The sequence below is a fragment of the Streptomyces sp. NPDC002156 genome (genome assembly GCF_053593675.1).
Window position 1 is genome coordinate 1 of sequence record NZ_JBSFDA010000012.1, and the last position, 112377, is coordinate 112377.

The 112377-nt window shown below is 67.9% G+C and carries 97 protein-coding genes, 2 tRNA genes and 3 pseudogenes; 52 read left to right on the plus strand and 50 right to left on the minus strand.

Annotated elements, in window-relative coordinates; translation table 11 throughout:
- Both ACWCRB_RS08050 and ACWCRB_RS08055 read right to left on the minus strand, forming a co-directional pair.
- Positions 1 to 1049: ABC transporter permease (locus tag ACWCRB_RS08050; RefSeq protein ID WP_450995226.1), on the minus strand; the 1049-nt coding region annotated here is incomplete at its 3' end.
- Positions 1050 to 1054: 5 nt separating this feature from the next.
- Entirely contained in the window at positions 1055 to 2068 is a 1014-nt protein-coding gene (locus ACWCRB_RS08055; protein WP_450995227.1) for a sugar ABC transporter substrate-binding protein, read from the minus strand.
- A gap of 283 nt (positions 2069 to 2351) precedes the next feature.
- On the opposite strand from ACWCRB_RS08055, the gene iolC reads away from it, so the two are divergent.
- From iolC to ACWCRB_RS08085, 6 genes are all read left to right on the plus strand, one after another.
- Positions 2352 to 3317, plus strand: coding sequence for a 5-dehydro-2-deoxygluconokinase (gene iolC, locus ACWCRB_RS08060; RefSeq protein WP_450995228.1), 966 nt, complete (start codon positions 2352 to 2354; stop codon positions 3315 to 3317).
- A 142-nt stretch (positions 3318 to 3459) separates the two neighbouring features.
- Positions 3460 to 4338, plus strand: a complete 879-nt coding sequence (locus ACWCRB_RS08065) for a Cgl0159 family (beta/alpha)8-fold protein (RefSeq protein WP_450995229.1) — start codon at positions 3460 to 3462, stop codon at positions 4336 to 4338.
- A 232-nt stretch (positions 4339 to 4570) separates the two neighbouring features.
- Positions 4571 to 5467 (plus strand): 5-deoxy-glucuronate isomerase, encoded by an 897-nt coding sequence (iolB, locus tag ACWCRB_RS08070; RefSeq protein WP_450995230.1) that lies wholly within the window; start codon positions 4571 to 4573, stop codon positions 5465 to 5467.
- Positions 5467 to 7341, plus strand: coding sequence for a 3D-(3,5/4)-trihydroxycyclohexane-1,2-dione acylhydrolase (decyclizing) (gene iolD, locus ACWCRB_RS08075; protein ID WP_450995231.1), 1875 nt, complete (start codon positions 5467 to 5469; stop codon positions 7339 to 7341). Before iolB ends, iolD begins: the two co-directional genes overlap by 1 nt.
- Before the next feature lie 53 nt (positions 7342 to 7394).
- Complete coding sequence (locus tag ACWCRB_RS08080; RefSeq protein WP_450995232.1) at positions 7395 to 8888, plus strand: CoA-acylating methylmalonate-semialdehyde dehydrogenase; 1494 nt, start codon at positions 7395 to 7397, stop codon at positions 8886 to 8888.
- A 50-nt stretch (positions 8889 to 8938) separates the two neighbouring features.
- Positions 8939 to 9724 (plus strand): GntR family transcriptional regulator, encoded by a 786-nt coding sequence (locus ACWCRB_RS08085; RefSeq protein ID WP_389350649.1) that lies wholly within the window; start codon positions 8939 to 8941, stop codon positions 9722 to 9724.
- On the opposite strand, the gene ACWCRB_RS08090 is transcribed toward ACWCRB_RS08085, so the two are convergent.
- On the minus strand, positions 9688 to 11817 hold the full coding sequence (locus ACWCRB_RS08090) for a penicillin acylase family protein (RefSeq protein ID WP_450995233.1): 2130 nt from the start codon (positions 11815 to 11817) through the stop codon (positions 9688 to 9690). The two genes, ACWCRB_RS08085 and ACWCRB_RS08090, sit on opposite strands and share 37 nt — an antisense overlap.
- A gap of 137 nt (positions 11818 to 11954) precedes the next feature.
- On the opposite strand from ACWCRB_RS08090, the gene ACWCRB_RS08095 reads away from it, so the two are divergent.
- Complete coding sequence (locus ACWCRB_RS08095; RefSeq protein WP_450995234.1) at positions 11955 to 12545, plus strand: isochorismatase family protein; 591 nt, start codon at positions 11955 to 11957, stop codon at positions 12543 to 12545.
- 44 nt (positions 12546 to 12589) lie between these two features.
- Here the strand turns inward: ACWCRB_RS08095 and ACWCRB_RS08100 are convergent, their stop codons facing one another.
- From ACWCRB_RS08100 to ACWCRB_RS08110, 3 genes and pseudogenes are all read right to left on the minus strand, one after another.
- Positions 12590 to 12826, minus strand: a complete 237-nt coding sequence (locus ACWCRB_RS08100) for a hypothetical protein (RefSeq protein WP_450995235.1) — start codon at positions 12824 to 12826, stop codon at positions 12590 to 12592.
- A complete protein-coding gene (locus ACWCRB_RS08105) occupies positions 12823 to 14397 on the minus strand; it encodes an amidohydrolase (protein WP_450995236.1) in 1575 nt (524 codons plus the stop codon). Before ACWCRB_RS08105 ends, ACWCRB_RS08100 begins: the two co-directional genes overlap by 4 nt.
- A 38-nt stretch (positions 14398 to 14435) precedes the next feature.
- A pseudogene (locus ACWCRB_RS08110) lies at positions 14436 to 14652 on the minus strand (MbtH family protein).
- 436 nt (positions 14653 to 15088) lie between these two features.
- Here ACWCRB_RS08110 and ACWCRB_RS08115 point away from each other — a divergent pair.
- The 3 genes from ACWCRB_RS08115 (at position 15089) to ACWCRB_RS08125 (ending at position 18167) form a co-directional block, all read left to right on the plus strand.
- The gene (locus tag ACWCRB_RS08115; protein WP_450995237.1) at positions 15089 to 16114 is read left to right on the plus strand and encodes a FecCD family ABC transporter permease; all 1026 of its coding nucleotides are present in this window, start codon (positions 15089 to 15091) and stop codon (positions 16112 to 16114) included.
- A gap of 2 nt (positions 16115 to 16116) precedes the next feature.
- Positions 16117 to 17235 carry a FecCD family ABC transporter permease gene (locus ACWCRB_RS08120; protein WP_450995238.1) on the plus strand — a complete coding sequence of 373 codons (1119 nt, stop codon included), beginning with the start codon at positions 16117 to 16119 and terminating at the stop codon, positions 17233 to 17235.
- 77 nt (positions 17236 to 17312) lie between these two features.
- Complete coding sequence (locus ACWCRB_RS08125) at positions 17313 to 18167, plus strand: ABC transporter ATP-binding protein (RefSeq protein WP_450995314.1); 855 nt, start codon at positions 17313 to 17315, stop codon at positions 18165 to 18167.
- Between the two features lie 417 nt (positions 18168 to 18584).
- Here the strand turns inward: ACWCRB_RS08125 and ACWCRB_RS08130 are convergent.
- A pseudogene (locus tag ACWCRB_RS08130) lies at positions 18585 to 19245 on the minus strand (methionyl-tRNA formyltransferase).
- 84 nt (positions 19246 to 19329) lie between these two features.
- On the opposite strand from ACWCRB_RS08130, the gene ACWCRB_RS08135 reads away from it, so the two are divergent.
- The 4 genes from ACWCRB_RS08135 to ACWCRB_RS08150 all read left to right on the plus strand — a co-directional run bounded on the left by ACWCRB_RS08135 (position 19330) and on the right by ACWCRB_RS08150 (position 25393).
- Positions 19330 to 20703: a lysine N(6)-hydroxylase/L-ornithine N(5)-oxygenase family protein gene (locus tag ACWCRB_RS08135; protein ID WP_450995239.1), complete on the plus strand. Its 1374-nt coding sequence runs from the start codon at positions 19330 to 19332 to the stop codon at positions 20701 to 20703.
- Positions 20704 to 20802: 99 nt separating this feature from the next.
- Complete coding sequence (locus tag ACWCRB_RS08140) at positions 20803 to 22500, plus strand: ABC transporter ATP-binding protein (protein ID WP_450995240.1); 1698 nt, start codon at positions 20803 to 20805, stop codon at positions 22498 to 22500.
- Entirely contained in the window at positions 22497 to 24329 is a 1833-nt protein-coding gene (locus tag ACWCRB_RS08145) for an ABC transporter ATP-binding protein (RefSeq protein ID WP_450995241.1), read from the plus strand. Before ACWCRB_RS08140 ends, ACWCRB_RS08145 begins: the two co-directional genes overlap by 4 nt.
- Positions 24329 to 25393: an iron-siderophore ABC transporter substrate-binding protein gene (locus ACWCRB_RS08150; protein ID WP_450995242.1), complete on the plus strand. Its 1065-nt coding sequence runs from the start codon at positions 24329 to 24331 to the stop codon at positions 25391 to 25393. Before ACWCRB_RS08145 ends, ACWCRB_RS08150 begins: the two co-directional genes overlap by 1 nt.
- Positions 25394 to 25464: 71 nt before the next feature.
- On the opposite strand, the gene ACWCRB_RS08155 is transcribed toward ACWCRB_RS08150, so the two are convergent.
- Positions 25465 to 26952, minus strand: coding sequence for a family 43 glycosylhydrolase (locus ACWCRB_RS08155; protein WP_450995243.1), 1488 nt, complete (start codon positions 26950 to 26952; stop codon positions 25465 to 25467).
- 293 nt (positions 26953 to 27245) lie between these two features.
- Here ACWCRB_RS08155 and ACWCRB_RS08160 point away from each other — a divergent pair, with 293 nt between their 5' ends.
- From ACWCRB_RS08160 to ACWCRB_RS08175, 4 genes are all read left to right on the plus strand, one after another.
- Complete coding sequence (locus ACWCRB_RS08160) at positions 27246 to 32462, plus strand: family 43 glycosylhydrolase (protein ID WP_450995244.1); 5217 nt, start codon at positions 27246 to 27248, stop codon at positions 32460 to 32462.
- A gap of 283 nt (positions 32463 to 32745) precedes the next feature.
- Positions 32746 to 33354 (plus strand): nitroreductase family protein, encoded by a 609-nt coding sequence (locus tag ACWCRB_RS08165; RefSeq protein ID WP_450995245.1) that lies wholly within the window; start codon positions 32746 to 32748, stop codon positions 33352 to 33354.
- 159 nt (positions 33355 to 33513) lie between these two features.
- Entirely contained in the window at positions 33514 to 34548 is a 1035-nt protein-coding gene (locus ACWCRB_RS08170) for an MDR family NADP-dependent oxidoreductase (protein ID WP_450995246.1), read from the plus strand.
- Between the two features lie 45 nt (positions 34549 to 34593).
- Complete coding sequence (locus ACWCRB_RS08175) at positions 34594 to 34965, plus strand: MerR family transcriptional regulator (protein WP_450995247.1); 372 nt, start codon at positions 34594 to 34596, stop codon at positions 34963 to 34965.
- Positions 34966 to 35366: 401 nt separating this feature from the next.
- Here ACWCRB_RS08175 and ACWCRB_RS08180 read toward each other — a convergent pair whose 3' ends face one another.
- Entirely contained in the window at positions 35367 to 36359 is a 993-nt protein-coding gene (locus tag ACWCRB_RS08180) for an arabinan endo-1,5-alpha-L-arabinosidase (RefSeq protein WP_450995248.1), read from the minus strand.
- Between the two features lie 247 nt (positions 36360 to 36606).
- On the opposite strand from ACWCRB_RS08180, the gene ACWCRB_RS08185 reads away from it, so the two are divergent.
- A complete protein-coding gene (locus ACWCRB_RS08185; protein ID WP_450995249.1) occupies positions 36607 to 36900 on the plus strand; it encodes a hypothetical protein in 294 nt (97 codons plus the stop codon).
- Positions 36901 to 37321: 421 nt separating this feature from the next.
- Here the strand turns inward: ACWCRB_RS08185 and ACWCRB_RS08190 are convergent, their stop codons facing one another.
- Positions 37322 to 37552: a hypothetical protein gene (locus ACWCRB_RS08190; RefSeq protein ID WP_450995250.1), complete on the minus strand. Its 231-nt coding sequence runs from the start codon at positions 37550 to 37552 to the stop codon at positions 37322 to 37324.
- A 200-nt stretch (positions 37553 to 37752) separates the two neighbouring features.
- Complete coding sequence (locus tag ACWCRB_RS08195; protein WP_450995251.1) at positions 37753 to 38523, minus strand: DNA/RNA non-specific endonuclease; 771 nt, start codon at positions 38521 to 38523, stop codon at positions 37753 to 37755.
- A 291-nt stretch (positions 38524 to 38814) separates the two neighbouring features.
- On the opposite strand from ACWCRB_RS08195, the gene ACWCRB_RS08200 reads away from it, so the two are divergent.
- Positions 38815 to 39669, plus strand: coding sequence for a caspase family protein (locus ACWCRB_RS08200; RefSeq protein ID WP_450995252.1), 855 nt, complete (start codon positions 38815 to 38817; stop codon positions 39667 to 39669).
- 28 nt (positions 39670 to 39697) lie between these two features.
- Here the strand turns inward: ACWCRB_RS08200 and ACWCRB_RS08205 are convergent, their stop codons facing one another.
- From ACWCRB_RS08205 to ACWCRB_RS08215, 3 genes are all read right to left on the minus strand, one after another.
- Entirely contained in the window at positions 39698 to 40468 is a 771-nt protein-coding gene (locus ACWCRB_RS08205) for a DUF5677 domain-containing protein (RefSeq protein WP_450995253.1), read from the minus strand.
- A gap of 85 nt (positions 40469 to 40553) precedes the next feature.
- Entirely contained in the window at positions 40554 to 41279 is a 726-nt protein-coding gene (locus tag ACWCRB_RS08210) for a hypothetical protein (RefSeq protein ID WP_450995254.1), read from the minus strand.
- A gap of 90 nt (positions 41280 to 41369) precedes the next feature.
- Complete coding sequence (locus ACWCRB_RS08215; RefSeq protein ID WP_450995255.1) at positions 41370 to 42347, minus strand: hypothetical protein; 978 nt, start codon at positions 42345 to 42347, stop codon at positions 41370 to 41372.
- 27 nt (positions 42348 to 42374) lie between these two features.
- Between ACWCRB_RS08215 and ACWCRB_RS08220 the strand changes: the two genes are divergently transcribed.
- The 8 genes from ACWCRB_RS08220 to ACWCRB_RS08255 all read left to right on the plus strand — a co-directional run bounded on the left by ACWCRB_RS08220 (position 42375) and on the right by ACWCRB_RS08255 (position 50937).
- Positions 42375 to 42716 carry a hypothetical protein gene (locus ACWCRB_RS08220; RefSeq protein WP_450995256.1) on the plus strand — a complete coding sequence of 114 codons (342 nt, stop codon included), beginning with the start codon at positions 42375 to 42377 and terminating at the stop codon, positions 42714 to 42716.
- A gap of 773 nt (positions 42717 to 43489) precedes the next feature.
- Complete coding sequence (locus ACWCRB_RS08225; RefSeq protein WP_450995257.1) at positions 43490 to 44524, plus strand: single-stranded DNA-binding protein; 1035 nt, start codon at positions 43490 to 43492, stop codon at positions 44522 to 44524.
- A gap of 146 nt (positions 44525 to 44670) precedes the next feature.
- Positions 44671 to 45267, plus strand: coding sequence for a hypothetical protein (locus ACWCRB_RS08230; RefSeq protein ID WP_450995258.1), 597 nt, complete (start codon positions 44671 to 44673; stop codon positions 45265 to 45267).
- 66 nt (positions 45268 to 45333) lie between these two features.
- On the plus strand, positions 45334 to 47712 hold the full coding sequence (locus ACWCRB_RS08235) for a translation initiation factor IF-2 N-terminal domain-containing protein (protein ID WP_450995259.1): 2379 nt from the start codon (positions 45334 to 45336) through the stop codon (positions 47710 to 47712).
- 71 nt (positions 47713 to 47783) lie between these two features.
- The gene (locus tag ACWCRB_RS08240) at positions 47784 to 48833 is read left to right on the plus strand and encodes a replication-relaxation family protein (protein WP_450995260.1); all 1050 of its coding nucleotides are present in this window, start codon (positions 47784 to 47786) and stop codon (positions 48831 to 48833) included.
- A 2-nt stretch (positions 48834 to 48835) separates the two neighbouring features.
- On the plus strand, positions 48836 to 50332 hold the full coding sequence (locus ACWCRB_RS08245) for a type IV secretory system conjugative DNA transfer family protein (RefSeq protein ID WP_450995315.1): 1497 nt from the start codon (positions 48836 to 48838) through the stop codon (positions 50330 to 50332).
- A 37-nt stretch (positions 50333 to 50369) separates the two neighbouring features.
- Complete coding sequence (locus ACWCRB_RS08250) at positions 50370 to 50579, plus strand: DUF433 domain-containing protein (RefSeq protein WP_450995261.1); 210 nt, start codon at positions 50370 to 50372, stop codon at positions 50577 to 50579.
- Entirely contained in the window at positions 50539 to 50937 is a 399-nt protein-coding gene (locus ACWCRB_RS08255) for a DUF5615 family PIN-like protein (RefSeq protein ID WP_450995262.1), read from the plus strand. The genes ACWCRB_RS08250 and ACWCRB_RS08255 overlap by 41 nt, the downstream gene beginning before the upstream one ends.
- A gap of 507 nt (positions 50938 to 51444) precedes the next feature.
- Here ACWCRB_RS08255 and ACWCRB_RS08260 read toward each other — a convergent pair.
- Both ACWCRB_RS08260 and ACWCRB_RS08265 read right to left on the minus strand, forming a co-directional pair.
- A complete protein-coding gene (locus tag ACWCRB_RS08260; protein ID WP_450995263.1) occupies positions 51445 to 51816 on the minus strand; it encodes a hypothetical protein in 372 nt (123 codons plus the stop codon).
- A 569-nt stretch (positions 51817 to 52385) separates the two neighbouring features.
- Positions 52386 to 52604, minus strand: a complete 219-nt coding sequence (locus tag ACWCRB_RS08265) for a hypothetical protein (RefSeq protein ID WP_450995264.1) — start codon at positions 52602 to 52604, stop codon at positions 52386 to 52388.
- Positions 52605 to 52983: 379 nt separating this feature from the next.
- Between ACWCRB_RS08265 and ACWCRB_RS08270 the strand changes: the two genes are divergently transcribed.
- From ACWCRB_RS08270 to ACWCRB_RS08295, 6 genes are all read left to right on the plus strand, one after another.
- Positions 52984 to 53736 carry a DUF6879 family protein gene (locus tag ACWCRB_RS08270; RefSeq protein ID WP_450995265.1) on the plus strand — a complete coding sequence of 251 codons (753 nt, stop codon included), beginning with the start codon at positions 52984 to 52986 and terminating at the stop codon, positions 53734 to 53736.
- A gap of 15 nt (positions 53737 to 53751) precedes the next feature.
- Positions 53752 to 54603: a helix-turn-helix domain-containing protein gene (locus ACWCRB_RS08275; protein ID WP_450995266.1), complete on the plus strand. Its 852-nt coding sequence runs from the start codon at positions 53752 to 53754 to the stop codon at positions 54601 to 54603.
- 86 nt (positions 54604 to 54689) lie between these two features.
- A complete protein-coding gene (locus tag ACWCRB_RS08280; protein ID WP_450995267.1) occupies positions 54690 to 55517 on the plus strand; it encodes an ExeA family protein in 828 nt (275 codons plus the stop codon).
- Between the two features lie 1494 nt (positions 55518 to 57011).
- On the plus strand, positions 57012 to 57215 hold the full coding sequence (locus tag ACWCRB_RS08285; RefSeq protein WP_450995268.1) for a hypothetical protein: 204 nt from the start codon (positions 57012 to 57014) through the stop codon (positions 57213 to 57215).
- Positions 57216 to 57412: 197 nt separating this feature from the next.
- Entirely contained in the window at positions 57413 to 57610 is a 198-nt protein-coding gene (locus ACWCRB_RS08290) for a helix-turn-helix domain-containing protein (protein ID WP_450995269.1), read from the plus strand.
- Positions 57611 to 57685: 75 nt separating this feature from the next.
- On the plus strand, positions 57686 to 58888 hold the full coding sequence (locus ACWCRB_RS08295) for a tyrosine-type recombinase/integrase (protein ID WP_450995270.1): 1203 nt from the start codon (positions 57686 to 57688) through the stop codon (positions 58886 to 58888).
- Between the two features lie 116 nt (positions 58889 to 59004).
- Here ACWCRB_RS08295 and ACWCRB_RS08300 read toward each other — a convergent pair.
- A tRNA-Pro gene (locus ACWCRB_RS08300) sits at positions 59005 to 59078 on the minus strand.
- A 101-nt stretch (positions 59079 to 59179) separates the two neighbouring features.
- Between ACWCRB_RS08300 and ACWCRB_RS08305 the strand changes: the two genes are divergently transcribed.
- The 4 genes from ACWCRB_RS08305 to ACWCRB_RS08320 all read left to right on the plus strand — a co-directional run bounded on the left by ACWCRB_RS08305 (position 59180) and on the right by ACWCRB_RS08320 (position 63332).
- The gene (locus ACWCRB_RS08305; RefSeq protein ID WP_450995271.1) at positions 59180 to 59713 is read left to right on the plus strand and encodes a DUF309 domain-containing protein; all 534 of its coding nucleotides are present in this window, start codon (positions 59180 to 59182) and stop codon (positions 59711 to 59713) included.
- Between the two features lie 48 nt (positions 59714 to 59761).
- Positions 59762 to 60541 carry a precorrin-6A synthase (deacetylating) gene (gene cobF / locus ACWCRB_RS08310; protein WP_450995272.1) on the plus strand — a complete coding sequence of 260 codons (780 nt, stop codon included), beginning with the start codon at positions 59762 to 59764 and terminating at the stop codon, positions 60539 to 60541.
- Positions 60542 to 60606: 65 nt separating this feature from the next.
- Complete coding sequence (locus ACWCRB_RS08315; protein WP_450995273.1) at positions 60607 to 62703, plus strand: MDR family MFS transporter; 2097 nt, start codon at positions 60607 to 60609, stop codon at positions 62701 to 62703.
- Between the two features lie 107 nt (positions 62704 to 62810).
- A complete protein-coding gene (locus ACWCRB_RS08320; protein WP_450995274.1) occupies positions 62811 to 63332 on the plus strand; it encodes a hypothetical protein in 522 nt (173 codons plus the stop codon).
- Here the strand turns inward: ACWCRB_RS08320 and ACWCRB_RS08325 are convergent, their stop codons facing one another.
- A complete protein-coding gene (locus tag ACWCRB_RS08325) occupies positions 63333 to 64115 on the minus strand; it encodes a sulfite exporter TauE/SafE family protein (RefSeq protein WP_235473439.1) in 783 nt (260 codons plus the stop codon).
- Between the two features lie 211 nt (positions 64116 to 64326).
- On the opposite strand from ACWCRB_RS08325, the gene ACWCRB_RS08330 reads away from it, so the two are divergent.
- The 3 genes from ACWCRB_RS08330 (at position 64327) to ACWCRB_RS08340 (ending at position 66108) form a co-directional block, all read left to right on the plus strand.
- On the plus strand, positions 64327 to 65175 hold the full coding sequence (locus tag ACWCRB_RS08330; protein ID WP_450995275.1) for an alpha/beta hydrolase: 849 nt from the start codon (positions 64327 to 64329) through the stop codon (positions 65173 to 65175).
- Between the two features lie 135 nt (positions 65176 to 65310).
- Complete coding sequence (locus ACWCRB_RS08335; RefSeq protein WP_450995276.1) at positions 65311 to 65565, plus strand: WhiB family transcriptional regulator; 255 nt, start codon at positions 65311 to 65313, stop codon at positions 65563 to 65565.
- A gap of 60 nt (positions 65566 to 65625) precedes the next feature.
- On the plus strand, positions 65626 to 66108 hold the full coding sequence (locus tag ACWCRB_RS08340; protein ID WP_450995277.1) for a Dps family protein: 483 nt from the start codon (positions 65626 to 65628) through the stop codon (positions 66106 to 66108).
- Between the two features lie 36 nt (positions 66109 to 66144).
- On the opposite strand, the gene ACWCRB_RS08345 is transcribed toward ACWCRB_RS08340, so the two are convergent.
- From ACWCRB_RS08345 to ACWCRB_RS08380, 8 genes are all read right to left on the minus strand, one after another.
- Positions 66145 to 66834: an SDR family NAD(P)-dependent oxidoreductase gene (locus ACWCRB_RS08345; protein WP_450995278.1), complete on the minus strand. Its 690-nt coding sequence runs from the start codon at positions 66832 to 66834 to the stop codon at positions 66145 to 66147.
- Positions 66831 to 67736, minus strand: coding sequence for a cupin domain-containing protein (locus ACWCRB_RS08350; protein WP_450995279.1), 906 nt, complete (start codon positions 67734 to 67736; stop codon positions 66831 to 66833). The genes ACWCRB_RS08345 and ACWCRB_RS08350 overlap by 4 nt, the downstream gene beginning before the upstream one ends.
- On the minus strand, positions 67733 to 69112 hold the full coding sequence (locus ACWCRB_RS08355) for an amidohydrolase family protein (RefSeq protein WP_450995280.1): 1380 nt from the start codon (positions 69110 to 69112) through the stop codon (positions 67733 to 67735). The genes ACWCRB_RS08350 and ACWCRB_RS08355 overlap by 4 nt, the downstream gene beginning before the upstream one ends.
- Positions 69113 to 69171: 59 nt before the next feature.
- Entirely contained in the window at positions 69172 to 70185 is a 1014-nt protein-coding gene (locus ACWCRB_RS08360; RefSeq protein WP_450995281.1) for an alpha-ketoacid dehydrogenase subunit beta, read from the minus strand.
- Positions 70173 to 71189, minus strand: coding sequence for a thiamine pyrophosphate-dependent dehydrogenase E1 component subunit alpha (locus ACWCRB_RS08365; RefSeq protein ID WP_450995282.1), 1017 nt, complete (start codon positions 71187 to 71189; stop codon positions 70173 to 70175). The genes ACWCRB_RS08360 and ACWCRB_RS08365 overlap by 13 nt, the downstream gene beginning before the upstream one ends.
- Positions 71189 to 72523, minus strand: coding sequence for a M24 family metallopeptidase (locus ACWCRB_RS08370; protein WP_450995283.1), 1335 nt, complete (start codon positions 72521 to 72523; stop codon positions 71189 to 71191). Before ACWCRB_RS08370 ends, ACWCRB_RS08365 begins: the two co-directional genes overlap by 1 nt.
- 91 nt (positions 72524 to 72614) lie before the next feature.
- On the minus strand, positions 72615 to 73259 hold the full coding sequence (locus ACWCRB_RS08375) for a helix-turn-helix domain-containing protein (protein ID WP_450995284.1): 645 nt from the start codon (positions 73257 to 73259) through the stop codon (positions 72615 to 72617).
- 81 nt (positions 73260 to 73340) lie between these two features.
- On the minus strand, positions 73341 to 74507 hold the full coding sequence (locus tag ACWCRB_RS08380) for a sensor histidine kinase (protein WP_450995285.1): 1167 nt from the start codon (positions 74505 to 74507) through the stop codon (positions 73341 to 73343).
- Positions 74508 to 74660: 153 nt separating this feature from the next.
- On the opposite strand from ACWCRB_RS08380, the gene ACWCRB_RS08385 reads away from it, so the two are divergent.
- The 7 genes from ACWCRB_RS08385 to ACWCRB_RS08415 all read left to right on the plus strand — a co-directional run bounded on the left by ACWCRB_RS08385 (position 74661) and on the right by ACWCRB_RS08415 (position 82108).
- Entirely contained in the window at positions 74661 to 75029 is a 369-nt protein-coding gene (locus ACWCRB_RS08385; protein ID WP_450995286.1) for a DUF4333 domain-containing protein, read from the plus strand.
- Between the two features lie 32 nt (positions 75030 to 75061).
- On the plus strand, positions 75062 to 75748 hold the full coding sequence (locus ACWCRB_RS08390) for an ABC transporter ATP-binding protein (RefSeq protein WP_450995287.1): 687 nt from the start codon (positions 75062 to 75064) through the stop codon (positions 75746 to 75748).
- 301 nt (positions 75749 to 76049) lie between these two features.
- Complete coding sequence (locus ACWCRB_RS08395) at positions 76050 to 78056, plus strand: FtsX-like permease family protein (protein WP_450995288.1); 2007 nt, start codon at positions 76050 to 76052, stop codon at positions 78054 to 78056.
- 136 nt (positions 78057 to 78192) lie between these two features.
- Positions 78193 to 78906 (plus strand): response regulator, encoded by a 714-nt coding sequence (locus tag ACWCRB_RS08400; RefSeq protein WP_450995289.1) that lies wholly within the window; start codon positions 78193 to 78195, stop codon positions 78904 to 78906.
- A gap of 88 nt (positions 78907 to 78994) precedes the next feature.
- Positions 78995 to 79522 carry an NUDIX hydrolase family protein gene (locus ACWCRB_RS08405; protein WP_235479796.1) on the plus strand — a complete coding sequence of 176 codons (528 nt, stop codon included), beginning with the start codon at positions 78995 to 78997 and terminating at the stop codon, positions 79520 to 79522.
- 210 nt (positions 79523 to 79732) lie between these two features.
- A complete protein-coding gene (locus ACWCRB_RS08410) occupies positions 79733 to 79888 on the plus strand; it encodes a hypothetical protein (RefSeq protein ID WP_235473448.1) in 156 nt (51 codons plus the stop codon).
- 327 nt (positions 79889 to 80215) lie between these two features.
- The gene (locus tag ACWCRB_RS08415) at positions 80216 to 82108 is read left to right on the plus strand and encodes an ABC transporter ATP-binding protein (RefSeq protein WP_450995316.1); all 1893 of its coding nucleotides are present in this window, start codon (positions 80216 to 80218) and stop codon (positions 82106 to 82108) included.
- Positions 82109 to 82144: 36 nt separating this feature from the next.
- Here ACWCRB_RS08415 and ACWCRB_RS08420 read toward each other — a convergent pair whose 3' ends face one another.
- Both ACWCRB_RS08420 and ACWCRB_RS08425 read right to left on the minus strand, forming a co-directional pair.
- Entirely contained in the window at positions 82145 to 85519 is a 3375-nt protein-coding gene (locus ACWCRB_RS08420; RefSeq protein ID WP_450995290.1) for a pyruvate carboxylase, read from the minus strand.
- A gap of 100 nt (positions 85520 to 85619) precedes the next feature.
- Positions 85620 to 87461 carry an ABC transporter ATP-binding protein gene (locus tag ACWCRB_RS08425; RefSeq protein ID WP_450995291.1) on the minus strand — a complete coding sequence of 614 codons (1842 nt, stop codon included), beginning with the start codon at positions 87459 to 87461 and terminating at the stop codon, positions 85620 to 85622.
- Positions 87462 to 87618: 157 nt separating this feature from the next.
- Here ACWCRB_RS08425 and ACWCRB_RS08430 point away from each other — a divergent pair, with 157 nt between their 5' ends.
- Positions 87619 to 88638: a glycoside hydrolase family 43 protein gene (locus ACWCRB_RS08430; RefSeq protein WP_450995292.1), complete on the plus strand. Its 1020-nt coding sequence runs from the start codon at positions 87619 to 87621 to the stop codon at positions 88636 to 88638.
- Positions 88639 to 88768: 130 nt separating this feature from the next.
- Here the strand turns inward: ACWCRB_RS08430 and ACWCRB_RS08435 are convergent, their stop codons facing one another.
- The 13 genes from ACWCRB_RS08435 to ACWCRB_RS08495 all read right to left on the minus strand — a co-directional run bounded on the left by ACWCRB_RS08435 (position 88769) and on the right by ACWCRB_RS08495 (position 101735).
- Entirely contained in the window at positions 88769 to 90274 is a 1506-nt protein-coding gene (locus ACWCRB_RS08435) for an FAD-dependent oxidoreductase (RefSeq protein ID WP_450995293.1), read from the minus strand.
- Positions 90271 to 91272: an ABC transporter ATP-binding protein gene (locus ACWCRB_RS08440; RefSeq protein ID WP_450995294.1), complete on the minus strand. Its 1002-nt coding sequence runs from the start codon at positions 91270 to 91272 to the stop codon at positions 90271 to 90273. Before ACWCRB_RS08440 ends, ACWCRB_RS08435 begins: the two co-directional genes overlap by 4 nt.
- Complete coding sequence (locus ACWCRB_RS08445) at positions 91269 to 92999, minus strand: dipeptide/oligopeptide/nickel ABC transporter permease/ATP-binding protein (protein ID WP_450995295.1); 1731 nt, start codon at positions 92997 to 92999, stop codon at positions 91269 to 91271. The genes ACWCRB_RS08440 and ACWCRB_RS08445 overlap by 4 nt, the downstream gene beginning before the upstream one ends.
- Entirely contained in the window at positions 92996 to 93937 is a 942-nt protein-coding gene (locus tag ACWCRB_RS08450) for an ABC transporter permease (protein ID WP_450995296.1), read from the minus strand. Before ACWCRB_RS08450 ends, ACWCRB_RS08445 begins: the two co-directional genes overlap by 4 nt.
- A gap of 2 nt (positions 93938 to 93939) precedes the next feature.
- Positions 93940 to 95331 carry an ABC transporter substrate-binding protein gene (locus ACWCRB_RS08455; protein WP_450995297.1) on the minus strand — a complete coding sequence of 464 codons (1392 nt, stop codon included), beginning with the start codon at positions 95329 to 95331 and terminating at the stop codon, positions 93940 to 93942.
- A 159-nt stretch (positions 95332 to 95490) separates the two neighbouring features.
- Positions 95491 to 95823, minus strand: coding sequence for a ferredoxin (gene fdxA / locus ACWCRB_RS08460; RefSeq protein ID WP_450995298.1), 333 nt, complete (start codon positions 95821 to 95823; stop codon positions 95491 to 95493).
- A complete protein-coding gene (locus tag ACWCRB_RS08465) occupies positions 95820 to 96905 on the minus strand; it encodes a 2-oxoacid:ferredoxin oxidoreductase subunit beta (protein ID WP_450995299.1) in 1086 nt (361 codons plus the stop codon). Before ACWCRB_RS08465 ends, fdxA begins: the two co-directional genes overlap by 4 nt.
- Positions 96902 to 98785: a 2-oxoacid:acceptor oxidoreductase subunit alpha gene (locus tag ACWCRB_RS08470; RefSeq protein ID WP_450995300.1), complete on the minus strand. Its 1884-nt coding sequence runs from the start codon at positions 98783 to 98785 to the stop codon at positions 96902 to 96904. The genes ACWCRB_RS08465 and ACWCRB_RS08470 overlap by 4 nt, the downstream gene beginning before the upstream one ends.
- Before the next feature lie 108 nt (positions 98786 to 98893).
- Entirely contained in the window at positions 98894 to 99616 is a 723-nt protein-coding gene (locus ACWCRB_RS08475; RefSeq protein ID WP_450995301.1) for a nuclear transport factor 2 family protein, read from the minus strand.
- 26 nt (positions 99617 to 99642) lie between these two features.
- Positions 99643 to 99813 carry a hypothetical protein gene (locus ACWCRB_RS08480; protein ID WP_450995302.1) on the minus strand — a complete coding sequence of 57 codons (171 nt, stop codon included), beginning with the start codon at positions 99811 to 99813 and terminating at the stop codon, positions 99643 to 99645.
- A gap of 139 nt (positions 99814 to 99952) precedes the next feature.
- Entirely contained in the window at positions 99953 to 100255 is a 303-nt protein-coding gene (locus tag ACWCRB_RS08485; RefSeq protein ID WP_450995303.1) for a hypothetical protein, read from the minus strand.
- A gap of 319 nt (positions 100256 to 100574) precedes the next feature.
- Positions 100575 to 101345 (minus strand): SDR family NAD(P)-dependent oxidoreductase, encoded by a 771-nt coding sequence (locus ACWCRB_RS08490; protein WP_450995304.1) that lies wholly within the window; start codon positions 101343 to 101345, stop codon positions 100575 to 100577.
- 316 nt (positions 101346 to 101661) lie between these two features.
- Positions 101662 to 101735: transfer RNA gene (locus ACWCRB_RS08495), tRNA-Pro, on the minus strand.
- 150 nt (positions 101736 to 101885) lie between these two features.
- Between ACWCRB_RS08495 and ACWCRB_RS08500 the strand changes: the two genes are divergently transcribed.
- Positions 101886 to 102593: a transketolase gene (locus tag ACWCRB_RS08500; protein ID WP_450995305.1), complete on the plus strand. Its 708-nt coding sequence runs from the start codon at positions 101886 to 101888 to the stop codon at positions 102591 to 102593.
- Positions 102594 to 102647: 54 nt separating this feature from the next.
- Entirely contained in the window at positions 102648 to 103571 is a 924-nt protein-coding gene (locus tag ACWCRB_RS08505; protein ID WP_450995306.1) for a transketolase family protein, read from the plus strand.
- A gap of 15 nt (positions 103572 to 103586) precedes the next feature.
- Here ACWCRB_RS08505 and ACWCRB_RS08510 read toward each other — a convergent pair whose 3' ends face one another.
- The 4 genes from ACWCRB_RS08510 to tdh all read right to left on the minus strand — a co-directional run bounded on the left by ACWCRB_RS08510 (position 103587) and on the right by tdh (position 107426).
- Positions 103587 to 103946 (minus strand): MmcQ/YjbR family DNA-binding protein, encoded by a 360-nt coding sequence (locus ACWCRB_RS08510; protein ID WP_450995307.1) that lies wholly within the window; start codon positions 103944 to 103946, stop codon positions 103587 to 103589.
- 271 nt (positions 103947 to 104217) lie between these two features.
- Positions 104218 to 105120 carry a LysR family transcriptional regulator gene (locus tag ACWCRB_RS08515; RefSeq protein ID WP_450995308.1) on the minus strand — a complete coding sequence of 301 codons (903 nt, stop codon included), beginning with the start codon at positions 105118 to 105120 and terminating at the stop codon, positions 104218 to 104220.
- Positions 105121 to 105176: 56 nt separating this feature from the next.
- Positions 105177 to 106370: a glycine C-acetyltransferase gene (locus ACWCRB_RS08520; protein ID WP_450995309.1), complete on the minus strand. Its 1194-nt coding sequence runs from the start codon at positions 106368 to 106370 to the stop codon at positions 105177 to 105179.
- Positions 106371 to 106397: 27 nt separating this feature from the next.
- The gene (tdh, locus tag ACWCRB_RS08525) at positions 106398 to 107426 is read right to left on the minus strand and encodes an L-threonine 3-dehydrogenase (RefSeq protein WP_450995310.1); all 1029 of its coding nucleotides are present in this window, start codon (positions 107424 to 107426) and stop codon (positions 106398 to 106400) included.
- Between the two features lie 291 nt (positions 107427 to 107717).
- On the opposite strand from tdh, the gene ACWCRB_RS08530 reads away from it, so the two are divergent.
- Positions 107718 to 109604: a DUF2264 domain-containing protein gene (locus tag ACWCRB_RS08530; protein ID WP_450995311.1), complete on the plus strand. Its 1887-nt coding sequence runs from the start codon at positions 107718 to 107720 to the stop codon at positions 109602 to 109604.
- A 15-nt stretch (positions 109605 to 109619) separates the two neighbouring features.
- On the opposite strand, the gene ACWCRB_RS08535 is transcribed toward ACWCRB_RS08530, so the two are convergent.
- The 5 genes and pseudogenes from ACWCRB_RS08535 to ACWCRB_RS08555 form a co-directional block, all read right to left on the minus strand.
- Positions 109620 to 110210, minus strand: a complete 591-nt coding sequence (locus ACWCRB_RS08535) for a GAF domain-containing protein (RefSeq protein ID WP_450995312.1) — start codon at positions 110208 to 110210, stop codon at positions 109620 to 109622.
- A complete protein-coding gene (locus ACWCRB_RS08540; RefSeq protein ID WP_450995313.1) occupies positions 110207 to 110815 on the minus strand; it encodes a GTP-binding protein in 609 nt (202 codons plus the stop codon). Before ACWCRB_RS08540 ends, ACWCRB_RS08535 begins: the two co-directional genes overlap by 4 nt.
- Positions 110793 to 111164: a DUF742 domain-containing protein gene (locus ACWCRB_RS08545; RefSeq protein WP_450407231.1), complete on the minus strand. Its 372-nt coding sequence runs from the start codon at positions 111162 to 111164 to the stop codon at positions 110793 to 110795. Before ACWCRB_RS08545 ends, ACWCRB_RS08540 begins: the two co-directional genes overlap by 23 nt.
- A 2-nt stretch (positions 111165 to 111166) precedes the next feature.
- Complete coding sequence (locus tag ACWCRB_RS08550; RefSeq protein WP_105969869.1) at positions 111167 to 111598, minus strand: roadblock/LC7 domain-containing protein; 432 nt, start codon at positions 111596 to 111598, stop codon at positions 111167 to 111169.
- A gap of 77 nt (positions 111599 to 111675) precedes the next feature.
- Positions 111676 to 112377, minus strand: a pseudogene (locus ACWCRB_RS08555) (sensor histidine kinase); the annotation flags it as partial.

Sequence of the window (112377 nt, forward strand, 5' to 3'; positions counted from 1 at the left end):
ACCCACAGATTGACGAGGGCGGCGACCAGGAGCATCACGCCGAGGAACGCCTTGAACCAGTCCGGGTTCCAGTTGGCGTACACGATGCCCTGGGACACCATGCCGAAGATGAACGCACCGATCACCGGACCGACCGCCGAGCCGTAACCGCCGGTCAGCAGACAGCCGCCGATCACCGCCGCGATGATGTACAGGAACTCGTTGCCCACGCCCTCACCGGACTGCACCGTGTTGAACGAGAACAGCAGGTGCATCCCCACGAACCAGGCACCCGCGCCCACACCCATGAACAGGGCGATCTTCGTGAACTTGACCGGGACACCGACAGCGCGGGCGCTGTCCTGGCTGCCGCCGACCGCGAAGATCCAGTTGCCGAACTTGGTCCGCAGCAGGATCCACGTCGCGATGGCCGCGAACACCAGCCAGTACACGATCGTGATCTTGAAGTTCACGTCGCCGATACTGAACTCGGAGGCGAAGACCTTCTTGGCCTGGTCGAAGCCGTCCATGTCGGAGATCGAGTCGGACGCCACGTTGCCGGTGAAGATCTTCGTCACGGCGAGGTTGGCGCCCTGGAGGATCAGGAACGAGCCCAGGGTCACCAGGAAGCTCGGCAGCCCGGTCTTGATCAGCAGCCAGCCGTTGAACGCTCCCACCGCCAGCGACACGATGAGCGCGACGATCACGCCCGTCCACACGTTCATGGACAGCTGGAAGCTGAGGATCGCGGCGGTCAGCGCCGAGGTGGTGACCGCGACACCGGCGGAGAGGTCGAACTCCCCGCCGATCATCAACAGGGCCACCGGCAGGGCCATGATGCCCATGACGGAGGCCTGGTACAGCACGGTCGCGAGGGCGCTGGTCTCCCGGAAGGAGGGAGCCACCGCGAAGAAGAACACATACACACCGATGGCGGCGATGAGCGCGCCTACCTCGGGGCGGGCCAGCAGCCTGCGCCCCAGGGACCGCTGGTTGGTGCGGCCGTCCTTCTGTGTGGCCGGCGGAGCCGGCGGCGAGGAACTCGCCGCCGGTGCCGTTGTCTGACTCATGGTCATCACCGAGTGCCCTTCGCGGCGAACGCGGCGATCTCCTTGACGTTGGACTTGTCGACGAACGCAGGACCGGTCAGCACGGGCTGCTCGCCACCACCGCTGTAGTTGCCGTTGTTCTTGAACAGCCACAGACCGTCGACCGCCAAGTAGCCCTGGAGGTACGGCTGCTGGTCGACCGCGAACTGGACGTCGCCCTTCGTGATGGCGTCGGTCATTTCCTTGTTGAGGTCGAAGGTCGCCACCTTGGCCTTGCTGCCGGCGTCACTCACCGACTGCACCGCAGTCAGCGCGTAGCTGGCGCCGAGCGTGACCACGTAGTCAATCGCCTTGTCCTGGTTGAGCTTTGCGGTGATCGTCGACTTCACGGACGGCATGTCGGTGCCGTTGACGTTGAGGACCTCCACCGTGCCGGTGAAGGTCTTCTTCACACCGTCACAACGCTGCGTGAGACCGACGTTGCCCTGCTCCTGGATCACACAGACGGCCTTCTTGGAGCCGAGTTCGTTCAGCTTCTTGCCGAACGCCTCGCCCGCGACGGTCTCGTCCTGGCCGAAGAACTGCTGGAGACCCAGCGTCTTCCAGTCGCTCAGACCGGAGTTGAGGCCGACCACGGGGATGCCCGCGGCCGTCGCCTTGGCCACGGCGTCCTTCATGGCGTCCGGCTTCGCCAGCGTGATGGCGATGCCGTCGACCTTCTGGGCAATCGCGTTCTCGACGAGGTTGGCCTGGTTGCCCGCGTTCGGGTCGGCCGAGTAGATGAGCTTGACGTTGTCCTTGTCCGCGGCGGCCTGGGCGCCCTTGCGGACGATGTCCCAGAAGGTGTCACCAGGCGCCTGGTGGGTGACCAGGGCGACGGTCATCTGGGGGGTGGTGGCCTTGCCCGCAGAGGCGTCGGTGCCGCCCTCCTCCGAGTCCTTGCCGCCGGAACTGCTGGAGCAGCCCGCAAGGACCAGGGCCGCTGCCGCGGCAGCGGCAACAACGGGGGCGATTCTGCGGGAGCGAGAAGAGCGGTCCATCTTTCCTGCACCTCACTGTGCGACCGGGGAGAGGGTGGGGATCTTAGCGATCCCGGGCCCGGGTCCCGGAGGTCCGGGCCGTGTGCCGCGAACACGGCAGTCGTGTTGGGACCGAATCCAAATGCTTGGAACTGTCCGCTGTCAATACTTTGTTAAGACATCATTTCACAAGCAGGTCAGAATGTAAGAACAAACCCTTGACAGCGTCGCCCTCCGAGTCCTACACCTGGGAGACGACAGGCCCCTCGGGACCCGCATCCTCCGCAGCTCGAAGGAGCATCGCATGACCGAGTCAGCCCCGCCCTTCGACCTGGTCACCATGGGCCGCATCGGAGTTGATCTCTATCCGCTGCAGTCCGGTGTACCGCTGACCCTAGTGCAGACGTTCGGAAAATTTCTCGGTGGGTCCGCCGCCAACGTCGCGGTCGCGGCGGCCCGTCTGGGCCGTTCCTCGGCCGTCGTGACCCGTACCGGAACCGACCCTTTCGGCGACTATCTGCACCAAGCGCTCAAGGAATTCGGGGTCGACGACCGCTGGGTGACGCCCGTGGAGGGCCTGCAGACTCCGGTCACATTCTGCGAACTTTTTCCGCCGGACGACTTCCCGCTGTACTTCTACCGTCGGCCGACCGCCCCTGACCTGCAGATACGCACCGAGGAGCTGGATTTCTTCGGAATCCGGGCGGCCCGCGTCTTCTGGATCACCGGCACCGGCCTGAGCGAGGAACCGAGCCGCTCGGCCACACTCGCCGCCCTGAAGGCCCGCGACCGGTCGGGCACCACGGTGTTCGACCTGGACTGGCGGCCGATGTTCTGGCGGGACCCCGAGGAAGCCCGCCCGTACTACGCCGAGGCCCTGCGCCACGCGACCGTGGCGGTCGGCAACCTCGACGAGTGCGAGATCGCCACCGGCGTACGCGAACCACACGCCTGCGCCGAGGAGTTGCTCGCCGCCGGGGTCGAGCTGGCCGTCGTCAAGCAGGGCCCCAAGGGCGTGCTGGCGGTGCACCGCGACGGCACCACGGCCGAGGTCCCGCCGGTGCCCGTCGAGGTGGTCAACGGCCTGGGCGCGGGCGACGCGTTCGGCGGCGCGCTGTGCCACGGGCTGCTGTCCGGCTGGGAGCTGGAGCGGACCATGCGGTACGCCAACGCGGCCGGCGCCCTCGTCGCCTCCCGCCTCGCCTGCTCGTCCGCGATGCCCACCGAGTCCGAGGTCGACGGCCTCCTCGCGAGCGGATCGCGCCGATGAAGCCGCCCCGGCCACCGAAACAGCTGAAACCTGTGCACCCCCTGCAGCCTGTGAACGAGCACGGGACGGCGGCGACCCCGGCGATCCCGACTATTCCGGGGACGGCCGATCGGGCGCCCCTGACCCCCGAACGGAGCCTGTCTTGACCATCAGCATCGCCGATCTCGCCACGCTGAGAGCCCGGCACCCGGAGGCCGTCGCGGAGGCCGCCGCCCGCCGGGTCCGGCGACCCCTGATCGGCGACAGCGGGCGACTCATGATCGTGGCCGCGGACCATCCGGCGCGTGGCGCCCTGGGCGTCGGCGACCACCGGCTCGCCATGGCCAACCGCGCCGACCTGCTGGAACGCCTGTGCGTGGCACTGTCCCGGCCCGGTGTGGACGGGGTGCTGGCCACCGCCGACATCCTGGACGACCTGCTGCTGCTCGGCGTGCTCGACGACAAGGTTGTCATGGGGTCGATGAACCGCGGCGGGCTGGCCGGCGCGGTCTTCGAGATGGACGACCGCTTCACCGGCCACCGCGCCCAGGACATCGCCCGGCTGCGCTTCGACGCGGGCAAGCTGCTGCTGCGCATCAACTACGACGACCCGGGCTCGCTCACCACCCTGGAGTCCACCGCCCGGGCCGTGGACGACATGGCGGCGCTCCGACTGCCGCTGTTCGTCGAGCCGTTCATCTCGCACCGGGTCGACGGCCGGGTACGCAGCGATCTGTCCGCCGAGGCGGTCACCCGCTCGATCGCCATAGCGTCGGGGCTCGGCGGCACCTCCGCCTACACCTGGCTGAAACTCCCCGTCACGCACGACCCGGACGACATGGCCGAGGTACTGGAGACGTCGACGCTGCCCGCCGTGCTGCTGGGCGGCGAGGTCGGCGACGACCAGGAGGGCGCGTACGAGAAGTGGCGCAAGGCGCTGCGGCTGCCGACCGTGCAGGGCCTGGTCGTGGGCAGGTCGCTGCTCTACCCGTCTTCGGGCAGTGTGGAGACGGCCGTGGACACGGCGGTGGGGCTGCTGTGAACCGAGTCAACGGCAGGCTCGCCGTGAACCGTGGCCGCGAAGGCGTGGCTGTGAACCGCGACCGCGCTGGCGTGGCCGTGAACCGAGGCAACGAAGGCAAGGCCGTGAACAGGGTCAACACGGGACCCGCTGTGAACGCGGCCGAAACGGAATCCGCCGTGAACCGAAGCGACACGGATCCCGCTGTGAACACGGGTGACACCAGATCCGCCGTGAACAGGAGTGACAGACCATGACCACCGCCTACCACCTCCCGGCAGGCAAGGCCCTCGGCGGCCCGTACGTCGTCGACGTCAACCCCGAGAAGGCCGGCTGGGGCTACTCCAGCCTCCGGGTGCTGGAGCTGCCCCCGGGCGGCTCACACACCTTCTCCACCGGCGACGGCGAGTGGATCGTGCTCTCCCTGAGCGGTTCCTGCACCGTCGACGCGACGGACGATTTCGGCCACTCCACCTTCGAGGTGCACGGTCGCGACAGCGTGTTCAGCGGCGTCAGCGACTTCGTGTACGTGCCACGCGACGCCCGTGCGACCATCACCTCCCCCGCAGGCGGGCGCTTCGCCCTCACCGGCGCCCGCTGCACGCGGCGGCTGCCTGCGCGCTACGGGCCCGCCTCCTCCGTCCCGGTGGAGCTGCGCGGCACCGGGAACTCCTCCCGGCAGGTCAACAACTTCGGCGCGGCGGGCGTCTTCGAGTGCGACAAGCTGATCGCCGTCGAGGTGATCACACCCGGCGGGAACTGGTCGTCCTTCCCGCCGCACAAGCACGACGAGCACCGGCCCGGCGAGGAGTCCGTCCTTGAGGAGATCTACTACTTCGAGTTCGCGGACCACAAGGGCACACCCGGCCTCGGCTACCAGCGCGTCTCCCCGTCCGGCCAGGGCCGGAACACGGACGTGCTGGCCGAGGTGCGCGGCGGGGACGTCGTCCTCATCCCCGACGGCTGGCACGGGCCGTCCATGGCCGTGCCCGGCCACCACATGTACTACCTGAACGTCATGGCGGGCCCCGAGGCCGACCGTGCCTGGCTGATCTGCGACCACCCCGATCACGCCTGGGTCCGCTCCACCTGGCCCGAACAGCCCGTCGACCCCCGCCTTCCCCTCTACACGGCCCCGGAGAAGTCCTGATGAGCACCACCCCTACCCGCCGTCTGACCGTCGCCCAGGCGCTGGTGCGGTTCCTGTCCGTCCAGTACACGGAGCGTGACGGCGTACGCCACCGGCTCATCGCCGGAACGTGGGGCATTTTCGGCCACGGCAATGTGGCGGGCCTCGGTCAGGCGCTGCTGGAGGCCGGTGAGGACGCGATGCCGTTCCACCAGGGCCGCAACGAGCAGGCGATGGTCCACGCGGCCGTCGGCTACGCCCGCCAGCTGAACCGCCTCTCGACGCAGGCCGTCACCACCTCCATCGGCCCCGGCGCCACCAACCTCGTCACCGGCGCCGCCCTCGCGACCATCAACCGCCTCCCGGTGCTCCTGCTCCCCGGCGACTACTTCGCGACGCGCAGCGCGGACCCGCTGCTCCAGCAGTTGGAGCACCCGGTCGAGGCGGACCTGTCCGTCAACGACACCCTGCGCCCGGTCTCCCGCTACTTCGACCGGGTGACACGCCCGGAGGCGCTGATCCCGTCCGCGCTGAACGCCGTACGCGTCCTCACGGACCCGGTGGAGACCGGTGCCGTGACGCTCGCGCTGCCGCAGGACGTACAGGCGGAGGCGTACGACTGGCCGGAGGAGTTCTTCGCCGAGCGCGTCTGGCACGTCCGGCGTCCCGCGCCCGACCCGTACGAGCTGACCGAGGCGGTTCAGGCGATCCGGGCCGCCCAGCGTCCGCTGATCGTCGCGGGCGGCGGGATCCACCACAGCCAGGCCGAGGACGCGCTGAAGGCACTGGTGGACGCCACCGGCATCCCCGTGGCCTCCACGCAGGCCGGCAAGGGCTCCCTGCGCTACGACCACCCCGCCGACCTGGGCGGCATCGGCCACACCGGCACCGCCGTCAGCGACGACCTGGCCCGCACCGCCGACCTGATCATCGGCGTCGGCACGCGCTACACGGACTTCACGACCGCCTCGAACACCCTGTTCCAGGACCCGGCCGTACGGTTCCTCAACCTCAACATCACCGCCTTCGACGCCCACAAGCTGGCGGCGCGGACGCTGGTCTGCGACGCGCGCGCCGGGCTCACAGCGTTGACCGCGGCATTGTCCGATCACCGTGTGAACTCGGCTTACGAGGCTGAGTACCGTGCCGGCAAGGACCGCTGGGAGCAGGTTGTCGACACCGCTTTCAGCGCCGACGACAACGCCGTGCCCACCCAGACGCAGGTGCTGGGCGCCCTGGACGCGGTCGTCGGTGACGACGACGTCATCATCAACGCGGCCGGTTCGCTCCCCGGTGACCTGCACAAGCTGTGGCGGGCCCGCAGCCCCCGCCAGTACCACCTGGAGTACGGCTTCTCCTGCATGGGCTACGAGATCCCCGCCGGGATCGGTGTTCAGCAGGCCGCTCCGGACACCCCGGTCTGGTCGCTGGTCGGTGACGGCACCTATCTGATGATGCCGACGGAGATCGTCACCGCCGTCCAGGAGGGCCTGCCGGTCAATCTGGTCCTCATCCAGAACCACGGGTACGCCTCCATCGGCGGCCTCTCCGAGTCGGTCGGCGGCGAGCGCTTCGGCACGCCCTACCGCTTCCGGGCCGCCGACGGCACCTTCACCGGCGCCCCGCTGCCGGTCGACCTCGCGGCCAACGCGGCCAGCCTCGGCATGGACGTCCTGCGCGCCAAGACCGTCGGCGAGCTGCGTGCGGCCCTGGCGACGGCCCGCGAGTCGGACCGGCCGACCTGTGTGTACGTCGAGACGGACCCGGCGCCGACCGCTCCCCCGGCGGAGGCCTGGTGGGACGTACCGGTCGCCGAGACGGCCGTCCGCGAGGCAGCCGTACAGGCGCGTGTCACATACGACCGCCAGGTCGCCGACCGCCGCCGGCACCTCTGACCCACCGGCCCCTCTCCCCCTGGAGGGGCCGTACCCCCTGAAAGGCCCGCACCATGAAGACCATCACCCACTGGATCGACGGCAAGCCCGTCGAGAGCACGTCCGGCCGTTTCGGTGCCGTATACAACCCGGCCACCGGAGCGCAGGAGAAGCAGGTCGCCTTCGCGTCGGTGGACGAGGTGGACGCCGCGGTCGCCTCCGCGAAGGCCGCGTACGAGACGTGGGGCGCGGCCTCGCTCGCCAAGCGGACGTCGGTGCTGTTCAAGTACCGGGAGCTGCTGGACGCGCATCGCGACGAGATCGCGGCGCTGATCACCGCCGAGCACGGCAAGGTGCACAGCGACGCGCTCGGCGAGGTGGCGCGCGGGATGGAGATCGTCGAGCTGGCCTGCGGGATCAGTGTGCAGTTGAAGGGCGAGCTGTCGACGGAGGTGGCGACCCGGGTCGATGTCTCGTCGATCCGCCAGCCGTTGGGGGTCGTCGCGGGCATCACGCCGTTCAACTTCCCCGCCATGGTGCCGATGTGGATGTTCCCGCTGGCGATCGCGTGCGGCAACACCTTCGTGCTGAAGCCGTCCGAGAAGGACCCGTCGGCCTCGTACCGGCTGGCCGAACTGGCCTCCGAGGCGGGCCTTCCGGACGGTGTGCTGAACATCGTGCAGGGCGACAAGGTGGCGGTGGACCGCATCCTGGAGCACCCGGACGTCGAAGCGGTGTCGTTCGTCGGCTCGACGCCGATCGCAAAGTACATCCAGTTCAAGGCAGTTGAGCACGGCAAGCGCGTGCAGGCCCTGGGCGGCGCCAAGAACCACATGCTGGTCCTGCCGGACGCCGATCTGGACTACGCCGCCGACCAGGCGATCAACGCGGCCTACGGTTCGGCGGGCGAGCGCTGTATGGCGGTGTCGGTCGTGGTCGCGGTCGGTGACACGGGCGACGAGCTGGTCGGCCGGATCGCCGAGCGCGCGAAGAGCCTGCGCATCGGCCCCGGCACCGACCCCGAGTCGGAGATGGGCCCGCTGATCACGCGCGAGCACCGCGACAAGGTGGCGTCGTACGTGGCGAGTGCGGCGGCGCAGGGCGCGGAAGTCGTGGTGGACGGCACCGGATACACGGTGGCGGGCCACGAGGACGGCTTCTTCCTCGGCGTATCGCTGCTGGACAAGGTGCCGGTGACGGCGGACGCGTACCGTGACGAGATCTTCGGTCCGGTGCTGTGCGTGGTGCGCACGGAGACGTACGACGAGGCCATCGCGCTGATCAACGGCTCGCGTTGGGGCAACGGTACGGCGATCTTCACCCGGGACGGCGGCGCCGCCCGCCGCTTCCAGCTGGAGGTGAAGGCGGGCATGGTCGGTGTGAACGTGCCGATCCCGGTGCCGGTCGGCTACCACTCCTTCGGTGGCTGGAAGGATTCCCTCTTCGGCGATCTGCACATCTACGGCAACGACGGCATCGCCTTCTACACCCAGGGGAAGGTCATCACCACGCGCTGGCCCGATCCGTCCGACGGCGGTATCAACCTCGGTTTCCCCAGCCACTCCTGACGCAGCATCACTATCTGACGCATCGTCATTACCTGAAGGGAGGTGCCCCGGTGGCGACACCCGGTGATCGTGCCCGTGCGGTGTCCGGCTCCCCGCTCGACACCCTGGACTTCACGCTGGACCGCTCCAGCCCGGTCCCGCTCTACTACCAGCTGGCTCAGCAGCTGGAGGCGGCGATCGAGCACGGAGTCCTGGCGCCGGGCAATCTCCTGGGCAACGAGATCGACCTGTCGGTCCGGCTCGGCCTGTCCAGACCCACGGTCCGCCAGGCGATCCAGTCCTTGGTGGACAAGGGCCTGCTGGTACGCCGTAGAGGCGTCGGTACGCAGGTCGTGCACAGCCAGGTCAAGCGCCCGCTCGAACTGAGCAGCCTGTACGACGACTTGGAGGCGGCCGGACAGGGGCCGACCACGCAGGTCCTGCGCAACGAGGGGCAGCCGGCGTCCGCCGAGATCGCCGCCGCCCTCGGGGTGAAGGAGGGCAGCGAGGTCGTCGTGCTGGAGCGGCTGCGCTGCACGCACGGCGAGCCGGTGGCGTTCCTCGTCAACTACCTGCCCTCGGGGCTCCTCGAACTCGACGCCGCCCGGCTGGAGTCGACGGGCCTGTACCGGATGCTGCGCGGCGCGGGCATCACCCTGCACAGCGCCCGGCAGACCGTCGGTGCCCGCTCGGCCACCGAGGCGGAGGCCAAACGCCTGGAGGAACCGGAGGGCGCCGCCCTGCTCACCATGCAGCGCACGGCGTACGACGACACCGGACGGGCCGTGGAGTACGGCACTCACATCTACCGGGCGTCGCGTTACGCCTTCGACTTCCAGCTGCTGATGCGACCCTGAGTCCCGTCCCGGCTGTCCTCGTCGTCCTCCTCCGTGAGCTGCGCGAAATCGGTGACGACGGGGGCGAGTTGGCCCGTTGCCCACAGGGGCAGCTGGTCGCGGTGGTGTGCATTCCCGGCGACGCCGTTCGCGCCCAGCGGGACGATCCAGAGGCTGTTGTCACGGTCGGCGAGGTCCCAGACGTACCGGGCGGAGGGGCCGCGTGAGCTGAGGTCGGTGAGGCCAGGAACGCTGGAGGTGGCGAGGACACAGTCGTGGTCGCCGCCGAGTCCGGGCCACGGCTCCTCGTCGCCGCTGGCGGGGAGAGCCCTCAGCGGGGCGAGGCGGTGCAGTTCGCCCCAGGTCACCGGGCCGGCTTCGGCAGTCTCCTCCAGCACGTCGGCGACGATGCCCGGGAGGTCGAGGTCGGGCAGCAGGTCCGTGGACAGGAGGTTTTCCAGCGCGAACGCGACCTTGCCGGTGAGGTTCAGCCAGGGCTCGAACACCGCCGGATAGGGCAGCGGCCCGGTGAGGCTCTTCAGCTGCGGGGCGGCGGCGATCCGGCGTACGACGGCCGAGCGCAGGCGCGCGTAGTCGGCCGCGGCCGTGCTGTCGGCGTCCATCCGGCGGTCCCAGGCGAGGAGGCGCTTGCGCAGGCCTGCGGCGGCGGGGGTGCGGGGGTCCGTTTCCGCGACTCGGTCCAACAGGGGTGCGGCCGAGGGGAGTTGGGTGTCCATGTGGACGGTCGTCATCTCCGGGGCCGTCCAGTCGTGGGAGCGGCGGAGCAGTTCGGTGATGCGGTCGGCGCGGTGGGGCGGGGCGAACTCCGTGCCGAGGGGCGTGGCGATGCCCCGGGCGTTGGCCATGACGGCGAGGTCGTCGACCTCGGCGCGCGGGGTGTCGTGGCGGCCCCGCCAGTCGTGGCCCGGCTGCCAAGCGGGGACGACCCGGAGCGTGTTGTAGCGGTGGCGGACCGGGACGTACCCGGCGACCCGGTGCAGCAGTCCGCCCTCCGTGTCGGCGGCATGGACGACGTTCACGGGCTCGATCCAGCGGTCGAACGCCCGGTCGACGTCGGCGACGGTACGGGCGTGCAGCAGGGCCGGGAGCGCGGCGAAGCCGAGGTCGGCGGTGACGCGGGGCGGGTAGCGCAGGCTGATGACGGTCGCCTCGCCGCCCGCGCCGTCGAGGTTCCGGGTGTCGCCGATGATGACCGGGCCGCGTTCCGTCTCGATCACGTCGACGTCGACCGGGTCGCCGCCCGCGACCTCGACGGCCTCCCGGTGCCGGTGGAGGACGGGTCGCCGGCCGTCGGGGCCCAGCGCCTCCACCTGGCCGTCCTCCGTGCCGCGCAGTCGCTCCTCGTACAGGTCGTGGTAGTCGGCCATGGCGTTGGTGATGGCCCAGGCGACCGTGCCGGTGTGGCCGAAGTGGGCAATGCCCGGGACGCCCGGTACGGCAAAGCCGACGACGTCGAACTCCGGGCAGGACAGGTGCAGTTGCTGATAGAAGCCGGGGTTCTGGAGGGGCCGGTGCGGGTCGCCCGCGATGATCGGGGCGCCGTGTGCGGTGCGGTGTCCGGGGACGAGCCAGCCGTTGGAGCCGGCGGTGCCCGGGCCGTCCGTGGCGAAGAGTTCGAGGGCGTGGTCGCCGAGGCGGCGGGCGACCTCCTCGCGCCACAGTTTGGTCGGGAAGCCCGCGAACAGGATGTGGTGGGCGAGCCAGACTCCGAGGGGTGTCCACGGCTGCCAGGGCGTCGGGGCGAGCCCGGTCGCCGCGAACTCCGGTGCGGCGGCGGCCCCTTGCTCCAGACCGGCATTGACCCCGTCGACGTACGCCGTGACCCAGGCGGCGGTGGCGGGGTCGAGGGCGTCGAAGCAGCGGCGGGCGGTGTCGTCGAGGCGGGCCCGGCGGGCGAGGAGGTCCCAGGAGAGGGAGGGGGCGCCGAGGAAGGCGGCTGCGGTGCCCTGGGAGCGGTGGCGTTCGACCTCGATCTGCCAGGCGCGGTCTCGGGCGGCGTTCCGGCCCTGCGCGTAGGCGAGTTGGAGGGGGTCGGCGGCACGGAGGTGCGGGATGCCCCAGGCATCGCGGTAGGTACGGCTCTTGCTCGGCACTGGCTGCGCTCCCTGCACTCTGGGCATCCTGTCGACTGGATACCCCTTAACACCGACACGGAAAGTTAGCTTAGGCTAAGCTAACTTCACGGGAAGCGGCTCGTGTCATGCACGCCGTCAGGGGGAGGTACCACGCCATGGGCGCATCAGTCGTCGACTCCTATCCGATGCCCGACAGCTCCGCCGTACCGCGCTCGGCCCATCCGTGGGCGATCGATCCGGCACGCGCCGCCCTGCTCGTCCACGACATGCAGAATCCCTTCGTGCAGGCCTTCCCGGAGGGCGGCTCGCCCGTCGTGGAGCTGGTCGAGAACATCGCGACCCTGCGCGAGCTGGCCGGCACGCTGGGCATGCCCGTCGTCTTCAGCGCGGAGACCAACGCGGCCTCGATCGTCCCCCGGCTCGCTCCGCGCGTGGGCGAGCATCTGCTGCTGAACGTGCGCCACAACGCCTTCCTGCGCAGCCATCTCGGCCGACTGCTGCGCGAGGCGGGACGGGACCAGCTCATCCTGTGCGGGGTCCGCGCCCACCTCGGGATACTGCTGACGGCGGCGGACGCGTTCATGCACGACATCCAGCCGTTCATCGTCGCCGACGCGGTGGCCGACGACTGCGCGGAGGACCACACGATGGCCCTCAAGTGGGTGGCGCGCACGGGAGTCGTGTGCACCACCGACCAACTGCTGCGGGAGCTGCTGCACGGAAAGGCCGCCGCACAAGGGTTCTGACGATTCGTCAAAACCTCTGCGGTCATACGGCTGTTGGGATTCCGCTATCGGGAGCAGGGCCGTCCCGGATACTCCACGCTCTCCGGTACGCCCGCCGCGCGCATCCTGCGCAGCACCTCGCCCCGGATCGCCTCGTCGTCGATGTAGAGGGGGCAGTTGACGTCCCGGTCGAACACCAGGACTTCCCCGGCGGTCTCCCAGAGCACCCATCGGGGTGCGTGCGGCGAGTCCTGCCACAGATGGGTGTAGTCGCCGATGACGTCCGTCGTCGGAGCGCTCACAGCGTTCCCTCCTCGGTCTCCCGGCCGTCGACGAGTGTCGCCACGACCTCGATGTCCCCGATGCGCGAACTGTCGACGCTTCTGGGATCGTCTCCCAGAACGACGACATCGGCACGCCTGCCCGGCGTGAGGCTTCCCACGCTGTCCTCCCAGTGGCAGGCCCAGGCGCCGTCGACGGTGTACGCGCGCAGCGCCTCGTCGACGGTGATGCCCTCGTCCGGACCGATCAACTGCCCTGACAGCGAGGCCCGTTCGACCATGAACTGGATGGCCCGCAGCGGCGCCCCGTCCGTCACCGGCCGGTCGGAACTGCCCACCAGCCGGATACCGTGCTCCAGGAAGCCGCGCCCCCGGTACAGCCAGGGCGCCCGCTCCTCCCCCATGATCGACGCGTAGTCGTCGCCGAAGTACCGCAGGAAGTTGGGCTGTACGACGGCCGTCGCGCCGAGCGCCGCCAGCCGGGGCAGCTGATCGGGCCGGATCAGCCCGGCGTGCTCGATCCGGTGCCGGGCGCCCGGCCGTGGCCGCAGCCGCTGTGCCTCCTCCAGCGCGTCGATCGCGACGTCGGCCGCGCGGTCGCCGATGGCGTGCACCGCGAGCTGCCAGCCGGCGAGATGCCCGTCCACGATGGTCCGGGTGAGGAGTTCGGGGTCCTCCTGCAACTGCCCTGCGGTGTCGAGCCCTTGATAGGGGCTGCTGAGCGCGGCGGTACGGGCCATCATGCCGCCGTCGGTGTACACCTTCAGCGCGCCGACGGACAGCCAGTCGTCGCCGAGGCCCGTACGCAGCCCGAGGTCGATGGCGCGCGGGATGCCGTCGTCCTCGTGCGCGGTGACGGGGTGCAGCCGGTCGGCGGCCACCATCAGCTGGACCCGCAGGGGCAACAGGCCACGTTCCCGGGCGAGTTGGTAGGCGCCCAGCTCGACCGGGCTGTTGCCGAGCAGGGCGCCGCCGATGCCCGCCTCGGCGCACGCGGTGACCCCCTCGGCGAGACAGGCCCGGGCTGCCCGACCGATGGCCTCCGCCAACTCCTCCTGGGAGTGCGGGAGTCGGAGCGCGCGGGCCGCGCCCATGGCCCCTTCGGCGAGGAAGGCGCCCTCGTGCGGGACGAGGCCGGGCAGCAGATCCAGCACCGGGCTGCTGACCGCGCAGCCGTGTCCGGAGTCGTGCATCAGGAGCACCTTGCGGCCGGCGGCGGCCTTGTCCAGTTCGGCGAGGGTCAGATGCCTGCCGAGCCCGCGCTGGTCGTACCCCGCGACGTCCACCCAGCCACCGGGCGCCACCTGCGCCGCCGCCTCGGCCACGACCGCGAGCACGTCCTCGACCCGGTCGCACGGCGCCACCGTGGGCGTAGCCGCCTTGAACCCAGTCCAGGCCAGGTGCACATGGCTGTCGATGAACCCGGGCAGCACGGTCGCGCCCTGGAGGTCGATCACCCGCTCGGCGGGCAGCCCGGCCACCGCGTCGTCCAGGCCCACGATCCGGCCCCGCCAGATGCCCAGGTCGTGGGCGACGGGGTGGTCGGGGTCCATGGTGAGGATGCGGGCGTTGGTCAGTCGCGTGGTGAGCATGGGGTGTCAGTTCCTCGTCGAGGGTCCGGATCCGGGCTTCAGTCTCTCGGCTCCATGCGCTCCACAAGGCTCTTGGGCCGCATGTCCGTCCTGTTGGACTCGATGTGGTCCAGGCACTCCTGACGGGGAGCTGGGCCGTGGACGACGGTCCAGCCGGCCGGCACGTCGACGAAGTCCGGCCAAAGGCTGTGCTTGGCCCTCGTCGTTGACGAGCACGGAGTAGACGCCGTCGAGGTTCTCGAAGGGGTTCGTCATGGAGTGTTCCTCTCTCAGGGGCTACTGCGAATGGGGTGGGTTCAGGGGGATCGCCGATGGTCTCGGCCCGGTCCACCAGCGCCCCGAGTGCCCGGAACCAGCGTTCGGCGAGGTCCCGTACCGCTTCCTCGGGGGCGTACGACCAGTCGGTGGCCTCGGGGACACCGAAGCGGCCCATGTAGTTGAACTCGATCTGCGGGCGGCCGAGTTGGGCCAGCTCGGGGCAGCGGGGCGGTCAGGTGCTCCCGTACGCGGGCGAGCGCCGAGTCGAGCACGGGGCCGCCGGCGAGTGCGTCGCCGAGGTCCACGGTCCCGGTGTCCAGCCGCACCGGGGCGACCGTGCCTGACCAAAAGTTCCCAGCCCCGGCGGACCCCATTCCCACCACTACTATTAAGGTCTGCCTAACCTAAGGGAGTTACCGTTGGAGACCGCACGGTGACGCGGGGCAGAAGGGTTCGCCCCGTTCTTCTTGTGGCGGTGCTGGGCGCCGTCCTGCTCGGGCTGTGTCTTCTGTCACTCGCCCTCGGCGCGGCCAGTATTCCGCCCGATCAGGTGGTGCGGGCGCTGTTCGGTGACGCGCCCAGCCGGTTCGTCGACAACGTCATCTGGTCTGCGCGGGTACCTCGTACGACCCTCGGGCTGACGGCCGGAGCGGCGCTCGGCCTGTCGGGCGCGCTCATGCAGGCGCTGACCCGCAATCCGCTCGCGGACCCGGGAATCCTCGGGGTGAGCGCCGGTGCCTCGTTCGCGATCGTGCTGGCTGTCGGAGTGTTCGGATTCGGGTCGTTCTACGGGTACGTGTGGTTCGCGTTCGCGGGTGCGATGGCCGCCAGCGTCCTCGTGTACTTCCTGGGCAGGCTCGGGCGCTCCGGGCTCACCCCGGTCAAACTGGCGCTCTCCGGCATCGCGGTGACCTCCCTCCTCTCCTCCCTGACCAGCGCGATCGTGCTGACCGACGCCGACGCGCTCAACCGCTACCGCTTCTGGTCAGCGGGCTCGATGGCCGACCAGGACGGCGACACCGTCCTGCGGATCCTGCCCTTCCTCGCCGTGGGCGCGCTGCTGGCCTTCGCCTCCGCGCCCGCCCTCAACAGCATGGCCCTGGGCGACGACGTGGCGGCCTCGCTCGGCCGACGCCTCGGCCTGGTCCGGCTCCAGGGCGTCACGGCGGTCACGCTGCTGACCGGGGCGGCCGTCGCGGTCATCGGCCCGGTCGTCTTCATCGGGCTCGTCGTACCGCATGTCGCCCGGGTGCTGGCCCAGATGGCGGGGATCGGCCCCGACCAGCGCTGGCTGCTGCCGCTGTCCGCCGTACTCGCGCCGAGTCTGCTGCTCGCCGCGGACATCATCGGGCGCCTGATCGCCCGGCCCATCGAGGTCCAGGCCGGGGTGATCGTCGCCTTCATCGGCGGGCCGTTCTTCATCGCCCTGGTGCGGCGGCGGAAACTGGCGGAGGTGTGAGGATGACGAACCCCAAGTCCCCGGGTGAAGCGACCACATTGACGCCCACACCCACGCCTGCTCCCACTCCCACTCTCGTACGTGTCCAACGCACCTACCGGCTGGCCGTGCCCCCGGTCTCCGGGATCCTCCGCCCTCGCCTCGTGACGGTCGGCGCGCTGCTGGCCGTGGGCATGTTCATCCTCTTCTGCTGGAGCCTGACGATCGGCGACTACCCGATCGCCTTCGGGGACGTCGTACGCGCCCTGGTCGGGTCCGGCGACCCCGGTACCGTCCTCGTCGTCCAGGAACTGCGGCTGCCCCGCGCCCTGGTGGGGCTGCTGGCCGGCATCGCGTTCGGGGTGTCAGGCGGCCTCTTCCAGACCATGACCCGCAATCCTCTGGCCAGCCCCGATATGATCGGCCTCACCCAGGGCGCGGGTACGTTCGTGGTCGCGGGCATCGTCCTGGGCTGGGACGGCGGCCTCGGCACCCAGACACTCGGTCTGCTCGGCGCGCTGACCACGGCCCTCGTCGTGTACGCGCTGGCCTGGCGGCGTGGGACGACCGGCTACCGGATCGTCCTGGTCGGGATCGGCGTCGCCTGGATCTGTACGAGCGCCACCGACTACCTGGTCGCCAAGGGCGGCCGGTTCCAGGCGCAGGCCGCGCTGGGCTGGCTGGTCGGCAACCTCAACGGCCGTACGTGGTCGGACGTCGGCCCGCTCGCGATCGCCCTGGCCGCCCTCCTCCCGACGGCACTGCTGCTGGGCAGACTGCTGCGTACGCTCCAACTGGGCGACGACGTGGCGACCGGTCTCGGGACCCGCGTCCAGCCCGTACGCCTCGCCATCCTGCTCTCCGGCGTCGGCCTGATCGCCTTCGCGACGGCCTCCGCCGGACCGGTCGCCTTCGTGGCGCTGGCCGCCCCGCAGATCGCCCAGCGCCTCGCCCGCACCCCCTGGCCGCCGACGGTCGCCTCGGGTCTCACCGGGGCACTGATGGTGCTGGGCAGCGATCTGATCGCCCGTACGCTGATCTCCGGCACGGAACTGCCGGTCGGAATCGTCACCGGCGTGCTCGGCGCGCCCATCCTGCTCTGGCTGCTCGTCCGCGCCAACCGCGCGGGTTCAGGAGGCTGATCCCCATGTCGACGGACCCCACGATGCCGACTGACGCCCTGTCCACGGCCGAGGTCACGACCACCACCGAGGACACCATGCCGGCCGATCCCCTGCCCACGGCTTCGGAGCCGGCGGCCGACCCGGACCTGAGAGCGAAAGGCCTCCGGTTGTCGTACGACAACCGGGTGGTCGTGGACGGCCTTGACCTGGCGGTGCCGCCCGGGCAGATCACGGCGATCGTCGGCGCCAACGCGTGCGGCAAGTCAACGCTGTTGCGTGCACTGGCCCGCTTGCTCGTACCCCGCGAGGGCGCGGTCCACCTGGACGGACGGGCCCTCCAGTCCTTCCCCACACGGGAGTTGGCGCAGCGCTTGGGCATCCTGCCTCAAAGCCCGGTGGCACCGGAGGGGTTGACGGTCATCGACCTCGTCAACCGGGGCCGGTCGCCGCACCAGACCTGGTGGCGGCAGTGGTCCAAGGCGGACGAGCAGGCCGTGCACGAGGCGCTCGCCGCGACCAACATGACCGACCTCGCGGACCGTCCGGTGGACGAGCTGTCCGGTGGTCAGCGGCAGCGGGCGTGGATCGCCATGGCGGTCGCCCAGGGCACGCCGGTACTCCTCCTGGACGAGCCGACGACTTATCTCGACCTGGCCCACCAGATCGACGTACTGGACCTCATCACGGACCTCAACCGCCGCGAGAACCGCACGGTCGTGATGGTCCTGCACGACCTCAACCAGGCCTGCCGGTACGCCGATCACGTGGTGGCGATGAAGTCGGGGCGGATCGTGGCGGAGGGGGCGCCGGCGGAGGTCATCACGGCGGAGACGGTGGAGGACGTCTTCGACCTGAACTGCCGCATCACCCTGGACCCGGTCAGCAACACACCGATGGTCATTCCCATGGGCCGCCACCATCAGGACGTGCGTGCTGAGACGACACCCTGAGGATCGAGGGAACCGACATGCGGACGTGCGGACGTCGCCAGTTGAGCAACTGAAGGGTTTTCGCCCCCGCCGCCCCTACCCGTCCCATCCCGTTCCTGGGGGCTGCGCCCCCAGACCCCCGCTGTCGGCCTGAACGGCCTCGTCCTCAAACGCCGGACAGGCTGAGTGGGTGGTGCGGGCCGGCGCTGAAAGATCAAGCATCGGCCGGCACCCTCCAGCCCGTCCGGCATCCGACGACGACCGTGCCCAGCTCGCCCCTTCCTACCCACCCACTCCCCTCCGCCGATCTGCACCGGCCGTGGCATTTCAGCCCGTCCGGCGTTTGAGGACGAGCGCGTTCAGCGCGAAAGCGGGGGTCTGGGGGCGCAGCCCCCAGGGATGGGAATGGGTAGGGGCGGCGGGGGCGAGAGAACTACGTCAGGGACGCGCCGTCAGATACCCGCCCTTCGTCCGAAAGTACTCCGTCGCCGCGATCTCCGCCCCGTCCTCCGTCCGCACCCGCTTCACCAACAACCCCCGCAGCCGCCCGTGCCGAGCCTCCGCCACCGCAACGACCACGATGCCGTCGCCCTCCCGGATGAAGATCCGGCCCGGGGTGCCGCCATAGCAGCCCTCCGACACCGCCGCCTCGACGATGCGTATCCGCTGGCCCTCGTAATGCGTGAACGCGTTCGGATACGGGTCCCCGACTGGGCGCGGATCAGGCGTTCGAGGGACTCCGCCGGCCAGCTCCAGTCGATCCGGCTGTCCTCCAGTGATCGCTTGTGGAAGAAGCTCGCCTTGCTGCGGTCCTGCGGGATCCACTCCGCGCGGCCCGACGCGATGAGCGCGAGGGACTCGTGGACCACCGGTGTGATCAAGTCCACAGTGCGGAGTTCGGCGTCGTCCGGCGATTGCGCAGCAGCACCGGGATGCCGTGCTTCTCGGCAAGGTCGGCCACCGAGTCGTCCCAGATTTTTTCGTATACGTGGCCGCTCTTGGGGTGGGTGACCACCATGACCACCTCATGATCTGAGTCCAGCAGAGCCTGGAGCGTGCGGTGCCCCCAGGTCTGATAGCCGAACATGACGACCCGCATAGTCGATCCTTCAATAGGACACGCCATTGCAAGGTAAGGCTAACCTTATTTAATATCAGTGCGCCTAGGGGAAGGGAAGTTGCGGTGAACGCACTGCACGACGAACCGGACGCCATCCATGACGTGCTCGGTATCGGCTTCGGCCCGTCAAATCTGGCGCTGGCCATAGCCATCGCGGAACACAACGCACAAGCCGCGCCCGAGGAGCGCATTCGCGCCGAGTTTCTGGAGCGCCAGCCACGGTTCGGCTGGCACCGCGGCATGCTCATCGACGACGCGACCATGCAGGTGTCCTTTCTCAAGGACCTGGTCACCATGCGCAACCCGACCAGCGACTTCAGCTTCCTGTGTTTCCTGCGGGACCGCGGTCGGCTGGTGGACTTCCTCAACGCGAAGACCCTCTTCCCACTGCGGATCGAGTTCCACGAGTACTTCGAGTGGGCGGCGGCCCGGGTCGCCGCCCAGGTCACGTACGACGCCGAAGTCGTGTCCGTCGAGCCTGTGCTGACCGAGAGCGGCGAGGTCCGCTGGTTCGACGTCGTCAGCCGTGTGCCCGGCTCGCCGGAGCGTACAGTGGTCCGCCGGGCCCGCAACATCTCGGTGGCCGTCGGTCTCGAACCGCATGTGCCGCCCGGCACCGCGCTGTCCGACCGCATCTGGCACAACAGCGAACTGGTGCCGCGTGCCCGCGAGTTGAGCGGTACCGGTGCCTCCGTGGACCGCATTCTCGTCCTCGGCGCGGGCCAGAGCGGCGCCGAGGCGGTCGACTTCCTGCACCGCTCCTTCCCCGACACCGAGGTCTGCGCCGTCTTCGCCAAATACGGCTACACGCCCGCCGACGACAGCCCGTTCGCCAACCGGATCTTCGACCCGGAGGCGGTGGACGTCTACTTCCGGTCCGGGCCGGAGGTGAAACAGTCGCTGTACGACTATCACCGATCCACCAACTACTCGGTGGTGGACATGGACTTGATCGAGTCGCTGTACGCCACGATGTACCGCGAGAAGGTCCAGGGCAACGAGCGGCTGCGGATGCGCAATGTCTCCCGGATCCGGGACGTCGAGCAGTTGGACGACCGGCTGGACGTCACCGTCGAGTATCTCCCCACCGGAGAACGGGAGGTGCTCTCCTGCGACGTGCTCGTGCACGCCACCGGCTATCGCCCCCGGGACATCGACAGCCTGCTGGGCAGAGCGGCGAAACTGTGCCTGCGGGACGACAACGACGCCGTCCGGGTCGGCCGCGACCACCGGGTCGAGGCAGCGCCCGAAGTCACCGCCGGGATCTACCTCCAGGGCGCGACCGAGCACACGCACGGTCTCACCTCGACGCTGCTGTCGACGACCGCCGTACGCTCGGGAGAGATCCTCGACTCCCTGCTCGACCGTCGCACGGTCGATGCGGTCGATGATGCGGTCGATGCACACGCGAGCACCGGGCAAGCGCCATCAACTTAGGGTAGCCTTACCTATATTTCAGCCTGCCCAAGTGCACACATACGCGCTTAGGCAGGCCTTACTGGCCCCATCCGAAATCCGATCCCCGGAGGGGTGCGGGTGAGTAGTCCTTCACAGCTGTCGGGGCGGGACGTCCTGCGACAGACCGTCAGAGGGCAGCGGCGCGATGTCGTCGTCGGCTCGCTGCTCGGCTCCGGCCACCAGTTGGGCGAGGCCATGGTGCCGGTCCTGATCGGTCTGGTCATCGACCGCGCCGTCACGGGCTCCGACACCGGCTCCCTGGTGAGCTGGCTCGTCGTCCTCGCCGTCGTCTACGTCGGTCTCGCGCTCAGCTGGCGCCACAGCGCCTGGTCCGCCGACCGGGCCGCCGCCCAGGCCGAACACACCCTCCGTATCTCCCTCGTACGCCGGGTCCTGGCCCCCGGGGGCGGCGCGGAGGAGGGCCGGCTGCCCGGCGCCCTCGCCAACATCGCCACCGAGGACGCCAAGCGCGCCGGCGCCGTCAACATGGCGGCCATGGCCGGGATTTCGGCGCTCGCCGGCGTCCTCGTCAGCGCGGTCGTCCTGCTGCGTACGTCCGTCACGCTCGGCCTGGTCGTGCTGCTCGGCACTCCGGTACTGCTGTGGCTGGGCCATCTGCTGAGCAAGCCGCTGGAGTCGCGCAGCGAGGCCGAGCAGGAGCGGGCCGCGCACGCCTCGGCGGTCGCCGCCGACCTGGTGGCCGGTCTGCGTGTCCTCAAGGGCATCGGCGGCGAGTCGACCGCCCTGGCCCGCTACCGCACGACCAGCCGCGACTCCCTCCAGGCCACCCTCAAGGCGGCCCGCGCACAGGCCTTCCAGAGCGGCATGGTGCTCACCCTCACGGGTTGCCTCATCGCCGCCGTCGCCCTGGTCGGTGGCCGGCTCGCCGCCCAAGGGGACATCAGTCTCGGCCAGTTGGTGTCGGCGGTCGGGCTAGCCCTCTTCCTCCTCGGCCCGTTGGAAGTACTCGCGTGGGTCAACGCCGAGCTGGCCCAGGGCCGTGCCTCGGCGACCCGGATCGCGGAGGTGCTGGCCGCCCCGCACACCGTCACCCCGGGCACCGCGACCCTGGCCGAGCCGGTGCGCGGCGCGGTCCGCCTCACCGGCGTCAGCCTCGGCGGGCTCCAGGGCCTCGACCTCGACATCGCACCGGGTGAACTGCTCGGCGTGGTCGCGACCGACCCCGCGCACGCCACCGACCTGCTGCGCTGTCTGGCTCGCCTCTCCGACCCGGAGGCGGGCACCGTCGAGCTGGACGGCATCTCCCTGCGGGACCTGGACCCGGCCGAGCTGCGCACCGCGTTGCTGGTGGCCGAGCACGACGCGGACCTCTTCGAGGGCACCGTCCGCAGCAACGTCACGGCGGCGGCCCCCGACGGGGCCGACCCGGAGCCGGCGATGACGGCGGCCGGGGTGGCCCAGGTCGCCCAGACCCTCCCGGACGGCGAGGACACCGCGGTCAGTGAGCAGGGCCGCTCGCTCTCCGGCGGGCAGCGGCAACGCGTCGCGCTGGCCAGGGCGTTGGCGGCCGAGCGGTCCGTCCTGGTGGTCCACGATCCGACCACCGCAGTGGACGCGGTGACCGAGGCGGGCATCGCCACCGGAGTCCGGGAGATCCGCAAGGGCCGTACAACGGTGCTGGTGACCACGAGTCCCGCACTGCTGTCGGTCACCGACCGGGTCGTCCTGCTGGAGGACGGACGGGTGACCGACACGGCCCCGCACGCCGATCTGATACACCGTCATGAGACCTACCGAGCGGCGGTGCTGTCATGAGCGACCACGAACTCCCCGGCATGACACGGGAGTTGCTGCCCACGGCGACGCCCCGGCGCACCCGTGCCGCGGTCGGCGAACTGGTCCGCCCGCACCGCGGGCTCGCCATCGGCGCCTTCGCCGTGATGGTCGCCGCGACCGGTGTCGGACTGCTCGTCCAGCCGCTGCTCGGCCGCATGGTGGACCTGGTCGCCGACCACCGCCCGCCGGACGAACTCACCCTGCCCGTCGTCCTCCTGGTCCTGGTGGCCCTCGCCCAGGGCGGCACCACCGCGCTCGGACTGTCCCTGGTGTCCCGGCTCGGCGAGACCGTACTGGCCCAGCTGCGCGAGCGGTTCGTCGAGCGGGCGCTGCAACTGCCCCTGGAGCAGGTGGAGAAGGCCGGGTCCGGCGATCTCAACGCCCGGGTCACCCGGGATGTCTCGGTGGTCGGCGAGGCGGTGCGCAACGCGCTGCCCGAGCTGGCCCGTTCCCTGCTCGCCATCGTGCTGACCTTCGCCGCGCTGGCCGCCCTGGACTGGCGCTTCCTGCTGGCCGCGCTGCTCGCGGTGCCCATCCAGGCGGGGACCGCGCGGTGGTACGTACGCAACGCGGTGCCCCTGTACGCCGAGCAGCGCATCGCCATGGGGTCCCAGCAGCAGCAGCTCCTGGACACGATCGCGGGCGCCGGGACCGTACGGGCGTTCCGGCTGGAGGAGCCGCACACCGAGTCGGTGACCCGGCGGTCGTCCGCCGCCGTCGCGTTGACGATGCGGGGCGTGCGGCTGGTGCTGGGCTTCTACAACCGGCTGCACATCGCCGAGTACACCGGTCTGGCCGCCGTCCTGGTCACCGGGTTCCTGCTGGTGCGCGCCGACTCCGTGTCCATCGGTACGGCCACGGCCGCCGCGCTCTACTTCCACAGCCTCTTCGGCCCGGTCAACCAGGCCCTGGCCCTGCTCGACGACGCCCAGTCGGCGACCGCGGCGCTGGCCCGGCTGGTCGGCGTGGCGGACGTACCGGCCCCCGAGGCCACTCCCCCGGCGCCCACGGCACAGCACCGGGAGCCCGGCACGGTCACCGTGACCGGCGTCCACCACGAGTACGTGCCGGGACGTCCCGTCCTTCGGGACGTGCATCTCACGCTGGCCGCCGGGGAGCGGGTCGCGCTGGTCGGGCCGAGCGGCGCGGGCAAGACGACGCTCGCCAAGCTCATCGCGGGGGTGCACGAGCCGACCTCCGGCACGGTCCACCTCACCGGTGGGTCAACGTCCGCCGACAGCCTGCCCGTTGCCCTGGTCACCCAGGAGACGCACGTCTTCGCGGGCCCGCTCGCCGACGATCTGCGGCTCGCGCGCGCCGACGCGACGGACGAGGCCCTGCGCTCGGCCCTGACCGAAGTGGACGCGCTGGACTGGGTGTCGGGGCTGCCCGAGGGCCTGGACACCGTCGTCGGCGAGGGCGGGCACCGGCTGACAGCCGCCCAGGTGCAGCAACTCGCCCTGGCCCGGCTGGTGCTCGCGGATCCGCCGGTCGCCGTGCTGGACGAGGCGACGGCCGAGGCCGGCAGTACCGGAGCGCGGCTGCTGGAGAAGGCAGCCGACCGGGCGATCGAGGACCGTACGGCCCTCGTGGTCGCCCACCGTCTCACCCAGGCCGCGGACGCGGACCGGATCGTCGTCATGGACGGCGGGCGGATCGTGGAGAGCGGCACCCATGACGAGCTGTGCGCGGCGGCCGGCACCTACGCCTCCCTGTGGGAGGCCTGGTCCGGTACCCGCACCACAGCCGAGCAGCCCCCCACGCCCCGTCCCAGCACCGACACGACCACCACCATGAAGGACCACTGATGCTCGGCTCTCACAGAGGCTCTCGGCTCGCCGCGGCGCTCACCTCCGTACTGCTCCTCTTCGGTGCCGCGACCGCCTGCGGTTCCGAGGACGGCTCCTCCGACACGGCGGGCTCCACGGCCGGCGCGTCCGCCGACTCCGCGTTCCCGGTGACCCTGACGCACAAGTACGGCAGCACCACCATCGAGTCCGAGCCGAAGCGGATCGTCACGGTCGGTCTGACCGACCAGGACGCCGTGCTCGCGCTGGGCAAGGTGCCGGTCGGTACGACCGAGTGGCTGGGCGGCTACAAGGGCGCGATCGGCCCGTGGGCGGCGGACAAGCTGGGCAGCGCGGCGGTGCCGACCGTCCTCAAGGACACCGGCACGGGCCCGTCGGCGGAGAAGATCGCCGCACTCCGGCCCGACCTGATCCTCGCGGTCTACAGCGGTCTGACGAAGGCGCAGTACGACACGCTGTCGAAGTTCGCCCCGGTGGTGGCCCAGCCGAAGGAGTACAACGACTTCGGTGTGCCGTGGCAGGACCAGACCGAGATCATCGGCAAGGCGCTCGGCCAGGAGGCCAAGGCGAAGGAGCTGGTCACCGGGGTCGAGACCGACTTCAAGACGGCTGCCTCCGAGCACCCCGAGTTCGCCGGCAAGACCGGCCTGATGGCGACCCCGTACGAGGGCATCTTCGTCTTCGGCAGCCAGGACCCGCGCTCGCGCGTCCTCACGAACCTCGGCTTCAAGCTGCCCACCGACCTGGACAAGGTGATCGGTGACGAGTTCGGGGCGAACATCAGCAAGGAGCGCACCGACCTCCTGAACACGGACGCGATCGTGTGGATCGTCGCCGACACCACGAAGGACAAGGCGACGCTGCGCAAGGACGCCCTGTACGCGGACCTGAAGGTGGCCAAGGAGGACCGTGAGGTCTTCGTCAAGGAGAGCAGCGACTACGGCAACTCCGTGTCGTTCGTGTCGGTGCTGAGCCTGCCGTACATGCTGGAGCGGCTGGTCCCGCAGCTGTCGGCGGCCATCGACGGCAAGACGGACACGAAGGTGACCGAGCCGACCAGCTGACGTCCTCTCATATGGCTGTGGCCCGACCGGAGTTGCGGTCGGGCCACAGCCACATGGGGACTACTGCCGGCTCACGTGGTGGGCCTGATCTGCCACTGCTGGCAGTTGTTGTTCAGCCAGGTCCACTGGCGTACGTCGGCACCGTCCGCGGAGGAGCAGTTGGCGACGTCGGCGACCTTGCCGGTGGACTCGTTCACGATGCGCACGTAGTCACCGGTGGCGGTGTAGACGAGCCTGAACTTCTGGCAGTTGTTGTTCAGCCAGGACCACTGACGCAGATCCGTGCCGTCGGCCGTGGCACAGTCCGCGGTGTCCATCACCTTGCCGGTGGCGACGTTGACCAGCCGGCTGGTGTCGTTGGCCTGGTCCTCGATGCGCCACTTCTGGTTGGCGCCGCCGTTGCACGTCCACTGGAAGATGTTGGTGCCGTCGGCGGTGTTCCCGCCCTCCACGTCGAGGCACTTGCCGCTGTTGCGGTTCACCAGGGTGTACGCGGTCGGGGTCGCCGCGGTCTCACCGGCCGGGCCGGGCAGGGTGGTGCCGAGCGCGACCGGGGTGCCGAAGTTCGGGGTGCCGTCCGCGTTCCAGGTGAACTTCTGGGCGCGGGTGGTCCGGCCGTTGCCGCAGCCGCCCGAGGCCGAGTTGTTGGCGTGGTAGACGATCCAGTTCTCGGTGCCGTCCGGCGAGGTGAAGAACCCGTTGTGGCCCGGTCCGTAGACCCCGGCGGCGTCGTTGCGCTGGAAGACGGGCGTCTGCTTCTTCGTCCAGGAGGACGCCGACAGCGGGTCGGTGCCGGTGAGTTCGAGCTGACCGAGCTTGTAGTCGGCGGTCTGGCAGTAGCTCGCGGAGAAGGTGAGGAACGTCCGGCCGTCGTGGTAGAGCGGTTCGGGCCCCTCGTTGACGGGCGCCCCTGAGGTCTCCCAGGCCAGCGTCGGCTGGGAGATCAGGCTGAAGGTCGATCCGCTGATGGTGTACGGGTTGGTCATCGGCGCGATGACCAGGCTCTGCTTGCTGCCGCCGATGGCACCGCTGCCGACCAGGTAGAGCTTGCTGTTGTACTTCAGCACGGTGGCGTCGATGAGCCAGCCGCCCGGGTCGAGGTTGGACCCGGTGAGCTGGTTCTTGAAGGTGTACGGGCCCATCGGATCGGTGCCGGCGCTCTCCACGACGTACGTCCGCTGCTGGTCGCAGCAGGCGGCCCCGCTCGGCGCGCCGGAGTAGTACAGATACCAGTGGCCGTCGAAGAAGTGCAGCTCGGGCGCCCAGAAGTTGTTGTTGCGGGTCGAGGTGGTGTCGCTCCAGACCTGCACGCTGGGAGCCGTCGAAAGACCGGCCAGGGTCGGCGACTTGCGCATGGTCAGGACGCCGGTGAAGGACGTGGTGACCAGGTAGTAGTTGCCGTTGTAGTACTCGAGCCAGGGGTCGGCGCCCTTCTGCGACTTGACCGGGTTCGTGTACGGGCGCCCCTCGGCCGCGACGGCGGGCTGGATGCCCACGACGGGCACGAGCAGCGCGAGAAGCGCTGCCAGGAGGGTCAACCAGTGACGGGTACGGAACACAACAGGTCCCCTTCTTATGGCCACATTGTTCACGTTGTTCGAAATCCCGGACTATGTACGTAACTTCGACCAGAACATAGGTACGCGAGGTGCACACGTCAACGCTTGTGACAGCTTCGGTTCCGGTTGACGTCCGGCGCGTTAAAACAAGTTGTTCGACCTGCCGAACGTTGTTCGAAAAGTCTTGACGCCCCTGGTCGCAGCGATTGACACTCTCGCAACGCGAGGACACACAGACGAAATCTGCGCCCCTCCGTCACCTCCCCCGTGCCTGAGCAGAGGAAGCCGAAACGATGCACCTCCCGAGATCGCGCGGCCGTACCAGACGCTGGTCGGAACGGCTCGCCGGACTGACCGCCGCTTCCCTTCTCCTCGGCCTGGCCGGACCGTTGGCGTTGTCCGCCCCCGCCCAGGCCGCCGCGGCCGACATCACCGACGGTCTGGCCCTCTGGTACAAGCTCGACGCGGCCTCCGGCACCGCCGTGGCAGACGCCTCGGGCAACGGCCGTACCGGCACGGTGAACGGCACCGCAGGCTGGTCCGGCTCGGGCGAGGGGCTCGCCTTCAACGGTTCGAACACCTACATAAAGGTGCCGGACAATGTCATGAGCGGGATGAACTCGATCACCGTCTCGATGGACGTGAAGATCGACTCCACGCAGTCCAACCCGTACTTCATCTACGGCTTCGGCAACACCAGCGGCACGGTCGGCAACGGCTACCTGTTCACCACGGGCAACTCCTTCCGTACCTCCATCGCCAGCGGCAACTGGTCGACGGAACAGACGACACGGTCCGCGGGCACCAACCTCCAGCGCGCGGTCTGGAAGCAGATCACCTACACCCAGACCGGCAACACGGGCGTGCTCTACGAGGACGGCGTGGAGGTGGGCCGCAACACCGCGATCACCCTCACCCCCGGCTCGATCGGCTCGGGCACGACCACCGCCAACTACATAGGCAAGTCGGTCTATCCCGGCGACAACCTCTTCAAGGGCAACATCCGCGACTTCCGGGTCTACGACCGGGCGCTGGCGACCACGGAGGTCGAGGAACTCTCCCTCCCCGTCGCCACGCAGGGCGTAGCGGCCGACAAGTCGGCGCTGACACTGGGCGACACGAGCGCGGTGATCGCCGATCTGACCCTGCCGAGCGCGGGCCCGGCGGGCGGTTCCGCCATCACCTGGGCGACCGACAACGCCTCCGTGGTGTCGGCGAGCGGTGCCGTGACCCGCCCGGCCGCCGGTCAACCGGACGGCCACGCCACGCTCACGGCGACCCTCAAGAAGGGCCCGGTCAGCGACACCAAGACCTTCGACGTCACCGTCCCGGCCACCTTCGACGACGCCACGGCCACCCAGCGGGCCGCCGAGGCCCTGACCGTCCCGAACATCGACGACGTACGGGGGAACCTCACCCTTCCCTCAACAGGCGTCTATGGCACGGCGGTTGCCTGGTCCTCGGCGAACCCGGACGTCGTCACGGCCGACGGTGTGGTCCACCGCCCCGCGCACGGCGACGGCGGTACGACGGTCGACCTGACCGCGACCGTCACCAAGGGCACGGCCACCACGACCCGCACGCTGACGGCGAAGGTCCCCGAACTCCCCGCGAAGGAAGCCCTCAAGGGCTACATGTTCAGCTACTTCACGGGCGAGGGCACCTCGGACGGCGAGCAGCTCTACGCGGCCCTCAGCAAGGGCAACGACCCGCTGAAGTGGCGGGAGTTGAACGACGGCAAGCCCGTCCTGACCTCCACGCTCGGTGAGAAAGGTCTGCGCGACCCGTTCATCATCCGCTCCCCCGAGGGCGACAAGTTCTACCAGATCGCCACCGACCTGCGGATCTACGGCAACGGCGACTGGGACGCCTCCCAGCGCACCGGCAGCAAGTCCATCATGGTGTGGGAGTCCACCGACCTGGTGAACTGGACCAACCAGCGCCTGGTGAAGGTCTCCCCGGACTCCGCCGGCAACACCTGGGCGCCCGAGGCGTACTACGACGAGAAGCTCGGCGAGTACGTGGTCTTCTGGGCGTCGAAGCTGTACACCACCGCCGACCACTCCGGCGACACGTACAACCGCATGATGTACGCGACGACCCGTGACTTCTACACCTTCAGCGAGCCCAAGGTCTGGGTCGACCGCGGCTACTCGGTCATCGACTCCACGGTCGTCCAGCACGACGGCGAGTACTACCGCCTCTCCAAGGACGAGCGGAACAACAGCTCCTCCACGCCCAACAGCAAGTTCATCTTCGAGGAGAAGAGCGACTCGCTGAAGAACCTCTCCTGGACCGCCGTCGCCGAAGGCATCGGCAAGGGCGTGATGAGCGCGGCCGAGGGCCCGCTGGTGTTCAAGTCGAACACCGAGGAGAAGTGGTACGCGTTCCTCGACGAGTTCGGCGGTCGCGGCTACATCCCCTTCGAGACGACGGACCTGGACTCCGGCGTCTGGACCCCGTCCACCGGCTACGACCTGCCGTCAAAGCCCCGCCACGGCACGGTACTTCCGGTCACCCAGTCCGAGTACGACCGGCTCCTGAAGACCTACCAGCCGGACCAGATCATCACGAGCGCCGAGGACGTCAAGGTCGAGACGCGGATCGGTGACGCCCCGGTCCTGCCCGCCACCGTGATCGCCGAGTCGGCGGACGGTGTGAAGCGGCCCGTCGCCGTCACCTGGGAGGCCGTGGCCGAGTCGCAGTACGCGCAGGCCGGCACCTTCACGGTGAAGGGCGACCTGGCGGGCGACTCCGCGATCGGGGTCACCGCCGAGGTCACGGTCTCCGCCGAGGGCCCGGACGTCCCGGCCGACCTGCTCCTGCACTACGACTTCGACGAGACCGGCGGCAGCATCGCCCGCGACTCCAGCGGCCACGGCTACCACGGCACCTATGTCCGAACTCCCGACTTCGGTACGGGAGTCGAGGGCGGCTCCTTCAAGATGTCCGGCGGCAACAGCAGTTCCAGCTCGCCGTACGTCAAGATCCCGGGCGGGGTCCTGAAGGACACGACCAGCGTCACCGTCTCCACGTACGTGAAGTGGAAGGGCGGCGACAACTTCCAGTGGCTGTTCGGCCTCGGCCCCGACAGCAACAAGTACCTGTTCGCCACCCCTTCCAACGGCGGCGGCAAGCTGTTCTCCGCGATCACCAGGGCCACCTGGTCCGGTGAGAAGCAGATGATCGGCGGCTCGCAGCTCACCGCGGGCGAGTGGAAGCACGTCACCGTAACGCTGAACGGCGAGACCGAGACGGCGATCCTCTACGTGGACGGCGCCGAGGCGGCCCGCGTCAGCGGTGTCACCGTCAAGCCGTCCGAGCTGTACGACTCCGCCAAGGACTACTCCGGCTACATCGGCAAGTCCCTGTACTCCCCGGACCCGTACTTCGGCGGCGAGGTCGACGACTTCCGGATCTACAACCGGGCTCTGACGCCCGCCGAGGTCCTGGAGATCAGCGGCAACACCACCGGGATCGCCGCGGCGACCCACCCGGCGCTGAAGACCGACGCGATCATCACCGACAAGGACAGCAAGATCGTCCTGCCGCTCACCCCGGGCAGTGATGTCACCGCCCTGGCACCGGAGTTCACCCTGGCCCACGGCGCGACCATCAGCCCCGCCTCCGGCACCCTGCACGACTTCACCGAGCCGGTGACGTACGAGGTCACCGGCTCCGACGGCAAGAAGCGCACCTGGACGGTGACGGCGGTCGAGATGAAGAGCCCGGTGCTGCCGGGTCTCAACGCGGACCCGAACATCGTGCGCTTCGGCGACACCTTCTACATCTACCCGACCACGGACGGCTTCGAGGGCTGGAGCGGTACGCAGTTCAAGGCGTACTCGTCCAAGGACCTGGTCCACTGGACCGACCACGGAGTCATCCTGGACCTCGGTCCCGACGTCAGCTGGGCCGACAGCCGCGCCTGGGCGCCGGCGATGGAGGAGAGGGACGGCAAGTACTACTTCTACTTCTGCGCCGACGCGAACATCGGCGTGGCGGTGTCGGACTCCCCGACGGGCCCCTTCAAGGACGCCCTGGGCAAGCCGCTGCTGAAGGCCGGTGACTACACGGGCCAGATGATCGACCCGGCGGTCTTCACCGACGACGACGGCACGTCCTACCTCTACTGGGGCAACGGCCGCGCCTACGTGGTCCCGCTGGGCGACGACATGGTCTCCTTCGACGCCTCGAAGGTCACCAACATGACGCCGAGCAACTACAACGAGGGCACCTTCGTCATCAAGCGCAAGGGCACCTACTACTTCATGTGGTCGGAGAACGACACACGTGACGAGAACTACCAGGTCGCCTACGCCACCGGCCCCTCGCCCACCGGTCCCTGGACCAAGCAGGGCGTGATCCTGGAGAAGGACCTCTCGCTCGGCATCAAGGGCCCCGGCCACCACTCGGTGGTCAACGTCCCGAACACCGACGACTGGTACATCGCCTACCACCGCTTCGCGATCCCCGGCGGCGACGGCATGCACCGCGAAACGACCATCGACAAGCTGGAGTTCGACGCCGACGGTCTGATCAAGAAGGTCGTCCCGACCCTGTCGAGCATCGACCCGGTGACCATCGTCCACGCGGGAGCGGACACAACGGGCCAGGAAGGCAGCACGATCCCGCTCACGGGCACCATCTCCGGTGCAGGCACGCCGAGTTGGAGCGTCGGGGCGGCAACCCCCTGCACGATCGCGAACAGCACCGCCATCCCGGCATCCCTCACCTGCACGGACAACGGCACGTACGAGGTCACCCTGACCGGAGGCCGCAGCACCGACACCCTGACGGTGACGGTCACCAACGCGCCCCCGTCGATCACCTCGGCCCAGGGCCCGAAGACCCCGGTCCCGGCGGGCAAGCGCACCCCGGCCGCCCTCACGGTGAAGTTCACCGACCCGGGCCGCTCCGACACCCACACCTGCGCCATCGACTGGAAGGACGGCACCACCCCGACGTCCGGCAAGGTCACGGGCGGCCTCTGCGAGGCGACCCACGCCTACCTCTCGGCGGGCATCTTCCGCCCGACGGTCACGGTGACGGACGACGACGGGGCCACGGACACGGCCCAGCTCGCCGAGCTGGTCGTGTACAACCCCGCCGGCCGCGCGACGGGCATCGGCGTGATCCCGTCCCGGGCGGGCGCCTACCCGGCCGACCCGGCACTGACCGGCAAGGCGGGCTTCTCCTTCGGCGCCTTCTACAAGAAGGGGGCGACGGTCCCGACGGGCACGGCGTCCTTCGACTTCACGCCGGACGGCAAGTCCAAGACGGGCGTGCGGCTGCGCGCCACGTCCTCCGACTGGCTGGTGGTGACGGGCTCGAAGGCGGTGTACCAGGGCTCCGGCTCGGTCAACGGCGTGAGCGGCTACGCCTTCCGCGTCACGGCCACGGACGGACCGGACACCTTCCGCATCCGGATCTGGAAGAAGTCCACGGGGGACGTCGTGTACGACAACCTCACGGGGACCGCGACGAAGGGCATCGCCATCGGCCACTAGGCCGGATGCACTGATCGCGCCGGACAGCAGTACCCGAGGGCGCGTACACCGAGCTGGGCCTGACCGCCCGCCCGGTGTGCGCGCCCTCGGCGTGCTGGTGCCCGGCTCCCTCCGTGTGGTTACCTGGCCGCATGACCGTGCTCGTGTCCCGCCGCCACGTCGACTACGCACGTGTCACCACCATGGGTTGTCCGTCCGCGAGCTGACACCACGCTCCGGCGTCTCCGGCCTCCGGCCGCCCCTTCTCGTCACCGCAACCGCGCTGCCCATGAAAGGCCCCCGCATGTCCCCCCGTACCGCGAACACCGCCGTGGCCGTCCACCCCCTGCTCGCCGAACGCTGGAGCCCGCGTTCGTTCGACGCCGCCCACACGATCGGTGACGAGGAGCTCGTCTCCCTGCTGGAGGCGGCCCGCTGGGCGCCCTCCGCCTACAACAGGCAGCCGTGGCGCTTCCTGGTCGGCCGCCGCGGCGACTCGACGTACGAGCAGATCTTCGGTGCCCTCGGGAGCACCAACCGCCGCTGGGCGGGGAACAGTTCGCTGCTCGTCGCGGCGGTCGCCGGGGAGCGCCTCGACGACGGGACTCCGCTGTACGGCGCCGCGTACGACACCGGGCTCGCGGTGGCCCAGCTGTCGGTGCAGGCACACGCGCTGGGTCTGCACACCCACCAGATGGGCGGCTTCGACCGGGACCGGCTGCGCACCTCGCTGGGCGTCCCGGACGGCTACCAGCCCCAGTCCGTCACCGCGATCGGTGCCCTGGCCGCGGCGGACCTCCTCCCGCCGGACCTGCGCGACCGCGAGACCGCCGCACGCGAACGGCGGCCCCTGGCGGAGACCTTCTTCGCGGAGCGGTGGGGCACACCCCTCCCGGTCCGGCACGAGGACTGAGAGCGGCACTCCGGGCACCTCGTCGGACAGCGATCCGGGTCCGGCGGGCTTGCCTCTGACGCATACGTCAGGGATTAGCGTGCGTCGACCGCCACGGCCGAACAGCGCCCGTGGCGCCGATTCCTGACGCCCCGTCAACTGACGCCTGGAGTTGCCGAGATGAGCACCGAGACACCGTCCACGACCCGGGAGATCCGACTCGTCAGCCTGCCCGAGCACCTGCCCGGGCCCGACCACCTGTCCGTCGTCGAGACACCGCTGCCCGCGCCAGGACCGGGCCAGGTCGTCGTCCGCAACCGGTACTTCCTCGTCTTCCCGGGGCTGCGCACACTCATCGTGGGCAAGGCCGAGGGCGTACCGCTGCCTCCTCTGCACGTCGGCGACGCGCTGTACGGTCCCGCCGTCGGCGAGGTCGTCGCGGTGGGCCCCGGCAGCGGTCTGCGTCCGGGCGACGAGGTGACCCACCTGCTCGGCTGGCGGGAGCACGCCCTGCTGGCCGAGACCGACTGCGCCCCGCTGGGCGATGCACTGCCCGACCCCGTGGCGTATCTGGCGTCAGGGACACCCGCGTACGCGGCGCTCTCCCGGATCGCCGCCGTGCGACCCGGCGACACGGTCCTCGTCACCGGCGCGGCGGGAGCCGTGGGGAGCCTGGCGGGGCAGGTGGCCAGGCTGCTGGGCGCCGGCCGGGTCGTCGGCACCACCCGCTCCCCGCACAAGGCCCAACGGCTCCGGGCAGAACTCGGCTACGACGCCGTGCTGGTGCCGGGCGCGACCCCCTTCGCCGAGCAACTGGCCACCGCCGCGCCCGACGGCATCGACGTACTCCTGGACACGGTCGGCGGCGAGCAACTGACCGCTGCCGTCGGCGCGGCCCGCCACGGCGCACGGTTCGCGCTGGTGGGCGCACTCTCCGGCCAGCTGGCGGCGGAACAGGACGGTGACGGCTCCAGCGCCCCGGCGCAGCTCGACACCTTCCGGATCATCACCCACGGCATCGCGCTCCACGGAATCAGCGGTGCCGACCTCGGCCCGGTCACGGAGGAGTGGAACAAGCGCTTCGGCGAGTGGCTGCGCGCCGGCGAGATCGTCCTCCCCCAGGTACGGATCCCGGGCATCGATCGCGCTCCCGAAGCGTTGCAGGAACTGTTCGAGGGGCGGCACACCGGAACGGTCGTCGTGGAACTCCCGTGACGGTGACCTGACGGCGCGCTCCTCGTACCGGTCGAGAGGAGCGGGATGCGGATCGGGGACGCGGCGGCAGCGGCGGGCACGACACCAAGGGCACTGCGGTTCTACGAGGAGCGCGGTCTGCTGCCGGCGCCGCCGCGCACGGCCGCCGGGCAGCGCGAGTACGGTCCGGACCACGTGGCCCAGGTCAGGGTGATCCGCGAGCTGCTCGCCCTCGGACTCACCGTGGACGACCTGTGCGGCTGCGCCGACCGCATCCCGCTGCTCGTCGACAACCCGAGCCGCCGGTGCAGCGGCTGCGAACCGGACGGCGCCGGCACCGGCGTCGTGCACCGCAGACTGGCGGCCCTCGACGCCGAGATCGACCGCCTGACCCGACTACGCACCCGGCTGGCGGAGCAGACAGCTCCGGCGAAGTGACCCAGACGGTCACGATCCCGCCGGTCCGCCGGGCGGAGCAGTCGACGTCCGCTCACAGGCCCTCGTGCGCTCGGGGCTGACTCCGCACCCCGTGGGACCCGCGGGCTACGTCGTGGGATACGCGTTGGCCGAGGAGAATCTCCGGCAGGGGCTGACCGTGATCGCGGAGTCGGTCAATCCACTGACCGTCGCGCGAGACAGCCGTGCGGGCGGGTGTGTCCGCCGTGGAGGTGAAGGTCGTCTGCTCCGACCGGGACGAGCACCGGGGAGTACGAGCCGTGGAACCGCGACCACGTCGTGATCGACACCGCGGGTGAGGAGCCCGGCGCATCACTGGCCTCGGCGCTGAAGGCCCTGACCGATCACGGATCGAGCCGCCACAGCCGGCACAGGCAGCGGGGTCAGTGGGCGACGGGCCAGCCGCTGCTCCAGTTCAGGAGGTTGATGCCGAGCTTCGGAGTGCCGTTGTCCTGGCCGTCGTAGTAGTGGTAGACGATCAGGTCGCCGTCCGCGTCGTTCATGATCGACTGTCCGCCGGGGCCGATGTACCGGCCGTGCGACTCCAGCACGGGCGTACCGCCGTTGTTCGTCATGGCGACGCCGTTCCGGTCGTAGTACGGGCCGGTGACGCTCGTGGCCCGGCCGACCTTGACCTTGTACGTGGAACTCGCGCCGGCGCAGCAGGTGTCGTACGAGGCGAACAGGTAGTAGTAGCCGTTCCGTTCGACGATGTACGGGGCCTCGACGGCCTTCGTCCCGGTGGGACGGGAGGCGAGCGAGTAGCGGGTGGTGTTGGACGCGAGCTGCTTCCCGGTCGACGGGTCGATCTGGATCATCTTGATCCCGGTCCACCAACTGCCGAAGGACAGCCACCACTTGCCGTCGTCGTTCACGAAGAGGTTCGGGTCGATGGCGTTGTAGTCGCTGGAGGTGGTGGATGTGTAGACCGTCCCGTAGTCGCTCCAGGAGCCGGGCAGTCCGGTCGTCGAACCGGCCAGCCCGATGGCCGACTTGTTCGAGCCGAAGGTCGAGACGGCGTAGTACATCAGGTACTTGCCCCCGCGGTACGAGATGTCGGGCGCCCACGCCTCGGTGGCGTACGACGACCACCAACCGGGCCTGGTGCCGAAGGCGTCCCCGCCCGCGCTGAAGGCGATCCGGTTGGCCGAGGTCCTGTATGCGAGGCCGCCGCCGGTGGCGTACAGCAGGTACTGGCCCGAGGATGTACGGATCATCGTCGGATCGTGGACCACGATCGAGCCGGTGACGGTGCCCGGGTTCGGATACGCGAACGCCGAGCTCGGGACGAGGGCGAGCAGGATCGCCGCGGGGACGGCGAGGAGAGGGGTTCTGCGGGTGGCTCTGCGAGCGTCTTTGCGGGAGGTGCGGCTCACGCGGATCCTCCTTGCATGGGGGGACGACCCCGTCCGGACGTGTTCGCCATCATGAACGTCGGTCACGACTTCGAACGGGACCGTAGAATCGAACCGCTTGCGCGTCAACGGTTCGCGCGGCGACTCCCGCCAGGGGTGCTGTCGTGTGGCTCGCCGGATCAGGGGTACCCGTACCGGGACATGACGACCTTGACGACCTTCAGGTCCTTCTTCAGGTCCTTTCGGGCTACCTGAGGAGATGACTCGGATGCTGCTCATCGGACTGCTCCTCCTCGCGGCCACCGGCGCCTTCACCGCTCTGGTGATCGCTGACAACCTGTCCGGCGGACCCGAGTACACCGTGTCGGTGCTTGGCAACGACATCGCCACCATGAACACCCTGGCCGTCTTCTGCTCCGGCCTCGCTCTGGCACTGATCTTCTGCCTGGGTCTGGCCATGGCGAAGCGCGGGTCGGCCCACAAGCGCCACCGGAGCCCGCGCACCCGCCGGACCCGGGTCACGGGCCCGGACACGATGACCGACCCGCACCCCCAGCACTGACCGGGAAGACAAATGATCAAGGGGCGGTTTCGGATTCCTCCGAAACCGCCCCTGACCTGCGACTCGTTCGAGTCGGGACGACAGGATTTGAACCTGCGACCCCTTGACCCCCAGTAGCTGACGCCCAGGTCAGGGGCGTCCACATAGTCCGGGGAGTCCGGCAAACGTCCAGGTCAGAGGCTCCTCATGCCGGATGGTGTGACACGGTTTGTGAGAAATATGTGAGACGCCCTCTCCCCTACATGTGGGGCTGACGCGCCACCAGAGCCTCGTAGACGAGCAGCAGACGCCCCATCGGCTCCTTGATCCATACGGCGCGTTGCACACAGCTAGTGGATCTATGCGGTCAGAGCACTAGCACGCTCCCTCCACGACGGCGCTTCACTCGGCTGGAGGGAGCGTTCTCACGGGGTACGCGCCGCTAGCGGTACATGAACGTCGGGATCAGACCGTTTTCATGGAAGCCAGTGATGAGTTCGCCAGCCTCACACTTCGGTGCGGCGTTCGCGACGGCCATCACGTCGTAGGGGCTTCCGTAGTTCCCCATCCAGTGCCACTGTCCGGTCGCCTTACTCTCGGCGATGCGCTTCTTGAGCTCGACCCCCTCTTCGGCGGAGAGGGCTCGGTCAGTAGGGATCTCCTGCGTAGTCATGCAAGGCTCCTGTCGTAGATGAGCTGAGGGGTCTATGCCAGAATCCGCCCCATTCACCCGATTCGCCACTTCAGGACTGTCGTTGCATGTGCACTGAGTCCGACTCTCGCTCCGAGCGGCAGCCCGCCCAGCCACGCGGCTCCAACGAGAAGCGATGCACGAAGCGCACCCGCTCGTCATGTGTGAGCAACGGGATGCCTCTACACGACGACGTCCTGGAGTGTGTTGAGCTGAGTCCAGCGCTTCTCAGCACGAACTGCACGAGGCAGCCGGTCAGCCTCTGAGAGCGGCCCCAAGTCCAGACCCGTGATCTCTGCAACGTCAGCGACCGGCACTTGGAAGGTACGGAAGGCGCCCAGTGGCGGAGGATCGCCAGCCCTTGCCGCGTCGGCCAACGCTCGGGCAGCGGCATCGCGGGTCAGGTCAGGGCTCTGGTCCAGGACATACGCGGTAGCCGCCAGCTCGCCGTCTTGCATGAACGCGGCGACCTTCCAGAACCGCAGCGGCACCTTGATGCCCCGGTAGGGCGGGTCAGAGTCCTCAAGCACTGGTCCGGTGAACACCGAGAGCTTGCGGTCGAACTGCTCGGCATGATCGAGCAGGAAGTTCTCCAACCCCAGCCACAGCTTCTTGCCCTGGTTGAAGATGTCCATCTGCGGAGCGGCGTTGGTGTAGTGGAACGTATCCTCGTTTGCCGTCTCCGCCTCATCTCCCACACCCCATACCGGATCAAGCCGGCGGACTAGGTGACCCCTGTCCAGCGGGTTGTTCTTGTAGACGGCGTTGCCCGCTTGCTGGCTGTCGGGAAGGCGTGGATCAAACCGCCAATCGTCGTCACGGTCTGCGTCGATCAGCTTTACGCCGTCGATGGTGACCGCCGTTGCCGTGGCCAGACGTCTGTCCGGACGGAACACCACACTGAAGTGGGTGTACGGGAGGACTACCGTCTCGATGGCCGGATCGGTAGGCACAGGCAGAGGGACGGTGGGCCCAAGAAAACCCGCATCGTAGCCAGCCCGGTTTGCCAACGAAGCACGCGTTTCGGGGAGAGTTGCCATATCTCCTTCAGTACCGCGCGCTTTTGATCAACACACCATTGCAAGGCCCTGAGTCATTCAGATGGCCTACGACATCGGCGCGTCCGATCGGGCGGTTGGGTCTATAAGCGGGTTCAGGTGGGAGTAGGTCACGGAACTAGTTCATTCGACACCCGCACCCCGATTGGACGGTTCATCCCGTCCGCCACCGAAGGAGACGTCTCCATGGCTGCCACTGGTATGTCCATTCACGTCGGGCTGAACAAGGTCGATCCCAAGAAGTATGGCGGTTGGGACGGCAAGCTCATCGCCTGCGAGAACGACGCACGAGACATGGCTCAGTTGGCCCAGGAAGCAGGGTTCACGGGCACGACGCTGCTCACGGCAGACGCGACGGTCAAGAAGGTCACCGCCGAACTCCGGAAGGCCGCCAAGAAGCTGGTAAGCGGTGACATCCTCCTCTTCACCTACTCAGGTCACGGCGGGCAGGTACCCGACCTCAACGGCCCCGAGGACGAGTCTGACCGGCTCGACGAGACCATGTGTCTCTTCGACCGGGAATACATCGACGACGAGCTGTTCAGGGAATTCGAGGGTTTCGCCGCGGGTGTTCGAATCCTGGTGTTCATGGATAGCTGTCACAGCGGTAGCGGCATCAAGGTCCGCGAGATCCTCACGCCCAAGGCGATGCAGGAACAGTTCCAGACGAAAGACCCCACTCAGGTCGAGACCACGTCCAGGCTCATGCCCCTGGAGAAGCAGGCCGAGCTCTACGAGCGGGACAAGGAGTTCTTCGACGACATCCAGCGCAAGTTGAACGCCAAGGACCATCGCGAGCTTGGCGCGACCGCCCTGCTCATCTCCGCCTGCCAGGACAACCAGCTGGCGGCTGACGGCCTGCGCAACGGCCTCTTCACTGCGACCCTGCTTGACGTCTGGAACGGCGGCAAGTTCACGGGTGGCTACAAGGCGTTCCACCGAGAGATTCTCAAGAAGATGCCGGCCACCCAGAGCCCAAACCTCTACATCGTCGGTCCGACCAACAAGCGGTTCGTTCAGGGAACGCCGTTCGGCATCTGAGAGGCAGAGGCACACAGGGGCGCTCGGGTCACCGAGTGCCCCTGATATATTGCGCGCTGGGCCCTCCGGGCTCTCGCCACTGTGGGAGCGAGCTGGCGAACCCGTACTCTCTGGCGACCTGCTCAAGCTCGGTGGTCCACGGCTTGCCGGTAAGCACCTCATTGAAGGCCAGCATCGCGATGTGGAAGATCCACAGGCAGAACAGCTGGCAGGCCACGAGCTCTTCGTGGATCGGCATCTGGTTGACGTGGAAGTTCTCGCCATCGTCCTTGAAGAACATCTGGGCGCCCGTGAGCGTCGGGTGCGCGAACCACGAATCTACTTGGTAGAACGTCCGTTCCTTGGTGAGGCCATAGCCCTGCATCAGGTGCTCGATCTTGGCCAGCCGCTCGTTGGGGTCCGCCGCGATGGTCTCCTTCACCGTCTTCACGGTCTGGACCATGACCTCGTAGGCGTCCTTGTAGCGGTCCTTCGTTCCGTCCGCCTTGAGGGCCTTGGCAAGCTGGATCTGGTCGTTCCCGAGCTTGCGGCTGTAGATGTCGCCTATCCGGTCGCCTTGGTCCACGCACCACCGCAGCGTGATGGCGTACTCCAGAGCACTCCGTCGGTTGGGGGACGCAGCGCCGCACGCGCCAGCCTGGTGCAACGTGAGGATCGCGCGCACCTGGTGAGCCACGTTGAAGAAGAGCCCCCAGCCGATGACTGCGGCACGGTTGGTGGGGTCGATGTGCTTGTACAGGTCGCCCGAGATCAAGTTCTCAAGACAGATCAGGGCTTCACCGGGGTCTGGTTCGGTCATGAGCTGCATCATGGCGGGGCTCGCGTCAGCCCCGCCACGCGTTTTCTGTATCCGTCCGGAGCTGTAGCGCCCGCCGATCCCAGCCCTACGGCTTCCCAGCACTGGGCAGCAAGATCGACGCGCACGTGAGCTTGTCTGACGCTGGCTTACAGGTGGCAGTGGGTTCGCTGTTGCCCCCTTGAGCAACTTGGATTGTGAGGCGTGTGGCCTCGCCGGCCTCCCACACGACTTCAAGCTTCTGCTCGATGTCACCATTACCGTCAGGACGAAGCACGGCCTTATAGACTGGCTTGTCATCTAGAGCAACTTCGCCTTTGAAACCTTGAGCCTCCACGACCACTGCTTGGCTGTTGGGTACACCATCGGCATCTACTGTGAAGTTGATTTTCACCGGAGAGCCAGGAACGACAGATAGGTTCGTGATATTAGGTCGGCCATGGCTCGTCGCATAATCTGCGACACCCGTGAGAGCGACATATAGTGCCGCGAGATATGCTCCAGTTCCAATCGAAAGAACCAACACTTGAATCCAGTTTTGGAGAGTGCTACTTCCGAGAAACAGCGACGCCATGCTCAAAGCCACAGCACCAAGGCCGAGCCCGATCACCCATTGGAAACGCCCTGGGTTGTTGTTGATTGCGGCGAGTAGATTTTCCTGCGAGATCCCAAAGGTAGTTCCGACACCTGCAACCGCAGCGAACACACCGGCTAGGGTTTTTGCGATCCCGGCCAGATTTTCGTCTACTACCTTTTCCCTTGACGATGCGGGTGCGGCCGGCGGTGGAGTATCCTCAGTTTTCGAGTCAGTCATAGCGTTCATACTCTCCAGAGAACGACCGGTGGCTACGCTTGTCAACGCAGATGATCCATTCGAGTGAATGACTCTGGCGCTACAGCGCAGCTACGGCGTTGCCCAGATCAGCCGCCAGAAATATAGGGAGAATGCTGTAGCTAGCAGGATGAAGAGTTCTGCCACAAGGACGGACTGGCGGAGTCTTCTAATGCGCAGGACCAACGTAGATGACTCTTTGATGAGAAGAAACGCCGCCACGAAGGCCACCGGAATGAGGATGACAGCGGCATCTTTTGCCGTAAGGCCGTGGACGTAGTCACCCTTTCCATCCCGCCAATCATATACGCCGCGCCAATACAACAAAGAAATACCACCTGCCGTTACAACCATGGCAAGGTAGAGGAACGAGGACATGAGCCGCGAGAGCCGGAGGCGGCATTTTACATAAATGCGCTCCGGACGCCCCCTTGTCGAATCCTGACGCAAATACAGTTCGAAGGTACTTTCCTCTTCATCAACCTTTCCATCGAGCCTCCTCTTTCTTTCATCCAACACTTCTGGCCTACCATGCCGCGATTTTAGCCGGACAGCCGTGTCGGAGACTCGAATACTGAGGTGATTGGTTTCCGCATCCGCGAACGCGACCATTTGCCACACAGTTTTTCCGTTCTTGTTCGCCAATGAAGCCGTTCGCGAAAGCCTCCTTTCCGGCTCGAAGTAGATTGCCCGCTTTTCCTCGACCGTGATAATAAATGGCTCATCACAGGGGACGACACACTTCGCAAAGGCCATCCAACGGTATCCGTACGCAAAATATGCGGAGAGGAATTCATAAGCGCGAATATTAGGGTTACCCTCATTGTGAGCTTTTGCCACAGCATCGCGGATATACCCCAAAAGATCCGTGACGTTTTGCACATCTGGACACGGACTCAATGCGCATCCCTTTTGCAGTAGCCGTCTAGCCCTTCGCTCGCGAAGCTCTTGAAAAAAGTAAGGTACTGCGATAATGGGATTTTGCGCACCGCTCGCATAGTCAGAAATTACATAGGACTCAGCTACCCGCCCGATCTCTTCTGAATCCACTCGCCACACATTATAGGAACTGGCGACTTGAACGTGAAGCTCGCGAGCCTCCGTGATGAGATATTGACGCTGCGCCAAATAGGATGGATACCCGAAACGACTATGCCTCCTCAGAACTTCCTCATAAGGGGCGGATGGATGATAGAAGAGGAACGTCAAGAAGTCGACCAAGTTCGATGGTTCTTCGCTAGCTGGCATGAGGTTAGCCCGTCTAGCGAGACGAACAACATGCTTGGCGGCGATCCTCGCACTTTCATCCTTAGAAATTCGATAGACATGCCGCCCGGCAACCTCGATTCGGAGATCAAGAAGAGGCACCTTAGGCAGTTCGGTGATGGGAAGCAGAAGTTTGAGGGTTCCCTTCTCTGACCTATCTAGCCCACTTAGACGCGACAGCTCACTCCTCAGTTCCTTCGCTTGCTCCGTATCAGCGCTCACCACGTCCCCCAGTGACTTTACGTGGATTTCTCGATGACGCTCTGACCATAGAGCACTTGAGAGTTCAACTCGTTCGATGGCACGTAGTCTCCAAGTCGGCATATTTGCAACCAGGGCTACACCACAACGATCAAAGCGTGTGCTTGATTCATTCATCGAGGTCTCTTCGCATTCCACATACGGGCGGGCGGCGACTTCCGTACCCCTACCCACAAGGGGGCTGACACCTGATCTGACACATGAGCACTTGATCCATTTGCCTCACAGAATTCACTCTTCCGATCGATTACCAGAACAGAGAGCCTGATTACGAATTTTCACTCCTTGACTTTCCTTCGCCCATCATATATAGGTAATATATCTATGGAAAACAAGGAGGGAGGCGGTAGCGAAAGCTCCACCCCAAAATCAGAAGAGCGCCTCAGAGATAAAGAAGCTACACGAGAAACTCGCTACCAGGAGGCAACCGACAAGTTCTTTACCGAATTCGAGAAACGACTCGACTCCGATAACCCAATGATGGAATCCGAGTACAAAAAGGGACTAAAGAATTTGATGCGCCTTCGCTCACGGAGACAGAAGAAGGCGGATAGACGCGAGCGCCGTAACATGACAACTCACACTAGCTAACGCACATATCGCATGCACTTTTGTAATATGCCTTACATCTTTTCCCTGTCTGACCTCGTATAATCCGTCCTCATATGACAGAACGAGCAAGACCCACATTCGATGAACAAGCAGTCGCCAAGGCGTTAAAAACGAAGGCCCAGGAGGTCACTGATCCCGCCTACGGGCAGGGGCAACACTTCCAAGTCCATTCGGACAAGGCATTCCTGAGTCTCGACGCCTTCCCCGAGGCCGGCGTCTCCCGCATCACGACCAAGAGCGCGAGGATCGAGTTCTTTGGTGGCTCACTCCCCCACGTCGAGGACGAGGGCATCGTCTTCTTACAGAAGGACGAGGAGCACGAGCACTCAACGGTTGCACTGCATCCCGATGGCGCGTTGACACTGGGGTACCAGGTCGACACTGGCCCCGCCTCCGTCTCCGGCCTTCCTGAGGATGTTGAGGACACCGCGCAGATCATCACCAACCACGAGGCGGTTCAGACGCCTGCTGCGCCCAAGGATTCTGAACCGGAACCAGCACCGGTCGTTGTCACGGGCCCCAAGCCTCCAGAGAAGGCCAGCGGCCCGCAGCGCATGCCCGGTGCCTTCCCTGACGAACGACCGATGATCCAGCCTGTCTCTGCGCCCGCGTCGCCAGAGCCTGAAGCGAATGACTCGCCAACCTCAGCCAGCAAGTCCAATGGCCTTCCGTCAGACCATCCGTTGGCCCGCGCCGCACGGATCAGAGAGAAGGACGACCAGGCCCACGAGGAGAAGACACCCGAGACCGCAGACGCCGAGCCATCCGCGAAGGAAGCAGGCGGAGAGCGCGTCAAACTGGTTGGGAGACTTGGCCGTACGCCCACGTTCCGAACGACCGCTTCCGGCAAGCTCGTTGGCAAGTTCCCCTTGGCTGTCCACCTGGAGAACGGCGAGACCCAGTGGCATGACGTCCTCGCCTTCGGTGACCGGGCGGCAGCTCTTGAGAAGCGAGCCGAAGCAGACGAACTTGTGAAGGGTCGTGAGGTAGAGGTCGTGGGTTACGTCCACGAGCGGGAGTACAAGTCGCGGAGCGGCGAAACCAAGAAGGCGCGGGAGATCAACTCAGTTGCTATAAAACGACGTTGAGGGCACGGACCCCGGATTCTCCGGATTTTCTCGTTCCATCATAACAATGAGACGTGCACTTCTCCCGCGCACCTATGGGGACGGCAGATGCCGTCCCTTTTTGCATCTTGACTTCCCACTTCCCGATATGAGATATAGAAAGATGTATGCCAGAAGGGGGAGAGCAATACAAACCACCGAGTGAAGAACAGCAGCCCGAGACTGTTCAGCGATTACCTATTGAGTCTGTGCAGACAAGGGAACTCGCGGATCAGAACCTCGTCGCCTACGTGACCGGCGAGATCGCACGCATGGCACAGGAGCAGGGAACGCCTGAAGAGCGCGCTGCCAAATTGCCCAAGGTGCGCACAACCGAGGGCTACCTGTATCACGACCTCTATGACGTTGGTGTGGGTCTTCGCAACCACGGGCTACAGACTGGCGAGACGCCAGCTGCTTACCAAGACGTGCAGGCTGCGCGATGCGCTTACGCTCTCCTTGCCTACTCTCGTCTTAGCCCTGATCTTGAGCAGTGGGAGGCGATCGGTACGGTCTGGCCGGACCTACGCGAGCGAGGAACCGACAAGGAGCCCGGGGTGTCCTCCGCTCCCGGCATCAGGCTCACAGAGCGCCAAGCCGAGCTCGTCTCGGCAGTAGCCCAGCAGGCAGGTATCGCGTACGACCGGTCCGAGAGATTCGTCTCCGCCGCGCCGGCCTTCGCGGCATGGGGCCGCAGTGCCGAGACTCCTCCAACATCCCACTGAGCGCCGTCAGCGTTTCGTGTCTACGCTTGAAGTGTTGCCACCGTCGACGTACGGAAGGTTTCACGAGTGTCTGCGGACTTCCTGATCGGCACAGACGAGGCTGGCAAGCCCGTCTATCTTCCGGATGCCGTTCGGTGCGAACACGTAACGATCATCGGGGCGACCGGCACAGGAAAGACAACGCTGCTTGAGCGGCTAATTTTGGCTGACATTGAGAATCAGACCTCCTGCGCCCTCATCGATGCCCACGGAGATCTTACAGAGAACCTTCTGCGCAAGACCCCTATTGATGCCAAGAGCCGGATGCACCTCCTTGAAGTCTCCGAAGATAGGCCTTTTGGCTTGAATCTTCTGGAACGGGAGCCGCAAGAAGGGATAGATGTTGTTGCTTCAGAGGTCCTTCTCGTCTTCAAGCGAATGTTTGAAGGAGAGTCTGAGTTTCGCCCGCAGCTCGAAAACGACCTTGACCTCATTATTCACACGCTCTTGGCGACCGGGGGATACACGCTCGCCGAAGCACTGGAGCTATTGCACAACAAGTCCTTTCGAGGCTGCCTGACGAGTCGTCTTACCAATCGAGCCCACCTCGTGGCTTGGGAAGAATATAACTCGCTAAGCCCCCGGGATCGGAGTAATCGCAACGCCCCCCTCTTCAACAGGTTGAATCCATTCTTGGCCTCAGAGAGGATACGCAATATCGTTGGCCAGTCTAAGACGACTGTCCCCCTTCAGTGGGTAATGGATACTCCGGGACAGGCTCTCCTCATTCGACTTCCGGTCGGCGCTCAGGGCTCAGAACTGGAAAGCAAGTTTCTGGGCAACCTATTTGTATGTCAGCTCGCACGGCTGATCTTTCGACGCACCGGGTCTTCCAGCAGGAACCGATTCCACCTTTATCTTGATGAGTATGGGAGGTACGCGACTCCCACAACAGCCCGCCTTTTCACGGACATCCGCAAGTACCAAGTCGGATTGACTGTTGCGCACCAGACTTTGGCTGATGTCGGGGACGAGAAGCAGAAGACAGCAGAGCTCCAGGCCGGCACTCTCGCTTGCTTCCACCCTGCTAGCGGCTCGGATGCGGATGAGTTGTCCCGATCCATGCCAGTTAGCCCTAGGCCAGCTGAGAATCCGCCTTGCGCTATTTCACTTACGCCTGTGCGCCAGCTTCTCGATGGCCGTCATCAATCTGCTGTAGTCCAAGCCATAACACGGAGGCTACTCATTCCACTCCAAGAACTGATTGACTCAGGTTCGAACATTGGGGTGACATGGAATCACACTCGTGGCCATGATCCCTATCCTGGCTACCAGCTGAGAAACGAGGAACTGAGAGATGGCATGAGGCTTTTGAATAGCCTTCTTGTTGATGCCATGAAGCAAGAGTTGGTTCCCGGGCCTAAGTCCATCGATTTCGTTTCACGATTCGCTAGCGTCATCGTAGGCCTCAAGTTTTATGTTGGCGCCGATTGGGCCACCGGATCCGACGAGGAAATTACCGGAGCCACGCGGGAACGGCTCGCACATATTGACATCCTACTGACCGTTCCGCAAATAAAACCTATTGAAAGGCGCGATTTGCGCCTCGCCGTGAATCCGACACCCTGGGACAGCATGGGCTTTATAGGAGATCTTTATTCTCTTTGCAAGTTGCTTGCCAGAGATCCACTGTACTTGTCACTTCCTGGACACCAAGCCCGCCCGCAACAAACCTACGCAGATGCGCAGGCCGAGTTGGCGAACGACATAAGAAACCTTCCTAATCACTATGCCTACGTGAGGATTCGCACGGCAGAGGACGTTCGAGTAGTCCGCGTTCAGCTATCTATACCTGCTGAGGGTCCGATTCGTATTGTGACACCCAAGCTGCTCCTACCAGGGGGCAATAGCGTGCCTAGATCTCCTCTTTTTGAGGACGATTTTAAGATGCTCGCCTCACAGGTTACAGTTGGCGATACCGTTCTGGAGTTCACGAGAAAGGCTAAGCAGTATATAGCTGAGATGGAGACTGCTACATATCACATGCGGCGTCGATGCCACGAGCAGTTCGGGACGCCCCGCTCAGAAGTCGAGGAGCAGATTCGCAAACGACAGATGCGACCGCCGCCGGACGATGGCCAGGCAGCCAAACGCACAACTAAACCCAAAGGTCCGCCGCCTCCTGTGTCGCCACCACCTAAATCGACGATAGGCCGGAGGTCGCCACAACGTGATGATGCTGTACAGCGTCAACAGACCTATTTGAGTAATAGCTCGACCAGTATCCGCGTCTATGAACTTGCTAAGGAGCTGGGCGTGAAGAACCAGGTTGTTATGGACAAAATCCGGGAAATCGGCGAGTACGTCCATTCAGCGGCTTCAACCATTGATGCACCTGTAGCATACAGACTTAGACAAGCCTTCCAAAAATTGGCCCATCCTCCAAGAATGCACCGCGAAGAATGAAGATAGCCGTTCTTACAGCACTCTTACGGCCTCAATCAGGAGTTCTCACGCATGTCTGGCAAAGTGTTTCAATGAAGAAACCTTCCGAGCCACACCACCACGGATTGCCCGCCGTTCTTCGGGTCGGCGAGGCCGATCACCAGATTCTCTCGGCGGTGAACCGGCTCCAGTACATGACGGCAGCCCAGGTGAGCCGCCTGGTGTATCCCGGCCTCCATGACGAGAACCGCTATGCGCAGCGTCGTCTGCGACGACTCGCCGAGGCCGGCTATCTCCTCAGGCTTCGGGAGCTGCCTGCTCCCCGAGTTGGTTCGGCACCCCACGTTTTCACTCTGGCCGACAGGGGCCGCCAGTACCTCGCCGGTCGTGGCGTAGGACTCGCCAGCACGTACTACCGCCCCTCGGAAGAACACCGGAAGGCGCAGGACAACCCCTTCATGGAGCACACCCTCGCTGCGGTCGACGTTCTGGTAACCGCCGAGTGCCTATGTCGCGAGTTCAGCGTCTCGATGCCCAGACTTCTCACGGAGCGCCAGCTCAAGCGGAGTCCTCTCCGTGTTCAACCTGCGGGCCACCTGGATGCTCCGCGCATGGCCGTAATCCCTGACGCGTGGTTCCAGCTCACTGCTGTGGGACAAGACACCGTCTCGATCGCCCTGGAGCTTGATCGCAGTACCGAGCACCAGAAGCACTGGCGCCGCAAGGTCGCCTCCCTCACGGCCTGGGCCACAGGGCCGTACCGCGAGGCCTTCGAGACCGACAACCTCACGGTTGCTGTCGTTGTACCAACAAGCGCTCGTCGAGCACAGCTCTCGGACTGGACGTGCCAAGAGCTTGACGCCATTGGTCACCCGGAACTCGCTGATATCTTCCTCTTCAACGAGGCCTCTCCGGTCGACACGGACCCGTTCGAGTACTTCTTCTCGCTCCGTTGGTACCCAGCAGGATCGGAGGACGCGGTGAGTCTGCTCGACGAATCTTCCAGCGACCGCGAACTTACTTCTCCGCCTCAGGACGCGGGGGCTGAGGAGCAGACCAGACCGAGCCCAGAAGCTACCGACTTCTCATGGGCTCTCATGGACGACCACGACGAGGAGGAGGTGGAGCGCCAAGTCGAATGAGGATGTTTCCTGCCCACCAACCACGCATCCCACTCGGCACGTATTGGAACTGGTTCCTTCCGCGAACCCTGTACTTACCGCTTGAGGCTGCGCGCACCCACATGCACGTGCTGGGCAAGACCGGCTCGGGCAAGAGCTACTTCCTCGCCTCCCTCTTCCTCTCCCTGTATCTGGCCGGTCAGCCCGTCACCCTCATCGATCCACACGGCGATCTCGCACAGCTGGTGCTCGCTCAGCTCGCCGCCCAAGGACAGCTCGCGACCCCAGAGCAGCGACAGCGGCTCATCTACATGGATCTTCCGGCAGCAGCCGCAGAAGGTCGTTACCTTCCCTTCAACTTCCTCGCCCAGCCCTACGACGATCACGCGATGGCCGAACACGTCACCGAGGCAGCAAGGCGAGCGTGGCCGGAGCTGGCCCACGGCGCCCCAACCTTCGAGAACATCCTCAAGCACTCCGTTGTGGCGCTCCGGGAGGCAGACCTCCCCCTCACGAGGCTCTCGGATCTGCTCACCGATACGGCCTTTCGCAACGAACTACTGCGGACTCGCGTCCGTGACCCTCAGGTGATCCGCTTCTTTCGACTGCGTATGGATCAGTGGGGACGAGACGCGCCCGCGATGAAGGAGTCCACCCTCAACCGGGCTGATCTCCTGACCCTCTCCCCCATCCTTCGCTACGCCCTCGGCCACCAAGACAACGTCCTGGACTTCCGTCGGCTCATCGACTCGGGTACGTCTCTGATCGTCAACCTGTCGGTGGCATCCCCGGACACGCGCCGGCTCTTTGGGTGTCTCCTCACCGTCGGCATGGAGACCGCAGCTCTCAGCCGCGCCAACCTCCGGGCAACCGGCCGACGACTCCGAACACCTCACGTTCTGATGATCGACGAGTTCTCACAGTTCATGGCGCAGAGCGAAGAGAGTCTCACGCGCATGCTCTCCGAGACCCGTAAGTACAAGCTCTACTGCGTGATGGCTCATCAGAACTGGAGTCAGGCTTCAGACCGGCTTAAGGGAGCACTTCAGAACGTCGGCATCGAGGCCATCTTCAAGGCAGGCCGCCCCGACGCCGAGTACTCGGCCCGTCTCTTCGGGACGGTCGACACCGAGGCCGTCAAGCACGTGGTCTCAGACGAGTCAGCCGAGAAACGTACGCATCCCACCTACTATCCACTCCCCGAGCAGTGGGAGCACAAGACGCAGGAGATCCAGCAGCTCGATGTCGGCGAAGCCTTCATCCGCCTCCCCGACGATCGCCTCCAGCGCGTGCGTACACCAAGACTCCCCGAGCTCCCCGCTGTCCTCCACGGCCTGGACGCCATCGAGCGCTACTACCTCGATCACTACTTCGAGTCACCGCCTCCCATCGAGGCCGCAGCAATCGCGGCCGTGGCGACTCGTTCTCGCATCAGTCGACGGCCAGGAGCGCGGAGACCCAAGTCCGTCGCTTCCTCCAGAACTCTTTTTTCCCATTCAGGCCGGAAAATCGGACGTTGACTTTCAGATGTCCGATTTGTTATAAACAGAGGGCTATATGAAGTACATCGAATCAAAATCAGGAGTGGCCAGCGGCCATCCCGTCATCAAAGGAACTCGGATCCGCGTCGCCCATATTCTCAAATTGCGCCTTGACGGTCTCAGCTTGGAAGACATGCACGCATGGTACCCATGGGTTCCCGCGACGCATCTGCGCGGAGCCATCGATGAAGCGCTCCAGCACATTGACCGCCCTATCCATGCCTAAGTCATTCCACAAGCACAAACTTTTATTCGATGAAGGTATGCCACCACGCCGGTGGTACCCCCGTCTTAATGAACACTTCGACGTGAAGCATATCGCTCATGACTACAACATGGCAGGGGCCGACGATGCAGACGTCTATGAACTCGCCTGCAAGCAGCAACGAATTATTGTCACCATAAACCGCGACGACTTCTTGACCCTAGCTGGCACTCATGAGGACGCTGGCGCGATATCTGTCCCTGATGGTCACAACGCGGCGAGGACCGACGGCAAGCTCACCTCATTGCTCATGCGTCATGGGCCAAGGTTTTTCCAAGGACGCCTCATCGCCTTGGGCGGAACGGAGGCCAAATCATGAGCATGCACAGATCACACCCGGCGCCGGTGAGAAAGAAGAGCACATCATTGACCTTCACCGACGACGAGCTCACCGAGCTCGCCTACCATTTAGCCGCAGGCGACGTCCTCCTCAACACGAAGACGCGACTTCTCCCTCGCGTTCTAGAGTCGATGGCTCGATCTGATCTTAAGCCACCATCCAGCGTTTGAACTCAATACTACTTTCCTTCCCTCCCTTAATTGACGGTCTCTTGCGGTCTTCCCTCTCGGGTCAAGGAACGGCCGAGGCCAGGCGTGCGAAGTCCTTGACGCGCAGGGAAGCTGCGACAGCCTTACGTCATAGGGAGGAAGGAACAGTCCTGTAGCTTGGAGACTCAAAGGGGTGCCATGTCGCAGAAGAAATGTCTGGCGACGGGGTTTGGAAGCTACGGAGAACTTTTTACTACTTGTGGAGCCCCATAGTTAAGACTCCACCGAGTAGCTTAGCTTCCGTCCTTTTACTAGGACGCAGCAACCCTTGCGTTCCTTAGCTCCTGCTTTTAAAGATCTTATAGCCTGCAGCGATGACCAAAACGCCTAGCGCAATGCCAACACCTACTATCCCGCCAGCAGCCTTGACGTCGTGGATTGCCCCAAGGCCGGGGATTTTCAGTAGTGCCGCGCAGTCAGGTCGCTCATGCATTACAGCGGTGAAGGTGTCGAAGCCGCCCAATTTTTGCGTGAACAGCGATGGCCGCGATGGCCGCTCCATCGAACACCGAGCTACGGCATTTTCAGTGAGAGGACCCGATGCTAGAAAGTACCCCACCACGCCGAAGATGCTGGTACCTATTGCGCCTGGTAGCAACGCCCTAGCTGCTGCACCCATAAAGCCCGATGCAGTGTCGTTGTCGGTCATTGACCCTCCATAGTCAGAGCGTTTCCGACGGTGCGGTGCAGCGAGGCATCCCACCTCGACCGCGCCCCTTCCGCGCTTCCAGGAGACCAAGCGAATGTCTGATATGTACAGATCTATCTTTTACTTACGATTCATGCAAGAATGCCCCGGAGTCCTCTTGTTCAATAAGCAACTTCTCGGAGTAAGTACCGAGCGTGACAGTGGAGTTCCGGCGGTGGCCTGAGGCTTTACCCACCTGCCTCGTGTTGGGGCCCGAAAGCAGGCAGACCTGATCGGGCACTTGCGAGCAGCTGTGGTGCTGCCCGATTTCCACAAGCGTGCGGTCTGCCTGCTTCCCAACACGATGCAGGACACCGGCCAAAGCCTCAGGACGAGGAGCCTGCCGGTCTACGGCTGTCGGCTGTAGGGATGGCACGGACACGTGCAGCGCCGTATGAGCAAGATCCCGCTGGCCCTGGGCAGCGGGATGTCTTCCGTCTGACGACACCTCTCGTGGAAGCCCACGTAGTCAGGCCGAGCCGCGACTGCGCATTCAGGAGATCGATCTGAAAGGTCGCCAGGGGCTGTACTCACGCGAGACGTTCCGCTCGGTTGAGCTCGGTCACTCGGGCTCGTAGTGCTTCCGTGTCCGTAGCCGGCCGGACCCCTGTGGGGTCAGCGTCCCACTCCAACCCGCCGCCAGGTGGGCGGAGTTGAACGTAGGGACCCTCGTGTCCCATCACGTAACCGATCTTGTCGCCCCGCGACGTATCGACGACCAAGGCGTCGACTGGATGTTCTGTTGCCATCACTCACGGCCCCCTCGCCGTAGGGCATCTGCCAGCCTCACGGCTACGTCGGCGCGCACTCGTCCGAGTTCAACGAGCCTCAAGTCCGGAGACGCATGGTCAACCGAGAGAGACGGGAGAACGATGCCGCCCGTCTCGTACAGCGCTTCACGTAGGGACTCCATTGCGGTGTGCGGGTCAACGTCCCGCGTCATCTCCTTGGCCATGAACAGGACGCTAGAAAAGGGACGTCGAGGACCGCTACGCAAGTTGCACGAAGTTGCTTGACGACCCAGGTAAGTTGCGGGATGTTGTCGACGTAGGCCAACGGGACTTCTCCCGTGGTGCGTTGACTTCGGGGAAGCTTGAGAGATCAGTCCCTCGACGAAAGGCACTGGTCATGGCGCGCCGACTGCGTTTCAACGGTACAGGGAGCGGCGACACCGGCTGCCCTGCCGTGCATGAAGACCTCGACACACGAGAAGTTATCGTGCACGGTCCGCCGCTCACAGACCCCGAGGACATCGCCCGGCTTCAGCACCTGGGCCCCGGTGAGGTGCCGATCGTGGTGCCGCGTGAACTTCTCGTGGACTGGGGACCCAAGGACATGACTCGCGACGCTAAGGTCATCGATCTGGACGCCTTCAATCGGCTGTTCGAGATCTTCGAGCACTCGGCATGGCGTCTGGAGACGCGGCGTCGCTACGCCTCTGACGAAACCACGGACACCTACGCCCAGTTCGCTGCCACCGGCAACGTCACCTGGAACATGGACTCCTGGTACTGCAACACCATCCGGACGCAGGTCGGCGCAGGCAAGTCCGTCGGACGAGTACGTGTCGTCGACAACCCACCGACCGATGGACAGCGTTACCTCATGATCAACGCAGAGCGGAACGCAGAACTCGGCGAGAGCATGTGCAACGTGTGGCGCGAGGACGCAGAGCGGCTGAACCTCGGCGATCAGGACTTCTGGATCTTCGACAGCCGCTTGGTTGCCGTCCTGAACTTCACCGACGACGACCAGTTGACCGATGTTGAACTCATCACCGAGCCGGGTGAAGTCGTCCGGCATTCCATGCTGCGTGATGCTGCCCTGCATCACGCCATCCCGTACGAGCGCTTCGCGGCTCTGCTGCCCGCGAAGGAGTGAAGTAGGTGAGTGCCGGTGGGCACGGACTATCAACAGGCGCGGGAAGCGCTCGGGCTACGCCTGAGGGAACTGCGGCTCTCGGCCCCTGGCGGCCGGCTCACCGGTACTCAGCTCGCTGAGCAACACGGCTGGCACAAGTCCAAGGTCAGCAGGCTCGAAAACGGAAAGATCACTCCCACGCCTGACGATCTACGCTTGTGGGTCGACGCCACCGGCCAGCCCCAGGCGTACGACGAGCTGCTGTCCAGACTCAAGGGCTTCGAGTCGCACATCCGCTCATGGCGGCGCCAGCTCGCCGCCGGACATCAGCCCGTGCAACAGACGATCGCAGCCGAATACGCACAGTCCAGCGTCGTACACGGCTTCGAGAGCGTCACCGTGCCAGGCATTTTCCAGATCCCCGACTACGCCCGATCGATCTTCCAGCGATATGCAGAACTCCAACGCTCCCCCCGCGACACGGAAGACGCCGTGCGAGCACGACTCCAGCGGCAAGAGCTGCTGTACGCCAGAGGCAAGCGCTTCAAGATCCTCATTGGTGAGACGGCACTGCGCTCGCTGATCTGTCCACCCTCCGTGCTCGCCGCTCAGCTGGACAGACTCACGGGACTCATCGGCGCAGATACGGTACAGCTCGGCATCATCCCATTCACAGCCTCGCTGAAGATCCCGCCCACGGGCGGCTTTTGGATCCATGACGAACGGCTGGTCACTGTTGAGACATGGCACGCCGAACTCTGGATCGATGATGCGGACGCCATTGCTACCTACCTACGCACTTGGAAGACACTCCAGGAATCCGCCGTGTACGGAGCCGACGCCCAAAACGTTATCAACGAGGCACGTCGAGCCCTCAACTCACGTTGAGCGTTTGGCCATACGAGTTTCGCCAATTTTATTACCATATTGACAAATTGCGCCAACTTTGCCATATTTATTGATAGTTACGCAATATGGACATCAATGCAATCGTCAAACACTTCGGTTTCAGTGAGCACCCGTTTATAACGAGCCCTGACCCACGATTTCTCTACCTGTCTTCACAGGTTCGAGACGCACTCGCCAAGTGTGAGTTCATGGCTCGGGATCGCATAGGCCCTCTTTATATGTATGGGCCGATAGGGTCAGGAAAGACCTCACTGGTTCGTCGACTGCACGAAAAACTCAGCCAAGACGAGCGGTATAACGTCAAGCTCTTGATCTCCCCGAACCTGAAGAGCAGCAACGCCTTCCTTCGTCTGGTGATGGAGACGTTCGACGTGAAGACCGAGCGATCCTACGCAGCATCACTTGGCAACTTTGAGACTTTCCTCGTTCAGCAGTACCAGGAAGGGAAGATCCCTGTGCTACTCGTTGACGAAGCCCAGTATATGACGAGAGAACAACTCAAGCTCATTCACTATCTTCTCAACTTTGAGACGAACACGACCAAGCTCTTACAGATCGTTCTCGTCGGCCAGGAAGAGCTTGGGATGAAGATAATCGGCTATCGCGAGCTAGCATCCCGCATGTTCCCTATCTCGATGAGTGCCATGTCTCTTGAGGACCTTCGAGACATGGTCGACTTCCGTTTGACCGTGGCCGGCCGTAAGGGTCCATTTTTTGCACCCGCTGACGCCGAAGACGCCTATCGTGTTCTCTACACCTACACTAAGGGCTTGCCTCGCGATGCAATAAAGGTGTGCTTTGAGCTTCTCATCGAACTAGCAGCAACCGGGAAGCAACTCGCGACTGCACAACAGATTGAGGAGATAGCTAAAGGCCAGAACTTACGCGTATAGCCTTATGGGAAGATTTGACTTACTCACAGAACTTGTTGACAAGCCGACTCCGTCTTCCGTTAAGCCGGTTACTCCTTCCAATCCTCCACTACCCGAAACTTCCGCACGACAGGTACCCGTTCGCCCGAACGACCGACCGCCCGTTCACCCAGGGAAACGGATTATTACCAGGAACTCCTTTGAGCTCTACGAAGATCAAATGGATTCATTGCGGGATCTTGCCTACCTGGAGAAGAAACAAGGAAATGTTGGCAGTATGTCCGCGATGGTCAGGGATGCAATCGACGACTATCTAGCTCAAAAGTCTTCCAACGAATAACCCCGAACGGGCGAACGCCCGAACGATCGTGAGCCCGTTGACCCGAACGATGCGTCGCGTCATCGCTCGATGGAGCGTGCCAACGTAGCAACGGGACTATTCAAGCCTTCCGAGACCTGCTTATATCAAATAGCAGACCAGGCAGCCGCCGTCTCCCCCGCTTAGCGGGGTTTGCGACTAAAGACGGACTAGCCTGCCGTAACCGAAGTAACTAATCGACCGAAGCAAACACGATCGATCTGGTAAGCACTGGATCTTTCTAGGACGCTGGCTCACTACCAGCCAATCCGAGTTACCTCATCGAGAAACGGCTCTCGCCTTTGTCTTTGAAAAAAGCGAGGCGAAGCCTCGATAGGCAAGCGAAGGGAGAGAGAACGAAGGGAGCGGGGAATAGGGGAGCCACCAAGGGGGACCTTAGGGGGAAGTGTCGTCGTGTCCAAAAACGACGTCGAGGCTAGCTCTGTGAACACAAATCTTGATCGGAACGTGTGATCGAGTAGGTTTCGTACCCGGTTTCAGAGGACGGGTGTCGTACCGTCTCAGGCCGGTACATCAGCCGGTACACCAGGAGCAGGGTAGGGAAGCGTCCTTCGGACAGTTGTAGCTGGAAGGAACGGCCCGCTGGCCAGCGGGTTCGGGGTGGTCAGCAGACGGGGGGAGTCAGCCGCGCCTCGGGGGTTCTCCCAGCTCCCTGCGGTCGGTGGCGCGGCTGACTCCCCCCGTCCTCTCCACCACCACACAGAGGTCTACGACCCTGAGCCCTTCGGGTGTGTGGTGGCTCCGAGTCCACCCCCAAAGGGGGCCGAAGTGGCGGCTCGACGGTATTCCTTCCAGACCTTCCTTCCGCCGTGCCGCGATGAGCCGCTAACGCGGTGAAACGGGATCCGTTCCGGATCAACTGCGTGGATGGCTTCGCCATGAAGGAGCCTGGCTTGGTTCCCAAGCGTGCCCGACTGATGGCTGAGGCCTGCCGGGTGCGTGATGTGGTTTGGAGTAGTTCGTACCTCTGCTCCTCCTCGCGCTTTCGCAGCGTGTCACATGGCTTCCACAGCCTCGTCAAGACAGCCCTATGGGCTCCGCTGCGGCGGCTCCGCGATGCTTCGGTCCTGACTCGTCAGTGCACCATGTGGCTGATGGACTGCGCGCGATGAAGGCGCAGAAAGGAGGTGAGATCAATGGAGTACACGATCATTCGGGTGTATCGGGTGCCGGCCGACACACAGCAGCAGGCAACAGACCGCTTTATGGAAGCCCGCGAGCTTGGCGTGGAGCGAGACTTTCACGTCCGCGATCTGGTCAAGGTCGAGGGCCGGTTTGCGGTCATGCCAAGGCAGCAGTCTTGGTGGGAGTTGATACGACGCCAGCTTCTGGGAAGGTGACCCAGAAGCTTCGGTGGCGGCGCGTCGAGTCGGTCAGATTCCCCTCGTGCGATATGTCCGAATCCATAGCTTTTCGGGGCGTGTTCACCTAAACTGGAATAACCTCGCCGGTGAGCCTCTACTGCGCAGCCGAGCATCCTCTGTCTCTTTCGTCCGCCGTCGCGATCCGATGGCGCTTCGCTGGAGGATGATCCTCTATGAGACCCACCCTTTCGGAGATCCGATCGTGGGCAGCCACCATTGAAGTATCTCAAGCGGCTCATGCACTCGGGATCTCACGTTCACACCTCTACGAGATGATTAAGCGCGATCAGGTGCCATTTCGGATCGTGGTGCTTGGTACCCGGTATCGGGTAATCACAGCGTCACTGATCCGATACCTCGAAGCAGAGTAGGGGATGGTCAAACAGACCTCGGAATAGGTCTGCTGAATCAACTCAGGGGGGATCAAGCCGCATAGTAGGTGCGCGATGGCTGCTGATCCCATCAAGAAGGTGGTATTGAAAGACGGCACGGTGCGGTATCGCTTCGTGACGGACGGCCCGAGGAAAGCCGACGGGAAGCGTCGGCAGATCACCAAAACCTTCGATACCAAAACGGAAGCTCGTCACGAGCTCGCTCGAATACGCCACCAATCGCGAACAGGTGAGTATGTTGCGCCAGCGCGGCTGACGGTCAACGAGCTTTTGGACGTCTGGCTGAAAGCGTCGACTCGGGACGTCGAGGAAGCCACCGCCACGAATTACGACAGCGCGGTGCGTCCGGTTCGGAATCATCTCGGGCACAAGCGAGTGCAGCAGCTTATCGAGGAGGACGTTGAAGAGTTCGTCGATTGGCTGGTTACCAGCGGACGTCGGCGAGGCGGGAAGCCGGGCACTGGACTTGGTGCCCGTTCAGTCCAGCTGACACTTGGCCGCTTTCGTTCCGCGCTGAATCTAGCCGTGCGTCGTGGTTGGGTGGTTCGTAACGTCGCTGAACACGTTCGAATATCCCGTGAGGCTCGTGCTCAGGCCGCCCAGAACGCGCCGGAGCGTCGCCCGTGGGACGAGGCCGAGGTGAAGGCCTTTATCGAGGCGAGCAAGGGGCACAGGCTCTTTGGCCCGATGCTTCTTACCCTCATCGCCGAGCGTCCCGCCGAAGTATGCGGTGCCCGCTGGAAAGAGGACGTCGATCTCTCAGGCGAGGGGACTATCGCCGTTGGCAATACCCGGACCATCGTCTACGACCGCAGCCTTGAGCGCGGTCTGCGAAACAAGGTCGTCGAGAAGCAGCCCAAAACTCAGAACGGCAAGCGGGTGCTGCCGTTGCCCAAGCCTGTCTACAGCGCGCTCGTGGTGCTGCGCGCTCTCCAGGAGCGAGAGAAGGAGCAGGCTGGCGAGGCCTACGAGGACTCGGGCTACGTGGTTGTCGATGAGCTGGGCCGTCCGTTCAAGACGGACAAGCTTCGTCGAGAGGCGCACAAGCTGATGGAGGCGGCAGGAGTGCGCAGGGTTCGTCTGTACGACGCGCGCCACGCCTGTCTGTCCTGGATGGCCAACAACGGTGTTCCCGACACGGTGGTCTCTGCCTGGGCCGGACACAGCGACCTATCGTTCACAAAGCGGGTGTACGTGCATCCCGACCCGCAGAGTCTCAAGGCAGGCTCGGAGAAGCTTGCTGAGCTGCTGGGTTGAGGAAGATCAACCCCGTTTGTGAGAAATTGTGAGACGAGAGCCTCAGAAACGATCAAGGGCCTCGTCTCACCGAAGTGATCCAAGGCCCTGACCTGCTACGACAGTCCATCGAACTGTCGGGACGACAGGATTTGAACCTGCGACCCCTTGACCCCCAGTCAAGTGCGCTACCAAGCTGCGCCACGTCCCGGTGCGTCCACCCGCGGTTGCCCCGCGTGATCACGCGAACAGAACCTTACCCCACCTCAAGGGCTGCCCCGAAGGCGGCGGGATCCGCGCGACAATCGGCGTATGGGCAGTGCATCGGAGGGTCGGGCGGCAGTCGGCGGGCGGGATCGGGACGAGGAGGGTCGGGCGCGCAACGCCCGGCCCCGGGACGGGCTCGGGCGCCCGCTGCCGTACGGCGAGCACGGGGTTGCCCGGCAGCCCGAAGGCGTCGTACGCCGTCCCGAGGAGACCGTCGCCGAGGCCCAGGCGCTGCTGGACGCGGGGAAACCGTTCCACGCGCACGAGGTCTTCGAGGACGCCTGGAAATCGGGTCCCGATCAGGACCGCGGCCTGTGGCGGGGGCTCGCGCAGCTGGCCGTGGGGCTCACACACACCGCGCGCGGGAACGTCACCGGCGGGGTGCGGCTGCTGCGGCGCGGGGCCGGGGCGGTCGAGGAGTGGGCGGCCGGGGATGCGCGATCGAGGCCGTACGGGATGGACCCCGTCGGGGTCGTGGCCTGGGCGCGGGAGCTGGCGGCTGAGGTGGAGCGGGACGCCGTGGCCGTCGACGCGGGGGACCGGGCGCCGCGTCTGTCGGGCGGTACGGCCGACGGCTGACCAGGGGCGACCACGGCGTTGTCAGTGGGGTGGGGCAGACTCGGGGGCGTGCGGAAGATTCATGTCATCGGTATCGGCGCGGGCGACCCCGACCAGCTCACCCTGCAGGCGGTCAGGACGCTGCGGAGCACCGACGTGTTCTTCGTCCTGGACAAGGGCGAGGCCAAGTCCGACCTGGTGGGGCTGCGCCGACAACTGCTCGACACGCATGTGCCGGAAGGGACGTACCGCCTGGTCGAGGCGCGCGACCCGGACCGGGACCGGACGGCCGGGGGCGGCGCGTACGCCCCTGCCGTCGGGGACTGGCGCAGCGCCCGGGCGGAGATCTACGAGCGGCTGATCTCGGAAGAACTCGGTGCGGACGACAGCGGGGCGTTCCTGGTGTGGGGCGATCCGTCTCTGTACGACAGCACGCTCGGGATTCTGGAGGAGATCCTCGGGCGGGGAGTGGTGGAGTTCGAGTACGACGTCGTGCCCGGCATCAGCAGTGTCTCCGCGCTCGTCGCCCGGCACCGTACCGGGCTCAACCGGGTCGCGCGGCCCGTGCAGATCACCACCGGGCGGCGGCTGGCCGAGGGTTTCCCTGCGGGTGTCGACGACGTGGTGGTGATGCTCGACGCGCATCAGGCCTTCCGGGAGTACGCCGGTGAGGACATCGACATCTACTGGGGCGCCTACATAGGCACCCCGGACGAGATCCTGGTCTCCGGGCCGATCGCCGAGGCCGGTCCTCGTATCGAGCGGCTGCGCGCGGAGGCCCGGGAGCGCAAGGGCTGGATCATGGACACGTATCTGCTGCGGCGGAATCCCCGGCCCGAGCAGCCCTAGGCGGCGGGCACCCGGGCGGCCCGTCCCCGCATGCGCGGCCGGACGCCCGGTGTGATCGTGACCTCGTGACAGTCGCCGAGGACACCGCGCCTCCCGCCGCCGCGCAGCCACCCGTGCTGGACCGCCGCCGCCGCAACGTCGTCTTCGTCACGATCATGCTCGGCATGCTGCTGGCGGCCCTGGACCAGACGATCGTCGGCACGGCCCTGCCGACGATCGTGTCGGACCTGGGCGGTGCCGAGCACATGTCGTGGGTGGTGACGTCGTATCTGCTGGCGGAGACCGTGGCCACGGTGCTCGTCGGCAAGTTCGGCGACCTGTTCGGCCGGAAGGTGGTCTTCCAGGTCTCGGCGATCGTCTTCATCACGGGTTCGTTCCTGTGCGGGCTGGCCACGAACATGACGCTCCTGATCGCCTGGCGGGCCTTGCAGGGCATCGGAGCGGGCGGGCTGATGGTCACGGCGATGGCCCTGATCGCGGATGTGATCCCGCTGCGGGAGCGCGGCAAGTACCAGGGCGCGATCGGGGCCGTGTTCGGGGTGGCGACGGTCATCGGGCCGTTGCTCGGCGGTCTGTTCACCGACCATCTGACCTGGCGCTGGGCGTTCTACGTCAACGTCCCGATCGCGATCGTCGTCGTGATCGCGGCGGCCCGCACCATCCCGGTGGTGAAGTCGGCGGTGCGGCCGGTCATCGACTATCTGGGCATCGCGTTCGTGGCGATCGGCGCCAGCGCGCTGATCCTGGCGACGAGTTGGGGCGGCACCGAGTACGCGTGGGGTTCCGGCGTCATCATCGCGCTGTTCGTCGGCGGCGCCGTCTCGCTCGGCCTGTTCTGCTGGGCCGAGTCCCGCGCGGCCGAACCGACGCTGCCGATGCGGCTGTTCGCCAACCCCGTCTTCACGGTCTGCTCGATCCTCAGCTTCATCGTCGGCTTCGCGATGCTCGGCGCGATGACGTACCTGCCGACCTTCCTCCAGTACGTGGACGGCGATTCGGCGACGGTCTCCGGCGTACGGACCCTCCCCATGGTCCTCGGCCTGCTGATCGCGTCCGTCTTCAGCGGCAACGTGGTCAGCAAAACCGGACAGTACCGCTACTTCCCGATCATCGGCTCGGCGGTGATGGGTGTCGGCCTGTATCTCCTCTCCCTGATGGACGCGTCGACGAACACCTGGCTGGCCTCGCTCTACATGTTCGTCCTCGGCACCGGTATCGGCCTGGGCATGCAGGTGCTGACGATCGCCGTGCAGAACACCGTCGAATACGCCGACCTCGGCACCGCGACCTCCGGCGTCACCTTCTTCCGTACGCTGGGCAGCTCGTTCGGCACGGCGGTCTTCGGCACGATCTACACCAACTCGCTGACCCCGAACCTCTCCGAGGGCATCGCGGAAGCCGTACGCACGGGCGCGGCGGACACGGCCACCATCACCCAGGCGGCGACCAGCCCGGAGGGCCTGCACAACCTGCCCCCCGAGGCCGCTTCGCCCATCATCGGCGCATACGCGGACACCATCCAGACCGTCTTCCTGTGGACCGTGCCGGTCGCGCTGGTCGGCTTCGTCGTCGCCCTGTTCCTGAAACAGGTCCAGCTGCGCGACAGCGCCCGCATGGCGTCGACGGACATGGGCGACGGCTTCGCGCAGCCGTCCACGGCGGACTCACGGCGCCTGCTGGAGGCCTCCGTCGGAAAGATCATCGGCAGTACGGACCTGGACACCGCGCGCCGGATCGTCAGCGACTCCGACACCCGGCTCGACATCGCGGGCGCCTGGGCCGTCATGCAGGTCGAACTGTTCACCCGTATGGTCGGCCATTCGAGCCTGGGCCTGATCGCCGCCCGCCGCCATATGCCGCCCGAAGTACTCCTCCCTGTCTTCGACCGCATGGTGGAGGAGGGCTACCTGACCCGCACGGACGCCTTCTTCTCCCACACGGAGGCGGGCGCCCGCGAGGCGCAGGTGATCGGCAAGGCATGGGGCACCTGGCTGGCCGGCCGAGTGGAACAGGACCTGGGCCACCCCTCGGGCGAGGACCTGCGCACCGCGGTGGACACCATCGCCAAACGCCTCCTGGTGGAGGACCTCAGCAGCGGCTTGCCGAGCCGGCCTGCGGCGCTGGCGGGTGCAGGTGCAGGTGGGGGGACGTCCGGTTCCTAGCCGGAGCAAGGGTGAGCCACGGCCAGTTGTCGGACGTCCGACTGTGGGAGACCGTCGCCTCGACAATCCAGGTGCCCCGGTATCGGGGGCACGGCCATACTTCCGTCATGTCCCCGGCCCCGGTCCGCTTCCGCGATCCCCGCAGCACGGTGTACGACTTCATCGGCTCGGTACTGGTGCGCTGCCCGCGTTGTGACCGGACGGCGCATGTCCAGCGGAACCCGCACGAGCCGGACCTGGAGCCCTCGTCGGTGTTGTTCGCGCCGCGGCGTCTCGTGTGCACCAGCTGCGGGCTGACCCGTACGTGGTCCGGCCGGTCGGTCTGCTTCTCGGGCAGCTCGGCCGCCCCGGCGCGCGACCCCTACTTCGGCATCCCGGTCCGGCTGCAGACGGAGACCCGCCACGGATGGCTGTGGGCGTACAACCTCGAGCACCTCGCCCACATCAGGCAGTTCGTCGCCGCCTCCCTGCGCGAGCGGGCCCCCTGGTACGACACCGGTCGGAAGATGACCCTGGTCGCCCGGCTACCGGTATGGATCAAGAGCGCCAAGAACCGGGACGAGGTACTGCGCGCCGCCGACCGCATCCAGGCAACTGTGAGCACAAGCCGCCACCCGAACCCCCGCTGATCAGCGCAGCAGCAACTGCGCCCCGCCCACCACCGTCGCCGCGATTACCAGTTGTTCGAACAATCGCTGGTTGATTCGGTTCACAGCCCATTTGCCGATGAACGCCCCGGGGATCACGAACACCACGAGTGCGGCGTCAAGGAGCAGGGAGTGGCCGTCGATCAGGCCCAGGCCGGCACTGAAGGGGACCTTCGAGACGTTGACGATGAGGAAGAAGAACGCCGACGTGCCCAGGAAGCCGAGTTTTCGGAAGCCGGCCGACAGGAGGTACATCGACATGACCGGGCCGCCCGCGTTGGCGACCATCGTCGTGAAGCCGCCGAGGACACCGTACGAGCGGGCCTTGATACGGCCGGCGGGTGTGCTCACCGCGTCCGGGTCGTCCTCCTCCGCTTCCGCGTCCGCCCGGCGTCGGCGCCACACCGTCACCCCGGCCATCAGCAGCAGGATCGCCCCGATCGAGGTCCGTACGACCTCGTCGTCCGCCCACACCAGGAACACCGTGCCGACGACCACGCCCACCGCGACCGCCGGGAACAGTCGCCACAGCGTCGGCCAGTGGGCGTGTCTGCGGTAGGTCAGGACGGCGAGGACGTCCCCCGCGATCAGGATCGGCAGCAGTACGCCGGTGGACTCGCGGGCGGGCAGGACGGCCGCGAAGATCGCCAGGCTGACCGTGTTGGCCCCGCTGACAGCGGTCTTCGAGAAGCCGACGAGCAGCGCCGCGGCGGCCAGCGCGGCGAACTCCCAGTGCGTTATGTGCCAGAGCGTCATCGTGTTCATGCGGAGACCGATGCTATGCCCACCGAAGTGGCCGCCGTAAGGAGCGTCTCGCCAGGTGACCCCTGCCCCACGCGACCCCTGTCCGAGTCCGACCACCGACGGTGGCCGACGCGTCACCGTGGACCGGCCGCCCCTCCCCTGGGAAGATCCAGCCACACCCTTGCGCGCAACACCTTCCACTCGCCCCGTCCACGACGCAGCCGGAGGAGCCATGGCCGAGTTCCGCGAGTACGTCCTCACCGGCACCAGAGGCACGATCGCCGTCCGCGAATGGCCCCGCCCCACCCCGAGCGATTCCGAACGTCCGCTCGAACCTCCCCGCTATCTCGCCCTCCTCTCCCACGGGTACGCCGAACACGTGGGCCGCTACGAGGAACTCGCCGACGTCCTCGTGGCCCACGGCGCGACCGTCCTCGGCCCCGATCACCAGGGGCACGGCAGGTCGGCGGGCGAACGGGCGGTGATCGAGGACTTCGAGGACGTCGTCACCGATCTGCATACGGTCGCCGACCTCGCCCGGGCCGCCCACCCGGGCGTACCGGTCGTCCTCATCGGCCACTCCACCGGCGGTCTCGTCGCGGCCCGCTTCGCACAGCGGTACCGCGGTGAACTGGCCGCTCTCGTGCTCTCCGCGCCCGTCCTCGGCAACTGGGACCTCCCGGGGCGGCTGCTGGCGCTCGACGAGATCCCCGACCGGCCCATCAGCCCGGCCGCGCTCTCCCGCGACCCAGCGGTCCGGGCGGCGTACGCGGCGGACCCGCTGGTCTGGCACGGCCCGATGAAACGGCCGACGCTGGAGGCGTTCGTACGGACGCTCGAGACCGTGGCGAAGAGCGGCGCCATCGGAGGGCTGCCGCTGCTGTGGCTGCACGGCGACGACGACCGGCTCGTCCCGCTCGCCGGGAGCCGCGTCGGCGTCGAGGAGCTACGCGGCTTCGACTGGACCGAGCGGATCTTCCCGGGCTCCCGGCACGACGTCTTCCTGGAGACGAACAGGGCGGCGGCCTTCAACGAACTGACCGCCTTCGTGGACCGGGTACTCGCGACTCGGGCCGCATGACCTCCTTCCCGTCCCAACGATCCCTCCCTCGTCCGACTGATACCCCTCCCCTCCGGACCCCGCTCCCCCCTCCCCCGCCCCACGCGGCCGATTCCCTCACGTTTCCGCCCATCCGTCCTGGGAACCCGCGTCCCCATGGAGTGGTTGCGGCAAGCAGCCTGCGTGGGAGAGGACCCCGAACTGTTCTTCCCCGTGGGCACGGCAGGGCCGGCGCTGCGGGACATCGCCACCGCGAAACGCGTGTGCGCCCGCTGCCCGGTGGCCGCGCAGTGCCTGGACTGGGCCCTGCGCAGCGGCCAGACGTCCGGCGTGTGGGGCGGCACCTGCGAGGAGGAACGCGCCGAGCTGCTCCGTCCCGCCAGAGAAACCGCCAGAGAACGGGTCCGGTGACGGGAGAACGGGAAACCGGGCCACCGCAGCACGCACGCCGTATCACGAGGAGGAGCACCCATGACTGTCGTCAAGAGCAGCCTGCCCGAGCCGGAGCGCCGGATCACCGGTGACGCCCTGCAAGGGACCCTGGTGGATCTGCTGGCGCTGTCGCTGATCGGGAAGCAGGCCCACTGGAACATCGTGGGGCCGAGGTTCCGTTCGATCCATCTGCAGCTCGACGAGGTCGTGACGGCGGCCCGCGAGTTCTCCGACACCGTCGCGGAGCGCGCGGCGGCCCTCGGTGTGCCGCCGGACGGCCGTCCCGAAACCATCGCCTCGTCCCTTCCGTTCCAGGACCCGAAGGACGGCTGGCTGCAGGACACGGAGGTCGTGCAACTCCTCGTCGACGCGCTGGCGACGGCGATCGGCCGTCTGCGCGAGCGCATCGACGCGACGGAGAAGGCCGACCCGGTGACCCAGGATCTGCTGATCGGCATCACGGCCGAACTGGAGAAGCAGAGGTGGATGTTCGAAGCGGAGAACGCACAGCGCGCCAACTGACCCACTTCTCTTCGGACTTGTCGGACTCGGACTCGCTCACCCCAACAGCCAGCCCCCGTCCACACTCAGGTCGATCGCGTTGACGGACCGGTTGCGCAGCAGGAAGTCCACGGCGTCCACCACGTCGGCCATCGTGGCGAGTTGGCCGGCGGGGGTGCGGGCGCGCAGGCCCTCCAGCACCTCCGCGGGCTTGTTCCGCCAGTACGGGCTGTCGCCAACTACCCCCGGATGCACGGCGTTGACCCGGATCGGCGCGAGCTCGACCGCGAGGGTACGGACGAGCCCGGTCACGCCTGCGTTGACGGTCGCCACCGTCGTCGCACCCGGGTAGGGCCGTTCCTTGGCCTGGCCGCCGAACAGCACGATGGCACTCGCGTCGTGGAGACGCGGGCGCAGTGTGTGCACGACCTCGGTGTAGCCGACGAGTTTGAGGGTGACGAGATGGAGGGCCGCGTCGATGTCGTACGCGGTGACCCGGTTCTCGTCGCGCGAGACACCGGCGAGGACGAGATGGTCGACCCGCTCCACGTCGGCGAGCGCGGCGGCGATGTCCCGGGGCCGCGAGAGGTCGAGGGCCAGGCCCCGCGCGCCGATCTCCTTGGCCACCGTGTCGGCGCGATCGGCGTCGCGGCCGGTGAGAACGACCTCGTCGCCGCGCTCGACACGGGCGCGGGCGAACTCGCGGCCGATTCCGGACGTACCGCCGACAACGACCACACTGCTCATGCCCGTTCCTCCCCATCGCCCGCGTTTCCCAGTACGTCCTTCAGGTGGTCCCAGTCCCGGGTGAACCGGTAGGAGTGGCGCGGCGGTGGCTGCGGGGCCTGTGTCTCCAGCCAACGGACGGGCCCGTCACCGGCGTTGGTGAAGCCGTGCACACAACCGGCGCCCGCCCAGGCCGTGTCGCCGGGGCGAAGACGATGACGTTCGCCGTCGAAGGTGGCGTCGACCACCCCTTCGAGGATCAAGTACGTCTCCTCGAAGGGGTGGTCGTGCGTCCCGGCGACGCCGTCGGGCGCGTACTGCACCATGAACATCGTCGAGGCGACCGCGCCCAGGTCGCTGTCGACCATCATCTTCACGGTGATCCCGCTGTAGACGAGCAGCGCGGTGCGCATGCTCGCCGACACGGCAAGGAGATCCTGAGACTGCTTTCCCGGGTCCATCTGCGCGGGCTCGAAGTGGCCGAACGACCGGGTGCGCGGGTCGCGTACGTCGATCCGCACGGGCTCGCGCTCGGGCAGCGCGGGCACGGCCCAGGTGTCATGTCCGTAGCGGGCGCGCGGCACGGGCGCGAGCATGTCGGCCCAACGCCCGCCCGTCCCAACGGAGTTGTCACCGCGCCAGGCATGCGGCACGCCGGTCGGGAGGAGCCCGTAGTCGCCCTCCTCCAGGAGATACGAGCCCTCGGGCACATCGAGGATCACGCTTCCGTCGAGCACATGGAAGCTCTCCTCGTACGAGTGCACGTGCGCGCCCACCGCGCCGTCCGACCGGATCTCGCACAGGCCGAAGCCGGTGTGTACGCTCCCGTCCTCCTCGCCGATGACCGCGCGGCGCCTGAACCCACCGCTGTCGTAAGGGAGTTGCGACGCGTCCGCCGCGTACCGCACCACGAAGTCCGTCATGCCCCGTTCCCCGTCGCCTTCGCCGTCTTCGCCGCGTGTTCCGCCTTCGCCGTCAGCAGCCGGTCGCGGGACTCCTCGACGAGCCGGCGGGCCCGTCCGGTGTCGGCGAGCAGCTTGCCGTCGCGCTTGAGGACGACGCCGTCGACGATGACCGTCTCGACGTTGGACACGTCCGCCGACAGGGTCACGGCGGCCACCGCGTCATGCACGGGCGCCATGTTCAGCGCTGTGGCGTCGAGTGCGACGACGTCGGCGCGTTTGCCGGGGGTGAGGGAGCCGGTGCGGTCTTCGAGGCCCGCGACATGGGCGCCGTTGACCGTGGCCAGCTCCAGCATCTGACGTGCCGTCAACATCGTTGCGGGGACGGGGACATCGGCCTGCCAGGACTCGGCGTTCACGCGGGCGCGTTCGGCGCCGAAGGCCGCGCGGATCTGGGTGAACATGTCGCCGGGCACAGTGGTGACGACGTCGATGCTGAGCGACGGCCGCAGTCCGTGCTCGATCGCTTTCATGACGGGCGGCCAGCCGTGCCCCATCTGCGTCTCGACCTGCGGCGCGATCGACACCGTACCGCCGCTGTCGGCGACCATCCGCCACTCCTCCTCGCTGAGGTAACAGCAGTGGATGTAGGTGGTGTCGGCGCCCAGCAGGCCCAGTTCGTGGAGCTGCTTCACCATGCCGAAGCGGCCCGCGAGCCGGCCCATGGCGACGTGCACGGTGATCGGGATGTCCAGTTCGCGGGCGAGGGCCCATTCGGCGGTGACGACGTCGTTGGTGCAGAAGCCGGGGCCGCGCGTGGCCAGCGCCATCGTCAACAGGCCGCTGTCGGACGCGAAATGGCTGGAGCGGATACGTCGTACGTCGTCGCCCGGTATCGCGATCTTGCTCTCGAACCAGTAGTCGGCGAGGGAGGTGTTGGCGCTGCCGTAGGCGTACTGGGCGCGGATTCCGGTCTCCGTGAGGGCCTTTACGGCTGCGTCCGGATGCTCGGGCGTGTTGTTGATGTGGGACCAGTCGACGAGGGTGGTGATGCCCGCGTTGAGGCATTCCAGGGCGCCCGCGAGGTTGCCCGCGTACACGTCCTCGGGGGTGTAGAGGGGGGCGAAGGTGTCGAGGACGTCCACGAAGTAGTCGTCGAGGGTGGCGTCGGGGGCGCAGCCTCGGATCGGCGCCTCCCAGGTGTGGCGGTGGGTGTCGACGAAGCCGGGGATCACGATGCGGCCCGTCATGTCGAGCACGTCGGCGTCCGCGCTGATCTCGCGCTGGACCGCGACGATCTTCCCGTCCTCGATCAGGACGTCGCCCTGGGGCAGTTCCCCGATGTCGGGGTCCATGGAGATCACATGGCCGGAGCGCAGAAGCAGACGATCGGTCATCGCCCTTCCTCCCATGGAGAGTTGGTACGGATTCCAGTAGCGGATCTCAGTAGGCGATCTCAGTAGGCCGAGAGGGCGCGGACGGCCGTCACGACCTTGTCCACGGTGGGGATGACGCGCTCCTCCAGCGCATCGGCGAACGGCAGCGGGACGCACTCCCCCGCCACCCGTCGCACCGGCGCGTCGAGCAGTCCGAACCCCTCGTCAGCGACGACGGACGCGAGCGTCGCGCCCCATCCGCCCTGGTACGGGTTCTCCTCGACAATCGTAAGTCGCGAGGTCTTCTCCAGCGAGGCGAGAACCGTGCTGACGTCCAGCGGTACGAGGCAGCGCAGGTCGACGACCTCCGTGTCGATACCCTCCCCGGCCAGCCGTTCGGCGGCGGTGAGCGCGACCGGGACCATCGAGGCGAGGGCCACGAGCGTGATGTCGGCGCCCTCGCGGACGACGGCCGCCTTCCCCAGTTCCACCACATGGTCCGGCGGCGCGGGCGGGCCCTTGCTCGCGAAGAGCCCCTTGTGCTCGAAGAAGACCACCGGGTCGTCGCTGCGAATGGCGGCCGCCATCATGCCGACGACGTCTGCGGGTGTCGACGGTGCCGCGATCTTCAGGCCGGGCACGGTGAACGCCCAGTTCTCGGTGGCCTGCGAGTGCTGCGCCCCGAAGCCGAGTCCACCGCCGTTCGCGGTGCGGACGACGAGCGGCACGGTTACCTGACCACCCGTCATATACCGTACTTTCGGTATCTCGTTGGCGAGGTAGTCCCAGCAACAGGCCAGGAAGTCCGAGAACATGATCTCGGCGACGGGCCGCATCCCGGTCATGGCGGCCCCCATCGCGGCGCCCACGATGGCCTGTTCGGAGATGGGCGTGTCCCACACCCGCTCGGGCCCGAACTCCTTGAACAGCCCGGCGGTCGTCTTGAACACCCCGCCGGCCTCCCCGATGTCCTCCCCGAGGCACACGACCGCCGGATCGCGCCGCATCTCCCGCGCGATGCCCTCGGCGACGGCTTCCCGATAGGTGATCTGCCGCTGTGCGGAAGCTTCTTGAGCCTCCGTCAGGTCCGCCATGCCGCACCTCCGTCCGCCCATACGTCGGTCAGCGCCTCGGCCGGATCGGGCGCGGGCGCCGCCTTCGCGGCCTCGACCGCGTCCCGTACGAGCGCGGTTGCCCGCTCGTCGACGGCGGCGACCGTCTCGACCGGCACACCCAGCTCGGCGAGTCGGCCCCGCGCGAGGTCCAACGGGTCGTGCTTGAGCCAGCGTTCGACCTCCTCGGCGGGCCGGTAGGTGGCCGGGTCGGCGCGGCTGTGCCCGTAGTGACGGTAGGTCTCGGCCTCCAGGAGGGCGGGCCCGTCTCCTGCCCGGGCCCGCCGCGCGAGCCGGTCCACCGCCTCCCGCACCAGCACCACGTCGTTGCCGTCGACGACCTCGCCCGGAATGCCGTACGCCGGAGCCCGGTCGGCGGCCGGGCGGGGCACCGCAGTGACGTCCGCGATCGCCGTGTACTCCATGTACAGGTTGTTCTCGCAGATGAACAGCACGGGCAGTTTCCATACGGCGGCCAGGTTGAGCGCCTCGTGGAAGGCGCCGATGTTGGTCGCACCGTCGCCGAAGAAGGCGACCGCGAGCTGATCGGTGCCGCGCAGCCGGGCCGACCAGGCGGCGCCGACGGCCATGGGGAGGTGGGCGCCGACGATGGCGTACGAGCCGAGCATGCCGGCGGACGCCTTGGTGAGGTGCATGGAGCCGCCCTTGGCCTTGCAGAGCCCGGTCGCGCGGCTCATCAGCTCGGCGAGGCACTCCTCGGGGGTGGCGCCGCGCGCGAGGGCGTGGTGGTGACCCCGGTAGGTGGCGAAGACGTAGTCGTCGTCGCGCAGGGCGGCGCTCGCGCCGACGGCGATGGCCTCATGACCGGCGGCGAGATGCGTGGTGCCCTTGACGAGCCCGGACAGGAAGAGGTCGTGGGCCGCCTTCTCCGTACGGCGGATGACGGCCATCTGCTCGTAGAGGGCAAGGAGTTCGTCCCCGGTGATGCCGGCGACCGTGGCGCCTCCGGTCTCCCTGGTGTCCATCAACCGCTCCCGTTCCTGCGGGTGTTGAGGTGGGACTGGGCTTCGCGGCGGGTGTTGAGTTCGCCACCGACCGTCCAGTACTTGCGGCCCGCTACCAGGAGTTCCTCGGCCGGGAACTTGGTGATGACCTCGCAGCCGTCGGCGGTGACGACGATCTCCTCCTCGATGCGTGCCGCCGTCCAGCCGTCGGAGGCCGGCCAGTAGGTCTCCAGGGCGAACACCATGCCCTCTTCCAGGACTTCGGGGTGGTCGAGGGAGACGAGGCGGCTGAAGATGGGCTTCTCCCAGATGGACAGGCCGACCCCGTGGCCGTACTGGAGCGCGAAGGCCGCCGTCTCGTCCGGGAAGCCGAACTCCTCGGCGCGCGGCCACACCTGGACGATGTCGGCGGTGGTCGCGCCCGGCCGGACCAGGGCGATCGCCTCGTCCATGTACTCCCGGCAGCGGACGTACGCGTCGCGCTGGGCGCCGGAGGCGCTGCCGACGGCGAACGTGCGATAGTAGCAGGTGCGGTAGCCGAGGTGGCTGTGCAGGATGTCGAAGAAGGCGGGGTCGCCGGGGCGGATCAGGCGGTCGCTGTAGACATGCGGATGGGGTGAACAGCGTTCCCCGGAGATGGCGTTGACGCCTTCGACGTACTCGCTGCCGAGGTCGTACAGCACCTTGCTGACGAGTCCGACGCACTCGTTCTCGCGGACGCCGGGGCGGAGATAGCCGTACAGCTCCTCGTAGGCCGCGTCGACCATCGCGCAGGCCTGGGTGAGCAGGGAGATCTCGTCCGGGGTCTTCGTGCGGCGGGCCTGGAGGAAGACCTGCTGGCCGTCGACGACGTCGATGCCCTCGGCGCGCAGGGCCATCAGGATCGGCATCTCGGCGAGGTCGACGCCAAGCGGTTCGTCTCCGAGGCCGTGGGCGCGCAGTTCGGTGGCGATCTTGCGGGCCACGTCCTCGGCGATACCCGCGTCCGGGTGGAAGGCGCCGCGCAGGGTGGAGATGCCGGCGCGGGCACCGGTGGGCGGGCCGTCCTTGCCGTCGCTGTAGTCGAGCCAGGGGTTGTAGAGCTGGTGGTGGCGGGCGGCGGAGCCGAAGTCCCAGAGGACCGGGTCGCCGCCGCGCACCAGCAGCGCGAAGCGGATCAGCTTGTCCATGGCCCACGTACCGATGTGGGTGGACGTCATGTAGCGGATGTTGGCGAAGTCGAAGCTGAGGACCGCGCCCAGCTCGGATCGGTTCAGGGCCTGGTGGAGCCTGGCCAGCCGCTCCCTGCGCAGCCTGTCCAGGTCGACGCGCTGTTCCCAGTCGACGGCATTGGGTCCGAAAGTGCGGATCGCCATGGCGACCACCCCCACTTCGGAGTGAACGACTCGACGGCCCGAGTGTCAACTATTACTGAACAGTCTGTTCGATGTCAGGAACCGGACCGGGTCAGGAACTGCTCTGGCTGAACACGAACCACACGCCGACGGCCGGTTCCGCGCTGTCGTTGCGGTACCGGTGGGGGGTCGTCGACTCGAAGCACACGGCGTCGCCGGGACGCAGGGTGTGATCGTCGAAACCGAGGGTGAGGACCAGCTCGCCCGAGGTCAGATAGCCGTACTCGGTGCCCGCGTGCCGCATCAGCCCGCCGCTGCTCGACGAGGAACCGCCGGGCCGGTAGGTCACCAGCAGGAAGTCGACATCAGTCCCCGGGACATGCCCGAGCCGCTCCCACACCACGCCCGAGTCCAGCTCGATCGTCTCCCGCCCACCCGCTCCCACCAGCGGCCCGATCCGTCGGCCGGGGTCGGCGGCGAAGGCGGCGAGGGCATGCATGACGGTGGCGCCGGCGACCAGCGGGGACTCGCGGACGGCTTCCGCGGGCGTGTCGAAGAGGGACTCGACGGAGATCGCGAGGGCCGTGGTGATCGCGTAGAGGGTGCTGACGGACGGCTGGCTCTTGCCGGTCTCGATCTGGGAGACGAGGCTGGCGGAGACCCCGATCTCACGCGCGAGCCCCCGCAGGCTCATCCCCCGTTCGAGGCGCGCCTGCCGGATCCGCGCCCCTACGGGCGGCACGCCGGCGGATGGCACGGGCGACTCCCCTCACTGTCAGTGGTGTGCAGTGTTATTGAACAGCACGTCTCGGCCGTGCCACCAGAGAACTCCACAGCCTCACGCCTTCCCCGTGGGGAAGAGCGCCCGCACCTCCCACCCCTCCGCGTGTCCGGCCAGTGGTCCCGCGGTCAGATCCCCGCCGAGGGCCGTGACGCGTTCCGTGAGGCCGACCAGGCCGAAGCCGCCGCCGTGTGCGGCGGCCGGGAGCTGGGTGCCGCCCCGGCCGTCGTTGGTCACGGCGACCTCCAGTCGGCGGCCGTCGTGGCGGAGCCGGACCGTGATCTCGGTGGCGTCGGCCGCGTGCCGTCGTACGTTCGTCAGCGCTTCCTGCACCACCCGGAACGCGGCGGCCTGCACCTCGTGCGGGAGGTCGTCCGGCACGGCGGGGTCACGGTCCAGGGTGACGTGCTGGACCGAGCTCGCGAAGCCGTCCGTCAGCTCCGCGATGCCGGCCAGGTCGCCGACGGGTCTGCGGTCGGCGGAGTCCGGGCCGGTGTCGCGGAGCACGCCCACGGTCCGGCGCATGGACGCCAGCGCTTCCGTGGCCGCACGTTCGATGCCCGCGAGGACGGTGTCGAGGTTCTCCGGCTGGGTGGTCGCCATCATGCGGGCCATCTGGGTCTGGACGAGGATGCCGGTGACATGGTGGGCGACGAAGTCGTGCAGGTCGGCGGCGATCGCGACCCGTTCCGACCGCCGCGTCGCGCTGATCGTCATGTTCCGCCGGTAGTCCAGCGCACGCAGATACCCGGCCAGACCGGCGACGAGGCCGAGCAGGACGAGTCCGATCAGCATGAACCCCAGCAGGCCGGACTCGTCGTGCTCATAGAAGCGCGCGGGTGTGGCGAGCAGTGCGACCCCGTCCAGGACTCCGCAGACCACGGCCCAGGGCTGGGGGCAGTGCCGGACCGCGATGAACAGCAGACTCAGCAGGATCGCTGTCTCGCCCGGGCCGAACGGGGCCTGCTCGTCCAGCAGCACCGAACCGGCGGTGAACAGCAGCGAGGCGACGGCCGGTACGGCCGTGCGCAGCTGCGGGGTGAACCAGTCGGGTCGCCGCCCGGCCGACCACAGCAGGGCGGCGAACCCGAGGGCCAGGACGGCCACGGGTGGCCAGAGCGTGTTGCCGCTGTCGTTCGCGTTGAGCAGGTCCAGGAACGCGGCCATGACCAGGAGCGAGACGACGAATCCCCGGACGCAACCGCGGGGCGAATCCGATGTCATGCGGATCACCGTATGCGCGGACGGCGACGGCGGGATCGGCCGAATGGTCGAGGAACGGTCCGTGAAGGATGGCCGGACGGCCGAGGCGCGCACCCGGGCCCGCGGGACAGAGTGGAGCCACTTCCCACCCGGCCCCACCTTCAGGAGTACGAGATGCAGCGCAAGGCCCTCATCAGCGTGATCGGCGGTGCGACCGCCGCGGTCGCCCTGGCCGGTGTCGGCACCCATCTGCTCGCGGGTACCGAGTCGACGACATCGTTGGACCAGTACACGACAGTGACGGTGGACGGTCACAAGGCGCTGTCGGCCAAGATCGTCGCGGGCCGCGCCGAGAGCAAGTTCCACCCGCTCCCCTGGGTGGGCACGAAGGTCTCCGGTGTCTCCTGCCCGACCGGTCTGAAGGCCGTGGCCGGCGCGAGCATCACGTGCACGGGCCGCACCGGCAAGGGCAAGGACATCGACATACCGGTCACGGTCGTCAAGGCGACGGCCACCTCCGTGACCTGGAAGTTCGAGCGCTGAGCAGCGACGAGACCAAGGAGAACGAGCAGATCATGAGTACGGTCCTGGCCGGTCACGGCCTCACCAAGAAGTACGGCTCCACCACCGCGCTGCACGGCGTCGATGTGGAGGTCGGTGCCCGTGAGTCACTCGCGATCATGGGTCCGTCGGGGTCCGGAAAGTCGACCCTCCTGCACACCCTCGCCGGAGTCGTCCGGCCGGACGGCGGCGAGGTCCTGCTGCAGGGCGAGCGCATCGACAATCTGGGCGAGAACAGGCTGAGCGATCTGCGCCGGAAGCGGTTCGGATTCGTGTTCCAGTTCGGCCAGTTGCTGCCCGAACTGCCCGCCGAGGAGAACATCGCGCTGCCGCTGATGCTGGACGGCCTGCCCCGCGGCCGATCCGTCTCCCTGGCCCGCCGCTGGTTCGCCCCGCTCGGTCTCGACGGATTGGAGAAGCGCCGCCCGGGTCAGCTGTCCGGCGGTCAGGCCCAGCGCGTCGCGATAGCCCGTGCGCTGGTCGTCCAGCCCGACGTGGTCTTCGCGGACGAGCCGACCGGCGCGCTGGACCAGGTCACCAGCGAGGAGGTCATCCGGCTGCTGACCTCGGTCACCCGTGAGCAGGGCGCCTCCCTGGTCATGGTCACCCACGACCCGGACGTCGCCGCCCACTGTGACCGCGTCCTCCAGGTCCGCGACGGCCGCATCACGGGCCACCAGCAGTACACGGTGACGCCCTGAGCGGACGGGGCAGGGCCCTGCGAGGCGGCGCCCTCCTTACCGGCCGCCTCTGCCACGAGCCACTGCGCCGACGCCCCGCCTGACAAGCGGTCCCGCCACGTCGCTCTCCCTCCTCCCCTCTGGCACAGGCCGCCGCCCTCACCCCTCGACCTCCGCTGGCCCCGCCCTCCAGCACGCCCACACTCCCTGCCTCCGTCCGGCCCTCTGCCCGCCGGCCGTTCCCGTCCCACCGCGCCCTGCGCCCGCACACCCGATCACGCCCCTTCTCCCCCTCCACCCGTCCCGATCTCCCGGAGCCCTAATGTCCTCGCCCGTCCCACAGTTGACGTGGTTTCTCGCGCGTCGGTCCGGCCGTCGTGGTCTGCACAGCCAGTTGCTGGCGGCCGGTGCCGCGGCCGTCGGTGCGCTGATTCTGCTGGTGCTGGCGGCCGGCTACTTCGGCAGCGGCACCCGTGCCCACGCCACGGCCTGGCGCACCCCGGCACCCGACCGGCACGGCACGGCCGTACAGACACTCGGCACGACCTACCTCGGCGACCGGCCCATCACCGTTGTGTCGCTCGCCCAGTTGCCCAGCCGCAAAGCCACTCCTGCGCCCCCGGGGCTGACCGGGTTCCCCAAGCCGGGGCAGGTGTACGTCTCGCCCGCCCTGGCCGACCTGCTGCACAAGACGCCGGCGAAGCAACTCGCCGGTCGATTCCCGAAGGTGTCCTCGTACGGCACCATCGGCGAGGCCGGCCTAGGGGCGCCCCAGGAGCTGGTGGCCGTCGTGGGGAGGGCCGCGTCCGACCCGGCGGTCTCCCGCGCTGCCGAACCGCTCGGCGTGTTCGGCCAGTTCGGCGGTCAGACCGCACACGCCGTGGTGTCCGGCTTCGACGGCGGCGAGGTCAGTGTGTTCACCTCGTCGGACAAGCCCGCGGTGTCGATCGGGGTGGCGATCGTCGCCGTCCCCGTGATCGTGCTCGCCGCGGCCGCCGGCCGGCTCGGCGCGGCCCGGCGTGAGCAACGGCTCGCCGCGCTGCGGCTGGCCGGGGCGACACCACGCCAGATCCTCGCGATGACCGGCCTGGAGTCGGCGGTCGTCGGCGCGGCCGGGGCCCTCACCGGCGCGTTGGCCTACTGCCTGCTGCTGCCCGCGCTCGCGGAGATCCCATTCGGTATCGGCACCTGGTACACCGGCCAGTTGTGGGTGGGGCTGCCCTGGCTGCTGGGGATCGTGGCGTTCGTGGCCGGACTCATCGCGGTGAGCGCCATGTTGACGCTGCGCCAGGTGGCGACCTCGCCGCTGGGCGTGGCCCAACAGGCGAACCCCCGCAGCACCAATCTCATCCGCCTGATCCTCTTCACGGCCGTCCTGCTCTACATCTACGTGACGACGACGTCGGGCGGTTCCGGCCCCGGTCAGCAGCTCGCGATGCTGCTCATGTTCTACGGCGCCTTCTGGCTACTCGGCCCCTGGGTCGTGGACCGGCTCGGCCGGATCACGGCCCGCTTCGCCCGCCGTCCGGCGACCCTGCTGGCGGCGCGCAGGCTGAGCGACGACCCGCGCGGATCCTGGCGCACGGTCAGCGGCCTGGTCCTCGCCGGGTTCGTGGCCGGCTTCTTCACCGTGGGCAACGTGGGCATCGACGAATACCGCTTCCCCGGCCAGGTCGCCATAGCCACCACGAGCACCGCCACGGCCCGCACCGCCGCCACCGAGGCGCGTACGCTGCTCCACGCGGCCGGGGTGAAGGCGACGGTCACCGCGAGCGACGGCGCGGACGAGATATTGAGCAGCACCCCCGGAGTGGTGGTCCACGTCTCCGGCGGCGCAGCACAGCTCGACACCGCGACCACCGCCCTGTCGGACCTGGTTCCGGGCCAACTCCCGTACACCCAGGCCTATGTCAACGCCGAGAACCAGGCCTTCACCGGACGGCTGGGCGAGCTGGGCACCGCCGCTCTCGCAGTCAGCTTCCTCGTAGCGACCGCATCGGCCGGGCTGACCGCCGCCGCGAACGTCCTCGACCGGCGCCGCGTCTACGCCCTGCTGCGGCTGGCCGGCACCCCGTTGAAGCTCCTCGACCGGGCCAGGTTCCGCGAGACGGTCCTCCCGCTGGTCGTCCTCGCGGGCGGCACCACCGGGGCCGGTGTCTATGCCGCCTTCCAGGTCAACAAGCTGTTCGGCAGCACGATCAGCGCCTCCGGCGCGATGACCCTGGCGCTGTGCGTGACCGTGGGCGCGCTGGCCATGTTCGCGGCGATCGGAGCGAGCAAACCACTGCTGCGGGCGGTCACGCAGGACCCGGCGCAGACGGCGGACTGAGCGGGCTGAGCGGACTGGCAAGAGACCACGCCCTCCGCAGACCGCAGACCGCAGACCGCACGCCGCACGCCGCACGCCGCACGCCGCGGACCATCCGCCGCTCCTCCCCCTCCCACCCCTGAGGCATGATCGAGCCATGACCCCCGCCCCGCCCAGTCCCCCGATCCGCGTCCTGATCGCCGACGACCAGGACATGGTCCGTACGGGATTCCGTTTCTTCCTCGACGCACAGCCCGACATCACCGTGGTCGCGGAGGCCGCCGACGGGGAGGAGGCCGTGGCGCTGGCCCGCAGTGAGCGTCCGGACGTATGCCTGCTGGACATCCGGATGCCCAGGCTCGACGGCCTGGAGGCGACCCGGCTGCTGGCCGGCCCCGGGGTCGCCGACCCGATGCGGGTCGTCGTGGTCACCACCTTCGACCTCGACGAATACGTGTACGGAGCGCTGCGCGGGGGCGCCTGCGGGTTCCTGCTCAAGGACTCGGGGCCCACCCTCCTCGCGGAGGCGGTACGGGCCGCGGCGGCCGGTGACTCCCTGGTGTCGCCGTCGGTCACGGTCCGGCTCCTCGAGCACATCACCGGAGCGCAGAACACCGAGTCCCGTCCGACGGCCCCGCCGCCCCCGGTCTCCGCGGCGATGCTCAAGGAACCGCTCACCGACCGGGAACTCGACGTGGTCCGGCTGGTCGCACTCGGGCACACCAACGCCGAGATCGCCTCCGCGTTGTTCGTCTCCCTCTCCACGGTCAAGACGCACCTGTCGAGCGTGCAGCTGAAGCTGGCCGCCCGGAACCGGGTGGAGATCGCGGCGTGGGCCTGGCAGAACGGGCACGCGCGCCCGGAGGCGTGAGGCCCAGCGCCCCGGATGTGGCGCGTTCGACGTGCAACGGCTATGCAGAAACAGGACGAGTTGAAAGTACGATCAGCCAATGTCTGACATGATCGAAACCACGCCCGGCTGGCTGGCACCCGACGAGCTCGAACAGGCTCGCGCGAAGATGCCGATCCTGTACGTCGAAGCCGTACCGGTGCGCGTCGACGACAACGGCGAAGTCTCCAGCATCGGCCTGCTCCTGCGCATCGGCTCGGACGGCACGGTCAGCCGCGCCCTGGTGTCGGGCCGCGTCCTGCACCACGAGCGGGTGCGCGACGCCCTCCTGCGCAACCTGGAGAAGGACCTCGGCCCGGTCGCTCTGCCCCGGGTCCCGGCCTCCCCGCAGCCCTTCACCGTCGCGGAGTACTTCCCGACGCTGGGGGTCACCCCGTTCCACGACCCGCGCCAGCACGCGGTGTCCCTCGCCTACATCGTCCCGGTGGCCGGCGACTGCCGCCCCCGCCAGGACGCCCTCGACCTGGTCTGGTTCAGCCCCGAGGAAGCCTCCTCCCCGCTGGTGCAGAACGAGATGCCGGGCGGCCAGGGAGTCCTCCTCAAGCAGGCACTCGCCCATGTCGGCCGCCTGTCCTGAGCTGGGCGGACAATCAAAACCCAGGAATTACCAAGGTTCTCACAGCATTCCCATGGCAATTGAATTCTGAGATTTCGACTAACACCGCACGGGGCCGTGTTAAGTTTTCTTTCATCAGGGCGGCGGGAAAGCCCGGGGCGAGAGCCCTGAGCCCCTGTCCGTCCAAGCGGAATCGTCCCGTGCAGTACTGGAAACTCAGAAGGAGTCAGTATGAGCTTCAGGATTATTGCCCCGCTCACCCCGCAGCGGAACGCGAACGCGAACCCGAACGCCAACCAGTTCCCGCAGCCCCCGCAGGACGCGCAGCAGGCGCGCCGTCGGCGCCCGCGTCCCGGCGAGCCCGTCCCGCCCCGGGCCGGCAACTGACACAATCCCTGCTCACACGGGAGGGCCGGTGGTGTTCCACCGGCCCTCCCGGCGTTTCCGCACCGCTCCGCTGCACTGTGCACGGACTGTGGATCTCCCCGGAAACACCTGGCGATCGGGCAAAGTCCCGGAAACCGCGGGAGCTGGCTCCGTAAAGTCATGCATCACAGGAGAATCATGCGTGCGACCAAAACCAGGGGCAATTCAGGGACCAATCATCCGCGAAGCGTCCCACCGGGTATTGAATTGTCCGAATACGGGTTCCCGATCAATTCGGAAAAGAATGCGGGGAGCGATCCGGGCGATATCTACGACGAACCGGACGACATCTACGTCGAAGACGAATACGAATACGAATACGAATCGTCCGCCACCCCCACCGTCCCCGCCCGTGCCGCCTTCCGTCGTTTCTGGCCGCTGACGAAGGGGCTGCGGCGCTGGCTCGTGGCGGTCTGGCTGTGCACCGTGCTCGGCGCGCTCGCCGAGACGTCCGCCATCCTGCTCTTCGGCGACCTCACCGACAACGCGCTCCAGAACGGCTCGCTGGACGCCTTCTGGACGCCCGCCGCGCAGTGGCTGGCCATCGCCGTGGTGGGCGCGGCCATCGGGTACGCGGGCGGTTCCCTCTCCGTATGGGTGTCGGAGCGGTTCGTGATGCGGCTGCGCGAACGGGTCTTCGACCATGTGCAGAAGCTGCCCCCGCACTTCTTCCAGCGCCACCGCCAGGGCGATCTGCTCTCCCGGCTGACCGGTGACATCGAGGCCATCGAGCAGATGGCCGTCTCCGGTCTCATCGGCACCGCGTCCGCACTGTTCAGCGCCGTCTTCTACGCGGCTGCCGCGTTCTGGCTGCAGTGGGACCTGGCCGCGGTGACCTTCGCTCTCGCCCCGCTGTTCTGGCTGGCCGCCCGGAGGTTCTCCGCCGGCGTCAAGTCCGTGGCCCGGGACGGCCGGGTCGCCGACGGCGCGGTGACCTCCGTGGTGGAGGAGTCCCTCGGCAACCTCGTCCTCACCCAGGCGTACGGCCGGGAGGACGCGGAGCGGCGCAAGCTGAAGCAGGAGGCGACGGCGTGGTTCCGGGCCTCCGTGCGCTCGGCCCGGCTCAACCAGGCGTACGGGCAGCTCGTGCAGGTCATCGAGACGATCTGTGTGCTCGCCGTGATCGGTATCGGCGTGTGGGAGATCTCCGAGGGGCAGATGACGCTCGGTCAGCTGCTCGCGTTCGCCGCCCTCCTCAGCTACCTGTACCCGCCGATCCGCAGCCTCGCCCAGCTGGGCCTCGTCATCACAGCCGCCACAGCCGGAGCCGAGCGGCTCATCGAGGTGCTGGACTCCCGGCCCGCCGTCAGCGACCCGGCCGGACCCGAGCGCGCCGGGACCAGGCGGCCGGACGGCAGCGTAGAGGTGCGGGACGTCTCCTTCCGCTACCCGGGAGCCGACGCCACGGCGCTCGACTCACTGTCCTTCACCGTGCGGCCGGGCGAACTGGTGATCGTCACCGGGCCGAGCGGCGCCGGGAAGTCCACCCTCTCCAAGCTCCTGCTGCGCTTCTACGACCCCGACTCCGGCGCCGTTCTCCTGGACGGCACCCCGCTCAGGGACTTCCCCCTGGACCGGCTGCGCGAGTACATCGCCCTGCTGCCCCAGGAGACCCTGGTCCTGCACGACACGGTCCGCGCCAACATCGCCTGCGGGCGGCCCGGGGCCAGCGACCACGCCATCGAGGAGGCGGCCCGTACGGCCGACGCGCACGACTTCATCACCGCGCTCCCCGACGGGTACGACACCCGGGTCGACCCCAACTCGGCGCGGCTGTCCGGCGGCCAGTTGCAGCGCCTCGCCATCGCCCGGGCCGTCCTGCGCGACGCGCCGGTCCTCGTCCTCGACGAGCCCACGACCGGCCTCGACGCGATCGCCTCGCGCCGCATCGTCGAACCGCTGCGCCGTCTGATGGCCGGCCGCACCACGATCGTGATCACGCACGACCTGGATCTGGCCCCCGACGCCGACCGCATCCTCGTCATCCACCGAGGCCGCATCACCGAGTCCGGCCGCCACGACGAGCTCCTCGCCCTCGGCGGCACCTACGCCCACCTGCACAGCTCCCGGACGGAGACATCGGCGGGACCGGCCGAGCCGTTCCCGCCGATGTTCACGCCTCCCCCGTACCCCGTGTTCACCGGCCCCGAGGGCTACTACTACGGCGGACAGGCGTCCTGAGTCCCCTGGGAACCCTGAGACCCGATGGTGGCGGCCTCAGCCGATCTCGACGAGCAGATCGCCGCCCTCCACCTGCTGGATCCGGTTGATGGCCAGCCGCGTCACCTTCCCGGCCTTCGAGGCGGTGACCGCGGCTTCCATCTTCATCGCCTCGATGGTGGCCACGGTGGCACCGGCCGCCATCTCGTCGCCCTCGGTGACAGCGAGGGTCACGACCCCGGCGAACGGCGCGGCGACATGGCCGGGGTTGGCCCGGTCGGCCTTCTCCGTCGCCGGGATGTCGGAGGCGACCGAGGTGTCCCGCACCTGGATCGGCCTCAGCTGGCCGTTCAGGGTGGACATCACCGTACGCAGACCGCGTTCGTCGGCCTCGCCCACGGCCTCCAGCTCGATGAGCAGCCGTACACCCGGTTCGAGGTCGACGGAGTACTCCTTCCCCGGGCGCAGCCCGTAAAAGAAGTCCTTGCTGTCCAGGACGCTGGTGTCGCCGTAGGTCTGACGGTGTGTTTCGAACTCACGTGTCGGCCCGGGGAACAGCAGCCGGTTGAGCGTCGCCCGCCGCTCCTTCACCAGCCCTTCGCGGTCGTCCGCCGTCAGCTCCTCGACGGGCTTGGGCGCGGCGCGGCCCTCCAGGGCCTTGGTGCGGAACGGCTCCGGCCAGCCGCCGGGCGGGTTGCCCAGTTCGCCGCGCAGGAAGCCGATGACGGAGTCGGGAATGTCGAACCTGTTCGGCGTCGCCTCGAAGTCCTTCGGCGAGACGTCGGCGCCCACCAGGTGGAGCGCGAGGTCACCGACCACCTTCGACGAAGGGGTGACCTTCACCAGCCGGCCGAGGATGCGGTCGGCTGCGGCGTACATCGCCTCGATCGCCTCGAAGCGGTCGCCGAGGCCCAGTGCGACCGCCTGGGTGCGCAGGTTGGAGAGCTGCCCGCCGGGGATCTCGTGGTGGTAGACCCGCCCGGTCGGCGCGGCCAGGCCCGCCTCGAAGGGCGCGTAGATCTTGCGGACGCTCTCCCAGTACGGCTCCAGGTCGCCCACGGCGGCGAGGCTCAGCCCGGTGGACCGCTCGGAGTAGTCGGTCGCGGCGACGATGCCCGACAGCGAGGGCTGCGAGGTGGTGCCCGCCATCGACGCCACCGCCCCGTCGACCGCGTCCACGCCCGCCTGGATCGCGGCGAGGTAGGTGGCGAGCTGACCGCCCGCCGTGTCGTGGGTGTGGAGATGCACCGGCAGACCGAACTCGCGGCGCAGCGCCGTTACGAGGGTCGCGGCGGCCGGGGCCCGCAGCAGCCCCGCCATGTCCTTGACGGCCAGGACGTGCGCGCCCGCCTCGACGATCTGTTCGGCGAGCCGGAGGTAGTAGTCGAGGGTGTAGAGCCGCTCGGAGGGATCGGACAGGTCGGCGGTGTAGCAGAGGGCGACCTCGGCGATCGCCGTTCCCGTCTCCCGTACGGCGTCGATGGCGGGCCGCATCTGCCCCACGTCGTTCAGCGCGTCGAAGATCCGGAAGATGTCGATGCCGGTGGCCGCGGCCTCCTGCACGAAGGCGTCGGTCACCTCGGTGGGGTACGGCGTGTAGCCCACGGTGTTGCGGCCGCGCAGCAGCATCTGGAGGCAGATGTTGGGCACGGCCTCGCGGAGTGCGGCCAGGCGTTCCCAGGGGTCCTCGGCGAGGAAGCGGAGGGCCACGTCGTAGGTGGCGCCGCCCCAGCACTCCAGGGAGAGCAGCTCGGGCAGGGTCCGTGCCACGACCGGGGCGACGGCGAGCATGTCCTTCGTACGGACCCGGGTGGCCAGCAGCGACTGGTGGGCGTCGCGGAACGTCGTGTCGGTGACGCCGATGGCCGGTGACTCGCGCAGCCAGCGGGCGAAGCCCTCCGGGCCGAGTTCGACGAGCCGCTGCCGGGAGCCGGCAGGCGGTTCCCCTGCCGACAGGGCCGGGATCTTGGTGACCGGGTCGCTCAGCTCGGGCCGTTCGCCGTGCGGCTTGTTCACGGTGACGTCGGCGAGATAGGTGAGCAGCTTCGTACCGCGGTCGGCGGAGTGACGTGCCGTGAGCAGATGCGGGCGCTTCTCGATGAACGACGTCGTGACCCGGCCGCCCCGGAAGTCCGGGTCGTCGAGCACGGCCTGCAGGAACGGGATGTTGGTGGCCACGCCACGGATGCGGAACTCGGCCACGGCACGCCTGGCCCGGCCGATCGCGGTGCTGAAGTCGCGTCCCCGGCAGGTGAGTTTGACCAGCATCGAGTCGAAGTGCGCGCTGATCTCCGTACCGGCATGGGTGGTGCCGCCGTCCAGCCGGATGCCGGAGCCGCCGGGCGAGCGGTAGGCGCTGATCCGGCCGGTGTCCGGGCGGAAGCCGTTGGCCGGGTCCTCGGTGGTGATACGGCACTGGAGCGCGGCTCCGTGCAGGGTGACCGTCTCCTGGGAGAGGCCCAGGTCGGCCAGTGTCTCGCCGGAGGCGATGCGCAGCTGGGACTGGACGAGGTCGACGTCGGTGACCTCCTCGGTGACCGTGTGTTCGACCTGGATGCGCGGGTTCATCTCGATGAAGTGGTAGTTGCCCTCGCGGTCGAGGAGGAACTCCACGGTGCCCGCGTTGCGGTAGCCGATCTCCCGGGCGAACCGCACGGCGTCGGCACAGATCCGGTCGCGCAGCTCCGGGTCGAGGTTCGGCGCGGGGGCCAGCTCGATCACCTTCTGGTGGCGGCGCTGCACCGAACAGTCGCGTTCGAACAGGTGGATGACATTGCCTTCGCCGTCGGCGAGGATCTGCACCTCGATGTGACGGGGTTCGACGACGGCCTTCTCCAGGAAGACCGTGGAGTCGCCGAACGCGGAGGCCGCCTCGCGCGCCGCCGCCTCGATGGACTCGCGCAGCTGGGCGGGGTCCTCGACCCGCCGCATACCGCGTCCGCCACCGCCGGCGACGGCCTTGACGAACACCGGGAAGCCGATGTCCTCGGCGGCGCGGACGAGTTCGTCCACGTCGGAGGAGGGCTCCGAGGACCCGAGCACCGGTACGCCGGCCGCGCGGGCGGCGGCCACCGCACGCGCCTTGTTGCCGGTCAGCTCCAGCGTGTCCGCGCTCGGGCCGACGAAGGTGATGCCGGCCTCCTCGCAGGCCCGCGCCAGATCGGGGTTCTCCGACAGGAACCCGTAGCCCGGGTAGACGGCGTCCGCTCCCGCCTGCCGAGCGGCGCGGACGATCTCCTCCACGGAGAGGTACGCCCGCACCGGGTGTCCCGGCTCGCCGATCTCGTACGCCTCGTCGGCCTTCAACCGGTGCAGTGAATTGCGGTCCTCGTGCGGGAAGACGGCCACGGTCCGCGCGCCCAGCTCATAGCCGGCTCGGAACGCGCGAATCGCGATCTCACCACGGTTGGCGACCAGCACCTTGCGGAACATCAATGGATCCCTTCAGCCTGCCGGTGACGCGCCCCATGGTGTCGGCCCGGCCCGACTTGCGCCATGTGAACCGGGCCACTAACAGCCATCAATGCCACGTCTAGAGCAGATCGGCCCGCGCGGGGCTGTCGTCGACGGGGTCGTCGAAGGACTCGTCGTCGAGGAAGCCGCCCGACTGGTGCTGCCACAGCTTGGCGTACGCGCCCTCCGCCGCGAGCAGTTCCTGGTGCGTGCCCTGCTCGACGATCCGGCCGCGGTCGAGGACGACGAGCCGGTCCATGGAGGCGACCGTGCTCAGCCGGTGCGCCACTACGAGCGCCGTCCGTCCCTCCATGAGCCGCCACAGCGCCTCCTGGACGAGGATCTCGCTCTCGGAGTCGAGGGCGCTGGTGGCCTCGTCGAGCAGCAGGATCGGCGCGTCGCGCAGGATCGCCCGGGCGAGCGCGACCCGCTGGCGCTGTCCGCCGGACAGCTTGACCCCGCGCTCGCCGACCATGGTGTCGAAGCCCTCCGGCAGCGCGTCGGCGAACTCCGTGACGTGGGCCGCCTCGGCCGCGCGGCGGATCTCGGCGTCGGTGGCGTCCGGGCGTGCGAACGCGATGTTGTCCCGCAAGGTGCGGTGGAACATCGCCGGGTCCTGCGGCACGTAGGCGATCAGGCTGCGCAGATCCGTCTGGCGCAGACGGCTGATGTCCTGGCCGCCGATCAGGATCCGGCCCGAGTCGATGTCCGTCATACGCAGCAGCAGCCTGCTGAGCGTGGTCTTGCCGCCGCCGGAACGGCCGACGAGACCGATCCTCGACCCGCTGGACACGGCCAGGTCGAGTCCCTGGAACAGCGGTTCCGCGCCCGCGTGGGCGAAGGTCACGTTCTCGAAGCGGACGTCGGCGGCCCGGGACAGCAGGGCTTCCGGGGACTCCGGGTCGAGCACGGTCGGCGACGTCAGCAGCAGCTCGGTGAACTGCGCGGCCTCCGTCATCGAGCTTTCGAGGCGACGGTAGATCTGGTTGAACTCGAACATAATCCGCGTCGCGTTCGTGTAGTACGTGAAGGCGACGACGACCGCCTCCACACCGTGCCCGCCTCCGGCGAGGGTGACCGCGAGCAGCAGGCCCAGGGCGTTGGTCAGCACGGACAGGGGCGCGACCAGCGTGTCGATGCGCAGGTTGCCGTAGTCCCACGACCGCAGCATGAGGCGCCGGGAGGTCGCGACCCGGGAGCGGTGTTCGGCCGCCTCGCGCTCCTCGGCGGCGAACGCCCGGACGGTGTCCATGTTCATCAGGCTGTCGGCGACATGGCCCGAGACCCGGGCGATGGCCTCCTCGCGCTTGTCGACGAGCGCCTGACGGCGGCGGATGAGGGGCACCACGCACACCGCCGTCAGCGCGATCATCGCCAACAGGCCGACGACGAGCAGCGGTTCGTAGCGCCACAGCACCACCGACCCGAACAGGAGCGGCACCAGACTGCCGACGACCTGGAACGTGATCGTGTCGACGAACTCCTCGAACCGGGAGGCGAAGCTCAGGACCCGTTTGGTCAGCGACCCGGCGAAGTTGTCGTGGAAGAACGAGGCGTCCTTGGCGAACAGTTCGTCCATGCCGATCACGTACAGATGCTCGATGCCCCGGGCGTCGACTCGGTTCAGACAGTGCAGGCCCCCGCGCCACAGCACCTCCGCGAGGAGCAGAACACCGCCGAAGCCGAGGACGTACGGCAGCGTGGCGCCGACGCTGATCCCGTCCTCGTCCGCGATGCGGCCGACGAGCTTCGCGACGATCAGCGGCGCGATGTAGTTGATCCCGATGTTGCCGAGCGCCGGCAGCAGCATCGCGGGTACCGTCAGCCGCCGGAGGCGGGCCAACTCCCGTCCGTAGTAACGAAGTGCGAGGAGCACCGAGCCCTTGCCCGGCGTGACCTCGCGCGATTCAGGCGATTCCATGCCAACCCTGTGGTGTCGAAACGGCGGCCCGCTACGCATTTCGGGCATCGCAGTGTCCCGCGACGGCGCCGAGGGAGTCCAAGCGTTTTTCTCGGCCACGAACGGACCGACATCCCGGCCAACAGGGGGCCTTGCAGGGGCGACGTATTCTTCGGCCATGGCTGACACCGAACCGATGCGGCTTCCCGGCATGCCGCTGCACGATCCGTTCGTCGTCGCCGACGAGGAGACCCGCACGTACTACCTCTACACGTCCAACGACCCGTCCGTGTCGGGCGTGGACGGCACCGGCACGATGGTCTACCGCAGCCCCGACCTGCGCGACTGGACGCGCCCGGTCGTGGTCTTCCTCGCCGCCGAGCAGCAGGGGATCTGGGCGACCGACGGCTGCTGGGCGCCCGAGGTGCACGAATGGGGCGGCCGGTACTACCTGTTCACCACGCTCCACAACGAGGACAGACCGCTTCCGCTGCCTCCGCCCAACCAGTGGGGTACGCCGTTCCAGGTCCCGTCCTACATGCGCGGCACGATCACGGCCGTATCCTCCTCGCTGCTGGGCCCGTTCACCGTCGGCGACCCCGCGCGCCCCACCCCGCCCGCGAACCTGATGACCCTCGACGGCACGCTCCACGTCGATCCGTCCGGGCAGCCGTGGATGGTGTACGCGCACGAGTGGCTGCAGACCATCGACGGAACCATGGAGGCGATCCGGCTGGCCCCGGACCTGTCCCGGACGATCGGAGACCCGGTCTTCCTGTTCAAGGCCTCGGACGCGTCCTGGATCACCGAGGAGATCCCCGCAGGCCGGCCGCATCAGCTCGCGCCCTATGTCACCGACGGCCCGCAGCTCCACCGCACCCCCGACGGCTCCCTGCTCATGCTGTGGTCGACGTACGAGAAGAACGTGGCCGACAAGGACGGGACGATCAGCGGCGGTTACGTGCAGACCTACGCCACCTCGAAGTCGGGCGGCATCGAGGGGCCTTGGCAGCAGCACCGGCCGCTGGTCCGCGAGGACAGCGGCCACGGCATGCTCTTTCACACGTTCGACGGCCGGTTGATGATGATCCTCCACCGCCCCTTCGAGAACGCGCGGGGCAAGCTGTACGAGATGGAGTTCGCCGGCCAGGAGCTACGGGTGCTGCGCCGCCGCGCCGACCTGGACGGCGGCGGCTGACCATACTCCGCGGACACACCGAAGGGCGCCTTCCCATCACTGAGAAATGACCTCGAGACCTGCACCTTCAACTCGAAAGTCGTCCACCTCCGCCACCGCGTGGCTCGCTGAGTTCCACCGGCGCTCCCCGCTACCCGGTGGCAGCGCGGATCCCGGCGATACGACCCGAACTGATCGCCCAGGACAGCGGAGTACCGAACCGGTGCTCGTCAAAGCCGATCCAGCCGCCGACGACCGAGCCGGCCCCGAACAGTCCGGGGATGGGCCGGGACCGCGGGTCGAGCACCCGCAGGTGCTGGTCGGTCCGCAGCGGCCCAGCGGTGTCGATCATGAGCGGCCGGAACCGCAGCGCGTAGAACGGCGGCTTGCGCAGCGGGACCAGATGCTCGGGGTCCTTGGCCCACATCGCGTCACGCCCCGCGTCGCAGTAGCCGTTGTATTCCCGCACGGTGGCGCCCAGTGCCTCCGGGTCGGCACCGATCCAGCGCGCGATCTCCGACCAGTCGTCGGCCGAGACACACCAGTCCTTGTTCGCCGGATCGGCCAGAGTGTCACGCAGCGTGGTGCGGTAGCCCCCGGCGACCCAGGTTCCCGGATCGTCCTCGCCGGGACGCGCCTCCCCGGCGAACGGGTCCGGCTGGTCGATGACGTACTGCACCAAGGCGTCGTCGAACAGTGCGAACCCGGCCATGCCGGGCTGGGCGATCAGCGCGTTGGTGGTGGCGTTGACCGTGCCGGTCGACTCGTCGAGGAAGCGATCGCCGCGTGCGTTCACCCAGAGGCAACGAGGCTCCATGCCCGCGCGGTTCGGCTTGTTCTTCTTGGTCTTGAAGCTGTAGCAGTTCTCCTTGATGAGGAACGAACGGCCGCCGGTGTCGGCCCCGACCGCACGGGCGAGGGCGATTCCGTCGCCCGCGAGTCGCTTGGTGTCGGTCCAGTACACGTCCTCGTCGTAGACACCGGGGAACTTCTCGTGCAGCAGGTCGACGTTTCCGGTGAAGCCCCCGGTGGCGAGTACGACCCGCGGGGTCCCGATCGTGATCCTGCCGTCCCTGGTGTCGGCCACCACCGCGCTCACCCCGGTGTCCGGCGAGCCGATGATCTCGACCGCCGCTGCCTTGGTGAGAATCTGGCCGCCATCGGCGGTGAAGCGCTTGGACAGCGCCTCCATCACCCGCTGGAAGCTGCCAGGGTGGTTGGACCATCCGCTGGGCTCCACGCCCAGATCCCTGCCCACCATGGGCCGGTAGCCGATACCGCGGTCCTCCAGCCACTGCACGGTCTCGTCGGCCTCGTCCACCCACAGCCGGACAAGCCTGGGATCCACACCGTCGTAGTGGTGGTAGGCCATCGTGTCCCGGAAGACGGTGTCGGGCGAGTTCCCGAGGCCGGCCTCACGCTGGGACCTGCTCTGCACCGCGAACAGGAACCCGCCGGACATGCCGGCGTTGCCGCCCACGAGCGGGCGCTTCTCCAGCACCACGACCCGGTCAAGTCCGTGTTCCTGTGCGGTGATCGCGGCCGGCAGCCCGGCACCACCGGCCCCGATCACCACCAGGTCCGCCGTCAGTTCGCCGCCGAGCGGCGCGGGCGCCACATTCAACGAGTAGGGCTGGTCCGGGGTCATATCGCTCATGCGGTTACTCCTTCAGGTGTGGGGTTGTCGGCGGTGAAGAGGTGGCAGGCGACCGTCCGGCCATCGACGAGGGTGGCGGCCGGCCGCCGGCTCCGGCACGTCGGCGTGGCATGCGGACAACGTGGTGCGAAGGGGCAGCCTTGCGGCGTGTGCCCTGTCCCCTCACGGCCGGCGACCGGATCGGCCTGCTTCCGGGCTGCTCGGCGTTTGCGCTGGCGGAGCGGGTCGGCCACGGGTGAGCTGGCGATCAGCGCCTGGGTGTAGGGGTGCAGTGGCCAGCACAGGACGTCCTGCATGGTTCCGGTTTCCATGACTCGCCCGCGGTAGAGCACGACCACACGTTGGGCGATGGCCGCGACCACCGCGAGGTTGTGCGCGACGAACAACATCGCTGTTCCCCGTTCGCGGCTGAGGCCGGTCATCAGGTCGAGCATCCGTGCCTGGGTGACCACGTCGAGGGCGCTGGTCGGTTCGTCGCAGATGACAAGCGCCGGATCGGTGGAGATCGCCCTCGCGATGGCGATGCGCTGACGCTGGCCTCCGGAGAACGCGCTCGGGTAGCGGTCGATCGCGTCTGCGGGCAGGCCGACCCGGGTCAGCAGCTCCTCGATCCGCGTCCGGGCGTCCGCGGCACTGAACCTGCCGTGGACTTCGAGGGGTTCACCCAGCGTCCTGCCGATGGTGCGCGCCGGATTGAGCGAGGCGTAGGGGTCCTGGAAGACGACCTGGAGCCCGGTGGACAGATCCCGACGTTCGGCGGCGTGCCGGTGGGTGATGTCCTGGCCACCCAGGTGGATGGTGCCCCGCGCCGGGGCCGTCAGGCCGAGAATCGCCCTGCCCACCGTCGACTTGCCCGAGCCCGACTCGCCCACCAGGCCCACGATCTCCCCGTGGCCGACCGTGAGGCTCACGTCGTCGACCGCCTTGGTGGGCCTGGAGCGCCACCCGCTCCTGTACTCCACGCCGAGGTCCCTGACGTCCAACAGGGGTGCACTCATCCCCAGCTCCTTTCCTCGCCCGCGTCGACCGGAAGCCGGGGTGTCGCCGCGACCAGCGTGCGGGTGTATTCCTGGGCGGGCGACAGCAGCACCGCCTCCGTGGTGCCCTCCTCGATCAGCCGGCCGTCCGACATGACCGCGACCCGGTCGCAGATGTCGGCGACCACACCCAGGTCATGTGTGACCAGCAGAAGCGTCAGTGAGGACTCCTCCCGCAGGTACAGCAGGAGATCGATGATCTCCGCCTGGACGGTGACGTCGAGCGCGGCGGTGGGTTCGTCGGCGACCAGCACATCGGGCTCGCCGCTGAGGGCGAGCGCGATCGCCACCCGCTGTGCGATGCCCCCGGAGAGCTGGTGGGGATAGCGGCGGGCGACCGCGGCCGGATCGGGCAGGCCGACACGAGTCAGCAGACTCAGCGCGATCCGCCGGGCCTCCCGCCGACGGACGCGCCGATGCAGGCGGATCATCTCGTCCAGTTGCGAGCCGACGGTGAAGGAGGGGTCGAGCGCGGTCATCGGTTCCTGGGCCACCAGGCCTATTCGGGACCCGCGGACCTTGCGCAGTCGCGCCTCGTTCAGGCGCAGCAGGTCCTCGCCGTGGAGCAGCACACGGCCGGAGGTGACCCGCCCGGGCGGCGGCACCAGCCCGAGGATGGACAGCGCGGTGGTTGTCTTGCCGGATCCGGACTCGCCGACCAGCCCGAACACCTCGCCGCGCCGCAACTGGAAGCAGACGTCCCGGACCACGGCCCGGTCGCTGCCGTCCTGTCCCGGGTAGCACACGTGCAGCCGATCTACCGTCAGCACCGCGTCCGGCGCCGGCGCGGGCGCGGCCGCTCCGTCGGCGGGCACATCCGGCACCGGCCGTCGCGGGTCGGGCAGTTGCGAGGGACGCCGGTGCCCGCTCAGCGCGTCCAGCAGGGCGTGGCCGACGAGGTTGAGGGCCAGCACGGTCGCGGTGAGGGCGACGCCGACCGGCACCATCAGCCACGGGTGCTGGTCGATGTTCTGTGCGGCGTTCAGGGTCATCTGACCCCAGCTCGGGGTCTCCGGCGAAAAGCCGAGGCCGAGGAAGGACAGGGAGGTCAGAAACAGGAACGTGCCGCTGTACTGGAGGACTGTCTGGACGATGAGGGGACCGGTGACGTTGGGCAGGATGTGCCGGGCCAGGATCCGCGGGCGCGACAGCCGGGACACCAGCGCGGCGTCTACGTAGGACAGGTCGCGTGCGGCGGCCGTCGAGGTGCGCACGACCCGGAAGACGGCGCCACTGGTCAGCACGCCGAAGGCGATGGCCATCACGATCAGGTTGTTGTCGGTCACCGCGGCGATGGCCAGCACCACCACCAGGCCCGGCAGCGCGAACAGGATGTCGACGACGAAGGTGGCGGCGGCGTCGACCCGCCCCGACAGGTAGCCCGCGAGCAGCCCGCCGGGTACGGCGATCACCAAGGACACGCCTACCGGGATGAGCGCGGTCAGCAGCAGTCCGCCTCCGCCGTGCAGCAGCCGCGAGAAGATGTCGCGGCCGAGCTCGTCGGAACCCAGCCAGTGCAGTGCGCCGGGCCCGCTGAAGGTGTTGGACAGGTCCTGTTCCAGTGGGTCGACGGGCGCGAGCACCGACGCCATCGCGCACGCCACGCTGATCCCGATCAGCCAGATGAGGCTCGCCCAGACCGCCGGGCGGGCGAGCGCCTTGCGCAGGGCTGTGAGGGACGGGGTCATGAGAACCGGATCCTTGGGTTGAGGGCCGCGGCCACCACATCGGTCAGCAGGTTGACGGCGACGATGATGAGGCTGAACGCCAGCACCGCGCCCTGCACGACCGGAAGATCGTGCCGGCGGATCGAGCTGAGCATCAGCGTGCCCACACCGGGCAGGTTGAAGATCGCCTCGATCACCATGACCCCGCCGAGGGCGAACACGAATCCGAGGCTGGCCACGGTCACCACCGGGCCGCCGGCGTTGCGCAGCACGTGCCTGCACACGATCCGCCTGCGGGACAGCCCATTGGCGGCGAGCGTGCGCACGTAGTCGCGCGAGAGCTGGTCGACGACGCCGACGCGCGTCTGGAACGCCACCGGTCCCACCCCCGCCAGCCCCACGGCGACCATCGGCAGGACCAGGTGCGACAGCCACTCCCCCGGTGAGGCGGTGAAAGCCACGTACCCGGTGGCCGGAAACACCGGAAGCCGGATGGCGAAGGCGAACACGAGCAGGCCCGCGAGCCAGAAGCTCGGAACCGCCATGCCGATGCTGGCCCCCCACATGACCGCACGGTCCACCAGGCCGCCCCGCACGGCCGCGACCGTCCCGAGCGTGACGCCGACCAGGAGGGTGAACACCGTGGCGAGCACGGCGACCGACAGCGTGACCGGCAGCGCGCTGACGAGGGAGTCGGCCACCGTCTGGTTCGACACCAGCGACACCCCCAGGTCGCCGTGGAACAGGCCGCCGAGCCAGTCGCCGTACTGGACGAGTGCCGGCCGGTCCAGTCCCAGCGAGGCTCGGAGTTCGGCCACCTGGTCCGCCGTGGCGCCCGTACCGAGCAGGAACGACGCCGGGTCCCCAGGAACAAGCTGGACCAGCAGAAACGTGAGTGTGGCGACGATCGCCATGATGGGCACCACGGACGCCAGCCGCCGCAAGCACAGTCGGAGCATGGTCACTCACCTCCGACCGGCGTCAAGTGGTACAGCATCGGTGCGCCGACCCGAGCGGGCTCGACCACCTTGACGACGGCCGGGTCGTAGGCGTGCAACTGGCTGCTCAACGCCGGGATCACGTACCACGCCTGCTCCGCGGCGTACTCGGCCAGCTCTGCGTACAACCGCTTCTGCTCGTCTCCTTCGGCTGACACGGCCTCCGCCAGCAGGGCATTCACCTTCGGGTTGCTGTTGCCGAGCGGGTTCATCGCGGAACTCTTCGTCATCGTGAAGGTGAAGTCGCTGTAGGGGAGCCCGGTCACCGACAGGAGACCCGTGGCCATCGCCCACTTGCCGGAGTTGGTCTGCTGCACGAGGTCGTCACCGTGGTTGCTGAGCTGCACGTCGATACCGACCTTGCGGAGATAGCCGGCGAGGGCCTGGGCCATCTGGTCCCACTGCGGGTTGTTCAGCACCTTGACCGAGAACCCGTTCGGGTAGCCGGCCTGGCGCAGGAGCCGCTTGGCCTTGGCCACGTCGTAGGTGTAGTAGCTGTCGATGCTCCGGCTGTAGCCGAGACTGTCCGGTCCGAACGGTGTCGAGGCGTTCGCGACCCCTTGGCCGTCGAGCACGGACTTGAGGATCGTCTGCCGGTCGATCGCGTAGTTCATGGCCTGCCGGACGCGCACATCACCGAGCGGCTTGTTGATCTCGCCGGCGGTGTCGAAGATCGTGAAACCGAAGAAGGCGGCTGCGGCGCCCTGGGCGACCTTCCACCCGCTGATCTCCGTTCCCGCCGCCACGATCGTGTAGTCGATCTGGCCGCTGCGCGCCGCGTTGTCGGTGGCAGTGGGGTCGGCCATCAGCTGCACCACCAGCTTTTCGAAGCGGGGCCACTGGGCGGCCGTCGCCCAGTAGTTCTTGTTCCGGGTGAACGCGTAGGTCTTGTTCGGCGTCGTGCCGCTCTTGTCGAGGACGTAGGGGCCGGATCCGACCGCTGTGTCGGCGAGCGCGTCGGGGTTCTTGAGGGCGGTGGGGCTCACCATCCAGCCGGCCTGCTGGGAGAACCCGTAGGGCAGGTCGGGCTGCGGAGCCGTCAGGTTGAAGCGCACCTTGGTCTTGGACACGACGTCGACCGACCGGATGTACGAGAGGTAGGGCTGCGCCGCCACGTTCGACGGGGTGACCGACTTGGCGTACTCGATATTGGCCTTGACGGTCTCCGCGTCGAAGCTCGCGCCATCGGTGAAGACCACATCGGTACGCAGCTCCATCACCAAGGTCTTGGCGTCGCTGTAATCCCATGAGGTGGCCAGCCACGGGACCACGGTGCCGTCGGCGTCGATATGGGTGAGCGTGTCGTACGTAGCGGCTGCCACGTACTGGCTCAGCTGGGTCTTCCACGGGTCCATCGAATTTCCCGTAGGGAACGCCGACATCGTGAAGGTTTTCTTTCTGGACGCTCCCGTGCCCGAGCCGGCACAACCGGTGGCGGCCACCAGGACGGATGATCCGATGAGGGACAACGCTGTACGCCTCAACACCATGAACTCCTCAATGTCGGCTCTGGCTCAACGAGGTATGTGCTGGTCTCTGGGTGGGAATTCGGCGACGAGCGGGGCGTCCGCCGATATCGGGCCGGTCCCGGAGGCACCTCCCGGAGAGCCGAGGCCGGCGAAGAAGACCTCGCCGGCGTTGGTGAAGGCCGTCCACTCCGGCGGCACGTCCTCGGAATAGAAGATCGCCTCGACCGGGCACACGGGTTCGCAGGCGCCGCAGTCGACGCATTCCTCGGGGTGGATGTAGAGCATGCGCTCGCCCTCGTAGATGCAGTCCACGGGGCATTCCTCCAGGCATGCCCGGTCCTTCAGATCCACGCAGGGCTGTGCGATGACGTACGTCATGGGGTGTTCCTCCGATCCGGTTCCACGGTCCAGGCGTCACGGCCTCGCAGCAGGTCCCGCAGGGTGCCGCCGCCCCCGCTCAGCGCCGCCTGCTGCCGTACCAGGTCGTCGTAGGTGGGACGCCGGGCCGCCCGGAACACCCCGACGGGCACGACGGGGCCGCGGTCCCCGCTGTCCAGCCGGGACAGGGCGAACGCCTGCGTGGGGTCGTCGGCCGCGGCGTCGTGCACGACCAGAGCGTCCTCGCCCGTCTCGGCGACCGGAGCCACCCGCAGTCCGCCGGTACGGGGGTCGCGTGTGACGCCGTACTCCCCCTCGGCGCCGAAGCGCACCGGCTCCCCGTCGCGCAGCGGGACGATCCGTTGGACGCGCTCCCTGGGATCCTTCACGGCGTCGAAGGCGCCGTCGTTGAAGACCGGGCAGTTCTGGTAGATCTCCACCAGGGCCGTCCCCCTGTGTTCGGCCGCCGCCCTCAGTACCTCGGTGAGTTGCGCGCGGTCGGAGTCCAGGGCCCGGGCCACGAAGGTCGCCTCCGCGCCGAGGGCGAGCGAGACCGGGTTGAAAGGGTGGTCGACCGAGCCCAGTGGGGTCGACCTGGTGACCGTCCCGGGTTCCGAGGTGGGAGAGTACTGGCCCTTGGTCAGTCCGTAGATCCGGTTGTTGAACAGCAGGATCTTCAGGTTGACGTTGCGCCGCAGGGCGTGGATGAGGTGGTTTCCCCCGATGGACAGCGCGTCGCCGTCACCGGTGACCACCCAGACGCTGAGATCCGGGCGGGTGACGGCGAGGCCGGTGGCGAGGGTGGGGGCACGACCGTGCACGGAGTGCATTCCGTAGGTGTCGAGGTAGTACGGGAAGCGGGACGAGCAGCCGATGCCCGAGATGAAGACGATGTTCTCGCGGCGCAGTCCGAGTTCGGGCAGGAAGGACTGGACCGCGGCCAGTACGGCGTAGTCCCCGCAGCCGGGGCACCAGCGGACCTCCTGGTCCGAGCGGTAGTCCTTGGCGGCCTGCGGCCCGTCGGCCGGGGGCACGCCGTCCAGGCCGTGTCCGCCCGGCATGCCGAGTTCGGTCGTGGTCATGCCGGTTCTCCTTTCATCACGGACACGAGGACGTCTGCGAGTTCCTCGGCTCCGAAGGGCCCGCCGGTGACCTTCGAGCGGCTGATCACGTCCACTCCGTACGCGGCGCGCAGGAGCCCGGCGAGCTGGCCGAGGTTCATCTCGGGCACCACCACCTGCCGGTAGGCACGCAGAACCGTGCCGAGATTGCCGGGGAAGGGCCGCAGATGCCGCAGATGGGTCTGGGCCACGGGCAGTCCGCGCGCCCGCACCCGGCGGCAGGCCGCACCGATCGGCCCGTACGTCGAACCCCAGCCGAGCACCAGGACGTCCGCCCGCCCGTCGGGGTCCTCGACCTCGATGTCGGGCACGTCCACGCCGTCGACCTTCGCCTGCCGCAGCCGGACCATGCGCTCGTGGTTGGCCGAGTCGTAGGAGATCGTTCCCGGACCGTCGGACTTCTCCAGGCCGCCGATGCGGTGCTCCAGGCCCGGCGTGCCCGGGATCGCCCACGGCCGGGCCAGGGTGGTCCGGTCGCGCAGATACGGCCAGAACACCCCTGACCCGTCCGGGGCGTTGGGCTCGGTCGCGAATTCCACGCGCAGGTCCGGCAGGTCGTCGGGCTCCGGGATCCGCCACGGTTCGGAGCCGTTGGCCAGCGCTCCGTCCGACAGGAGCAGGACCGGGGTGCGGTAGGCGAGCGCGATCCGGGCCGCTTCCAGGGCGGCGTCGAAGCAGTCGCCGGGCGAGCGCGGGGCGATGACGGGCAGCGGGGCTTCACCATTGCGGCCGTGCATGGCCTGCAGCAGGTCGGACTGCTCGGTCTTGGTGGGCAGTCCGGTGGACGGGCCGCCGCGCTGGACGTCGATCACGACCAGTGGCAGCTCGGTCATCACCGCCAGGCCGAGGATCTCGCTCTTCAGGGCGAGCCCTGGCCCTGAGGTGGAGGTGACTCCCAGCGCCCCGCCGAAGGCCGCGCCGAGGGCGGCGCCGATCCCGGCGATCTCGTCCTCCGCCTGGAGGGTGAGGACGCCGAACTCCTTGTGCCGGGCGAGTTCGTGGAGGATGTCGGAGGCCGGGGTGATCGGGTAGCTGCCGAGCAGCACGGGAAGACCCGCTCGCTGTCCGGCGGCGGTCAGCCCGAGCGCGAGCGCGGTGTTGCCGGTGATCTGCCGATACGTGCCGGGCGGCAGATCGGCGGGGGCGATCTCGTAGGTGGTGGCGAACGCCTCCGTGGTCTCACCGTAGTTCCAGCCCGTCCGGAAGGCGGTGACGTTGGCCTCGGCCACCTCCGGGCGGTCGGCGAACTTCCGCCGCAGGAAGGTCTCCGTGCCGGCGGTGGGGCGGCCGTACATCCAGGCGATCAGGCCCAGGGCGAACATGTTCTTCGCCCGCTCCGCGTCCTTGCGGGACAGGCCGCTGTCGGCGAGTGCGCCACGCGTCAGGCTGCTCATGGGCACCTGGTGCACGACGCGTCCGCTCAGGGTCGCGTCCTCCAGCGGTGACGTCGCGTAGTCCGCGCGCTGCAGGTTGCGGCGGGTGAACTCATCGGTGTTGACGATCACGGTCGCGCCGGGCGGCAGGTCGGCGGCGTTTGCCCTGAGAGCCGCCGGGTTCATGGCGACGAGCACGTCGGGGCGGTCGCCGGGGGTGAGGATGTCGTAGTCGGCGAAGTGCACCTGGAACGAGGAGACACCCGCCGCCGTGCCCTGCGGGGCGCGGATCTCGGCCGGGAAGTCCGGGCGGGTCGCCAGGTCGTTGCCGAATGCGGCGCTGTCGGCGGACAGCCGGTCGCCCGCGAGTTGCATGCCGTCGCCGGAGTCGCCGGCGAAGCGGATGACGACGCGCTCCAGGCGCACGGGAGGACGCGGGACGGTGTGTGAGGTGACGCGCGAGGTCACAGCAGTCCTCCTGGATCGCCGCAGGCGAGCGGGGCACGGCGGTTCCGCGTGGCAGGCAGAGGGGACATGAAGGCCTCCAGTACGTTGCTTTCGACGTCTGACGTGCTGTCAGTAGCTGAAGGTCTCGCTGAAGGTGCGGTACGGCTCGGGCATGCGTGGCAGGTCCTGCGGCAACTGGGTGTGGCTGTAGACCTTGTAGGTCTCCTCCTCGATGTCGGGGCGCGGCATTTCCACCGGGGGGCCGCCGACGCCCATCGGCGCGTCGGCGGTCAGATCCGCCCAGCTCTCGCCGACCGGGGTGAAGAAGTCCGTGTAGACGTGCATGTGCCAGATCTTCCAGTGGCCCTTCTCGCGGACGAGGTCGACGCCGTACTTCTCCCAGATCCAGTGCGCGACGGGCTTGTAATCGGGCGGCATGATCTCGGTGACCTGGCCCGGGGAGTACCACATGCCCTTGGCGGTCTCTCCGTCGTCGGCGATCTCGATGATCGGCGTGGTCAACGGGTGCATGAGCAGGGTGCCGACGCCCAGGTTGTCGTCGGACTCCGCCAGCTCGGGGTAGTGCTGACGCAGCAGCTTGAGGTTGGCCCGCTGCATCATGCGGCACAGCTCGCCGTAGTAGTAGTTGATGGACTCGTAGCCGACGAAGTAACCCTGGTTCTGCGCGAAGGTGGGCTCCGGGGTCTCCTTGACCCAGATCGCCTCCAGTTCCTCGGCGTTCTTGCCGAGCCCGTGGTAGTAGGCGTGCCGGCTCATCACGTTCTGGACCTCGTGGATGTCCAGGACCTTCTGGATCTTCTGCTCGGCGGTCGGTCGGGCGGTGTCGCTCATGTACGACTCCTCTGCGATGGGGGTGGTCAGGCGGGCTGGCCGGTGTATGACCAGGCTTCGTCGAACGTCCGGTGCGGCGGCCCGTGGATCGAGGACTCGACCCAGTTCTGGTGACAGGGCGTGCGGAAGGTGGTGCAGATGTGGAAGTGCCGGAACTGCTCGGCATGGGTGTTGATACGCGTCGCGGGGCAGCTCACCGACGGTCGTCACCAGCCCGTTCACCGGTCCCGCCGGCGGCCCGTCGCCGACGGCGAACAGTCGGGACGCCGGGTTCGGGGACGCGACCGTCGCTGGAGAAGGCGGGGTGGCGCAGGTGAAGGGTGCGGTGACGCCGTGTCAGGCGTGACGCGCGAGGCCGTGGACCGGCCCCGGGCAGGACCCGTCTCTCAGCAACGTACGGGCGCTGGGCGTCGCGTGGGCCGGGCGGCACGGCCGGCCCGTGTACATCACCGTGGAAGCCTTCTTGCAGCCCCTCGGCGTGGGCATCGAGCCGCCGAGAGCGCTCATGGACGGTCCCGCGTCATGACGACGGCCGTCGGGGAAGGAAAGGAGCCGCCGCGTGGCAGCGGACCCGACCGGCACGCACCGCACGGCGAGCCTGCCGCAGCGGCGGCCCGGCTCGAACGTGATGGTGGTCATGCGGCGTTCCTTCGGTTCTGGGTACCGCACCGACCTCGGGCCGGTGCGAGCGGGACCGCATCGGCGGCTCCGGTGTCGTCACACTAGCGAGCGCGGTCCGTGGTCGGAAGCGGCCGGAAATCGCGTCACGGCATGCATGGCATGCGACATGAGTATGTGCACTCCAACCCCTTGTGCGACGTCCGGGGAAGGGGGCAGGCCCCCTCACGCTCCACGTGGGGCACGCCGCACCTACTCGCCGGTGGCGACGCAAAGTGCCTGTTGTGCGGAAGATCGCGTACGTTGACGCCCACGTCGTCGAGTCCGGGGTGCGGGCCGGTCACCCCGCCATCGCGCTGTCGCCGCCGTCGACCATGAGGTTGGCGCCGTTGACGAAGGCCGCCTCGTCGGAGCAGAGGAACGCCGCGGCGCGTGCGATGTCCTCCGGCTGCCCCACCCGGCCTACCGGGATCCGCGCCTCCAGCTGGGCTTTCGGCCCGTTCGGGTCATCGAGGAAGGGCGCGGTCGCGGAGGTGCGGGTCATACCGGGCGCGACGGTGTTGACGCGGATGTGGTGCGGGGCGCTGGCCGCACAGAGGTGCTTGCTCATCGCCAGTACCCCGCCCTTGGCGGCACCGTGCGGCACCATCGGCATGAACGGGGCGCCCCGCACTGCGGCGACCGACGCGACGTTGAGGACAGCGCCGCCGCCCCGGGCGATCAGGTACGGCCAGGCGGCCTGCGTGCAGAAGTACGGGATGTCGAGCTCGTTCTTGATGGTGAAGTACCAGTCCTCGGCGGGCATCGTCTCGAACGGCCCGTTCCGCAGCGCCGAGGCGTTGTTGTAGAGGATGTCGATACCGCCGAAAGCGGCGATGCCGGCCTCGATCCACTCCCGGGCACCGCCCTCGGTCGACAGGTCGACGCCGGCGAGGGACTTCATGGCGCCCCCGGCCTTCTCCACGAGCGCGACCGTTTCGGCGGCGGAGTCGGCATCGATGTCGCAGCCGAATACCGTGGCGCCTTCCGCGGCGAATATCTGGGCAGCGGCCCGTCCTATTCCGGCCCCCGTTCCGCTGATGAAGGCGATTTTTCCAGCCAGTCGATCCATGATAGCCATTCCCCTTTTCTCATGCCGCCGGAGTGCGGTGCTGGAAGCGTAGTTACGCCTTATGTGCGAGAACAAGAATTCGCGCCATGCAGGGGCATCGCGTTTTCGGATGGCTGGTATGACCGCCGCTTCCGCATCCCCTTCGGGGAGACCTGAAGCATGCCGACGTCAGCTTCAGAGGAAGCCGAAAGGTCGCAATCAGGTGGTCGCGAATTCGGTTGGATTTCCCGAAAAGGAGGAAGTCAAAGCATCACGATGTCACACGAAAAAGGGCCCCCACAGGCTCTCGCCTGTGAAGACCCTTCGTCTCGCACCGTCGGGACGACAGGATTTGAACCTGCGACCCCTTGACCCCCAGTCAAGTGCGCTACCAAGCTGCGCCACGTCCCGGTGCCGTCTGACCTGGGGTTTCCCCTGGCCGAACGCGCATGGAAACAATACCGCACTCGGGCCGATGGTCGCGCACTCCTTTGTTCGCGCTGGCATATCACGCCGCCGACCCTTGACCTCAAGTTTGGTCGAGGTCGCACGATCGTCTGCATGACGATCACAGCGACTCACAGTCACGCATACGAACACGCCGAGCTGACCGGCCTGATGGGGCTGATGACCGGCGACGAGAAGCACGGGCCGGCGGCGACCTCCACGCTGGACGTGCTCTGGGTGCTCTACGACCGGATCCTGCGGGTCGGCCCGGACCGGATGACGGACCCCGAGCGGGACCGCTTCCTCCTCTCCAAGGGGCACGGGCCCACGGCGTACTACGCGGTACTCGCCGCCAAGGGCTTCCTGCCCGTGGACTGCCTGCCGGGCTTCGGCTCGTACGACTCGCCGCTCGGCCACCACCCCGACCGGGTGCTGGTGCCGGGGGCCGAGATCGGCAGCGGCTCGCTCGGGCACGGTCTGCCGATCGCCGTCGGTACGGCGCTGGGGCTGCGCGCCCAGGGGCTCTACGGGCCCGCGGTGTGGGTGCTGACCGGCGACGCCGAACTGGACGAGGGCAGCAACCACGAGGCGATCGCCTTCGCGGGGCCCGCCGGTCTCGAACGCCTGCACACCGTCGTCGTCGACAACTCGTCCGCCAGCCATGCCCGGCCGGGCGGAATCGCCGCCCGCTTCGAGGCCGCGGGCTGGTCCACGGCAACGGCCGACGGCCGTGACCACGAGGCCCTGTACACCGCCTTCACAGCACCGCATCCGGGCCGCCCACACGTGGTCGTGGCGCGGGTCGAACCGAAGACCGACTGAACGTACGGCCCCCACACACACCCGCCCCAACCGACCGAAAGGATCCACTCCCCCATGGACACCATGCGTGACCGTTTCGCCCCCGTCCTCTCCCGGCTGCTCGACGAGGACCCGCGCGTCGCCCTCGTCCTCGCCGAGATCGGGGCAGCCGCCTTCACGGAGACACGGGCCCGGCATCCCGACCGCGTGATCAACGTGGGCATCCGTGAGCAGCTGCTCGTCGGCGCGGGCGCCGGCCTGGCGCTCACCGGTATGCGCCCGGTCGTGCACACCTTCGCGAGCTTCCTCGTCGAGCGGCCCTTCGAGCAGGTCAAGCTGGACCTCGGGCACCAGGACGTCGGCGCCGTGCTCGTGAGCGCCGCCGCCTCCTTCGACTGGCCCGCGGGCGGTTTCACGCACATGTCACCCGGTGACGTGGCCCTGCTCGATACCCTGGACGGCTGGACCGTCCATGTGCCGGGGCACCCCGACGAGGCCGAGACGCTGCTACGGCACGCGGTCGCCGCGGGCGACGACAAGGTGTACGTACGGCTGTCGGTGCAGACCAACGCGGACGCGCTCCCGGTCGACGGCGCCCGGGTCCTCACCCTCCGCGAGGGCCGCTCCGGTGTCGTGATCGCCGTCGGACCGATGCTCGACGCGGTGCTCGCCGCCACGGAAGGGCTCGACGTCACCGTCCTGTACGCGACGACCGTACGGCCCTTCGACACCGCCGCGCTGCGCCGGGCCACGGAGGCGGCGGGTACCGACGTCGTCCTCGTCGAGCCGTACCTCGCGGGCACGTCGACGGCCGTCGTGAACGACGCGCTCGCCGATGTGCCCCACCGGGTGCTGGGCCTGGGCGTGGGCCGCCGCGAACTCCGCAAGTACGGGGAGATCGACGAGCACATCACCGCGCACGGGCTCGACGCACGGACACTCCGGGAGCGGATCCAGGGGTTCGTGGCGGCCGGGCACCTCTCCTCCGTACGTACCTGAGCGCGCCGTTCGGGTTCAGTCGGCACCCGGCGGCCCCAACTCCGGGTAGGCGTCCACCAGTCGGGGCGGGGCCGCCTGGCGCCAGGAGTCGGCGAGGATGTCCCGCAGTTCGCCCTCGTCCTCCAGCGCGGCCAGGCGGACCCTGACCCAGGCGAACCCCGCCTCGTGGTCGGCGATCCAGAACTTCTCCGGCTCGGCCAGGACCAGTTCGTCGCGCTCCTCCTTCGGGCAGCGCACGGCGATGGAGGTCTCGTCCTCGGGCAGCGTGGCGAACATCTTCCCGGCGACCCGGAACGTGGGCATGCCCCAGGCGATCTTCTCCGTTGTGTCCGGCAGGGAGAGGGAGATACGGCGTACGTCTTCGGCTTCCGGCATGCAACGCACCGTAGCCAATGCCACTGACAATCACCCGGCGAGTGCGTCGCGCTCCGCGCCGGGGCGTACTCGGGGGTGCCGGTGAACCGGTCTGGTGCGTCGAACTGCGAGGAGACGGAGACTCCGACATCAGCCGCTTGCACGGCGGGTAGCGCGACGCCGGTCCCGCGCGAGCCAGGGTCGAGCGCGGGGGGAAGCGGGCAACCGACGACAGTGCCGCCGATCGGCGGGGCAGGCCTCGCGTCCGCGACCCGAACCGCCGGACGGACCCCTACCCCTGCGCCGCCACGCCAAGCGCCTCCAACACCGGGCGGATCAGGGGGTGTTCCTCCGCTCCCCGGCGTACGGCCGCGAAGACCCGCCGCGTGGGCGCGACCCCGTCGACCGGGCACACGACCACACCCGTGAGGTCCATGCCACGCAGCGCCGAGCGCGGTACGAGGGCCACGCCCGCGTCGGCCGAGGCGAGGGCGACGACCGCACGGAAGTCGTCGGAGGAGTGTTCGAGGCGGGGCCGGAAACCGGCGTTCTCGCAGGCCAGGACGACCACCTCATGGCAGGGATTGCCGGGGTAGGGGCCGATCCACGAGTCCTTGGCCAGTTCGGCGAGCGGCACCTCCCGGGCGTCGGCCAGGCGGTGGGCGACCGGGACGACCGCGTCGAAGGGCTCGGCGTAGAGCGGGACGTGGGTGAGGCGGGGGTCGTCGGCGGGCGGCGCTCCCCGGTACTCGACGGCCACCGCGACGTCGACCTGCCGGTCGAGCACCATCGGCAGACTGGCGTCACCCTCGGCGTCCTGGACGCGGATCCGGATGCCGGGGGCGGTCCCGGCGAGGCGGGCCAGCGCGGGGGCGACGACCAGGGCGATGCCGGTCGCGAAGGCGGCGACGGTGACCGTGCCCGCTGCACCCGAGTCGTACGCGGCCAACTCGGCCTCGGCGCGCTCCAGCTGGGCGAGGACCACGTTGGTGTGCGCGAGCAGGATCTCGCCGGCCGCGGTCAGCCGTACGCCCTTGGCACCGCGCTCCACCAGACGGTGGCCGGTCTCCTGCTCCAGGGCCGCCAGCTGCTGGGAGACGGCCGAGGGGGTGAGATACAGCGCGGCGGCAGCCGCCGTCACCGTACGGTGGTCCGCCACCGCACGGAGGATGTGGAGCCGCCGTGCTTCGATCATGCGATCGATTATCCAATACCCAAGGAGTCCGGGACGGTACGTCCTGGTCGGCCCGCTCAGCCCTCCAGCTCAGCCCTGGCCGCGACAAAGGCATCGACCGCACGGTTCACGTCCTCGATGGAGTGCGCCGCCGACAGTTGGACGCGGATCCGGGCCTTGCCCTGCGGTACGACCGGGTACGAGAAGCCGATGACATACACGCCACGCTCCAGCAGCAGCTCCGCCAGTCGGCCGGCCTTCGCCGCGTCGCCGATCATCACGGGTGCGATGGCGTGGTCGCCGGGGAGGATGTCGAAGCCCTCCTCGGTCATCCGGCGGCGGAACAGGGCGGTGTTCTCGGCGAGCCGGATCCGCAGGTCGTCCGCCGACTCCAGCAGGTCGAGCACCTTCAGCGAGGCGGCGGCGATCACCGGGGCCAGCGTGTTCGAGAACAGGTACGGCCGGGAGCGCTGGCGCAGGAGGGCGACGATCTCGGCGCGCGCCGCCACGTAACCCCCGGAGGCCCCGCCCAGCGCCTTGCCCAGCGTGCCGGTGATGATGTCCACGCGGTCCATGACGCCGTGCAGTTCGGGAGTGCCCCGGCCGCCGGGGCCGACGAAGCCGACGGCGTGCGAGTCGTCGACCATGACCATCGCGTCGTAGCGGTCGGCGAGGTCGCAGATCTCGCGGAGGGGTGCCACGTATCCGTCCATGGAGAAGACGCCGTCGGTGACGATCAGACGGCGCCGCGCGTCGGACGCGTCCTTCAACTGCCGTTCCAGATCGGCCAGATCGCGGTTGGCGTAGCGGAAGCGGCGGGCCTTGGACAGGCGGATGCCGTCGATGATGGAGGCGTGGTTGAGGGCGTCGGAGATCACCGCGTCCTCGGCGTCGAGAAGGGTCTCGAAGACGCCTCCGTTGGCGTCGAAGCAGGAGGAGTAGAGGATCGTGTCCTCCTGGCCGAGGAACGCCGAAAGGCGGGCCTCCAGCTCCTTGTGCACCTCCTGCGTACCGCAGATGAAGCGCACGGAGGCCATGCCGTAGCCCCAGCGGTCGAGGGCCTCGTGTGCCGCGGCGACGACCTCGGGGTGGTCGGCGAGGCCGAGGTAGTTGTTGGCGCAGAAGTTGAGGACCTCGCCGGGACGCCCGCCCGAGGTGACGGCGACGGTCGCGGACTGCGGGCTGCCGATGACGCGTTCGGGCTTGTGCAGACCGGCGGCGCGGATCTCGTCGAGGGTGGCGCGCAGGTCGTCGCGCACGGAGTCGAACATCTCAAAGCTCCTAAAAATGCAGGTGACTTACGCGTTCCAGTCGAGAATGACCTTGCCGCCCCGGCCGCTCGCCGCGTCCGCGAAGGCGGCCTCGTGGTCGTGGATGTCGTACCGGCCGGTGATGACCGGGGTGAGGTCGAGGCCGCCCTCGAGCAGCACCGACATCGCGTACCAGGTCTCGAACATCTCACGGCCGTAGATGCCCTTGATGGTGATCATGGAGGTGACGATCCGGGCCCAGTCGACCGGGAACTCCTCGGACGGCAGGCCCAGCATGGCTATGCGTCCGCCGTGCGTCATGTTGGCGATCATGCCGCGCAGTGCCTCGGGGTGGCCGGACATCTCCAGGCCGATGTCGAAGCCCTCGCGCAGACCGAGGGCCCGCTGGCCGTCGGCGACGGTGGCGCCGGAGACGTTCAGCGCCAGGCTCGCGCCGATCTTGCGCGCCAGTTCCAGCCGTTCCTCGCTGACGTCGGTGACGACGACGTTCCGCGCCCCCGCGTGCCGGGCCACCGCGGCCGCCATCAGCCCGATCGGACCGGCACCCGTGATCAGGACGTCCTCCCCGACCAGCGGGAACGACAGCGCGGTGTGCACCGCGTTGCCGAACGGGTCGAAGATCGCCGCCACGTCGAGGTCCACGGGCACGCGGTGCACCCACACATTGGCGGCGGGCAGCGTCACGTACTCGGCGAAGGCACCGTCCCGGCCGACCCCGAGCCCCACCGTGGCCCGGCACAGATGACGGCGCCCGGCAAGGCAGTTGCGGCACCGGCCGCACACCACGTGCCCCTCGCCGCTGACCCGGTCGCCGACGGCGATGTCGGTGACATCGCGCCCGGTCCCGACGACCTCGCCGACGAACTCGTGCCCGACGACGAGCGGCGTACGGATGGTCTGCCGTGCCCAGCCGTCCCAGGCCCGGATGTGCAGGTCGGTGCCGCAGATGCCGGTTCTGAGCACCTTGATCAGTACGTCACCGGGGCCGACGGCCGGTTCCGGTACGTCCACGAGCCACAGCCCGGGCTCCGCCTTCTCCTTGACGAGCGCCTTCAACGCAACGGCTCCTGTGGGTAGAACCCCGGGGCAGGGCACACCGAAGGAGCCCGTGCCGGGGAGAGGGATGGCATCGACGGCGAGACCGACGAGAACGCGAGGTGAAATCTGCCGTACGGCGACTCCCGGGTCCATCGAGGTTTTCTTAAGCGCCGCCGCAGCTTTCCTTCACGCCCGGCGCGCAGCCGTTGATCCGACCGGAACCAGCAGCCGTATCCCTTCCGAGAGACCGCGCGAACTCATACGTGAACCCGCTCATGTGCAAAGCCGACGAAGGAGTCAGGAACCGACATGCCCGCACCGCACTTGGCGCTCCCGCCCAACGACCGGGTCCTGTCGCTGTTCACCGGCTGGACCCGGGCACACTGGGAGGCGCTCGCCGACCGGCAGTTGGAGGCGCTGGTCCCCTATGCGACGCCGGGTCTCGCGCAGTACCGGCTGCCGGGCCGGAACTCCTCGGCTGGCGTGGTGTCGGACGGTCTCGAGGGTTTCGCGCGGTCATTCCTGCTGGCCTCCTTCCGGATCGCGGGAGCGGCGGGCGACGTGGATTCACGTCTCGTGGAACGCTACGCGCAGGGTCTGACAACGGGCACGGACCGTGACAGCGGCGAGGCCTGGCCCGAACTCACCGACCGCTCCCAGCCGATGAACGAGGCCGCCTCGATCGCCATCGGGCTGCACGAGACCCGCCCCTGGATCTGGGACCGGCTCGACGTGGACGTGCAGGAGCGGATCGTCGACTGGCTGTGGGGGTTCGTGGGCCGCCGCACCCGGGACGACAGCGGGCGGCTGTGCCAGGTCGTCGCCGAGCAGTTCCTGGCCTCCGTGGGCGCGCCGCACCGCCAGGAGGACATCGACGGCGGCCTCGACCGGCTCGACGACTGGTATGTCGGCGGCGGGTGGTACAGCGACGGCGACGGCCGTACGTTCGACTACTACGTCGGCTGGGCGCTGCACCTCTATCCGCTGCTGTGGTGCCGGATGACGGGCGGCGAGGACGGCGGGCGCGGCCGGGTCCACCGTCGCCGGCTGGCCCAGTTCCTCGCCTCCTACCCCCAGTTCTTCGGGGCGGACGGCGCCCCCGTCCACCAGGGCCGCTCCCTGACGTACCGTTTCGCCGCGACCGCTCCCGTCTGGCTGGGCGCCCTGGCCGAGTGCACTCCCCTGGCCCCGGGGCTGACCCGGCGGCTGGCCTCGGGCGCGGTGGCGCACTTCGTGGAGCGCGGGGTGCCCGACGAGCGCGGGCTGCTGCCGCTGGGCTGGTACGGCACGTTCCTGCCGGCGACCCAGGCGTATTCGGGGCCCGGATCGCCGTACTGGTCGAGCATGGCCTTCCTGGGGCTGCTGCTGCCCCCGGAGCACCTGGTGTGGACGGCACCCGAACGCCCGCTGCCCGTCGAGGAGTCGGACCAGTACACGGCGCTGCCCGGGCCGGGCTGGCTGCTGCACGGCACGCGGCACGACGGCATCGTGCGGCTCGTCAACCACGGCAGCGACCACAACCCGATGGAGGGACCCGCCGCCGACGACCCGCACTACGCCAAGTTCGGCTACTCGACCGCCACCGCACCGGAGACGGGCGCGGTGGCCTGGCAGCGGAACGTCGACGGCCACCTGGCACTGCTCGCCCCCGACGGCACGGCGTCACGGAGGTGCAGAATCCTTCCGCTGCACTGCTCGGGGAAGGTCGCCGCCTCCCGGTACGAGGCCGAACTCCCGGGCGTGGAAGGGGAGTTCCGGGTCGAGTCGACGAGCGTGCTGCACGGCTCCTGGGAGATCCGCGTGCACCGCGTCCAGGCACCGGCCGAGGCTGCGGTCCGGGAGGGCGGTTACGCGGTGGCCGACACCGCCCTGCCCGAGGCCGAGCGGGGCGACGGCTGGGCCCTGACCCGTACGGGCTCGGGGCTGACCAGTGTGGTCGTGGCGCTGCACGGCTGGGACGAGACCTCGGGCGTGGCCCGCGAGGTCGACGCGAACGCCTTCGGCCCGCACTCGGCGACGCCGTACCTCCAGCGCGCGGCCGAATCCCCGGGCGCGAGCAGGCTGTTCGTGACCCTGGTCGCGCTGACCCGGGACGCCGTGCATCCCCAGGCCCTGCGCGAGGCGGTGTCGTGCGCGGTGACGGAGGAGGGCCGCGCCCTGATCATGTTCCCGGACGGCGAGACGGTCTCCGTGTGACGGAGACGTACGCCCTCAGCCAAGGCCGTCCCCCGGTGGGAGCGGAGCCAGTTGTCCGACGAGTTCCGCCGCCATCGCCTTGATGGTCTCCAGCCCCGCCCTCCCCCAGGGGCGCGGTTCGAGGTCGGCGGCGCACACCGTGCCCAGCGCCATGCCCGTGGAGTCGATGAGCGGCGCGCCCAGATACGAGCGGATGCCGAACTCGTCGACGACCGGATTGCCCGCGAACCGCGGATAGTCGCGGACGTCCTCCAGGACGAGCGCCTTACGTCGGACCACCACGTGCGGGCAGAACCCGTGGTCGCGCGGCAGCCGTCGGCCCACGCGCGGCTTTTCCTCGTCGGAGTCGGCGCCGGTCCGTCCGGAAGTGCCGGTGTCGGCCGGAACATGGAGCCCGGCGAAGAACTGCCGTTCCTCGCCGATGAAGTTGACCATCGCGTAGGGCGCTCCGACCAGCTCCGCGAGGCGGTCCGCGAAGGCGTCCAGGGCGGGCTCGGGCCGTTCCCCGAGGCCGAGTCCACGCAGTCGGCGGATGCGGGCGGGGGCGTCCTTGTCCTCGGGAGTCAGCAGCAGACGACCGGCCGGGCGTGGCGGGTCGTAGCTCATGGGCGGGCTCCCTCACTGTGGGCGGTGGGTGCGGGCGCGGGCGCGTGGGCCAGCAGATGGCGTACGAGGGTGAGCAGGGTCTGTACCCCCGAACTGGAGATCCGGGCGTCGCAGCGCACGATCGGGATGTCGGGGTCGAGATCGATCGCGGCGCGCACCTCCTCGGGGTCGTAGCGGTACGAGCCGTCGAACTCGTTGATCGCCACGATGAAGCCGAGGCCTCGCTGTTCGAAGAAGTCGACGGCCGCGAAGCAGTCCTCCAGGCGCCGGGTGTCGGCGAGGATGACCGCGCCGAGCGCGCCCTCGGACAGCTCGTCCCACATGAACCAGAACCGTTCCTGTCCGGGCGTACCGAACAGGTAGAGGACGTGTTGCGGGTCCAGGGTGATGCGGCCGAAGTCCATCGCCACGGTGGTCTCGACCTTGTTCTCGATGCCTTCGAGACTGTCGGTCGAGGCGCTGACCGTGGTGAGCAGTTCCTCCGTGCTGAGCGGCGCGATCTCGCTCACCGCGCCGACGAGGGTCGTCTTGCCGACTCCGAATCCTCCCGCCACCAGGATCTTCAATGCGGTGGGGAAGGGATCAGAGCTGTCGTCGTAGTCCATCGAGCACTGCCTCCAGAAGAGACCGGTCAGTGGGGTTGTGGTAGAACTCGGGCGGTTTGGTCGTGAGTGCCCCGCAGTCGACGAGGTCGGACAGCAGCACTTTGGTGACGGCCGCCGGCAGCTTCAGATGGGCGGCCACCTCGGCGACCGAGACGGGCACCCGGCAGAGGTCGATCGCCTGGGCGTGTTCGGGGCCGAGGTAGCCGAGCGGGGTGGCTCCGGTGGCCATCACCTGGGACATGAGGTCGAGGGCGGTGGTCGGCCGGGTCCGGCCGTTGCTGACGGTGTAGGGGCGCACGAGCCGTCCGGCCGCGTCGTCGAGCCAGGGCCCGTCGCCGGCCGCCGTCACGCTCAAGGCCTCATCGCCGAGGGTTCGGCGGACTGCCGGGGCGCGGTCATCAGATAGGGGCGGACGCTCTTGACCAGCATCGCCATCTCGTAGCCGAGCACGGCGGCGTCGGCCTCGCGGCCGGCCAGTACGGCGAGACAGGTGCCGGAGCCGGCGGTGGTGACGAACAGCAGGGTCGAGTCGAGTTCGACGACGACCTGCCGGACCTCACCGCCGTCCCCGAACCGGACGCCCGCGCTGCGTCCGAGGGAATAGAGACCGGAGGCCAGGGCGGCCATGTGGTCGGCGCTGTCCGGGTCGAGTCCGTGGACGGACTTCACGAGTCCGTCGCAGGACAGGAGTACCGCGCTCGTGGTGTGCGGTACGCGCTGGACGAGGCCGCTCATCAGCCAGTCGAGATCGGATACATGGCCGGTCGGCACATCGCTCGCCATGGTGGATCGACTCCTTGGGGTACGAAGGTCTGCGGGAGCGCTGGAGGTGGGGGCAGGGGTGGAACAGCGGGGGGTGGTCATCCGGCCGGTGCGCTCCCGTCGTGCCGGGCAGTGAGGTCCAGGTCGTGTCCGGGCGCGCGCAGTCGGTGCACCTCGGCTATGTGGGGCGGGTCCAGGGGCGGTACGTCGTCGACGCGGCCCGCGTCGGTGGGCGGCGCAGGGGTGTCCGGGCCGGTCGGGCGCATGGAGACCCGCTCCATGGGCAGCGGCTCCAGGTGTACGGCGTCCGACGCGGCGGGGCGCGGGGGCTCCGCGTACGTCGGTTCCGTGGGCGCCGACGGCCTGGGGGCCGGTTCCCCGTACGCCGCCGCGTACTCCCTCTCCATCGCGGCGATGGCCGGGTCCGTGTAGCCGGGCTCCAGCTGGCGCGCTTCGGCGAGTCCGATGCCGCGCTGGAAGGCGGCCATGAGGCCGGGGTCGTGTCCGACGAGTTCGCCCTCCGGGCGGGGCGCCGCCGGGCCGCCGCGCAGTTGGGGCGCGATGTGTTCCTGGGCGCGGCGGCGGGGCAGCTGGGGCTTGCCCATGGTGCCGCGCACGGCGCCGTTCCTGGGGGCGGTCGGCGCGGCCACGTTGTCCGTGACGGTCCGCCGGTCGTCGGGTCGGATGCCGGGCATCGCCTCCGCGGGGTTGGGCCGCTCCCCCTGGGCCCCGCGTACGGGCAGCGGCACCGGGCCCCGGCCGTTCGGCGCCGGTGCGGCGGGCCGGGCCGCCTCCGGGCG

What these genes read in the sequence shown, in the direction of transcription:
- ACWCRB_RS08105 (WP_450995236.1), bottom strand. Translation starts at nt 14,397, where the DNA reads ATGCTCACCACGCGACTGACCAACGCCCGCATCCTCACCATGGACCCC.
- ACWCRB_RS08370 (WP_450995283.1), bottom strand. Translation starts at nt 72,523, where the DNA reads ATGGCGATCCGCACTTTCGGACCCAATGCCGTCGACTGGGAACAGCGC.
- ACWCRB_RS08330 (WP_450995275.1), top strand. Translation starts at nt 64,327, where the DNA reads ATGGCCGAGTTCCGCGAGTACGTCCTCACCGGCACCAGAGGCACGATC.
- ACWCRB_RS08055 (WP_450995227.1), bottom strand. Translation starts at nt 2,068, where the DNA reads ATGGACCGCTCTTCTCGCTCCCGCAGAATCGCCCCCGTTGTTGCCGCT.
- iolD (WP_450995231.1), top strand. Translation starts at nt 5,467, where the DNA reads ATGAGCACCACCCCTACCCGCCGTCTGACCGTCGCCCAGGCGCTGGTG.
- ACWCRB_RS08395 (WP_450995288.1), top strand. Translation starts at nt 76,050, where the DNA reads ATGTCCTCGCCCGTCCCACAGTTGACGTGGTTTCTCGCGCGTCGGTCC.
- ACWCRB_RS08160 (WP_450995244.1), top strand. Translation starts at nt 27,246, where the DNA reads ATGCACCTCCCGAGATCGCGCGGCCGTACCAGACGCTGGTCGGAACGG.
- ACWCRB_RS08530 (WP_450995311.1), top strand. Translation starts at nt 107,718, where the DNA reads ATGCCCGCACCGCACTTGGCGCTCCCGCCCAACGACCGGGTCCTGTCG.
- ACWCRB_RS08365 (WP_450995282.1), bottom strand. Translation starts at nt 71,189, where the DNA reads ATGGACACCAGGGAGACCGGAGGCGCCACGGTCGCCGGCATCACCGGG.
- ACWCRB_RS08345 (WP_450995278.1), bottom strand. Translation starts at nt 66,834, where the DNA reads ATGAGCAGTGTGGTCGTTGTCGGCGGTACGTCCGGAATCGGCCGCGAG.
- ACWCRB_RS08490 (WP_450995304.1), bottom strand. Translation starts at nt 101,345, where the DNA reads ATGGATCGACTGGCTGGAAAAATCGCCTTCATCAGCGGAACGGGGGCC.
- ACWCRB_RS08425 (WP_450995291.1), bottom strand. Translation starts at nt 87,461, where the DNA reads ATGGAATCGCCTGAATCGCGCGAGGTCACGCCGGGCAAGGGCTCGGTG.
- ACWCRB_RS08485 (WP_450995303.1), bottom strand. Translation starts at nt 100,255, where the DNA reads ATGACCACCATCACGTTCGAGCCGGGCCGCCGCTGCGGCAGGCTCGCC.
- ACWCRB_RS08450 (WP_450995296.1), bottom strand. Translation starts at nt 93,937, where the DNA reads ATGCTCCGACTGTGCTTGCGGCGGCTGGCGTCCGTGGTGCCCATCATG.
- ACWCRB_RS08295 (WP_450995270.1), top strand. Translation starts at nt 57,686, where the DNA reads ATGGCTGCTGATCCCATCAAGAAGGTGGTATTGAAAGACGGCACGGTG.
- ACWCRB_RS08440 (WP_450995294.1), bottom strand. Translation starts at nt 91,272, where the DNA reads ATGAGTGCACCCCTGTTGGACGTCAGGGACCTCGGCGTGGAGTACAGG.
- ACWCRB_RS08445 (WP_450995295.1), bottom strand. Translation starts at nt 92,999, where the DNA reads ATGACCCCGTCCCTCACAGCCCTGCGCAAGGCGCTCGCCCGCCCGGCG.
- ACWCRB_RS08095 (WP_450995234.1), top strand. Translation starts at nt 11,955, where the DNA reads ATGGGCGCATCAGTCGTCGACTCCTATCCGATGCCCGACAGCTCCGCC.
- ACWCRB_RS08210 (WP_450995254.1), bottom strand. Translation starts at nt 41,279, where the DNA reads ATGACTGACTCGAAAACTGAGGATACTCCACCGCCGGCCGCACCCGCA.
- ACWCRB_RS08080 (WP_450995232.1), top strand. Translation starts at nt 7,395, where the DNA reads ATGAAGACCATCACCCACTGGATCGACGGCAAGCCCGTCGAGAGCACG.
- fdxA (WP_450995298.1), bottom strand. Translation starts at nt 95,823, where the DNA reads ATGACGTACGTCATCGCACAGCCCTGCGTGGATCTGAAGGACCGGGCA.
- ACWCRB_RS08520 (WP_450995309.1), bottom strand. Translation starts at nt 106,370, where the DNA reads ATGTTCGACTCCGTGCGCGACGACCTGCGCGCCACCCTCGACGAGATC.
- ACWCRB_RS08500 (WP_450995305.1), top strand. Translation starts at nt 101,886, where the DNA reads ATGACGATCACAGCGACTCACAGTCACGCATACGAACACGCCGAGCTG.
- ACWCRB_RS08410 (WP_235473448.1), top strand. Translation starts at nt 79,733, where the DNA reads ATGAGCTTCAGGATTATTGCCCCGCTCACCCCGCAGCGGAACGCGAAC.
- ACWCRB_RS08535 (WP_450995312.1), bottom strand. Translation starts at nt 110,210, where the DNA reads ATGAGCTACGACCCGCCACGCCCGGCCGGTCGTCTGCTGCTGACTCCC.
- ACWCRB_RS08380 (WP_450995285.1), bottom strand. Translation starts at nt 74,507, where the DNA reads ATGACATCGGATTCGCCCCGCGGTTGCGTCCGGGGATTCGTCGTCTCG.
- ACWCRB_RS08335 (WP_450995276.1), top strand. Translation starts at nt 65,311, where the DNA reads ATGGAGTGGTTGCGGCAAGCAGCCTGCGTGGGAGAGGACCCCGAACTG.
- ACWCRB_RS08430 (WP_450995292.1), top strand. Translation starts at nt 87,619, where the DNA reads ATGGCTGACACCGAACCGATGCGGCTTCCCGGCATGCCGCTGCACGAT.
- ACWCRB_RS08165 (WP_450995245.1), top strand. Translation starts at nt 32,746, where the DNA reads ATGTCCCCCCGTACCGCGAACACCGCCGTGGCCGTCCACCCCCTGCTC.
- ACWCRB_RS08355 (WP_450995280.1), bottom strand. Translation starts at nt 69,112, where the DNA reads ATGACCGATCGTCTGCTTCTGCGCTCCGGCCATGTGATCTCCATGGAC.
- ACWCRB_RS08420 (WP_450995290.1), bottom strand. Translation starts at nt 85,519, where the DNA reads ATGTTCCGCAAGGTGCTGGTCGCCAACCGTGGTGAGATCGCGATTCGC.
- ACWCRB_RS08265 (WP_450995264.1), bottom strand. Translation starts at nt 52,604, where the DNA reads ATGGCAACAGAACATCCAGTCGACGCCTTGGTCGTCGATACGTCGCGG.
- ACWCRB_RS08475 (WP_450995301.1), bottom strand. Translation starts at nt 99,616, where the DNA reads ATGAGCGACACCGCCCGACCGACCGCCGAGCAGAAGATCCAGAAGGTC.
- ACWCRB_RS08385 (WP_450995286.1), top strand. Translation starts at nt 74,661, where the DNA reads ATGCAGCGCAAGGCCCTCATCAGCGTGATCGGCGGTGCGACCGCCGCG.
- ACWCRB_RS08285 (WP_450995268.1), top strand. Translation starts at nt 57,012, where the DNA reads ATGGAGTACACGATCATTCGGGTGTATCGGGTGCCGGCCGACACACAG.
- ACWCRB_RS08190 (WP_450995250.1), bottom strand. Translation starts at nt 37,552, where the DNA reads ATGACTACGCAGGAGATCCCTACTGACCGAGCCCTCTCCGCCGAAGAG.
- ACWCRB_RS08290 (WP_450995269.1), top strand. Translation starts at nt 57,413, where the DNA reads ATGAGACCCACCCTTTCGGAGATCCGATCGTGGGCAGCCACCATTGAA.
- ACWCRB_RS08270 (WP_450995265.1), top strand. Translation starts at nt 52,984, where the DNA reads ATGGCGCGCCGACTGCGTTTCAACGGTACAGGGAGCGGCGACACCGGC.
- ACWCRB_RS08200 (WP_450995252.1), top strand. Translation starts at nt 38,815, where the DNA reads ATGGCTGCCACTGGTATGTCCATTCACGTCGGGCTGAACAAGGTCGAT.
- ACWCRB_RS08390 (WP_450995287.1), top strand. Translation starts at nt 75,062, where the DNA reads ATGAGTACGGTCCTGGCCGGTCACGGCCTCACCAAGAAGTACGGCTCC.
- ACWCRB_RS08175 (WP_450995247.1), top strand. Translation starts at nt 34,594, where the DNA reads ATGCGGATCGGGGACGCGGCGGCAGCGGCGGGCACGACACCAAGGGCA.
- ACWCRB_RS08340 (WP_450995277.1), top strand. Translation starts at nt 65,626, where the DNA reads ATGACTGTCGTCAAGAGCAGCCTGCCCGAGCCGGAGCGCCGGATCACC.
- ACWCRB_RS08325 (WP_235473439.1), bottom strand. Translation starts at nt 64,115, where the DNA reads ATGAACACGATGACGCTCTGGCACATAACGCACTGGGAGTTCGCCGCG.
- ACWCRB_RS08260 (WP_450995263.1), bottom strand. Translation starts at nt 51,816, where the DNA reads ATGACCGACAACGACACTGCATCGGGCTTTATGGGTGCAGCAGCTAGG.
- ACWCRB_RS08230 (WP_450995258.1), top strand. Translation starts at nt 44,671, where the DNA reads ATGCCAGAAGGGGGAGAGCAATACAAACCACCGAGTGAAGAACAGCAG.
- ACWCRB_RS08305 (WP_450995271.1), top strand. Translation starts at nt 59,180, where the DNA reads ATGGGCAGTGCATCGGAGGGTCGGGCGGCAGTCGGCGGGCGGGATCGG.
- ACWCRB_RS08250 (WP_450995261.1), top strand. Translation starts at nt 50,370, where the DNA reads ATGAAGTACATCGAATCAAAATCAGGAGTGGCCAGCGGCCATCCCGTC.
- ACWCRB_RS08185 (WP_450995249.1), top strand. Translation starts at nt 36,607, where the DNA reads ATGCTGCTCATCGGACTGCTCCTCCTCGCGGCCACCGGCGCCTTCACC.
- ACWCRB_RS08120 (WP_450995238.1), top strand. Translation starts at nt 16,117, where the DNA reads ATGACGAACCCCAAGTCCCCGGGTGAAGCGACCACATTGACGCCCACA.
- ACWCRB_RS08150 (WP_450995242.1), top strand. Translation starts at nt 24,329, where the DNA reads ATGCTCGGCTCTCACAGAGGCTCTCGGCTCGCCGCGGCGCTCACCTCC.
- iolC (WP_450995228.1), top strand. Translation starts at nt 2,352, where the DNA reads ATGACCGAGTCAGCCCCGCCCTTCGACCTGGTCACCATGGGCCGCATC.
- ACWCRB_RS08145 (WP_450995241.1), top strand. Translation starts at nt 22,497, where the DNA reads ATGAGCGACCACGAACTCCCCGGCATGACACGGGAGTTGCTGCCCACG.
- ACWCRB_RS08405 (WP_235479796.1), top strand. Translation starts at nt 78,995, where the DNA reads ATGATCGAAACCACGCCCGGCTGGCTGGCACCCGACGAGCTCGAACAG.
- ACWCRB_RS08435 (WP_450995293.1), bottom strand. Translation starts at nt 90,274, where the DNA reads ATGAGCGATATGACCCCGGACCAGCCCTACTCGTTGAATGTGGCGCCC.
- ACWCRB_RS08550 (WP_105969869.1), bottom strand. Translation starts at nt 111,598, where the DNA reads ATGGCGAGCGATGTGCCGACCGGCCATGTATCCGATCTCGACTGGCTG.
- ACWCRB_RS08255 (WP_450995262.1), top strand. Translation starts at nt 50,539, where the DNA reads ATGAAGCGCTCCAGCACATTGACCGCCCTATCCATGCCTAAGTCATTC.
- ACWCRB_RS08320 (WP_450995274.1), top strand. Translation starts at nt 62,811, where the DNA reads ATGTCCCCGGCCCCGGTCCGCTTCCGCGATCCCCGCAGCACGGTGTAC.
- ACWCRB_RS08225 (WP_450995257.1), top strand. Translation starts at nt 43,490, where the DNA reads ATGACAGAACGAGCAAGACCCACATTCGATGAACAAGCAGTCGCCAAG.
- iolB (WP_450995230.1), top strand. Translation starts at nt 4,571, where the DNA reads ATGACCACCGCCTACCACCTCCCGGCAGGCAAGGCCCTCGGCGGCCCG.
- ACWCRB_RS08515 (WP_450995308.1), bottom strand. Translation starts at nt 105,120, where the DNA reads ATGATCGAAGCACGGCGGCTCCACATCCTCCGTGCGGTGGCGGACCAC.
- ACWCRB_RS08280 (WP_450995267.1), top strand. Translation starts at nt 54,690, where the DNA reads ATGGACATCAATGCAATCGTCAAACACTTCGGTTTCAGTGAGCACCCG.
- ACWCRB_RS08510 (WP_450995307.1), bottom strand. Translation starts at nt 103,946, where the DNA reads ATGCCGGAAGCCGAAGACGTACGCCGTATCTCCCTCTCCCTGCCGGAC.
- ACWCRB_RS08360 (WP_450995281.1), bottom strand. Translation starts at nt 70,185, where the DNA reads ATGGCGGACCTGACGGAGGCTCAAGAAGCTTCCGCACAGCGGCAGATC.
- ACWCRB_RS08240 (WP_450995260.1), top strand. Translation starts at nt 47,784, where the DNA reads ATGAAGAAACCTTCCGAGCCACACCACCACGGATTGCCCGCCGTTCTT.
- ACWCRB_RS08350 (WP_450995279.1), bottom strand. Translation starts at nt 67,736, where the DNA reads ATGACGGACTTCGTGGTGCGGTACGCGGCGGACGCGTCGCAACTCCCT.
- ACWCRB_RS08455 (WP_450995297.1), bottom strand. Translation starts at nt 95,331, where the DNA reads ATGGACCCGTGGAAGACCCAGCTGAGCCAGTACGTGGCAGCCGCTACG.
- ACWCRB_RS08465 (WP_450995299.1), bottom strand. Translation starts at nt 96,905, where the DNA reads ATGACCACGACCGAACTCGGCATGCCGGGCGGACACGGCCTGGACGGC.
- ACWCRB_RS08505 (WP_450995306.1), top strand. Translation starts at nt 102,648, where the DNA reads ATGGACACCATGCGTGACCGTTTCGCCCCCGTCCTCTCCCGGCTGCTC.
- ACWCRB_RS08400 (WP_450995289.1), top strand. Translation starts at nt 78,193, where the DNA reads ATGACCCCCGCCCCGCCCAGTCCCCCGATCCGCGTCCTGATCGCCGAC.
- ACWCRB_RS08125 (WP_450995314.1), top strand. Translation starts at nt 17,313, where the DNA reads ATGCCGGCCGATCCCCTGCCCACGGCTTCGGAGCCGGCGGCCGACCCG.
- ACWCRB_RS08245 (WP_450995315.1), top strand. Translation starts at nt 48,836, where the DNA reads ATGTTTCCTGCCCACCAACCACGCATCCCACTCGGCACGTATTGGAAC.
- ACWCRB_RS08170 (WP_450995246.1), top strand. Translation starts at nt 33,514, where the DNA reads ATGAGCACCGAGACACCGTCCACGACCCGGGAGATCCGACTCGTCAGC.
- ACWCRB_RS08540 (WP_450995313.1), bottom strand. Translation starts at nt 110,815, where the DNA reads ATGGACTACGACGACAGCTCTGATCCCTTCCCCACCGCATTGAAGATC.
- ACWCRB_RS08205 (WP_450995253.1), bottom strand. Translation starts at nt 40,468, where the DNA reads ATGACCGAACCAGACCCCGGTGAAGCCCTGATCTGTCTTGAGAACTTG.